The sequence below is a fragment of the Pseudolabrys sp. genome (assembly GCF_050250095.1).
GTDB lineage: Bacteria > Pseudomonadota > Alphaproteobacteria > Rhizobiales > Xanthobacteraceae > Pseudolabrys.
The window spans coordinates 396652-511994 of the sequence record NZ_JBFWPH010000001.1 but is presented as its reverse complement, the minus strand read 5'-3'; the positions used below and the strand labels follow the sequence as shown (position 1 = coordinate 511994).

Below are 115343 nucleotides of genomic sequence, written 5' to 3'. Positions count from 1 at the left end.
GTCAATTGCCGCGCCAATAAAGCCTGCATAAACCGGACATAACGAAACCCGACATGCGAAGGCAGGGCGGAGCACGCGACAAAAGCAACGGGCCGCTGCCCCACGCAGCGGCCCGCCGATCGTCGCCCCAACCGTGACGGCTTGCGCGTCAGCGCTTCGGAATCTGGATGAATTCCGCAAGCTGCTCCTTGGTCAACGGCTTCTCAAGGAACTTCAGCTTCACCGCGTCGCGCACCGCGCCGTCGAGATCCTTCATCTCGTCGGTCTGCAGCGCTTCCTTCGGCTGGAACCGCTTGGCCGAGTCGGTGACGAGCTCGACCGGACGCTTGATTTTCTCGGCGTACATCTGCAGCGCCTTCGGATCGGAATACATCCAGTCCACCGTCTCGCGATACGCCTTCACGAACCGCATGATGGCGTCCTTCTTGGTCTTGAGCGCATCGGCATTGACGATGATCGAGCGCACGGTCTGGCCCTTGAGCGAGGGCACGTCGCTGCCGCGGGCGACCATGCGGATCTTGCCGTCCTTCATTTCCTGCAGGCCGAACGGCGGCGCCGCCCAGCCGATATCGACCTGGCCGGACATCACCGCGGTCAGCGTCGCCGCCGGACCGCCGGTCTTGGTCGGCTTCGCCTTGGCGCCGAGCTCGTTGACGAAGGCGAGCACGATGTTGTTCGACGAGGAGCCGCTGGTTGAATAGGCAATCGTGTTCGAGTCCGTGGCGTCCTTCAGGGTTTTGATCGGCGAGTCCGCCTTGACGTACCAGTACAGGTCGCCCGTGCCGGTGAAGGCCGGCAGCAGAATGCGCACCGGCGCGCCCTTCGAGAAGGCGCGCATCGCGCCGGCGACGCCGACGCCGGCGCCGAGATCGGCGGAGCCGGAGATGACGCCCTGCAGCGTCTCGCCCGCGCCCTGCGTGCCGGTCGCCTCGATCTTGAGGTTGTACTTCTTGAAGATGCCGGCGGCCTCGCCGAGCGTCGGCGCCTGATTTTCCCAGTTGTTGATCTGGCCGATCACGATCTTCAGCGTGTCCTCGGCGTGAGCGCTGGCCATGCCGAGCGCGAGAACGCCGGCAATGCCGAGCATCCCCGCCAGAGTGCGATGCTGTTTCATGGATATCCTCCCTGTTCCCGTTTACGTCGCGCGGTCTTGCCGCCGCTCTCGGCGGCCATTCAATGTGATTTAGCCGCCGAGCGAAAGCGCAAATTTGCAGCGCAGCGCGGTGCGCCGCGGCCTCAGCCGCGGCGACGCTTTTTCGCGGCCCGAAACTTCGGCTTGCTCTTGCTCGCCGATTTCGCCGAGGACTTCGACGACGACGCTCTGGACGCCGAGCCACCCGGCGGCATGCCGCCAGCATCCGAAAGATGACGCAGCCAGACTTCCCATGCGCGATTGAGACCGGTCGTCGAGGTCGCAATGTCGCCGGAGATTTTCGCATCGCCCGGCGACAGCGGATCGAGGCTTCCCGCGTTGGCGGCGGCGACCTGATACTCGGCGTTCTTGGCGGAGTAGATCGCGCGGAACACGCAGGCCTGCAGGCTTGCGCCGACCACGGTGACGCCGTGACGGTTCATCAGCACCATGTTGTGCAAGGCAAGCCGGGCTGCGAGCGAAGCACCCTCCTCCGGCGTCACCACCAGATAATTGCAGTCGCCGAATTCCTTGCGCTGGTCCCAGAACGGCGGCTTGATGCCGCCGATCGCGCCGAGGTGAAACACCGGAACGAAATCGATCCCGCAAACCACGAGCGGCATGAAGGCCGGCGCATGGTGATGACACACCGCCATGACGTCCGGCCGCGCCTTGTAGATCTCGCCGTGGATGACGCGCTCGGAATAGAGCGGCGAATGGTTCTTGTCGATCGGGTTTGAATCGAGATCGAATTCCAGAATGTCGCCCGGCTCGACGAGCTGCGGCGCGCGCGACCGCGACAGCAGATAGCGGTTCGGATTGGTCGGGTGCCGCGCGCTGGTATGCCCGAAGGCGTCGAAGATGCCTTCATTGGCCAGGATGCGGTTGGCGATGGAAAGCTCGGTACGCACAGCGTTGAGTGTGTCGGCCACGGTCATGTTCCTGAAGCGATTGACGGGTCCGCACCGGCGCGGACCGCGGGCATTGTGTCACCTCCGCCGCCGCGCGTGCGAGTGAAACCGCCGGTTGCGGAGCGGCCGCCCATTTTTGCAGAGCATGTGGAAAGTCCCAAAGCGGGACAGCGCCGACGCCCGCGCCGGGGCCGGACCGTGAATGAAAACGCAACAAAACGACGTGGCTGGCGCCCCGATCCGGGACAGCGCCCCGGCAGGTTAAAAATCCCTTTACAAAGATGGTTAACGCGTCAAAAATGAAGTTCTACTCGGTACTTACATGGTTAATGGAGTGATCCGATGAGGCACTTGTATTCCGCGTTTTTGGCTCTGCTGATCGTCGGGTCGGCGGGCTATGTCACCTCTCCGGCGCAGGCCGGTGGCTACCGCTACGATCCGGGCTGTAACTGTAACCGCCCGATCGACTCGACGCGCACGGTGCGCGAGGCCCCGCGCGTGATCTACAACACCCGCGTGGTCAACACCCGCCGGGTGGTTCCGCGCTACCGCACCGAAGAGCGCAACCAGCTCGTCGTTCACGTCCGCCCGGTGATCCGCAAGGACGTCGTCGTGCACCGCGAGCACGTCCACTACCAGAACATCGTGACGCGCCGCATCAACACGATCAACCGCTATCGTGAAGAAGAGCGTTACGGCGGCGTCGAGCACCGTCGCGGTGGCGTGTCCACCTCGTCGAGCACGGTCGTTCGCACCGTTCAGGGCACGAACTGCAACTGCGGCGGCAGCGAGCGTGTCGCGGTCGGCGGCGGCGGCGGTTATCGCCAGGCCGTGTCCTACCGTTACTGATCGTCGATCCTGTCAGCGTCTCACCGCGATTGACAGCAAGCCGCCCCGTGGTTTCCACGGGGCGGTTTCGTTTTGGGAGATGAGAGCGCCCTGCCGCTTTTCGGGATCATGCCCTGGCGGCGCGTCCGGCCGCGCGGTCAGACCTCGGCCCACTGCCGCAGCAGGTTGTGATAGACGGCCGTCAGCTCGACCACCGACGCATGCTGGGGATGGTCGCCGGCGACGCGCATGATCGCCATATCGAGATCGAACAGCAGCGAACGCTTGCTCTCGTCGCGGATCATGCTCTGCGTCCAGAAGAACGAGGCGATGCGCGAGCCGCGGGTGATCGGCGTGACGTGGTGCAGCGAGGTCGCCGGATAGACGATCATGTCGCCGGCCGGCAGCTTCACCGAATGACGGCCATAGGTGTCCTCGACGACCAGTTCGCCGCCGTCATAATCCTCCGGCGCGGAGATGAACAAGGTCGATGAGACGTCGGTGCGGATGGTGATGCCGCTCGCGGCATGGCTGCGCACCGAATTGTCGACGTGGGCGCCGAAGGTCATGCCGGCGTCGTACCGGTTGAACAGCGGCGGGAACACCTGCTTCGGCAGCACCGCGGAGGTGAACAGCTGGCTGCGCGCGAGCGCCTGCAGCACCATGCCGCCGAGTTCACGCGCTTCCGGAGCGCTCTCCGGAAGCTGCAGGTTGTTCTTCACCTGAGACGACTGGTGGCCGGCCGTGACCTTGCCGTCCACCCAGGCCGCCTTCGTCATCACCTCGCGGCAACGTGCGACCTGCTCGGCGGTCAGCACGTTGGGGATGCGCACCATCATGGCAGGAGTGTAGGCGGTTCGAGGCGCACACGCCAGGACAGCATGGCCCAGCGGCCGGACGCCGGCACCGCGTGGCCTCCATAATACTGCGCGTAATAATGCTCGTCGGCGAGATTGTAGATGTTGAGCTGGATGGTCGAGTACTTGTCCACCTTGAAGCTCGCCATGGCGTCGAACCGCCAGTACTCCGGCACATAGGCCGTGTTGGTCGTGTTGACGTAAGCCATCGACTGATAGACCGCGCCGCCGCCGACCGTGAAGCGCGACGTCAGGTCGTAGGTCGACCACAGCGTGAAATTGTGCTCCGGCGTGTTGGGGAGCCGCCTGCCCAGTTCGGCGAGATTGGTCGTCTCGGCGATTTCCGACTTCAGATAGCTGTAGCCGGCGGTGATCTGCCAGGCGTCGGTGAGCCGGCCGGACAGGCCAAGCTCGATACCTTCGACGCGCGCGAGCCCGTCGAGCACGAGGAACTGCTGCGCCGTCGGCGCCGAAGGATCGTTCGGGATGCGCAGATTGGTCTTCTCGATGCGGAATACCGCACCGCTCAACGTGACCTTGCCACCCATCGCGTCGTATTTGGCGCCCAGCTCATACGAGATGTTCTTTTCCGGCGCGAGCGTGACGCTCGCCGAATTGTTCGCGCTCGACGACAGCGTGCCCAGTTCCGCCGACGGGTTGTAGGAATTGCCGTAGGCGAAATAGATGCTGGCGTTCGAGACCGGGTGGAACACGATGCCGTAACGCTGGCTGAACATGTTGTCGGTGCGCGACAGCTCCCGGTTCGCTCCGGTCGCGGCTTCGTCGACATAGTTGGTCGAGAAACGATCGTTGCGCAGCGAAATCAAAAGCTCGAAGAACCGCGTAATCTTGATTTGATCGGAAATATAGAGCGCGACGTTATCCGACGTGGTGTGGTTCGGCGCCGTGACGTCGTAGCGATCCGTGGCGACGGTGTTCAAACCGGGATTGATCAGGCTGGTGCGGCAGGCCGCTGCGGTCTGTGAGCACAGGTCGACGCGAGTCTGGTCGCGGGTCTCGCGACTCAACTCAACGCCGGTTGCAAAGGTGTGCCTGAGCATGCCGGTTTCGAACTTGCCGGTCAGATCCGTCTGGTTGACGAGGTAGCTCGCGTCGGTGACCCGGTTGCGGCGCTCGCGGCCGATCGTCATCAGATCGACCGGATAGCCGGCCGAGGCGATGCCGCCGCTGGTGCCGCTGGCAAACACCGTGTTCGCGGCGTTGCCGAGCGCACGCGGCGCGGTCACCGTCGAGTCGCGGACATTGGAGATGAAGCGGGTGCCGTTGGTCACCTTGAAACGGTCGCCGAGCTGGCGCTCGATCAGCGCCGTGACGATGTGGGTTTCGGTGGTGGTCAGGTCGCGGAACGGCCCGTTCTCGATGCCGTACCAGAGCTTGCGGGACACCGGCACCGGCGTCACCGCCGAGCCATTGCCGTTGTATCCCGGATTGGTCAGCGCGCCGGTGCTGGAACTGTAAGCCGGCTGCGGCAGATAGGGCTGCCCGTAGTCCTGCGAGCCCTCTTCGCCCTGATAGACATAGGACAGCGTCGCCTTGGTGGCCTCGTCGAGCTGCAGCGACGCCGACGGGGCGACACCCCAGCGCTTGGTGTAGACGTTGTCGCGGGTCGGCGTATCGATGTTCTGCGCCGTCGCGGCGATGCGGCCGGAGACGTTGCCGACCTTGCCGCCGGTGTCGAGATCCGCACGGACGCCGGGGCCGGTGGTGCCGCTGACCGTGCCTTCGACGAAGGTGTTGCCGGTCGGCAGCTTCGAGGCGTTGTTGATCGCGCCGCCGGTCGAACCGCGGCCGAAGGCGAAGGCCGACGGGCCCTTGTAGACTTCGACGCGGTCGATCGAGAACAGGTCGCGCGTGTACCAACCCGGATCGCGGAAGCCGTCGCGGAAGATGTCGCCGCGCGCGGCGAAACCGCGGATGATCGGACTGTCGCCCTGCTGGCCGCCTTCGCCGGCGCTGAAGGTGATGCCGACGACGTTGCGCAGCGCCTCTTCCATCGTCGAGACGCGCTGGTCCTTGATGACCTGCTGCGGCACGACGTTGACCGTCTGCGGCGTGTCGAGCAGCGGCGTCTGCAGGCGCGTGATCGACTGCTGCGTCGCCTGATAGCCGCTGTCGTTGCCGGCATTGACGTCGATGGTCGGCAGCGCGACGCCGCTTTCCTGCGCGGAGGCCGCGGCCGCCGCCATCAGCGAGGCAAGGCTGACCGCGGTGCCGAGCAGCGCCGCATGACGCGCGAGCCGGTTCGGCGCGCCGGTGCGCCCGATGCCGCCAGCCGAATTGTCCGAGAAATCCGTCGAAAAACGCGTCGCATTCGGCGCGTGCCGGTCAACTGCCACCATTTGAAGCCCCCGCAACAAATACTGTAGCTTAGAACTACTCTAAGCTATTGATTTTTATCGCTTATCCTTTCTTTTCGAAGCATGCGGCAGCCACACAGGTCAAGCGCCAAGTAAATTATCCAGTATTCGTTGATTAGAATAAATACAAACTGAATATTCGCCTCTTTAGAATGCTTCAAATCATTGCAAAACCTCAAGTTTCTGGTTCCTTCTGTTTGAGGCCCTGCTATAGGGTGCCCCATTCAGGCTAGGATCAAGGTGATGGCGACCTCGCGGACACGCGCCCTGCGGCAATTGTGGCTCAACATCCATCTCTGGATCGGCATCGGCCTGGCGATCCTGCTCATCCCGATTTCGATTTCGGGCGGGCTGCTGGTGTTCCACGACGAATTCGACGGCATGCTCAACCCGCATCGCTACGCGGTCAGCGGACCGCAGCGGGCGCTCCCGCTGTCGGACTATCTCGCCCGCGCGGGCGAAGCGGTTGCCGGGGCCGCCGACGACCTCCGGCCCGCCGCGCTGCGGCTGCCGGCCGAGCCGGGCGCTCCGCTGCAGGTGCAGACTCGCGCGCAGAAGAGCGAGCCCGGCCAGCGCCCGCGCTTCGTCACGGTCTATCTCGATCCGCCCACGGGCCGCGTGCTCGACGTGGTCGATTTCCGCGCGTCGCTGTTCGGCTTCCTGCATGTGTTCCACGAGAACCTGACGATCCCGCAATATTCCGGCCGCCAGATCGTCGGCTGGGCCGGCGTCGGCATGCTGATCCTGTCGCTGTCCGGCATCTATCTGTGGTGGCCGCGCGGCGGCTTTCTGCGGGGCCTGCGCTGGAGCCGCTCGACGCGCTTCACCTACAACCTGCATCACATGACGGGGTTCTGGATTTCGATCCCGCTCGCCGCCGTTTCGCTGACCGGGATCTATCTGTCGTTCCCGCAGACGGCGCGCACGGCGATGGCGTCGGTCGCGACGATGACGCCGCCGGGACCGCGCGGCTTCGGGCCGGTCGTGGCGGCGCCGACGCTCACCGCCGACAAGGCGCTCGACATCGCACTCGCGCAGAATACCGGCGCGACGGCGCGCGCAATCTTTCTCCCAGCCGCCGCCCGCGGCAATCGCGGCCCGGCGCCGGCGTGGCGCGTGCAGATGGAACGCGCCGACGGCATGGCGCTCAACGTCACGGTCAGCGATCGCGACGGCACGGCGGCGATCCTGCCGGCGCCGCAATCCGGCGACAAGGCGGCGCGCTGGATCCGCTGGATTCACGAGGGCAGCAACAGCGGCCCGGTGTGGAAGGCGCTGGTGTTCGCAACCGGCGTGCTGCCGACGGTGTTTGCCGTTACCGGCACGATCATGTGGCTGCGGCGGCGCGCCGTGCGCAGAGGCGCGGCGGCGGTCCCGGAGACACAATTGCGTCCCGCAGAGTAAGTAAAAGACAGAACGAGTTGAGATAGTGCAGTCATGTCAAGCGAGCGGCCGATCATGAATTCCGTCATCCTTCATTTCCTCCGGCGGCACAGCGCCGCGATCATGCTCGCCGCCGCGCTGCTGCCCGCCGCGGCGCTGGCGCAGACCAGTGCGCCGCCGCCGAGCACGCCCGCCAGCCCGCCGCCGGCCGTAACGACGCCCGCCGCTCCCGCGCAATCCACTCCGGCGCAGTCCGTGACGCCAGCCGCTCCGGCAACGCCGGCGCCAGCCGCCAACCCTGCGTCGACCGCTGCGCCGGGAGACGCCGCAGCCCCGGCTGCGCCGGGCGCGACTGCACCGGCGGTTCCCGCGCCTGGCGCCGCGCCAAGCGCCGTGCCAAGCATCGCGCTGACGCTGCCGCGGGATCTTTCCCCGTGGGGCATGTTCATGCAGGCCGACATCGTCGTGAAGGCGGTGATGGTGGGCCTCGCCTTCGCCTCGCTGCTGACCTGGACGATCTGGTTCGCCAAGGCGCTGGAGATTTTCGGCGCGCGCGCGCGGCTGCGCAGCGACATGCAGCGGATCGAAAACGCGCCCTCGCTGATCGAATGCACGCAGACCTTCGGCACGCGGCGCAGTTCGGCCTCGATGCTGGTTCACGCCGCGATGACGGAAATCGAGCAATCGGCCGATGCGATCGACCGCGAGGGCGTGAAAGAGCGCGTCGCGTCGCGGCTCGAGCGGCTCGAAGCCGCGGCCGCGCGCCGCATGATCCGCGGCACCGGCCCGCTCGCCACCATCGGCGCGACCGCCCCCTTCGTCGGCCTGTTCGGCACCGTGTGGGGCATCATGAACAGTTTCATCGGCATTTCGAAATCGCAGACCACCAACCTCGCGGTGGTCGCCCCCGGCATCGCCGAGGCGCTGCTCGCAACCGCGCTCGGCCTCGTCGCCGCGATCCCGGCCGTGGTGATGTACAATCTGCTGTCGCGCTGGACCGCCGGCTATCGCGCCCAGTATGGCGACGCCTCGGCGGCCGTGCTGCGGCTGGTCAGCCGCGACCTCGACCGCGAACTCTACGGACGCCGCACCGGCCACCGGCCGCGCGCGGCGGCGGAATAAGACGGACCGGACGCAAGATATGGCCGCAAAGCTCGACCACGGCGACGACTCGCTCGGCGAACTGCACGAGATCAACGTCACGCCCTTCATCGACGTGATGCTGGTGCTGCTGATCATCTTCATGATCGCGGCGCCGCTCGCCACCGTCGACATCTCCGTCGATCTGCCCTCCTCGACCGCCGAGCGCCAGCCCCGGCCGGACAAGCCGCTGTTCGTCACGCTGAAGTCCGATCTTTCCGTCACGCTCGGCAACGACACGATCCAACGCAACGGCATCGGCGCCGCGCTCGACAGCGCGACCTCCAACGACAGGGAACAGCGGGTGTTCCTGCGCGCCGACAAGAGCGTGCCCTATGGCGAGTTGATGACGCTGATGAACGAGCTGCGCACGGCCGGCTATCTGCACGTCGCGCTCGTTGGACTGGAGTCGGTGCAGAAGCCATGATCGCAACCGGCGCCAAAGCCGCGTTCCGCGAACACGGCCTCACCCTCGCGCGCTGGAGCGGCTGCGTGGTGCTGGCGGTCGCGTTTCATGCCGCCGGCATCGCCGGGCTGTTCGCCCGCTGGACCGACAGCGCGGAATCGATTGCGACGGCGCCGGTGATGCTGGTCGACTTCGCGCCGGCCGCGGTCGCGCCGACCACGGAAGAACTCCAGCTGCCGCCCGGCCCGCTCCAGGCGGAAGCCGAGCCCGAACCGGAACCCGAGCCGCCGCCGGAGCCGGAACTCGACCTGAAGCCGGAACCCGCGCCGAACCCGATGATCGCGGTCGCGCCGGTGCCGCCGCCGAAGCCGATCGAGCCGGAAAAGCCGAAGAAGAAAAAACAGAAGCGCCGCAGCGTTGCGAGCGCGCCGAGCCCGGCGGAGCACCGAGCCTCGCAAACCGCAGCGCCGGCGCCGGGCGCCGCCTCGCGCCATTCCAATGCGCTGCCGACCTGGCGCTCGATGCTCGCAGCCCGCCTCGAACGCGCCAAGCGCTACCCGTCCGAAGCGCGCTCGCGCGGCGACCAGGGCGTCGCCTATCTCGCCTTCACCATCGACCGCAACGGCGGCGTCCACGGCGCGCGCATCGCGCGCTCGTCCGGCTCATCGATCCTCGACCGCGAGACGCTCGCGCTTCTGTCGCGCGCAGAGCCGCTGCCGCCGCCGCCCACCGAACTCGGCCGCTCGATCTCGATCACGGTGCCGATCCGCTACACCATGCGTTGAGACGCTGCCGCGTTAACCATGCCGCAAGACAGGCGGCCGGTTTACGCTGCTTTTTCTTGCACCAGCCTCACATCCCCGGAAAAAATGGCCGCAGCGGTTAACCACGTTTGCGGTGTACGCCCTTCCGCGAATGCAGACGTGGTCAAACCGTTCGAACCAAGACCGGTTCCGAAGCGGATGCGATGAGATGAAAATCGCCGGTGCAATTCTGGCTCTTACGGTCGCGCTCACCGCGGCCGCGCCGGCCCATGCCAACAATCAGGCCAGCGGCAAACGGCCGGCGCGTTTTGCCGACGTCACGCCGATGGAGACGATTGCGCGCAGCCGGACCGACGCAGCCGATATCGCCGCCTCGGTGCCCGGCGCCGGCGCGGTGCTGCTCGAGGCGCTGCGCTATCGCGGCCGCAACGCCAAGCAGCTCGGCCTGCCGACGCAGTTGTGGTGCGCCGACTTCATGAACATGATCCTCCGCAAGGTCGGCGGCAAAGGCACCCACTCGCGCGCGGCGCGCTCGTTCCTGAGCTTCGGCAAGAAGCTCGACAGCCCCCGCGTCGGCGCCATCGTGATCTTCCGCCGCGGCGGCCCGAACAACGGCCATGTCGGCATCGTGCGCGGCACCGACGGCGCCGGCAACCTGATCGTCATCTCCGGCAACCACGGCAACAAGGTTCAGGAGAGCCGATACCCGACCAGCCGCGTGCTCGGCTACATGATGCCGCCGCAATACGTGCTCGACGACATCGCCAACGCGGCCCGCGCCGAGGCGCGCGCCGAAGCACTCGGCCGTTAACACCTTCACGCTTTGTCCGTTAACGTCATGCGCGCGTAACGCGCATGCGGATTAATGTTAACTCGTTCAATAAGTCCGCTCGCTGACTCAGACGCGCCGCTTCGCGCTAAGTTCCGCCCAATAAATTTCATCGCGCCGAACGCACGGCGCGTCGTCAGGGTGGCATCGAGGCGTCAATGAGCGGCGGACTGTTTCGAATTTCCGGGATCGTGCTGACGGTAGCGGCGATGTCGTTCGCCGCGGCCGGCGCGCACGCGCAGACGGCGGAGCAGAAGCGCCATTGCTCGACGAAATCCGGCGCGGGCATCGAGCAGCGCCTCGCCGCCTGCACCGCCGTCATCGACAAGACGAAATCGAAGCCGTTGAAGGCCGCGGCCTATGCGATCCGCGGCAACGCCTATCGCGAGTCCGGCAACACCGACGCCGCGGTCGCCGACTACGACGAGGCGGTCAAGCTCAATCCGAAGGACGCCGACAGCTATTTCAACCGCGCGCGGATCTTCCGCGACCGCGGCGAGGTCAACCGCGCCGCGCAGGATTTCGAGATGGTGCTGCGCCACGACAAGCGCAACGCAGAAGCCACCATCGCGCTGGCGCACATCTATTACGGCAAGCGCGACTTCGTGAAGGCGATCGACGCGCTCGACCTCGCGATCAAGATCAACGCCAGCAACGCGCTCGCCTACTACAACCGCGGCATGGCCTACCGCGCCAAGGGCGAGCCCGACCGCGCCATTCCCGACTTCGATCGCGCGATCAAGCTCAACCCGAACGACTCGGTCGGCTTTCACAGCCGCGGCCTCGCCTATCGCGACATCCGCGACTACGAACGCGCGATCCAGGATTTCGACCAGGCGATCAAGATGCGGCCGGACTTCATTCTGGCGCTGAACGACCGCGGCATTGCCTATGCTTCGAAAGGCGCGGTCGAGCGCGCGATCCAGGATTTCGATCAGGCGATCCTGCTCGATCCCCGCGACGCCTTTGCCTACAACAACCGCGGCCTCGCCTATCGTAACCGCGGCGAAACGGCGCGCGCGATCAAGGACTACGATCAGGCGCTGCTGCTGAACCCGAATTACGTGCTGGCCTATTACAACCGCGGCAACGCCTTTTACGACAAGAACGACTACGACCAGGCGATCCGCAACTACGACCGCGCGATCCAGCTCGACGCCAAATATGCGCTCGCCTATTACGACCGCGGCGTGTCCTACTTCGCCAAGCGCGACTACGAGCGCGCCCTGGCCGACCTGACCCAGGCGGTCAAGCTCGACCCGAAGGACTCGCTGTCCTACTACAACCGCGGCGTGGTCTACATCGCCAAGGGCGAAACCGACCGGGCCATCGCCGATTTCGATCAGACGCTGAAGATCGACGGCAAGAACGCCCTCGCCTATTTCAACCGCGGCCGCGCGTATCACATCAAGGGCGACGACGAGCGCGCCGTTGCCGACTTCAGCCAGTCGATCAAGCTCAATCCCAAACACGCGCCGAGCTTCTACAACCGCGGCCTCGTCCTGCGCGCCAAGGGCCAGATCAAACAGGCGATGGCGGACTTCGAGGACGCCATCAAGGCCGATCCGCAGAACGCGGGCGCATTCTACGAGCGCGGCCGCGCCTTCTATGCCGGCAAGGAATACGACCGCGCCATCACCGACCTCAACCAGGCGATCAACATCCGCCCGGACTACACCGACGCCTTCAACGTGCGCGGCCTTGCTTACACCGCGCGCGGCGACAGCGACCGCGCCATCGCCGATTTCGACCAGGCGATCCGGCTCGACCCGAAATTCACCGCCGCGCTGAACAGCCGCGGCGAGGCCTACCGCGCCAAGGGCGACCTTGCCCGCGCCATCGCCGATTTCGACAAGGCGGTCGCGGCGCGGCCCGACGACGCGCGGGCGCTCCTGAACCGCGGGATCGCCTGGCGCGACCGTCGCGACGACGAGCACGCCATCGCCGACCTCACGCTCGCCATTAAGGCGGCCCCGAAGAACGCCGTCGCCTACAACTTCCGCGGCCTGAGCTACCGTACGCTCGGCAAATCCGATCAGGCGCTGGCGGATTTCGACAACGCCATCAAGCTCGATTCCGGCTATGGCGAGGCCTATTTCAACCGCGGCGCGACCCGCCTCGACCGCCGCGACTTCGACAACGCCATCGCCGACCTGACGCAGGCGATGCGCGCCGACCCGCGCGACCAGCACGCGGCGCACCTGCGCGGCCTCGCCTATCGCGAGCGGCACGACTACGACCGCGCCGTCGCCGATTTCGACACCGCGCTGAAGCTCGATCCGAAATTCGTCACCGCTTACGTGGATCGCGGCAACGCTTACCAATACAAGGGCGACTACGAGCGCGCGGTGCGCGACTACGACACCGCGATCAAGATCGACCCGAAGAACGCCGCCGCCTTCACCGAGCGCGGCAACACCCATGCAGCGCGCGGCAAGATCGACCGGGCCTTGCAGGACTACGATCAGGCGATCAAGTTCAACCCGACCTATGCCGGCGTTTACAACAGCCGTGCGCTACTGTGGCAGCGCAAGGGCGACCTCGGCAAGGCGCTGGCCGATCTCGACCAGGCGGTGAAGCGCGACCCGAACTTCGTCGCAGCGCTGAACACGCGCGGCACCATCCACCGCCAGAAAGGCGATCTCGACAAGGCGCTGGCGGATTTCGAACAGGCGATCGCCGCCAACCCGCATTACGAAGCCGCGCTCAACAACCGCGGCATGGCCTTCCGCGACAAGGGCGACCTGCGCAAGGCGCTGGCCGATTTCGACGCCGCGGTGAAGATCAACTCCGGCTTCGTCAACGCGCTGTTCAATCGCGGCGAGACCTACGAGGCGCTCGGCGAGCACGACAAGGCGCTGGCCGATCTCGACCGCGCGCTCAAGGTCAGCCCGTCCAACGCCAAGGCGTTCAACGCCCGCGGCCTCGCGCTCACCAGCATGCGCGCCTATGACCGCGCCATCGCCGACTTCACGCAGGCCATCAAGCTCGACCGCGATTTCGCCGAGGCCTACAACAACCGCGGCCTCGCCTGGCGCAACCGCGGCGACATCGACCGCGCCATCGCCGATTTCGGCGCAGCCGCGAAGCTCGAGCCGAACGACGCCACCGCCTATTCGAACCGCGGCAACGCCTATTACGACAAGCAGGAATACGACCGCGCCATCGCCGACCTCAACCAGGCGATCAAGCTCGATCCCAAGCGCGTCTCGGCCGTCTATGACCGCGCCATCGTCTATGGCGCCAAGGGCGACCACGCCCGCGCCATCGCCGATTTCGATCAGGCGATCAAGCTCGACGGCAAGAACGCGGTTGCCTACAACAACCGCGGCGTCGCGCGGCGCGCCAAGGGCGAGCTGGACCGCGCCGTGGCGGACTTCGATCAGGCGGTTCGCCTCAACGACACCTATGCCGCCGCCTACTACAACCGCGGCAGCGTCTATTACGACAAGCGCGACGCCGACCGCGCCATCGCCGATTTCAGCCAGGCGATCAAGCTGAACCCGAAAGACGCGGTGGCCTATCACGACCGCGCCGTCGCCTATTTCGACAAGCGCAATTACGACAGCGCGATCGCGGACTTCGAGCAGGCGATCAAGCTCAGCCCCGGCTTCACGATGGGCACGCGGCCGAACGGACCGGACGTGCGCAACCAGCGCGGCTATGACCGCGGCGCGATGCAGCTTGCGCAGCCGCTGCGCGTCAGCCCGGTGTTCGCGCTCGCGCTCAACGACCGCGGCATCATGGCGGCGGCCAAGCACGACTACGACAAGGCGATCGGTGACTTCAATTACACCATCAAGCTGAACGTCAATTTCGGCGCGGCCTATTACAACCGCGGCAACGCGCTGTTCCGCAAGAACGACACCGCGCGCGCGATCCAGAACTACGACCAGGCGATCCGGCTCAACCCGAAGGACGCAGCCGCCCACTACGACCGCGGCGTTGCCTATTACGTGCGCGGCGACCACGACCGCGCCATCGCCGACTTCGACGCCACGCTCAAGATCGACGACAAGAACGCCTCCGCCTACTACAACCGCGCGATCTCCTATCTGGAGAAGCGCGACTACGCCCGCGCGCTGTCCGACTTCGACAATGCGCTGAAGGCCGACGGCAAGCTTGGACCCGCCTATGCCGGCCGCGCCAATACGCTGGTCAACAGCGGCGAAATCGAGCGCGCCATCACCGACTTCACGCAGGCGCTCCGCCTCAACGCCACCAGCGCGCTGACCTATAACGACCGCGGCGTCGCCTACGGCATGAAGGGCGATTACGATCGCGCCATCGCCGATTTCGACGCCGCGCTCGGCATCGACGCCAAATACGCGCCGGCCCTGATCAACCGCGGCATCGCCCAGTCCGCCAAGCGCCGGTTCGACCGTGCGCTGGCGGACTACGATCAGGCGATCAAGCTCGACGGCAATCAGCCGCTCGCATGGTTCAACCGCGGCAACGCCAACTACGACAAGGGCGACTACGCTCAGGCGATCAGCGACTACGACAAGGCGCTGAAGCTCAATCCGAAGGACGCGCTCGCGCTCAACAACCGCGGCAATGCCTATGTCGGCCGCCGCGACTTCGACCGTGCTATCGCCGACTTCACCGCCGCCATCAAGCTCGATGGCGACTTCGCCCAGGCCTATAACGACCGCGGCATCGCCTATGGCGCCAAGGGCGACACCGAGCGGGCGCTGCGCGACTTCGCCGACGCGGTGAAGTTCGACCCCCGCAATGCGCTCGCTTTCTACAATCGCGGCCTCGCCTATCGCGACAAGAACGACCTCGACCACGCGATCCAGAACTTCGACCAGGCGATCAAGATCAATCCGGACTATGCGGCCGCCCTGTTCAACCGCGGCAGCGCCTATCAGGCCAAGCGCGATTTCGACCGCGCCATCGCCGATTTCGACGCCACGCTGAAATTGCGGCCGAACGCCGCCGATGCAACGTATGACCGCGCGCTGGCGCTCGGCGCCAAGGGCGACGCCGACCGCGCCATCCTCGGCTTCACCGCAGCGCTGAAGCTCGACCCGCAGAACGCGGCGGCCTTCTTCAACCGCGGCATCGCCTACCGCAACAAGAGCGATCTCGACCGGGCGCTCACCGATTTCGGCGACGCGATCAAGCTCGACGGCAAGTTCGCGCAGGCCTATTTCCAGCGCGGCCTCGCCGCCTTCGAAAAGCGCGACTACGACCGCGCCATCGCTGATTTCGACCAGGCCGTGAAATTCCCCGCCGGCGCGGACGACGCCTATTTCCACCGGGCGCTCGCGCAGCTCGCGAAGAACGAGGTCGACAAGGCAATCGCGGACTTCGGCCACGCGATCAAGCTCGCGCCGAAGAACGCGGTGGCGTTCAACAAACGCGGCCTCGCCTTCCGCGACAAGGGTGACCTTGACCGGGCGCTCGCCGATTTCGACCAGGCGGTGAAGCTCGATGCAAAATATGCGGCGGCGCTGCACAACCGCGGCACGACCTATGGCATGCGCGGCGACGCCGACCGGGCGATTGCCGATCTCGACGCGGCCATCAAGCTCGCGCCGCAGAACGCGATCATGCTGAACAACCGCGGCCTCGCGCTGCGTCTGAAGGGCGAACTCGACCGCGCCATCGCGGATTTCGACGCCGCGATCAAGATCAACGGCGCTTACGCGGCAGCCCTTCTCAACCGCGCCGGCAGCCACTACGCCAAGCGCGATTTCGACCGCGCCATCAAGGACTACGACGCCGTGATCCGCCTGAAGCCGGCGCTGGCCGACGCCTATAACGGCCGCGGCCTCGCTTATGATGGTAAAAACCAGCTCGACGCCGCAATCGCTGACTTCAGCCAGGTCATCAAGCTCGATGCCGCCAATGCCTATGCCTATAACAACCGCGGCTTCGCCTGGCGCAACAAGGGCGAGTTCGACAAGGCGATGGCCGATTTCGATCAGGCGCTGAAGCTTGCCCCGAATTATGCCGGCGCGCTCTATAACCGCGCCATGACGCTGATGGACAAGCGCGAGTTCGAGCGCTCCTCGCGCGACATGAACCAGGCCATCAAGCTCAACCCGAACTACGCCAGCGCCTTCCACGACCGCGGCTTGTCGGCGGCGGGCCGCCGCGACTACGACGTGGCGGTTGCGGCGCCGGACGCCGGCAGTACGCCGGGCCTTGCCTATGTGCTCGACCACGGCGCGCGCAATTCGAGCTACGAGAACCGCCGCGCCGGCGACCGTATCGTTCGCGACGCCGCGCAGGCGATCAAGAGCAACCACTACAACGCCTTCGCCTTCTCGCCGGAGACGCCGGCGATGCCCGAGCCCGGCCCGCCGCCCAAGCTCGCGAGCGCAGCCGCGCCCAGCGCCGACATCGCGAGCGCGACGGTGCCGCTGCCGATGCCCTCGCCCGAAGCCGCCGCCGCCTCGGCGCAGGCTTTCGAGGCGGTGCCGCTGCCGCAGCCGCGGCCGCGCGGGCGCTATCTGCGCGCGGCGCAGGCACGGCGTTAAGGCGAACCCTCGCGGATTTGTTGTGGACGCATCGGCCGCGTGGCGCGCGGCCCCGCCATGCCGCGCTTAAAGTGCGCGCCCATGAGCCTGTCAGCCGCTTATCGAAAATCGCTGCGCGACCTCCTGACGTCCGCCGAGCGCCGCATCGTCGCGCGGCTGTCGAGCCCGGAGGCGATCCAGGATTTCCTCGACCGCATGCCGGTCAATTTCGAGGAAGACGGCGACACCCACATGTCGCCGCGCCGGGTGCTGCGCACGCGGCGGGCTCATTGCACCGAGGGCGCGATGCTGGCGGCGGCCTGCTTTGCCTATCACGGCAAGCCGCCGCTGCTGATGGATCTTCGCTCGCTGCCGGCGGACCAGGATCACGTCGTCGCGCCGTTTCAGGTGCGCGGCCTCTGGGGCGCGATCAGCAAGACCAACCACGCCGTGCTGCGCTGGCGCGACCCGGTCTATCGCAGCCCGCGCGAGCTCGCGATGTCCTATGCGCACGAATACTACCTGCCGAGCGGCCGCAAATCGCTGCTGTCGTTCTCCCGGCCGTTCCGGCTCACCCGCTATTCGCCGCAGCGCTGGGTGACCCCGGAGGACAATCTCGACTGGCTGATCGCCGCGCTCGACGACGCCCCGCACGAGCCGGTGGCGCCGCCCGCGGCGCTCGCCCGCCGCCGGCGGGTCTCGGCCCTGGAGCGTTACACGGTCGAGGTGATCGAATGGCGGGCGCCGGACGGCACCGGCCACCCCCCGCCGTGGAAGCCCAAAAGGCCCCTCGGCTGAGCTTTTTTGCGCTGCAAAACATCGCTTAACGCGGCCGTTCCGGCCTGCCGAGAAAGCGACGGCATTTCTTAAACCTTGCTTAAAGCGCGTCCCCTACTGTGGCGGCACGTTTTGATTGCGACGAATCATCAGGAATGCGCGCCGCTGCGGCCGGCTTCCGGCCAAACCAGTGAGGCCTGAGGACGGCGCAGCACAGTTTCGGAGTTCGGGTGCCGCGTAACGCTGCCAACCGACATTGACCGTCATCGAGATGCCGTTTCCGGACCTGCCTGACGACACCGACTTTCCCGACACCGCCATCGAGCCGGCGCAACAACGCGCGGCCCAATCGGCGGACGGTGCGCTCGAACATGCGCACATGCTCGAACTTGCGCTCGACAACATGACGCATGGCCTGTGCGTCTACGACGCACAAGGCCGGCTGCAAATGTTCAACGCGCGCTATCTGGAACTGCACGGCTTCACGCGCGACGAGATCAAGATCGGCTGGACCTTCCTCGATCTCGTGCGCCACCTGGCCCGGAGCGGGCATTTCTCCGGCGATCCCGATCAATACGCCGTCGACATCGCCGCCGGTCTCGCCAAAGACGGCGTCGTTGAGCGGCAACCCACCCTCACCAACGGCCGCACGTTGCTGTGCACCCACACGTTGACCGCCAGCGGCGAGCGCGTCACCACACATCGCGACATTACCGATCAGGTCCGCGCCGAAGCCGAGCGCGACCGCACCCAGAACTTCCTCGACACCGTCATTACCAACGTCCCCGCCATCATCATGGTGAAAGACGCCGTGACGATGCAGTACGTGCTGATCAACAAGCGCGCCGAGGAATATTTCGGCATGAGCGCCGCCGAGGTCATCGGCAAGACACCATACGAGCTGTTCGAGAAGGAGCTGGCCGACCGGATCACCGCGCGGGACCGCAAGGCGCTGGCCGGCGACCGCATTGCGCTGGTCACCACGCCGCTGCACGACACCGCGATACCCGGCCAGATCGTGCGCGTGAAGAAAGAGGTCGTCCACGACGCCGACGGCACGCCGAAATATCTCATCAATATCGTCGAGGACATCACCGAGCGTGCCCAGGCCGCCGAACGCGTCGCCTATATGTCACGCTACGACGCGCTGACCGGCCTCGCCAACCGGACGCGCCTGCTCGAGATCATGTCCGGCTTGCTGGCGCAGGCGCCCGAAGCCGCCGGCGGGCCCAAACCGTTCAACCTGCTCCTGCTCGACATCGACCGCTTCAAGGACATCAACGACACGCTCGGCCATCCGGTCGGCGACGCGCTGCTGATGGCGATCGCGGCGCGGCTGAAGGATCTCGCCGGCAAGGACGACGTGGTCGCGCGGATCAGCGGCGACGAATTCGCGATCCTGCAGATGGCGGGCGACGAGGCGCGCGACAGCGCCGTCGCCCATGCCGCCCGCGTCATCGGAGCGATGCTGGAGCCGTTCCACGTCGAGGGACACCACATCGAGACCAGCGCCAGCATCGGCATCGCCATCGCGCCGGAACACGGACTCGACGCCGACGGCCTCATCAAATGCGCGGATCTGGCGCTGTATCGGGCGAAATCGAGCGGCCGCAACCAGTACAGCATCTTCGAATCGACCATGGAGGCGGAGGTCAATATCCGCCGCACGCTCGAGACCGAATTGCGCAAGGCATTGGCCGCGCAGGAATTCGAGTTGCGCTATCAGCCGATCGTCAATGCGATCAACAAGGACATCGCTGCCGTCGAGGCGCTGGTGCGCTGGAATTCGCCGCTCAAGGGCCTCGTGTCGCCGGAGCACTTCATCCCGCTCGCGGAGGAAACCGGGCTGATCGTGCCGCTCGGCGATTGGGTGATGCGGCGCGCCTGCACCGACGCGGCCGGCTGGCCGGACTCGGTCAAGGTATCCGTCAACCTGTCGGCGATCCAGTTCTCCAAGGGCGACATCGTCGGCCTCGTCTCCAGCGCGCTCGACGAGTCCGGGCTCGCGCCCGAACGGCTCGAGCTGGAGATCACGGAAACGGTGCTGCTGCACAAGAACGAGGACAACATCTCGCTCCTGCACGCGCTGAAGAATCTCGGCGTCGCCATCGTGCTCGACGATTTCGGCACCGGCTATTCCTCGCTCAGCTATCTGAAGATGTTCCCGTTCGACAAGATCAAGATCGACAGGTCGTTCATCAACGAGATGTCGACCCGCACCGACTGCGCGGCAATCGTCTGCGCGGTCACCGGCCTCGGCCGCAGCCTGAACATCACAACGACCGCCGAAGGCGTCGAGACCCAGGAGCAGTTCACCCTGCTGCGCGCGGTCGGCTGCACGCAGATTCAAGGATACCTGTTCGGCCGCCCGGTTCCGGCTGCCGAGTTGCCGTTCGACGGCGCCCAGACCCGGCCGCAGCACCGCGCCGTGGCGGAGATCGAAGCGCCGCGCACGGCGCCTCAATATCCCGTTCTGGCGTCCGACCTGCCGCGCCAGATTGCCTGAAAGATGGAATGACCATGCGACAGAATTTCCGGATGATCGACGAGCTGAACGACGCGCTCAGCGGCAAGGCGACCGAGCGGCGCGGCGCGATGCTGCTGCGGATGGCGGACCTGTTCGCCTTCGGTTCCGGCGGCTTCTCGAACGACCAGATGCGCATGTTCGACGACGTGTTCACGACGCTGGTCGCCAATATCGAGATCGCGGCTCGCGCGGCGCTCGCGCAACGGCTCGCCGTCATTCCCAATGCGCCGCAGACGGTGAGCCAGATGCTCGGTTTCGACGATAACATCGGCGTCGCCGGCGCGATGCTGGAAAAGTCGTCGCAACTGACCAGCGAATGGCTCGCCGACGCCGCCCTCACCAAGAGCCAGGATCACCTGCTCGCCATTTCGAAACGCGAGAACCTCGACGAAAGCGTGACCGACGTTCTGATCGAGCGCGGCAACCGGCCGGTCGTTCTCTCCACCGCGCGCAATCTGGGGGCACGGATTTCCGAGGCCGGCTACACCAAGCTGGTTCACCGCTCCGACGGTGACGACGAGATGGCGTTTTGCGTCGGCCTGCGCGGCGACATTCCGCGCCACCACCTGCTGCGGCTGATGGCGAAGGCCTCCCAGGCGGTCCGCGCCAAGCTCGCCGCCGCCAATCCGGCGCTTTCAAGCATGGTGCAGGAAACCGTGGCCGACGTCGCAAGCCAGATCCAGGCCCGGACCGGAGCGATGTCGCGCAGCTATCAGGCCGCGCAGGAACTGATCGAGGAACTGCGGACCAGCGGCCGGCTGGCGGAGTCCGATATCGCCAATTTCGCCAAGGCCGGCCAGTTCGAGGAAACGACGGCCTCGCTCGCCGCGCTGTGCCGGCTGCCGATCGAGACCGTGGAACGCGCGATGGTTCAGGACCGGCCCGAGACCGTGCTCATCATCGCCAAGGCGATCGGCCTGTCCTGGCCGACCGTGAAGCTGATCCTGCGCCTGCGCGGCGGCGAACAGGGCGTTTCGCCGCATCAGCTGGAGCAATGCCTCGGCACGTTCTCCCGGCTGAAACCGCTGACGGCGCGGCAGGTGGTCGATTTCCAGCGCAAGCGAGCCGTCGGCGCCTGATCGCTGCAACGCACATGGCGTGTGTGCGCTGCGCTCGGGGGCGCTGACGCCACGCACAGGACGAGCGTCGCGCCTCGATTTCCGCTTTTCATTTTCTAAACTCTTTCTAATATGCGCGCTGTTGCGCGCGTCCGCTATAGCGCACGGTACGCCGCAGTCGCGAAAATCCAACCGCTCGCGCAGCTTCAGGATTTTTGCGGCCCGGCACACACCCGCGAACCGGATAGCCGCCTTTGCCAGTAGCAACGCAGGACATCGGCACCGATCTGCTCAGGACGCTTGTTTTTGTCGTCGAGGAGCGCAGCTATACCAAAGCCGCGCTGCGCCTGGGCCTCTCGCAGCCGACCGTCAGCGCGCACATCAAGCGCCTGCAGGACCAGCTCGGCTACGAAGTCTTCGACAAGAGCGTGCCCGGCGTCAAACTGACCGCCAAGGGCGAGTTCGTCCTTGCGCGAGCCCGGCAGATGCTGGCGCTGCACGAGCAGATGCTGCACGGCGAGGAATCCGGCGGCGCCGAAGGGCCGCTGATCCGCGTCGGCGTGCCGGACGAATTGCTTTCAATCGCTCCGATCATGGCGGCGATCCGGCGTGATGACCCGGCGGTCAATTTCCGCATCGAGCGCAACACGTCGGCGCAGCTGAGAGAACGATTTTACGCCTGGGAGATCGACGTCTGCGTGACGCTGGATCGCAACGAGCAGATCGAGGATGCCTATATTCACGGCACCGACTCCCTGGTGTGGACCGGCCCCGCTTCCGGCAATACGCCGGGCTCCCCGCTCAATATCGTCGCGCCGCCTTCCCGCTGCTTCAGCTATGAAATCATGCTGGAAACGCTGCAAGCGCACCGCGCCAATTACCGCCTCGTTGTGCAGGCCGGCACGATGAACGGCGCCGTCAACGGCGCGGCGGTCGGGCTCGGCTACCTCGCCTTGCCGCGGTCCGTCGTGCCACCGGCGCTGGCCGAGGTCCGGCACGAAGCGGCGCTGCCGCAGATCAAGAAGCCGTTCTTCTGGGGTGTCTACGTCAACCGGGGGACCGGCCGCGGCGCGTGGAGCAGCGCGGCGGAACGCTTCGGCAATTTTCTGGCGCTCGGAATGGGCCATCGCGAACCGCTGGCGGCGTCCGGCGGCCGCCGCTGACATCAGGCGGAGCGCCGCCTGATGCGCGGCAGGATCAGCGCATATTCGCGATCGCGCGGAACGCGCCGGGATCCTTGATGGTCAGCGCGCGCTCGCTGATCTCGATCGACCCGGCGCGGCGGAATTCGGTCAGAACCTTGCTGACATGGACCGACGTCAGGCCGGTCGCGTCCGCGATATGGTGCTGGCGCAGCGGAAACTCGAAACTGTCGCCCTCGGTGAGACCGCGCTGCCGCGCCCGCTCGGCGAGGCCGAGGATGAGCCTGGCGATCCGCTCGTCGGCGCTGCGGCGGCCGAGATCGACCGCAAGCTGATCGGCCTGAAACTTTTCGACAGCCGCGAGCCGGGAAAACCGCTCGAACAGACCGGCCTCGCGCTGCAAGGCGTCCTTGAACTCGGCGCGCTGGACGGCGCGGAATTGAACGTCCGTCACCGCCTCGACCGAGACGTGAGCGACATCGTCGAACACCATCGCGGTCGGCGCCATGTCGCCCGGCAGCAGGAAGGACAGGATCTGGCGGCGGCCGTCGAACAGCGTGACGCTGCAGGCCGCCCAGCCGCGGCAAATCAGCGGGAGGACGGAGAGCGCGTCGCGCTCGCGCAAGATCAGGCGGCGCGCCGCAACGGACTGTTCGGTGTCCGACACAAAGGCTTCGTTGCCGTCCAGTAGCACGCCGGACATCGCCGTCGCAGCGCGTGCGGCGGCCTGACGCAGCCTGGTGTTCGCCGACAGATCGACCGTCTCAGCGTGAGCCCGGTGCGCATCGTGCATGAGGCATCGTCCTTCGCAAAAAAGGAGAAAGAGGAAGCGATACGCACGCACCCGGTGACGCAACTTGCGGCAGGGCCGCAATCAACGAACGCTACCGGACTACCCTATCGATGCTGCGCGACCCAGAATCGGGAACATCGATGCGACATTATCTATCATCATAAGGCTCTATAAAACGGGTTTTCGTGTGGCAGATCAGACAGATAACTTTCACGGGGTCGAAGAAGACTGTCTTCACAACGTTTCAGAGAGTGGACGTTGTGCGACCAACCTCGGCGCGCGGCCACCGGTGCCCAGACACCACACGTTACACAACCATTTCGTGAAGCCGAATCATAAATAAACTATTGGTTGTGTTATTGCAAGCTGCAACCAGAGACCGGCCAAAAAGCCGGCCGTTCGAGGCCAAAGAGGCCGAAAAAATGCGCTGTGGACAATCCTGACGGGCTTTGGCGGATGCGCGCCCGGCACCCAAGCAGAAAAAATTAACCACGTTTTATCCTGAATCGCCTTAGCTCGGATGAACGAGCGCCACCGGCTTCGCCGCCGATGGGACACGCACGAGCGAGGCCATGCTGCTTTTGACGTTGCGGCTTTCAACTTTACTTCGGTCCGGCACCGGCGGCGGCAGCCCCACGCGCACGACGATGCGCCGTGTCAGGCCCGCCTTCCAACGGGTACGCGCATGACATCGCCCGCCATCAATCTTCGCGACCTCGTGATCCTGGTCGCCGATCCGAGTTCGTATCTCTGCATGCTGGTGCACGGCATGCTGCGCGGCTTCGGCGCCAACAAGGTTCTCGAAGCCAAGGATTCGATGGGGCTGTTGCAGAGCCTGTCGTCCGGCAAGGCCGACATCCTGTTGCTTGACGCTCACATGCCGGCGCCGGGCGCGCCGTCCGGTGAAAACGGCGGCCTCGCCTTGACCCGCGCCATCCGCCGCAATGCCGACAACGAAAATCGCACCATCCCGATCCTGCTGATGGCCAGCGACACCCGCGAAGCGACCGTGAAGACCGCGCGCGACGCCGGCGTCAACATGGTGATCGCCAAGCCGATGTCGCCGGCCGCGCTCTACGACCGGCTGACCTGGATCGCCTTCACGCCGCGCAAGTTCATCGATACCGAGACCTATTTCGGCCCCGACCGCCGCTTCAAGATCGAAGGCTTCCCCGGCGGCGTCGGCCGCCGCAAGGGCGACAAGCCGATCGAGATCGGCGCCGAATCCGGCCCCGCGCTCGCGCAGAACGATATCGACAGCCTCTTCTCGGCCGCCCGCACGGAGCAATCCTAATGAATAAAAAAATCTCCAACAACGCGACTGAGTTCCACGTCGACACCCGTTTCCAGCAGATGGCACGCCGGCCCGGCGGGATTTCACGCGACGAGGCCATCGCCCGCGCCCAGAACCAGATCGACGAGGTGCGGCCCGACCTCGAGGCCCATCTCGACCGCGAATTGACCGCCCTGCACCTGTTGATCGACGATGCGCTCGAGAACCCGGCAAACCTGCGCTGGATCAAGGAGGCGAACGATCGCACCCGCCAGCTTCGCAATATCGGAACGACGATCGGGCTCGAACTGCTCACCCACATCGCCGACACGCTGTGCGACATGTTCGACCGCATCCGCAAGGGCGAGGATTACAGCGTCGAGTCGATCAAATGCTATGTCGACTCGCTGCATCTCGCGCGCCGCGACGAATACCGCAACATCAAACCGGAAGAAGTGCCCGAGCTGACCGAGGGGCTTCGCCAGGTTGCGGAAAAGCTGCGCCGCAAATCGCCGGCGTGATAATCGCTCCGCTCACCCCCGCGAAAGCGGGGGTCCAAAGCACCAAACCAACGCTCAAATTTGAAGGTGGATTCCCGCTTTCGCGGGAATGAGCGGAGTTTGGATCAGGCCAGTCCGCCTTTTAAAACACCACCTCTTCCGCCTCTTCCGGCGAAAGATCGCGCGCAGGCTCGCGCATGTAGCGATTGAGCCTGTCCTTGACGTTGGCGATCGAAATGGCGTCGATCGCCTGCCAGCTGTTGTGACTTTGCGCGGTGGCATTCTCGGCGAAATGCGCAAGCACGTTGGAGAGCGCGGCGAATTCCTGCTGCAGCCGGTCGAATTCCTGGAAGGCCACGATCAGTTCGCGGCCGCCGCGCGCGGGCTGCACGATGTCGGTGATGCGGCTCGCCGAATGCTCGAAGCGCGCGATGGTTTCGCGCAGCACGAAGGACAGCGCCGCAAGAAACGGCCCGACCTCGCCGCCATCGGCAAGCCTGGCGATCGCCGCGGACGAGTCGTCCGCGGGCTCCGGCAGCCCTGTCAGCGCAACTGGTTCGGATCCCCCCGACGACATCGCAACCGGCCTGAAAGCCCCTAGGTCAGCTTGCCGATGACCTGCTCGATCTTCTCGCGCAGGATCGCGGCGGTGAACGGCTTGATCAGGTAGTTGTTGGCGCCGGCCTGCGCGGCCTTCACGACCAGTTCGCGGTCGCCACGGCCGGTCAGTAGGATGAACGGCACCTTTCGCGACATCGGGTGGCCGCGCATGTTGCGCAGGAACTCGATTCCGTCCATTTCCGGCATGTTGAAATCGGAAATAACGAGATCGAGCGGCTGGACGGACGACACCGCCAGTGCGTTCTTGCCGTTATCCGCCTCATGAATGGTGCGGACACCGATCTCTTCGAGGATCATGCGCGTCATCTGACGAACGCTGTTCTGATCGTCGACAATGAGCACTTTCAGTGTCACTGCGGCTGGCATCTTGAGTACTCCTTATCGCATCTTCTTTTTTGCAGTCTTGAGGCCGCGGACCGCGGCTTCTGTTTGGTACTTCCCATCAAGCCGCTTCCGGCGCGACCTCGGCCCGGCGGGCCCGGCCGATGCCGGCAGCGGAACTGGTAACGGAATTGGTGGCGGTCGAGAGGTCCGCGAGCTTCTCGGCGTCGAGGATGAAGGCGACCTTGCCGTTGCCGAGGATCGTGGCGCCGGCGACGCCCGGCACCGCGCCGTAGCTTTCCTCGATGCTCTTGATGACGACCTGCTGGTGGCCGCACAGCTCATCCACGATAACGCCGAACCGGGTGTTCTCGCCGCCATCGACGATGATGACGACACGCTCGGCCTGGTCGCCGCCCGCCCGCTCGATCGACAGCAGATCGCCGAGATGGACGAGCGACACCAGTTCGCCGCGCAATTGCAGCATGCCGCTGGTGCCGACGAGGTTGTGCATCTCGGCCTCGCCCGGCCGCAAGCATTCGAGGATCACCGACATCGGCATCACGAAGGTTTCGCGGCCGACCTTGATGACCATGCCTTCCATGACGGCGAGCGTGAGCGGCAACGCAAGCTGGATCACCATGCCCTTGCCGCGCTCGGACTTCAGGCTGATGCGGCCGCCGATGTCCTGGATGTTCCGCCGCACCACGTCCATGCCGACGCCGCGGCCGGAGATATCCGAAACCTGGTCGGCCGTGGAGAAGCCGGGCGCGAAAATCAGGTTGTTGACCTCGTCCTCGGTGAGATTGGCGTCGGCGCTGACGAGGCCGCGCTCGCGCGCCTTCTTCAGCACCTTTTCGGTGTTGATACCGGCGCCGTCGTCGCGGATCTCGATGACGATGCGGCTGCCGCGATGGTCGGCGGACAAGCGAATGGTGCCCTCCTCCGGCTTGCCGGCGGCCGCGCGGTCGGCCGGCATCTCGATGCCGTGGTCGGCCGAATTGCGGATGATGTGGGTGAGCGGGTCGGCCAGCCGCTCGATAATCGAACGGTCGACCTCCGTGGTCTCGCCATGCATCTCGAGGCGGACCTTCTTGCCGGTCTTCACCGCAAGCTCGCGCACCAGGCGCGGCATGCGCTGGAACACCGCGCCGACCGGCTGGGCGCGCATCGACATCACGCTGTCTTTCAGCTCGCGGGTGTGATGCACGACCTCATCGAGGATCTGCCAGAGCTGGCCGCTGACAGCTTCCGGGAGGCCCTGCACGATCTGGCCCATCATCGCCTGCGAGATGACCAGTTCGCCGACGAGGTTCACGACGCGGTCGATGCGCTCAAGCTCGACGCGGGTGGTGGTGGCGCCGCCCTTGGCGGGCGCGCTCTTGCTCGAACCGTCCGACGCCGAAGCGGCGGAGACCACCGGCGCGGACGCCACAGGCTTCGCCGGCGCATCGGCCGGCACGATCGACGGCGCGGCCACGGTCGGGCTGACCGGCGGCAGGCTTGCCGCCGTCGGCTGCGGGGCGGGCGCGGCGGCAGGGATCGGCTCCGGCATCGCCGGCGCGCCATCGAGCGCGATGGTCAGATCGCAATCGCCGGCGACGAATTCGAACACCTCCTCGATCTCGGCCTGCGGCGCGCCGGTGCGCAGGGTGCCGCTCCAGCCGACGTAAGGCCGGGTCGGACGCAATTCGTGCAGCGGCGGGATGCCGCCGGTCTCGGCGGCAAAATCAAGCTCGCCAAGCCGCTGCAGCCCGCGAATGATGAGCAGCGGCTCGTTGGCCTTCTCCAGCATCTCGGGCTTGGGGCGGAACTCGATGCGCCAGAGTTTCGGCGCTTCGCTGGGCGGCGGCGCATCGCCGGCTTCGTCGAAGTCCTCGATGCGGACCGGAGCGAAATCGAGCCCTTCGAAATCGGCCGGCGCGGGCCCCTCGTCATGGCCTTCGTCGCCCAAGAGCGCCTGCAGCTGGGCGCGGGAGTCCTGGCCGTAATTCGCGGGCGCCGCCTCACCCGAGCGCGCCATGTTGACGAGATCCGTCAGCACGTCGCCGGCGGTGAGCATGATGTCGATGACGTCGGTCGACGGCGCAAGCTTGCCGTTGCGCATGGTGTCGAGCACGGTCTCGAACACATGCGCGAAGCCGACCAGTTCGTCGAAGCCGAAAATACCGGCGCCGCCCTTGACCGAATGCACCGCGCGGAACACCGCGTTGATGATGTCGTCGGACGTGTTGCCGTCCCGCATCTCGGTCAGGCTGACCTCCATTTGCTGGAGCAACTCCGAGCATTCGTCGAAGAAGGTCAGTTTGAGTTGTTCAAGACTCGACATGGCCGTCGATCCTTTTGCCTTCAAATTCGTGCGTCAGGGCGAAACCTTGCACACCGTTGCGATCAGCCGTTCGGGGTCGAACGGCTTGACCATCCAGCCGGTGGCGCCGGCCTCGCGCGCGAGATTCTTCTTGTCACTATCGCTTTCGGTGGTGAGCACCAGAATGGGCGTCGTCTTGTGCGCCGGGTCGGCCCGCAGGTGACGGATCACCTCGTAGCCGTCCATGTTCGGCATGTTGATGTCGGTAATGACGACGTCGACCCGCTCGCGGCCGAGCACCTCGACGCCATCCTTGCCGTCGACGGCCTGCAGCACGTCGAAACCGGCGTCGGTCAGGGTCAGCAGCAGCATGTCGCGGATCGTCTTGGAATCGTCGATGGTCAGGATGCGCTTGGCGACGGCGCCGTTGGCCGGCGCACGGGCCGGCGCGTCCGCGCCCGGTTCGGACGCCGGGGCCTCCGGAGCGATGGACGGCGCGGCGTCGATATCCGCGAGGATGATCCCGCGCGCGCGTTCCGGCATCCAGTCGAGGCCGAGGTCACGGAACGCGGTGGAGAAGGCTTCCGACGGCTGCTCGACGGAAACCTCGGTGTGGCTGCGCAGCGCCGAGACCAGCACCTGCGCGCAGGGAAACGTCATCGTCTCGACCTTCGAGGCGTCGATCCGCAGTTCGGTATCGTTAGCGAGCTTTTCGCGCAGCATCGCGAGCAGCGTTTCCGCGGCGCCGAGATCGAGCACCGACGGCAGCGGCAAAACCGGAGCGCCGCCGATGTCGCGCAGGGTGACGTTGTGGGGTTCCATCAGCATCGCTCCATCGTCATGCGGACTTTGCCGCGCCGGCCGGAACATAGTGGCAGGCGGCAAGAATGGCGTCGGACACGTCGCCCAAAGGCGACTGCTTCATCACGCCGCCGACCTCGAAGGCCACGCGCGGCATGCCGTAAATCAGGGACGTCGCCTCGTCCTGACCGATGGTGAAGGCGCCGGCGTTGCGCATCTCACGCATGCCGTTGGCGCCGTCCTTGCCCATGCCGGTCAGGATCGCAGCGACCGCGTTGGCGCCGACGAGCTTCGCCGCCGACTGGAACAGTGTATCGACCGACGGCCGATGGCCCGACATCGTCGGCCCGTCGTTCAACGCGCAGACGAAGCGGCCGCCGGTCTTGGCGATTTCGAGATGATGCGAGCCGGGCGCGATATAGGCATGGCCCTGCTCCACCGGATCGCCGTGCTTGGCTTCCGAGATCGTCATCGCGCATTCGCGATTGAGACGCTCGGCGAAAGCCTGGGTGAAGCGCGGCGGCATGTGCTGGGTGATGAGGATCGGCGGCGAATCCGCCGGCATGCCGGTGAGCACGACCTTCAGCGCCTCGACGCCGCCGGTCGAGGCGCCGATGAAGATGATCTTGTCGCCGGAGGCCGCCGAGCGGCTGAGCGTGTGTACCTTCGGCTTGCGCGCCACCGGCGCACGCACTTTGGCGCGGCCGGCGTTCTTGACCTTGGCGCGGATTTCCGGCGCGAGTTGCGCGAGCGTCGTCGCGACATTGGCGGTCGGCTTGGCGACGAAATCGACCGCGCCGATCTCGAGCGCCTCGAGCGTGGTTTCCGCGCCCGCCGTCGTCAGGGTGGAAATCATGACGACCGGCATCGGCCGCAGCGTCATGATCTTGCGCAGGAACGTGACGCCGTCCATATGCGGCATCTCGACGTCGAGCGTGATGACGTCGGGGTTGAGCGCCTTGATCTTCTCGCGGGCGACGTAAGGGTCCGGCGCGGTGTCGAGCACCTCGATCTCCGGGTCTTCCGCGAGGATGCCCGACAGGAGGTCGCGCATGACGGCGGAGTCGTCGACAACCAGGACACGCACGGGCTTGGCGTTTGTCGTCATGATGGTCACTCAAAAAGCTCGATTTCGCCGCCGGTTTTCTTCTCCGACAGGCGGCTCGCATATTCGGATTCTTCGCGGGTAATGCTGTATTTATCGACCGTTCCGAGGAACTTGCGCACCACCTTGCCGGTCGCCGGCGCGTACTGGATGCGGCGCGGATAGTCGCCGCCGAGATCCTGCGCGGCGATGCGCAGGTTTTCCGCCAGCAGATAGCGCACGACGAATTCGGCGTTGTCGGTGCCGACCTCGTTCGACATGTCGGTGACATTGCCGCCGCCGAACACCTTGATCTCCAGCCGTTCGCGCCGGGCGCCGGCCTTGAGAAGCTCGTTCAGCAGCTTTTCCATCGCGAAATTGCCGTAGCGGGTCGACTTCAGATCGCCGCCCCAGTGGCCGGTGGCATCCTGCGGCAGCATGAAGTGGTTCATCCCGCCGAGACCCGCAACCGGATCGCGGATGCAGGCGGCGACGCAGGACCCCAGAATGGTGACGATGGTCTCATCCTGTTTCGACGTGATGTAGTACTCGCCGGGAAACACCTTCACCATCCACGTGCCGGACGCGGCATCGTGGAAACGCCGGCCGGGCGCTGGCGCGATGCCATCGTCCTTGAACGGTGTTGCAAGCTTCGCCGCTGACGTCGCCGTCACCACCATCAGCCGATCTTCCGATAGATGGTGCGGCCCATCAGCTTGAGGCCCGGATGGCCGCCGGTCAGCGATTCCGAATGGCCGATATAAAGCCAGCCGTCGGGCTTCAGTTGCGCAATGAAACGGTCGATCAGGCGCGCCTTGGTCGGCGCGTCGAAATAGATCATGACGTTGCGGCAGAAAATGGCGTCGAACAGACCCTTGATCGGCCAGTCCTGCATCAGATTGAGCTGCTTGAAGCGGACGATGTCGCGCAAGTCGTCGGCGACGACCATCGCCTCGCGGCCGGCGCGCGTCTCCACTGAGAAGAACGGCTTGTAGGCCGCGGGAATTTCATCGACCGCCGCCGGCTGGTACTCGCCGCGCGCGGCGCGGCTGAGAATTTCGGTATCGATGTCGGTCGCGAGGATCAGCACATCGTGGCGTTTGAGATCGGGAATGTCCCGCGCGAGCACGGACGCGATCGTGTAGGGCTCCTCGCCCGACGAGCAGCCGGCCGACCAGATCCGCATCCGCCGGCCCGCCATGCGCTCGCGGCCGAACGGCGCCGAGACATTGGCGTGCAGGTGATCGAAGTGATGGGACTCGCGGAAGAATTTGGTGTGATTGGTCGAGATCGAGTTGATGAAGTTCTCGATCTCGCGGTCGTTCTTCGTCAGATAGTCGCGATAGGTCTTGAAGTCCGGCAGCTTCAGCGCGCGCAGGCGGCGCGACAGCCGTCCATAGACCAGGTTCACCTTGTTGTCGGACAGCGCGATGCCGGCATGCTCGTAGGCGCACTTCGCCAGGAAGCGGAAGTCGTCATCGGTGAAATCGAATTCGCGGCCGAGCGTCGACTGCGAAGCGTCGTCGCTCTTAAGCGCAACGCCGGAAGAGAGCGGTGCCATCGCTCAGCACCCGAAAGGCCGGCCAGCGGCAACCGTCACGGCATTTACCAGTGGTCGACTCATGGTCTCGGTTCTCGTTTTGGTTGCATTCGGGAAGGCTTGAGGCCGGTGGGTTGAACTGCAGGTGCGACAATGAATCATTAACGTGAAGACTCGGTTAACCATGATTTTGCGGGCCATCGCCGGGTTTTGAGGCCGTTTCCGGCGGTCCGTCAGCGTCCCGGCTAGAACTCTTCCCAGTCGGGATCCGTCTTCAGGGCGGTCGCGAGATTCGCCTGCATGCGCCGCGCCGGGCCCACGCCGGGTTGCGGCGGCGTCTTTGCCGCGGATTTCGCAGCCGGCCTGGCGGCCGGTTTGGACGCCGCCCTGTCGGCGTCGGCTGACGGCGCCATCGGGGGCGCCTCGTGCTCGCTCAGGCGGAAAACCGCGATGCGCTCGTTCATCGCCCTCGCCTGGCTCTCCAGCGTCTTGGCGGTCGCGGCGTTCTCCTCGACCAGCGCCGAGTTCTGCTGCGTGACCTCGTCCATCTGGGTCAGCGCCTTGTTGACCTGCTCGACGCCGCCGGCCTGCTCCGCGCTCGCATTCGCGATGTCGGCGACGACGACGGCGACCTCCTTGATTGACGCCACGATCTCGGTCAGCGCGGTGCCGGCCCGATTGACCAGCTCGACGCCGTCCTTCACCTGACCGCCGGAGTTGGTGATGAGATCCTTGATGTCCTTGGCCGCCTGAGACGACCGCTGTGCGAGGCTGCGGACTTCCGAGGCGACCACCGCGAAGCCCCTGCCCGCATCGCCGGCGCGCGCCGCTTCCACGGCCGCGTTCAGCGCCAGCAGGTTGGTCTGGCGGGCGATCTCGTCGATGACGCCGATGATGTCGGAGATCCTGCGCGATGACTCCTCGATCTTCGCCATCGCATCGACGGCCTGCGCCACGACCTTGCCGCCGCGGTCCGCCACATCCTGCGTCGACGCCGACGACTGGTTGGCGGCCTGCGCGTTCTCGGCGTTCTTCTTCACGGTCGCAGCGATCTCCTCCATCGAGGCGGAGGTTTCCTCGAGCGAAGCGGCCTGCTCCTCGGTGCGCTGCGACAGATCGGTGGTGGAGGCGGAGATTTCCGAGGAGGCGGCGCCGACTTCGCGCGCCGTGTCCTTGAACACGGTGACGACCTCCGTCATCTTGTCGAGCAGGCCGTTGAAGCCTTCGCACAGAGCGGCGATCTCACCGGACTTGTCGTCCATCGGGATGCGCTGGCTGAGATCGTTCTGGTTGACGGCGCCGACCACCTTGTCGACCGCGAAGCGCAGCGCTTGCCGCGCCTGAACGGCGGCCGTGACATCGGTGGCGTATTTGACGACCTTGAACGGCTTGCCGTTCATGTCCAGGATCGGGTTATAGCTTGCCTGAATCCAGATTTCCCTGCCGCCCTTGGCGATCCGCTTGTATTCGCCGGAGTCGAATTCGCCGCGGGCGAGCTTGTCCCAGAACGCCTTGTAGGCCGCGCTCGAACGCTCCGCCTCATCGACGAACAGACGGTGATGCTGGCCACGCACCTCGTCGAGCGAGTAACCAAGCGTCTTGAGGAAGTTCTCGTTGGCGTGGCGGATGGTGCCGTCGAGCTCGAACTCGATCACCGCCATGACCTTGCCGATGGCCGCGATCTGCCCCTCGAAATCGGCGGTCTTCAGCTTCTGGCCGGTGATGTCGGTGGCGAACTTGACGACCTTGAACGGCTTGCCGCCGGCGTCGAGGATCGGATTGTAACTTGCCTGAATCCAGATTTCCCTGCCGCCCTTGGCAATGCGGCGATACTGCCCGGCGTCGAACTCGCCGCGGCCGAGCTTGTCCCAAAACAACTTGTAGGCCGGGCTATCCTTTTCGGCGGCTTCGACGAACATCGAATGATGTTTGCCGACGATCTCGTCGCGCGCGTAGCCGACGGCGCCGAGAAAATTGTCGTTGGCGTCGAGAATGTTGCCCTTGGTGTCGAATTCGATGACGGCCTGCGCCTTGCCGATGGCGGCGATCTGGCCGGCGTAATCGAAGCTCTTGAACTGCTGCACAGTGATGTCGGTCGCGAATTTGACGACCTTGGCGACGCGGCCGTGACGATCGAGCACCGGATTGTAGCTCGCCTCGATCCAGATTTCCCTGCCGCCCTTGCCGAACCGCTTGTACTTGCCGGCATCGAACTCGCCGCTGCCGAGTTTCTTCCAGAACGCCTTGTAGGTTTCGGTATCGCGTTCGGCCGGATCGACGAAGATCGCGTGATGCTTGCCGGCGACTTCCTCGAGCGTGTAGCCGACCGCGCCAAGGAAATTGGCGTTGGCCTTGACGATGGTGCCATCCGGCATGAACTCGATCACCGCCTGTGAGCGGTCGATCGCCGAGAGCACGCCGTCATTGTTTGCCGAGGACTTTCCAAGAGAAAACATCGCGATCTCCTAGCGAGCGCCAGACCATGACGGCACGGCTGCACCGCACCGCGGCGCATCGCATCGATCCTGGACGGGAAAGATCATTGGGAATTCCCGGCCGGTCGGCCAAGATCGTCAGGTCAAGGTTTTGGATTTCACGCCGGACGCGACTGAACCGGGACTACAGCCCACGTTTAGGCCCGTAACGGTTTATTTATGGTAAATTATTGATCTATTTTATAAATCTACGTTTGCAAGCCGACATAAGACGGCAAAGGCGGCGGGCCTTTCGGCCTCGCCGCCTTGTTGTCTTGTCGCCGCCGGTGGAACGCCGCCGTGCCGGAGGGCGCGGTCAGCCGTTGGGGATCACCGCCGTCGCCTCGATCTCGATCTTGGCGGCATCCTCGGCCAACGCCGACACCACGAGCAGCGTCATCGCCGGAAAATGCCGGCCGATCACCCGGCGATAGGCCTCACCGATCTCGCGCTGGCGACTGACGTAAGACGGCTTGTCGGTGACGTACCAGGTCAGGCGTACGATGTGGCTCGGCTCGGCGCCGGCTTCCTTCAGCACCGCGACGATGTTCGCCAGCGCCTGCTCGGCCTGCGCAACGAAATCGTCGCTGATCAGTTTCTGCTGCGCGGTCCAGCCGATCTGCCCCGCGACATAGACCTGCCGCCCGGTGGCGGCGATGCCGTTGGCATAACCCTTCGGCTCCGCCCAGCCCGCCGGCTGCAGGAACTCGAAATCGCGTCGGATGGTGGTTGTCGTCATTTCTGTCACTGCTCGCGAAGTTTGAAACGCTGGATCTTGCCGGTCTGGGTTTTCGGCAGGGCGGAAACGAAGTGAACGGCGCGCGGATACTTGTAGGGAGCGATAGTGGCCTTGACGTGATCCTGCAAGACCTTGATGCGCAGGTCGTCGCCGGCGACGCCGGATTTCAGCACCACGTAGGCCGTGACGATCTGCCCGCGCTCGCCGTCGGCGGTGCCGACCACGGCACATTCCGCGACCTCCGCATGCGCGAGCAGCGCTGACTCGACCTCCGGACCGGAAATGTTGTAGCCGGCCGAGACGATCATGTCGTCGGCGCGGGCGACGAAGTGGAACAGGCCCTGCTCGTCCTGCATGAAGGTATCGCCGGTGATGTTCCAGCCGCCGGTGACGTAGTTCTTCTGCCGCTTGTCGGCGAGATAACGGCAGCCGGTCGGCCCGCGCACCGCGAGACGGCCAAGCTCGCCGCGCGGCACTTCATTCATCCTGTCGTCGACCACCTTCGCCTCGTAGCCCGCGACGGGGCGGCCGGTGGCGCCGGCATGGCTGTCGCCGATGCGATTGGTGATGAAAATGTGCAGCATTTCGGTGGAGCCGATGCCGTCGAGGATCGGCTTGCCGGTCTTCTTCGTCCACTGCTCGAACACCGGCGCCGGCAGCGTCTCGCCGGCCGACACCGCGAGCCGCAGCGAGGACAGGTCCGCGCCCTGATCCATCGCCGCCATCATGGCGCGATAGGCCGTCGGCGCGGTGAAACAGATCGTCGCTTTGTACTGCTCGATGATCTGGATCATGCTCGGCGGAGAAGCGTTCTCCAGCAACGTCGCGGTGGCGCCGAAGCGCAGCGGGAAGATCGCGAGGCCGCCGAGGCCGAAGGTGAAGGCGAGCGGCGGCGAGCCGACGAACACGTCGTCCGGCGTCACCTTCAGCACTTCCTTCGCGTAGCCGTCCGCGACGATCAGCAGATCGCGGTGGAAATGCATGGTGGCTTTCGGTTCGCCGGTGGTGCCCGAGGTGAAGCCCAAGAGCGCGACGTCGTCGCGGCCGGTCTTGACCGCGTCGTACTTCACCGGCTTGTCGAGCGCGATGCGGTCGAGCTCGGAGTCGTGATTGGCGGTGCCGTCGAAATTGACGACCTGCTTCAAGAACTTCGAGGTCTTGGCGCAGGCGACCAACTCGTCGGCGATGCGGCTGTCGGTCAGCGCCAGCGCGATCTCGGCTTTGTCGACGATCTTGGCAAGCTCGCCGGCCCGCAGCATCGGCATGGTGTTGACCACGACCGCGCCGGCCTTGGTAGCGGCGAGCCAGACCGCGACCAGCGCCGGATTGTTGCCGGCGCGGATCAGCACGCGGTTGCCGGGCTTCAGGCCGTAGTTTTCGGTGAGCGCGTGCGCGAGCCGGTTCGACCAGTCGGTCAGTTCCTTGTAGGTGCGGCGGCGGCCATTGCCGATCAGCGCCACGCGATCGCCGAAGCCGCGCTCGACCATCCTGTCGGTCATCTCGACGGCGGCGTTCAGGTATTCCGGATACTGGAATTCCGGGCGATCGAGCAGGATCTCCGGCCACTGATCGGGCGGCGGCAGGTTGTCGCGCGCGAAAGTGTCGACATGGCCCGAGGGGCCGAGCTTGACGGACGTGCTCATTCTGACGCTCCGGGAGTCTCGGCGAGAACCGAGCGGGCGATCACGACCTTCTGGACGTCGGACGCGCCCTCATAGATGCGCAGTGCGCGGATTTCGCGATAAAGAGATTCCACGATGTGCCCGGAGCGCACGCCGTCGCCGCCGTGAAGCTGCACGGCGGCGTCGATGACGCGCTGCGCCGCTTCGGTCGCGTAGAGCTTGGCCATCGCCGCCTCGCGGGTGACGCGGGCCGCGCCCATGTCCTTCACCCAGGCGGCGCGGAAAATCAGCAGCGCGGCGGCATCGACCTCGAGCGCCATGTCCGCGAGATGGCCTTCGACCATCTGCAGTTTCGCAAGCGGCGCGCCGAATAGTTCGCGGGTTGCGGCGCGCTTGGCAGCCTCGTGCAGCGCGCGGCGGGCAAAACCGAGCGCGGCCGCGCCGACCGTAGTGCGGAACACGTCGAGTGTCGCCATCGCGATCTTGAAGCCCTCGCCCGGCTTGCCGATCATGGCGGAGGCCGGCACGCGGCAATCCTTGAAGGCGAGCCGCGCCAGCGGATGCGGTGCGATCACCTCCAGCCGCTCGGCAATCGTCAGGCCCGGCGTGTCGCCCGGCACGATGAAGGCCGACAGCCCGCGCGCACCCGGCGCCTCGCCGGTGCGGGCGAAAACCACATAAAGGTCAGCGATGCCGCCATTGGAAATCCAGGTCTTCTCGCCGTCGAGCACGTAAGCGTCGCCGTCACGGCGCGCGGCGCAGGCGATGTTGGCGACGTCCGAGCCGGAAGCCGGCTCGGAGAGCGCGAACGCGGCGATGGCCTTTCCGGCGCGCGTCTTCGGCAGCCATTGCGCGCGCTGCGCCTCGTTGCCGTAGAGCGAGATCGGCCCGGCGCCGAGGCCCTGCATGGCGAAAGCGAAATCGGCCAGGCCGGCGTGATAGCCAAGTGTCTCGCGGCAGAGAGCAAGTGTGCGGACGTCGAGCTTCGGATTGCCGTCGCCCGGCGCGGTGTGCTTAAGCCAGCCGTCGCGGCCGAGCCGCGCGACCAGTTCGCGGCAGGCGGCGTCGACATCGTAATGATCGATGCCGGCGACATTAACGGCGGCCCAGGCGTCGAGCTTCTCGGCCAACTCGCGATGGCGCGGCTCGAAGAACGGCCAGGCAAGGTAGCTCACGTCACGCATGCTCAGTCGCCGGCGAAGCGCGGCGTTCCCTTGGCGATGAAGGCCTCGTAGGCGCGGCGGAAATCCTGCGTCTGCATGCAGATCGCCTGCGCCTGCGCCTCGGCCTCGATCGCCTGTTCGAGCGACATCGACCATTCCTGGCCGAGCATCGTCTTGGTCATCATGTGGGCGAAGGTCGGCCCCTCGGCGAGCTTCTGCGCGAGCGTCACCGCCTCTTTCTCCAGCGCGTCGGCGGCGACCAGCCGGTTGAAGAAGCCCCAGCGCTCGCCCTCCTCGGCCGACATGGTGCGTCCGGTGAACAGGAGTTCGGCGGCGCGCCCCTGCCCGATCACGCGCGGCAGCATGGCGCAGGCGCCCATGTCGCAGCCGGCAAGACCGACGCGGGTGAACAGGAACGCCGTCTTGGCGGCAGGCGTGCCGAGCCGCATGTCCGCAAACAGCGCGATCATCGCGCCGGCGCCGACGCAGACGCCGTCGACCGCGGCGATCACCGGCTGCGGCGCGGCGCGCATCGCCTTGACGAGATCGCCGGTCATGCGAGTGAATTCGATCAGGCCCTTCATGTCCTTGTCGAGCAAGGGGCCGATGATGTCGCGCACGTCGCCGCCGGAGCAGAAGTTGCCGCCGTTCGAGCCGAACACCACGGCCTTGACGTCGTCGGCATAGACGAGCTGGCGGAAGGTGTCGCGCAGCTCGGCATAGGACTCGAATGTGATGGGGTTCTTGCGGTCCGGCCGGTTGAGCGAGATGAGCGCGACCTTGCCCTCCATCCGCCAGTTAAAGTGCTTCGGCTTGTGGTCCTTCATGATCACGCGCGCGCTTCCCCGTTCTGCCGCGCCACGCCGGTGCGGATGCGCACGTCGAGCCCGTCGAGGTGCTCGATGACGGCCTGCGCCTCGGTCGCGCCGAATTCCTTCAGCAGTTCGTCGACCCAGGTTTCGTGCGCCTTCGCGATGGTGGCAAAGTGGGTGGAGCCCTTCGGCGTCAGCCGCACGATGAAGGAGCGGCGGTCCTCTTCCGGCGCCTGCCGCAGCACCAGCTTTTCCGCGACCAGCCGGTCGACGATGCCGGTGACGTTGCCGTTCGACACCATCAGGCTGCGCGACAGTTCGGTCATGGTCATGCCGTTGCCCTGGCGCTCGAGCGCGGCCATGACATCGAACTGCGGCAGGGTGATCGCGTATTCGCGACGCAGCCGCTCGCGGATCTCGGATTCGATGGCGCGGGCCGAGCGCAGCAGGCGGATCCACAGCCGCAGCCGCTGCTTGCTCGCCGGCCTTGCTCCCGAGCGCGCACCGTTGCGCGCGCGCGTTTTCGTCAAACCGCTCATGCGGCCTCCCCTGTGATGGCGATCGCCTCGCCCGTTGTCTTGGCGGCGTCCGGCAGGCAGAGCCGCAGCACTTCCTGCGCCACCTCGTCCGGCGTCAGCAGCCGGCCGTGATCGTTGTCTTTTGCAAGCTGGTCGCGCGCATCGCTCGCGGCGCGGCCCGAAACCGCGGTGATCTTGCCGACCGCGGCGTCGAGCAGCGGCGTGTCGGTATAGCCGGGGCACACCGCGTTGACCGTGATGCCCTTGCCGGCAAGCTCGACGGCGAGCGCGCGCGACAGCCCGACGACGCCGTGCTTGGCCGCGCAATAGGCCGCGACGAAGGGATAGCCTTTGAGCCCGGCGGTCGAAGCGACGAAGACGATGCGGCGCGGCTTGCCGTCGGCAGGCCGCGTGAGATCGGGAAGCGCGGCGCGCACGGTGAGAAAACTGCCGGTGAGATTGACGGCGATCGCCGCGTTCCACCGGTCGAGCGTCAGCTTGCCGAACGGGCCGCTGTCGGCCGCGCCCGCATTGGCGATGACGATATCGAGCGGCCCCTGCGCGGCGCGCGCGGCTTCGACCATCGCGGCGCAATCGGCCTCCTGCGTAATGTCGGCGCTGACGGCCGCGCCCTTCGGCAACGACTTCGCCACCTCGTCGAGCGGCGCCTTGCGGCGGCCGGCGACGGTGACGGCGGCGCCCTCACGCGCCAGCGCGCGGGCAATCGCGGCGCCGATGCCGGTGCCGCCGCCCGTCACGAGCGCGTGCGTGTTGGCAAGCGCGCCCATCAGACCTTCCCCGCCGGCGGCTCGGGCCGCGACTTCAGGCGATTGAGCTGATCGCGGCCAGGCCAGTAGGGCTTGGGCCAATCCGTGCCCTCATAGCGCAGCCCGGCGGCCTGATGCAGCGTCCAGTACGGATCGGCGAGATGCGGCCGCGCGAGGCAGACGAGATCGGCGCGGCCCGCCATCAGGATCGAATTGACGTGGTCGGCCTCGTAGATGTTGCCAACGGCGAGCGTCGGAATTCCCGCCTCGTTGCGGATGCGGTCCGAGAACGGCGTCTGGAACAGACGGCCATAGACCGGCTTGGCGCGCACCGAGGTCTGTCCGGCGGAGACGTCGATCAGGTCGGCGCCGGCTTCGGTGAGCATGCGGGCGACTTCAACCGAATCCTGCGGCGTGATGCCTTCCTCGCCGATCCAATCGCTCGCCGAAATGCGCACCGACATCGGACGGTCCTGCGGCCACACCTTGCGCACCGCGCGCAGCACTTCGAGCGGGAAGCGCATGCGGTTTTCGAGGCTGCCGCCGTATTCGTCGGTCCGCCTGTTGGTGAGCGGCGTGATGAAGGCCGACATCAGATAGCCGTGGGCGTAGTGCAGCTCGAGCCAGTCGAAACCGGCGCGGGCGGCCATTTCGGCGGCACGCACGAAGTCGTCGCGCACCGCATCCATGTCGGCGCGGGTCATCGCGCGCGGGATCAGGTTGTTCGCGCTCCACGAGATCGGCGACGGCGCCAGCGTCTCCCAGTTGCCGGAGGAGAGCGGCGCGTCCATGTCCTCCCAGCCGAGCTGGGTCGAGCCCTTGGGTCCGGAATGGCCGAGCTGCATGGCGATCTTGGCGGGCGTCTCGGCATGGACGAAATCGACGATCCGCTTCCAGGCCTTTTCATGTTCGGGCGCATACATGCCGGTGCAGCCGGGCGTGATGCGCCCTTCCGGCGAAATGCAGGTCATTTCGGTGAAGATCAGCCCCGCCCCGCCCTTGGCGCGTTCGGCGTAATGCACGAAGTGCCAGTCGTTCGGCGTGCCGTCGACCGCGCGATACTGCGCCATCGGCGACACCACCACGCGGTTGGCGAGCGTCAGGCCCTTCACCCGGTAAGGCACGAACATCGGCGGCCGCGCCGCGTTCGGCGCCGCGCCGGTCGCCTGCTCCTCGAACCACTTCTCCGCGCCGGCGAGCCATTCCGGGTCGCGCTCGCGCAGGTTCTCGTGGCTGATGCGCTGCGAGCGGGTGAGCAGCGAATAGTTGAACTGTACCGGATCGAGATTGAAGTAGCGCTCGACATCCTCGAACCACTCGGTCGAATTGCGCGCGGCGTTCTGCAGGCGCAGCACCTCGAGGCGGCGCTCGTCCTCATAGCGGCGGAACGCCTGCGCCATGGTCGGCTCGGTGTGGATGTATTCGGCCAGCGCAATGGCGCTTTCGATGGCGAGCTTGGAACCGGAGCCGACCGAGAAGTGCGCGGTCGCCGCCGAGTCGCCGAGCAGCACGACGTTCTTGTGGCTCCAGCGCTCGCACAGCACACGGTTGAAATTCAGCCAGGCCGAGCCGCGCAGATGCTTGGCGTTCGACATCAGCGCGTTGCCGCCGAGGCTCCTGGCGAAGATTGTCTCGCAGGCCGCGATGGTCTGCGTCACATCCATCTTGTCGAAGCCGGAGCGCTTCCAGGTTTCCTCCGAGCACTCGACGATGAAGGTCGCGGTGTCGGCGTCGAACTGGTAGGCGTGCGCCCAGACCCAGCCGTGCGGCGTTTCCTCGAAGATGAAGGTAAAGGCGTCGTCGAATTTCTGGTGGGTGCCGAGCCAGATGTATTTGCAGGCGCGCACGTCGATGTCCGGGCGGAACTCCTCGGCCAGCGCGGCGCGCACGCGCGAGTTGACGCCGTCGGCGGCGACGACGAGGTCGTAATCCTTCATGTAGGTCGAAACGTCGCTCGCTTCCGTCTCGAAGCGCAGCTCGATGCCGAGCGAGCGGCAACGGTCCTGCATGACGTTGAGAAGCCGCATGCGGCCGACGCCGCAGAAGCCGTGGCCGCCGGAGCGCACCACCGCGCCCCGGTAATGCACCGCGACGTCGTCCCAATAGACGAAGGAGTCGCGGATCGCCTTGGCGCTGACCGGATCGTTGCGTTCGAGATTGGCGAGCGTCTCGTCGGACAGGACGACGCCCCATCCGAACGTGTCGTTCGGCTTGTTGCGCTCAATGACGACGATCTCGGCCTGCGGATCCCGCAATTTCAGCGAGATCGCGAAATAGAGCCCGCCGGGCCCGCCTCCCAGAACTGCCGCCCGCATCGACAGGCTCTCCCGTGATCGGTGGACGCGGAGGCAAGCTTGACGCAGGCGGGGCTATCTTACAAGCCTAAATATTTTAGATTTGAAATATTTAAGTGAATGTCTTTAAGCAGCAAAAATAGTCCACACACGCCTCCGGCGGCCCGGGAGGGCCCGGTCCGGGGTGCCGACTGGCAGCAGGATTTATGGGAGATATTGGCGGGACATGGTGGGCGCACTAGGGCTCGAACCTAGGACCCGCTGATTAAGAGTCAGCTGCTCTACCAACTGAGCTATGCGCCCTCACGCATGGCCCGCATCGCCGCAACGACTGATGTCGTGAAGCCGGCGTCGTTTAGCAAACACCCCCCGGCCTGTCCAGCTTTCAGGCCGGCCCGGAAGGCCCTGAAAGGGCAACGGAAAGCCGCCGGCCTGATGCCGGCGGCTCCCGATCGGCCGCGGACCCGGGCGGCCCGCTGCACGCTTTACGCTTACTGCTGCGGCTTCTGCTCGCCGGCCGCGCCATCCCTGTCCTGCCCATGATGCTTCATGTGGCGGAAGTTATGGTGGCGGCCCCACTCGTGATGGCGATGGCGGCCGTTCTGCGCGAACTGGCGGCCGGTGAAATGCGCCATCACGCGGAAGCGCTTCTTCTGGCCGTCGTCGAGGCTCGCATAGAGCGGCGCGGCAGCATCGGCGACCGCCTTCAGCGAGGCGCCGGTCTGCTCCATCCGCTCGGCGCGCAGCTTGAGCCGCGCCACCGGATCCTGCGGACGGTCGGCGTTGGCGCGGGCGGCGAAGCGGTCGCTACGCTGCTTGGCCATGTCGCGCATCGCCTTCTCGAGCGGCGGCCAGAGCTTCTCCTGCTCGGCGGTCAGCTTGAGACCGGCCTTCAGCGCGGCGATGCGGGCATCGCCGTAAGCCGTGATGTCTTCCGCGGACGGACGCCAGCGGTGTGCGTCAGCGCGCTTGTCCTTGTCGGCGCCCTGCTGAGCATAGACCAGCGTCGAGCCGGCAATCGCAAGCGCGGTCGAGGTGGCAAGAACTGTCTTCCAGATCATCGAAATCCTCCTGGGGTACATTCGATGATCGCAGTAGAGCCGGACAAATAGGCGGGAAAACGGTGCGCAAATTAAAGCTTGGACAGGTTTCCAAGATGTAACCTTGATGACCGCGCGTTCATGCTACCGAACACGGTTCATCTTCCATTCATCATGCACGACGGCGCAACGAAAACGGCCGCGAACAATGTGTCCGCGGCCGTGTTGCAATTCGCGAGCGACGCGCGCCGCTACATCATGCCGAGCACGCGCGGCAGCCAGAGCGAAATCTCCGGCACATAGGTGACGAGAGCCAGGAAGCCGAGCATGGTGAGCAGCCACGGCAGCACCGCGATGGTGAGTTCCGTGATGCCCATCTTGGCGATGCCGGAGGCGACATAGAGGTTGAGGCCGACCGGCGGATGGCACATGCCGACCTCCATGTTCACCACCATCAGGATGCCGAGATGCACCGGATCGATGCCGAGCTTGGCCGCAACCGGAAACAGGATCGGCGCGGTGATCAGCACGATCGATGACGGCTCCATGAAGTTGCCGGCAAGCAGCAGCAGGATGTTGACGAACAGCAGGAAGCCGATCCAGCCGATGCCGAGCTCGGTCACCCAGCCGATGATCGCCTGCGGGATCTGCTCGCTGGTCATCAGGAACGAGAACAGGACCGCGTTGGTGATGATGTAGAGGATCATCGCGCTCATGTTCGCCGAGGCGAGCAGCACCTTCGGCACGTCGCGCAGCCCCATGTCGCCGTAGATGAACACGGCGATCACGAAGGCATAGACGGCGCTGATGGCGGCGGCTTCCGTCGGCGTGAAGATGCCGGAATAGATGCCCCCCATCACCACGAAGATCAGCGACAGGCCCCAGAACGAATTGCGGAAGGCTGTGAACGCCTCGCCCCAGCTCGCCCGCGGCATCCGCGGATAGTTGAACTTGCGCGCGCGATACCAGGTGGTGAGGAACAGCAGGCTTGCCAGCATGATGCCGGGCACGACACCCGCCATGAACAGCTGGCCGACCGAAGCGGACAGCACTCTCTCGCCGTTCGGGCCGAAGGCGCTGCCGCCGCCGGTCGCGACCGCATAGAGCACCATGACGATGGAAGGCGGGATCAGGATGCCGAGCGCACCGGAGGTGGCGACGACGCCGGCGCCGAAGCGCTTCGGAAAGCCCTGCGCCACCATCGCCGGCAGGATGATCGAGCCGATCGCCACGACCGTCGCCGGCGAGGAGCCGGACACCGCGGCAAACAGCGCGCAGGCGACCACGCCGGCGAGGCCCAGGCCGCCATGCCAATGGCCGACCATCGCGGTCGCAAAGCGGATCATGCGTTTCGCGACGCCGCCGTGGGTCAGGAAGTTGCCGGCCAAGATGAAGAACGGCACCGCCATGATCTCGAAGCTCTCGATGCCGGTAAAGAGCTTGAGCGCCACCGCCTCGGTCGGCACGTTCGTCATCACGAACAGGAAGGTGAGCACGGTCAAGCCGAGCGCGATCGAGACCGGCATGCCGGTCAGCATCAGGCCGATCAGCAGCGTGAAAATGATGAAGGAGTTCATCGGGCCGGCTCCTTCGGCGGCGTTTCAAGCGCGTCGAAGTCGTCGATGCCGTCGACGTGGCCCGCGTCGTGATGCGGCATCTGGTTGGTCCAAAAGAAGTTCCATGCCACCTGCAGGAAGCGGAAGCACATCAGGTAGGAGCCGAGCGGCACGCACAGGAAAACGAACCAGCGCGGAATTTCCATGTCCGGCGACACCTGGCCGGTCGGATAAAGCTCGATGACGAACTTGGCGCCCATCGTGCCGACGATGAAGGTGAACAGCGCGCCGCAGAACAGGCTGAACAGGACGACGTAGCGGCGCTTGTCGGGCGACAGGTAATTGACCAGCACGTCGACGCCGACATGGATGCCGGTGCGCACGCCGTAAGCGGCGCCGAACTTCGCCATCCACACGAACATGTAGATGCACAGTTCCTGCGCCCAGGTCAGATTGATGTCGTAAAGCAGGTCGTAGAAGAACGGATAGCCGACGAGATAACGCTGCGTCACCGCGGCGAAGATCACCAGCGTCGCCGCGCCGATCAGGAAGGCGATCAGAATCTCTTCGAGTCGGTCGAGAATGCGCAGGAACAGCATGGTGTCACCCGTTCCACGCGCGTTGCAGAGGCGTCGGCCAGCCGGATGCCGGCGACGCCAGTCCCCACGGCGCCATCAGAAATCCCCCCACACGCGAAAGCCTGACGGGCCCCGGATCGTCGGATCCGGAGCCCGTTGCCTTTTCTTGTCAGTGCGTCGCGCCGCCGACGGTGGCGACAACCTCGTCGATCAGCTTCTTGCCGACGCGCTTGGCCATGTCGTCATAGAGCGGATTGAGCGCCTTCTTCATCTCGGCGACTTCTTCCTTCTTCAGCGTGATGAATTCGGTCTTGCCCGACTTCTTCATCTCCGCGAGCGCATCCGCATTCTCCTGGGCGGAGATGTGGTTGGTGTAGTCGGTCGCTTCCTTCATGGCCTTTTCAAGCTGGCCGCGAATGTCGGCCGGCAGGCCGTCCCAGAACTTCTTGTTCACGACCACCACGTAGCCGATATAGCCGTGGTTCGAGAGCGTCGTGTACTTCTGCACTTCGTGCATCTTCTGGGTGTACATGTTCGACGGCGTGTTCTCCTGGCCGTCCACGACGCCGGTCTGCAGCGCCTGGTAGACTTCCGAGAACGCCATCACCTGCGGAATGGCGCCGAGCGCGCGGAACTGCGCCTCCAGCACCTTCGACGACTGGATGCGGAACTTCAGGCCCTTGTAGTCGGCCGGCACGCGCAGCGGCTTGTTGGCGCTCATCTGCTTGAAGCCGTTGTCCCAGTAGGCCAGGCCGATCATGCCCTTGGGTTCCATCAGCTTGAGCATGCGCTTGCCGATCGGGCCTTCGGTGACCTTGCGCAGCGAGGCGAGGTCCGGCAGCAGGAACGGCAGGTCGAACACCTCGAAGTCCTTGATGCCCATCGGGCCGAATTTCGAGTTGGACGGGGCGAGCATCTGCACGGCGCCGAGCTGGAGCGCCTCAAGCTCTTCCTTGTCCTTGTAAAGCGTGGAGTTCGGATAGACCTCCACCTTCACTTTGCCGTTGGTGGCCTTTTCGGCCAGTTCCTTGAATTTTTCCGCGCCCTTGCCCTTCGGCGTGTTGGGCGCCACGACGTGGCTGAACTTGATGACGATCGGGCTCTGCGCCTCTGCCGGGGCAGCGATCGCCAGAGCCGCGACGGCCGCGGCCGCCATGAAAAGCTTGCGCATTGAGACAGTCTCCTCCGCTCACAAGGCCTGTAACCGGCCTTTTGTCTGAATTTATGCGAGCCAAGGTGGCATTAAACGGTGCTGCCAGCAAGCCGGGCGGTGGGCCGGCGCCGCAGCCGGACCGCGTCGATACCGCGGATTGCCGAAAGGATTCCCGTCACCTGACCGGCCCTGTTGCCGCAGGGCGGCCGAAAAGCCGGTGCCGCGCTCCCGGCAGGAACGCGGCACCGATGTTCGTAGGCAGGATCGCGGCCGGGGCCTAGCCGACGTCGGTCGAGTGGATGCGGCGGCCGGCCTCGCCCTTGCCGGCCCGGCTCGACAGCCGGTTGAGCGCGCCGAGATAGGCCTTGGCGGAGGCGACCAGCGTGTCGGGGTCCGACGCCTTGGCGGTGAACGAGCGGCCGTCATGCGAGAGCCGGACCGAAACTTCGGCCTGCGCGTCGGTGCCCTCGGTCACGGCATGCACCTGGTACAACTCGAGCTTCGCCTCATGCGGCACCAAGGCGTGGATCGCGTTGAAGATCGCGTCCACCGGACCGTTGCCGGTCGACTGCGTGGTGACGTGCTTGCCGTCGATGTCGAGCGACAGGGTCGCGGTCTGCGGACCCATCGTGCCGGCGATGACCGTCAACGACAGCACCTTGATGCGGTCGTGGGCGGTCGCGATCTCCTCGTCGACCAGCGCCTCGATGTCTTCGTCGTAGACCTGCTTCTTGCGGTCGGCCAGCGCCTTGAAGCGCACGAAGGCGTCCTCGAGTTGATTGGACGACAACTGGTAGCCCAGTTCCTCGAGCTTGTGCACGAAGGCGTGGCGGCCGGAATGCTTGCCCATCACCAGCGAGGTCTGTTTTACGCCGACCGACTCCGGCGTCATGATCTCGTAGGTCTGCGCGTTCTTGAGCATGCCGTCCTGATGGATGCCGCTCTCATGCGCGAAGGCGTTCCGGCCGACGATCGCCTTGTTGTACTGCACCGGGAACGAGGTGACCGCCGACACGAGCTTCGAGGCGCGCGTCAGCATCGTCGCGTCGATGCCGGTGTCGAACGGCAATACGTCGCTGCGGGTCTTGATCGCCATCACGATTTCCTCGAGCGCGGCGTTGCCCGCCCGCTCGCCGATGCCGTTGATGGTGCATTCGATCTGCCGCGCGCCGCCCATCACGCCGGCGAGCGAATTGGCGACCGCCATGCCGAGATCGTTGTGGCAATGCGTGGAGAACACCGCCTTGTCGGAATTCGGCACGCGCTCGCGCACGGTCTTGAAGAGATTGAGATACTCCTCAGGCGTGGTGTAGCCGACGGTGTCCGGGATGTTGATCGTCGTCGCGCCGGCCTTGATCGCGCCCTCGACGCAGCGGCAGAGGAAGTCGATCTCGGTGCGGGTGCCGTCCTCCGACGACCACTCGACGTCGTCGGTGTGGCCCCGCGCACGGGTGACCTGCGCGATCACCATCTCATAGACTTCGTGCGGCTCCTTCTGGAGCTTGTACTTCATGTGCACCGGCGAGGTGGACAGGAACGTATGGATACGGCGGCGCGCGGCCGGCTTGATCGCCTCGGCGCAGCGGTCGATGTCCTTGAAGGCGGCGCGCGAGAGGCCGCAGATCACCGCGTTCTTGGAGCGCTTGGCGATCTCGTGAACGGCGGCGAAGTCGCCTTCCGAGGCGATCGGAAAACCGGCCTCGATGATATCGACGCCCATGTCGTCGAGGAGTTCCGCGACCTCGAGCTTCTCTTCGTGGGTCATGGTCGCGCCGGGGCACTGCTCGCCGTCGCGCAAGGTGGTGTCGAAGATGACGACGCGGTCCTTCCGGGACTGGGTCGGGCTTGTCATGATTGCGTTCCTTCTGACGTCATGCGCCGCTCATGGGCGCTCGATGGGGTTGCTCGTCGTGCGCTCCCCTGAGTGCCCAGGCGCGAACGCCCAGCCGGCCCTCAGGGGCTGATAAGCAGAAGGAGCGAGCCCAGAATGAGGATGGCGCCCAGCATGACCTGATTGGCCGCCGGGTCGAACGTCGCGATGGTGGTCGCCGCGTGCATCGTTCGAACTTTGCCTTCGATCCTCATCATCCGGCGAAAGGTCGCAGAAGACGCTTAAACGCGCGTTAACCCTGCCGGGAAGGCCCCTGTTTTAGCGGAAGCGCGGCCCGCGAGGCAAGGGCCTCTGCCCCGCTTCCGGGCATCCAGCGCACCCCCTGTGGCCGCCGGGCCGCAGCGATGGCGTTCAGCCCTTGCCGGCCTTTTCGGCGGGCTTCTCGGCCTGCAAAGCCTTGCGGATGGCCTCCATCCGGCCCTGCGCAGCCTTGTCGACCTTCGGAAACTTGAGATCCATCCGCTCCATCGCGTCAATGACGGCGGCGGCGACGACGAGCCGGGTGAACCATTTGTGGTCGGCGGGAACCACATACCAGGGCGCCTCGGGCCGCGAGGTTTCGCGGATCATGTCCTGATAGGCCGCCATGTACTCGGTCCAACGCGCGCGTTCGCCGACGTCGCCGGTCGAAAACTTCCAGTACTTTTCCGGCTCTTCGAGACGGTCGAGGAAGCGCTTGCGCTGCTCGTCCGGCGAGACGTTGAGAAAGAACTTCAGAATGCAGGTGCCGCTCGCCGCGACATGGCGCTCGAAGTTGCGGATCGACTCGAAGCGTTGCGGCCAGATGTTTTTGCGGTCGAGCGTGGACGGCAGCTTCTGCGCATCGAGGATTTCGGGGTGGACGCGGACCACCAGCACCTCTTCGTAATGCGAGCGGTTGAAGATGCCGATGCGGCCGCGCTCCGGCAACCGCGTCGCGATCCGCCAGAGAAAATCGTGGTCGAGCTCTTCCGCACTCGGCGCCTTGAAGGAGAATACCTGACAGCCCTGCGGATTGACGCCGGACATCACATGCTTGATGACGCTGTCCTTGCCGGCGGCGTCCATCGCCTGAAAGATCAGCAGCAGCGAACGGCGGTCGTCGGCGTAAAGCCGCTCCTGAAGCTCGGACAACGTCTTGACGCTGCCCTCCAGCATATCCTTCGCATCTTTCTTGCCGATATCGAGACCGGCGGTGCCGCCGGCGTCGTGATCGGCGAGCGTGAACTTCTCCGGCTTGTCGATGCGGAAGCGGCCGGCGATCTCGGAGAATTTCATGCGGTTTACTCCTGCTTCCAGCGCTCAATCAGGAAGGCATGCACAAAGCGGGGCATTGCGGCATCGAGGTCGGCAGGCCCATGAACGATGCGGATATCCGCAAGCTCAGGATCGCGCTGGCGCGCAAGATTGGCAAGCACGCGCTCGCGCAGCGCTGCGGCGGTCGCGCGGGCATGCAACACCTTCACCGCGACGACATGAGGACCGGTGCGCACCAGCGTCCAGCCCGGCTCGGCATCGAAATCCGCAACCGCGAAACCCGTCTCCTCGGCCAGTTCGCGGGCGACGCTGCGCTCGAAATCGACGCAATCGCCGCTGATGTCGTCGCGGTCGGGCGTGCCGCAGGGGAAATAGGCCTGCCCCGCATTGGCCGTGTGAGCGCCCATGACTCCGGTGAGCCAGCCGCCGTCGCTGCCGCGGATCGCGGCGGCGGCGAAGCAATCCCAGATCGCGGCCGGCGGATGGGCCTGCCCGATCCAGTAACGCAGGCTCGCGTAGTCGGTCTCGAGGAACATGCCACGGAACAGATCGCCGACGATCTCGTAGTGATGCAGGAGCAGGATGCGGCCGTTCCACAGCGCGGGCTTGGCGGCCTTGAGGCGCGCGAAATAGGCGTCGATCGCGGCGCGGTTCGCATCCGCATAGGGCCACGGCACCGGCGCGTAGATCAGCTCCAGCCCGGCAATCCGCGTCACATCGGCGTCCGCGCCGCCGCTCATCGAGATCCTCTAAAGCCTGCGCCGGACGCCGGGCGAGCCGAGCGCCTTGACCTTGAACGTTTCGCTCGGTTTGACGAACTCGCTCTGGCAGGCGACCAGCGGCATTTCACGCTGTCCTGTCTCCGTCATCCGCGCCAGCACGCCATAGACCGACGATGCGGCAAGCCCAAGCGCCTCACCGGCCGAGCCCTCCCGCAAGTAATGCGCGAAGAACAAGGCTGCGATCAGATCGCCGGCCCCGTTGACCTTGAGCGGCAGCAACGGCGTCCGCAGGCGGAAGCGGCCGAGCTCGTCGGACACCAGAAGGTCGACACATTCCTTGGGCGTGTCGTCGATATGCACCGAGGTGACGAGCACGGTGCGCGGCCCGGCGTCGTGCAGCACATCGATCGCGGAGAACGCCTGCGCCAGCGTGTGGGTCTCCTTGCCGGTCAGGTATTCAAGCTCGAACTGGTTCGGCGTGACGACGTCAGCGGCCGGGACCGCATGAGCCTTGATGAAGTCCGGCACGCCTTCGCGCACATAGACGCCGCCATCGGCGTCGCCGATCACCGGATCGCAGCAATAGGCCGCCGCGGGATTGGCGGACTTCACCAGCGCCACGGCATCGAGAATCGCCGCGCCGGTTTCCGGCACGCCGACATAGCCGGAAATGATGCCGTCGCATTCGCCGAGCACGTTGCGGGCCTGAATGCCCTCGACGACATCGCGGATCAGATGGGGGTCGAAGATCTGCCCTTCCCAGTCGCCATAACCGGGATGGTTCGAGAACTGGACGGTGTGCACCGGCCAGACTTCGACGCCGATCCGCTGCAGCGGAAACACCGCGGCGGAATTGCCGACATGGCCGTAGGCGACGTGCGACTGGATGGACAGAAGGTTCATGGACGACCGACACTAACAGATACGGCGGGGATTTTCCCCGCCGTACCGGATCGCAAGCGATGACGCAATGCGCGCTTACTTCTTGTGCGCGGCGTCGACGTATTTGTTGGTATAGGTCTTCGACAGATCGATCTTGGCGTTCTTGATCGCCGGCACCGACTGGCTGAACACCTCGAGCACGGCCTGCGCGCCCTTCGGGTCCATCTTGCCGGTTTCCGAATACATCGACAGCGTGGCTTTGAGCGCGGCGACGTAGAGCGCCTTGTCCTTGCCGACCAGCTCGGGCGGCATCTTGTCGGCGATCTCTTCCGGCGTATGGCTGTGGATCCACTTCAGCGTGGCGACGATCGCGTTGGTCATCGCCTGCACTTCCTTCTCGTGCGAGGCGATCCAGTCTGCGCGGGTATAGAGCGCACCGCCCGGATATTCGCCGCCGAACACCGACAGCGTGTCCTTCTGCGAACGGGTATCGACGAGGATGCGCAGATCCTTGTGGGTGCCGGCAAGCACCGTCACCGCCGGATCGAGCATGATGGCGGCGTCGATGGTGCCCTGCTCCATCGCCGCGATGGCGGTGGCGCCGAGGCCGACGCCGATGACGCCGACCGAGTTCGGATCGACGCCGTTCTTGGAGAGGATGTATTTCAGGAAGAAGTCGGTCGAGGACCCCGGCGCCGAGACGCCGATCTTCTTGTCCTTGAGATCCTTCACCGACTTGATCTTGTCGTTCGCCTTCGGCGACACGACGAGCGCGAAGCCGGGGAAGCGGTCATAAACCACGAAGGCCTGGAGGTGCTGCCCCTTGGCGGCGAGATTGACGCAGTGGTCGAAATAGCCCGACACCACGTCGGCCGAGCCGCCCATCACCGCCTTGAGCGCTTCCGAGCCGCCCTTGAACTGGACGACCTCGACATCGACGCCGGCCTTTTTGTACTCGCCGAGCTGATGGGCAAGCATGGTCGGCAGATAGCACAGGCACGATGCGCCGCCGATGGCGAGCGTGACCTTCGACTGCGCCTGCGCCGGAGCCGAACCGATCAGGCCCGCACCGAGGACGAGCGCGGCGGCCGCGACCGTGAACCGCCGGAACAGAGACTGCATGACAAACCTCCCAATTTCGCCGCCTTGCGGCGACCTGCCGAGAATTGCGGCCGTTGCACCGGCCGGTTTGAGCGAACGATACTGAAGCCCTCCGCCCCTGACTAGGGCCGGTTATCCGCGGCGGCGGGCCGCCACACCAGCAGCCGCTTTTCGACCACGGTGACGAGCATGTCGATCACGATGACGAAGGCGGCCAGCACGAACATGCCGGCGAACACCCCGGCGACGTCGAAAATGCCTTCGGCCTGCTGGATCAGGTAGCCGAGGCCGGCCGCCGAGCCAAGATACTCGCCCACCACCGCGCCCACCACGGCAAAGCCGACCGAGGTGTGCAGCGAGGAGAACATCCACGACAGCGCCGAGGGCCAGTAGACGTGGCGCATCAGCTGCCGCTCGGACATGCCGAGCATGCGGGCGTTGGCGAGCACCGTGGGCGAGACTTCCTTGACGCCCTGATAGACGTTGAAGAACACGATGAAGAAGACAAGCGTGACGCCGAGCGCGACCTTCGACCAGATGCCGAGGCCGAGCCACAGCGTGAAGATCGGCGCCAGCACGACGCGCGGCAGCGCGTTGGCCATCTTGACGTAAGGATCGAACACCGCGGCGGTGCGCGGCTGGCGCGCGAACCAGAAGCCGACCAGCACGCCGCCGACCGAGCCGATCACGAAAGCGAGGATCGACTCCCACAGCGTGACCCACAAATGCTTCCAGATCACGCCGGTGACGAACCATTTCACCACCTGTTCGGCGACGGCGACCGGGTTCGAGAAGAAGAACGGCGGCAGCACCATATAGCCGAACACCGGATAGGTGCTGAACACATGCCATGCCGCCACGAACACGACCGCGACGAGAACCTGCAGCGTCAGCAGCGTCACGCGGGACATCAGCCGCCTCCCGTTTGCGCGTAGCCCTTGAGCACTTCGGCTTTCAGGGTGTGCCAGATGTCGCGGTGCAGATCATGGAACGCCGGACTGAGCTTGACCTCGCTGATGTCGCGCGGGCGCGGCAGCGGCACCTTCCAGTCGCCGATGATGCGCGCGGCAGGGCCGGCCGACATAATGACGACGCGATCGGACAGCGCGATCGCTTCCTCGAGATCGTGGGTGACGAACAGCACCGCCTTGCGGTCGGCGCTCCACAGATCGAGCAGCTGGTTGCCCATGATCTGCCGCGTCTGCGCGTCGAGCGGGCCGAACGGCTCGTCCATCAGCAAAATCTTCGGATCGCGGATCAGCACTTGCGCCAAGCCCACACGCTTGCGCTGGCCGCCCGACAGCATGTGCGGGTAACGGTTGGCGAAGCCGCCGAGGCCGACACGGTTGAGCCAGTCCTGCGCGCGGGCGCGCGCATCGGCCTGCGGCGCGCCGACGATCTCGAGGCCGATGGCGACATTCTCGATCGCGGTCTTCCACGGAAACAGCGCGTCGGCCTGGAACAGATAGCCGGCCTGACGGTTGAGGCCCGCAAGCGGCGCGCCGAAGATTTCCGCGCCGCCGGCCGACGGCGTCAGCAGCCCGGCGGCGACGTTCAGCAAGGTGGATTTGCCGCAGCCGGTGGGACCGACGATGGCGACGAACTCGCCGTCGGCGACCGTCAGCGACGCCTCGCTGACGGCGCGATAGGTCCCGCCGCCGGCGAGACGAAACGCAATATCGACATTCTGCAACGCGACGGCGGCGGACACAGCGAGCAACCCTCACCCGGCCTGTCGCCGGGAAGCGGCAAAGTAAAGGGTTGCCGCATGAATGCAATCCGCCGCATCATCGCAGTCCATGCTCGAGTCACGCTTTGCCGAGGCGCTTGCGCGCCTGCCGGACTATCTCGGCAGCCATGTGCTGGTGAGCATGGTGGCGATGGCGCTCGGGCTCGGCATCAGCCTGCCGCTGGCGGTTTTTGCGCTGCGGCGGCCGCGGCTGCGCGCCGCCCTGCTCGGCGCCGCGAGCGTGATCCAGACCGTCCCCGGCCTCGCGCTGCTGACCCTGTTCTACCCGCTGCTGCTGGCGCTCTCGGCGCTGACCGGCAGCCTGCTCGGCTTTGAATTTTCCGCGCTCGGCTTCCTGCCCTCGGTGCTGGCGCTGGCGCTCTACTCGATGCTGCCGGTGCTGCGCAACACCATCACCGGCCTGTCCGGCGTCTCGGACGGCGTGCACGACGCCGCCCGCGCGCTCGGCCTGACGAGACGCAAGACCTTCTGGCTGGTGGACTTGCCGATCGCCATGCCCGTGGTGATGGCCGGCATCAGGACCGCGACCGTGTGGGTGATCGGCACCGCGACGCTGTCGACGCCGATCGGCCAGACCAGCCTCGGCAACTACATCTTCGCCGGATTGCAGACGCAGAACTGGGTGTTCGTGCTGTTCGGCTGTTTCGCGGCCGCGGCGCTGGCGCTGTTCGTCGACCGCTGCCTCGCGGCGATGGAGACCGGCGTTGCACAGCGCAATCACCGCTCGCTGGCGCTCGGCGCCGGCGGGATTGTGCTGATCGTGCTCGCCGCGCTCGCGCCGCATCTCGCGCGGGCCTCGTCGACCTACGCGATCGGCGCCAAGACCTTCACCGAGCAATATGTGCTGGCCGCGCTGATGGAGCAGCGGCTTCGGGATTCGGGCCTCACCGCGTCGCGGCGCGAGGGCCTCGGCTCCACCGTGATCTTCAACGCGCTCGCTTCGAACGAGATCGACGCCTATGTCGATTACACCGGCACGATCTGGGCGAACCACATGGGCCGCAAGGACGTGAAGCCGCGCGCCGAGGTGCTGAAAGAAGTGGGCGAGTGGCTGAAGGAGAAGCACGGCATCGCCATGCTCGGCAGCCTCGGCTTCGAAAACGCCTATGCGCTGGCGATGTCGCGGAAGCGCGCCGAGGCGCTCGGCATCCGCACCATCGCCGACCTCGCGCGCCACGCGCCGCAGCTGTCGATTGCCGGCGACTACGAATTCTTTGCGCGGCCGGAGTGGAAGGCGCTGAAGGCCGCGTATGGCCTGAATTTCAAGGCGCAGCGGCAGATGCAGGCGGAATTCATGTATCCCGCCGCCCATGACGGCGAAGTGGACGTGATCTCGGCCTTCTCCAGCGAAGGACTGATCGCCAAATTCGATCTGGTCGTGCTCGACGACCCGAAACAGGCGTTGCCACCCTATGATGCGATCCTGATGGTGTCGCCCGGCAGCGCCAGCGACCGCAAGCTGATCGAGGCATTGAGGCCGCTGGTCGGCAAGATCGACGTCGAGACAATGCGGGACGCGAACCTGCGCGCCGCAACCGGCGCTTCGCCGGAGGATACGGCGCGGTGGCTGTGGCGGGAGATCGGGAAATAACGGCGCAACGCAAACGGGCCCGCGCAAGGCGGGCCCGTCGAACTCTTGCCGTGTGCGGCCGATCAGTTCTTGTTCTTGTCGACCAGCGCGCCCTGCTTGATCCAGGGCATCATCTCGCGCAGCTTGGCGCCGACCTGCTCGACCGAGTGCTGGGCGAGCTTGGCGCGCGTCGCCTTGAACGAGGTCTGGTTGACCTTGTTCTCCAGCATCCAGTCGCGGGTGAACTTGCCGGACTGAATGTCGTCCAGCACGCGCTTCATCTCCGCCTTGGTTTCGGCCGTGATGATGCGCGGACCGGTGACGTATTCGCCGTATTCGGCGGTGTTCGACACCGAGTAGTTCATGTTGGCGATGCCGCCCTGATAGATCAGGTCGACGATCAGCTTCATCTCGTGGATGCACTCGAAGTAAGCCATCTCCGGCGCGTAGCCGGCTTCGCACAGCGTCTCGTAGCCCGCCTTCATCAGCTCGACCACGCCGCCGCACAGCACGGCCTGCTCGCCGAACAGGTCGGTCTCGCATTCTTCCTTGAAGGTCGTCTCGATGATGCCGGCGCGGCCGCCGCCGATCGCGGAGGCGTAGCTGAGGCCGAGGTCATGCGCGTTGCCCGAGGCGTCCTTGTGGATCGCAATGAGGCACGGCACGCCGGCGCCGCGCTGATACTCGCCGCGCACGGTGTGGCCCGGACCCTTCGGCGCGACCATCAGCACGTCGATGTCGGCGCGCGGCTCGATCAAGTTGAAGTGCACGTTGAGGCCGTGCGCGAACAGAAGCGCCGCGCCGTTCTTCATGTTGGCGGCGAGGTGATCGCGATAGATGTCGCCCTGCAGTTCGTCCGGGGTGAGCATCATCACGACGTCGGCCCACTTGGCGGCCTCGGCAACGTCCATCACCTTGAACTTTTCGCCTTCGGCTTTCTTCGCCGAGGCCGAGCCCTTGCGCAGCGCGACCGCGACATCCTTCACGCCGCTATCGCGCAGATTGAGCGCGTGAGCATGGCCCTGGCTGCCGTAGCCGACGATCGCGACCTTCTTGCCCTTGATCAGGTTCAGGTCGGCGTCCCGGTCGTAATAAACACGCATGATCAGTAACCCCTAGATTTAGCCCCAAAATCGGCTCCGGCTGCCGGGCCGTCGGCTGGTCCGCGCTGCTTCTAGGTTCTTGCGCGGTTCAGGGCAAGCCCCGCGCGCCTCACAGGAATCCCAGCGTTTTCAGAAGGGTACGGCCGCTCAGAACCAGCACCAGCGCGCCGACCAGCATCATCATCGGCCGCGCCGGGATCAGGCGGGTGAGAAACCCGGCAAACGGCGCGACCACGAGGCCGCCGAGCACCAGCGGGATCACCGCCGAAAGGTCCGCGAGCTTCAGCAGCACGAAAAACGTGGTGGTGGTGGCCACGGTGACGAAGAATTCGGTCAGGTTGACCGAGCCGATGACGTAGCGCGGCACATGGCCGGTGCCGATCAGCGTCGAGGTGACGATCGGGCCCCACCCGCCGCCGCCGATGGCGTCGAGCAAGCCGCCGGCAAAGCCGGTGACCGGCATGCCACGGCCGTCGGCGCCGCCGGACGGCGGACCACGCAGCGCGCGCACCAGAATGACCAGCCCCATGATGACGAGATAGCCGGCGACGAATGGCGCGATGGTCTTGCCGTCGATATGCGAGAGGATCGTCGCGCCGACGATGCCGCCGATCACGCCGGGAACGGCGAGCCGGCGCACCAGCGACCAGTCGACATTGCGGTTGAAGTAATGCGAGACGCCGGAAGCGCCGGTGGTGAACACCTCGGCGATGTGGGTGAGCGCGCTTGCAACCGCGGGCGCCGTGCCGAAGCTGAGCATCAGCGACGTCGCGGTGACGCCGAATGCCATGCCGAGCGCGCCGTCGACGAGTTGCGCCGCCATGCCGACCAGAAAATAGGTCCACCACATCTCGTCCATGTGTCACCATGTTGCCCTTTGACGAGGGCATTCGTCAAAGCATCACAGATTCGACGGAAAATTGCGGCGGAACCAGTTTTCCGAAAATCTTAAGCGCAGGGTTTCATAGCCGCGCGTGATGACGGATGCGCCACCCTGACGCCGCGCGCGGCGTTCACATCACCATCGGCACGATGCTGGCAACCAGCAGCAGCGCCATGACGATGTTGAAGATGCGGGCATGCAGCGGGTTGCGCAGCGCACGGGCAACGACCGTACCGAACGCGGTCCACACCACCACCGCGAGCGTGGTGGACACGGCGAACACCGTCACCATCACGACCGCATCGAACACCGCCGTCGCCGGCCGCACGAACAGCGCCACCGCGCCGAGCGAGGTGAGCAACCCCTTCGGGTTGACCCACTGGAACGCGGCGGCCTCGATGAAGGTTAATGGCCGCCCGCCCCCGCCCTCCGCCTTCTTCGGCTGGCCGGCATTGGCGACCTTCCAGGCGAGCCACAGCATGTAGACGCCGCCGGCGAACTGCATCGCCGTGTGGATCGCCGGATAGGCGGCGACCAGCGCGCCGAGGCCGGCCGCGCAGGCCGCCTGCAACACGGCAAAGCCGACCACGACGCCGGCCATGTGCGCGCCGGTCCGCGCGAAGCCGAAATTCACGCCCGACGCCGTGAGCATGATGTTGTTCGGCCCCGGCGTGCACGACGTGGCGAGCGCGAAAACGATCAGCGAGGGCAAGAGGTCCATGCGGATGACGTGTAGCGGCCCGGCCGGTGGGCCGGCAACGCCTCAGTTGCCGCCGCGCTGCCGCCTGATCTGCCAGCGGCCGGCATAGATCAGGGCGAAGCCGACGGCGAGCGCGCCGTAGCGGATGATTTCCGGCCCCAGCGACTCGGCCGGAAAGCAGAACGGCTGCTTGCTGACGAAATTGATGGCGACGCAACGCATGCCGTCGGCCGCGTAAGGCTTGATGAAAATGCCGAGGATGATGAACGGCAGCGCCAGCATCGTCAGGATCATGCGCTACATCCCCTGCGGGCCGCGGATGATGGCGGCGATGCCGGTGCGCGACACCTCGACCAGCCCGAGCGGCAGCATCAGCTCGACGAACTGCTCGATCTTGTCGCTCTTGCCGGTGATCTCGAACACGAAGCTCTCGGTGGTGGCGTCGATCACGCGGGCGCGGAAGGCATCCGCCAGCCGCAGCGCCTCGACGCGGTTGTCGCCCTTGCCCTGCACCTTGACCATCGCCAGTTCGCGCTCAATGGCGCGGCCGGTCAGCGTCATGTCGACGACGCGATGCACGGGAACGAGGCGGTCGAGCTGGTTCTTGATCTGCTCGATCACCATCGGTGTGCCGGTGGTGACGATGGTAATAAGCGACAGATGCGCCTGATGCTCGGTCTCCGACACCGTGAGCGACTCGATATTGTAGCCGCGGCCGGAAAACAGGCCAATGACGCGGGCGAGCACGCCCGGCTCGTTGTCGACCAGCACCGACAGGGTGTGGGTTTCGAGCTTCTGCGCCGTCGGCGCGGCGGGGTAATGCGAGGTCGCGGCGGGGGCGTTCATCAGACCAACATCTTTCCTTCTTCGGTGATCGCCTCGTCGAGACTTTCGGCGGCGTCACCCAGGATCATTTCATTGTGCGCGCGGCCCGACGGGATCATCGGGAAGCAGTTTTCCTTCGGATCGACCACGCAGTCGAACACCACCGGCTTGTCGATATCGATCATCTCGCGAATGGCGTGATCGAGGTCGCCCGGTTTCTCGCAGCGGATGCCGTGGGCGTGATAGGCCTCGGCCAGCTTGACGAAGTCCGGCAACGCCTCCGAATAGCTCTCCGCGTAACGGCCGCCATGCAGCAGTTCCTGCCACTGGCGCACCATGCCCATGTACTGGTTGTTCAGGATGAACACCTTGATCGGCAGGCGATACTGCACCGCCGTCGACAGCTCCTGAATGTTCATCAGCGTCGAGGCCTCGCCCGCGATATCGACGACCAGCGATTTCGGATGCGCGAGTTGCACGCCGACCGAGGACGGCAGGCCGTAACCCATCGTCCCGAGGCCGCCGGAGGTCATCCAGCGGTTCGGCTCGGCGAAGCCGTAAAGCTGCGCCGCCCACATCTGATGCTGGCCGACTTCCGTGGTGATGTAGGTGTCGCGGTCCTTGGTCAGCGCGTAGAGCCGCTCGATGGCGTATTGCGGCTTGATGACCTCGTTCGACGGCCGGTAGGCGAGCGACTTGCGCGCCCGCCACTTCTCGATCTGCTTCCACCAGTCGGCGAGCGCCTTCTTGTCGGGCTGCTTGGCCTGCGTGCGCCACAGCCGGACCATGTCTTCCAGCACATGGGCGCAGTCGCCGACGATCGGAATGTCGACCTTGACGTTCTTGTTGATCGAGGACGGGTCGATGTCGATGTGGATTTTCTTCGAATGCGGCGCAAAGGCGTCGAGCCGGCCGGTGATGCGGTCGTCGAAGCGCGCGCCGACGCAGATCATCACGTCGCAGTCGTGCATCACCATGTTGGCTTCGAGCGTGCCGTGCATGCCGAGCATGCCGAGCCACTGCGGGCTGGTCGAGGGCACCGCGCCGAGGCCCATCAGCGTCGAGGTGACGGGATAGCCGGTGAGCTTGACCATCTCACGCAGGAGATCGCTCGCCGCCGGGCCGGAATTGATGACGCCCCCGCCGGTGTAGAACACCGGCCGCTTGGCGGAAGCCATCAACTCGACCGCTTCGCGGATCTTGTCCATGTCGCCCTTGAGCCGGGGCTTGTAGCCGCGATGCGGGAAGTCCTTCGGCTTCGAATAGACGCCCTTGGTGAACTGGATGTCCTTCGGAATGTCGATGACGACGGGGCCCGGACGTCCGGTCGAGGCGATGTGGAACGCCTCGTGCAGCACGCGCGGCAGATCCTCGATGCGCTTCACGAGGTAGTTGTGCTTGGTGCACTGCCGGGTGATGCCGACAGTGTCGGCTTCCTGAAAGGCGTCGTTGCCGATCAAATGTGTGGGGACTTGCCCGGTGATGCAGACGAGCGGAATGGAATCCATCAGCGCATCCGTGAGGCCGGTGACCGCGTTGGTCGCGCCGGGGCCGGAGGTGACGAGGATGCAGCCAACCTTGCCGGTCGAGCGCGCATAGCCTTCCGCCGCATGCACCGCGCCCTGCTCGTGACGCACGAGGATGTGCTTCACCTTCTTCTGCTGGAACAGCGCGTCGTAGATCGGCAGGACCGCGCCGCCCGGATAGCCGAACAGATGTTCGACGCCCTGATCGGCGAGCGCCTGGATCACCATTTCGGCGCCGGTCATTTCCGTAGACATGGTCTTCGTCCTTCCGTTCGTTCCTGCTTACGCTTGGCTCGCTCTCTCGTCGTGCCCCGGGGTCATCTCGTTTTATCCTTGCGCATGGCCTGATCCGAAAACCGGTACCCACTTTTCGGGGCCATGCGCAGGGCCATAAAAAAAGGCCCGCGAGGGGCCATGTGCGGACGCTCCCTGCGGATCGTCTAGACCCGCCCGGCCGGCGCCCGCCCCCGAAGTACGATAATATTATTGCGCGACATCGCTTCCACTCGAATTTTCATTGCGCGGGTTATAGAGGACCCGCCCGGAGCCGGTCAAGCGCCAATTCCGCCGGCCGGCACCTCCCGTCCTACGCCTGCGCGGAAAGCCGCGCAAGCTGCTCCTCCAGCACCGGAATGGCCTCCGCCGGCCCGGCCCAGGGCCAGTCCTTCATCTGGTTGCGGAACCAGGTGAGCTGCCGTTTGGCGTAGCGGCGGGTGTCCATGATGGCGCCTTCGGCGGCAGCGGAAAGATCGATCTCGCCGCGGAAATGCCGGATGAGCCACGGCACGCCGTGCGCCTTCATCGCCGGCAGCGTCGGGTCGAGGTCGCGGGCGTGAAGCGCCCTCACCTCGTCGAGCGCGCCTTCGGCCAGCATGACGCCGAACCGCGCCTCGATGCGCTTCACCAGTTCGGCGCGCTCGCAGGTGAGGAACACTTTCGCGGTTTTCGCCGGATCGAGGATGGGCGGCAGGCCCTCGCGATGCCAGTCGGCGAGCGAGCGGCCAGTTGCCTTGACGACCTCGAGCGCGCGGGAGATGCGCGAGCGGTCGGCCGGCATCAGGCGATAGGCGGTCTGCGGATCGAGCGTCAGCAATTCCGCATAGAGCGGCCCGACGCCGTCGCGCGCCAGACGGCCGCGCACCTCCTCGCGGATCTCCGGCGGGATCGGCGGCACGGCCGCGAGACCGGTGGCCAGTGCCTTGAAATAGAGTCCGGTGCCGCCGACCAGAATGGGCGTCTTGCCCTCCGCGGCGATCGCCGCGAGCGTCTCGGCCACCTCGCGGCACCAGCGGCCGACCGAGTAGTTCTCGCTCGCATCGACGTGACCGTAGAGCCGGTGCGGCGCGCGCGCCTCGTCCTCATGCGAAGGCCGCGCGGTGATGACGCGCAGGTCGCGATAAACCTGCATGGAGTCGGCATTGACGATGACGCCATCGAAGGCCTCGGCCAGCGCGAGCGCCAGCGCCGACTTGCCGCTCGCGGTCGGCCCTGCGATAAGCACGGCGCTGCGGACCTCGTTGACCTGATGGCTCAAACCCAACCCCTTGTCGCAACCCTGATCGCTAAGCCCGGCGCGCTCGACGACGCCGCGCTCGCTCGCGCACGCGCCGAACTGCCCGGCGCCGGTACGCCGCAATGGCTGGCGCCGGACGAAGCCGCCGACATTCCCTTTAGCGCAGAGCACGGCGCCGACCAAAGCGCGCTGCACAGTAACCTTGCCGGGCGATTGCGCGCGGCGCTGGGCGGCGGCATCGACGCGGTGGTGCAGCCGGCGGCCAATCGCCGCAAGCGGTTGTTCCTTGCCGACATGGACTCCACCATGATCGAACAGGAATGCATCGACGAACTGGCCGATTTCGTCGGGTTGAAAGACCACGTTGCCGCGATCACCGAGCGGGCGATGCGCGGCGAGATCGCCTTTGAGCCAGCGCTGCGGGAGCGGGTCGCGCTTTTGAAGGGACTGCCCGTCGCGACCGTCGAGACCGTGATCGGCGAGCGCATCACGCTCACGCCCGGCGGCCGCGCGCTCATCGCCACCATGCGCGCGCACGGCACGCGCACCTGCCTGGTGTCGGGCGGCTTCACGTTGTTCACCGACCGGATCGCGGCCATGATCGGCTTCGACGAGAACCGCGCCAACCGGCTCGACACCGCCGGCGGCACGCTCTCAGGCACGGTGGCCGAGCCGATCTTCGGCCGCGACGCGAAGCGCACCGCGCTGATCGCGCTGCGCGGCCAGTTCGGCCTCGACAACGCCGAGACGATGGCGATCGGCGACGGCGCCAACGACATCGCGATGATCGCGGAAGCCGGCCTCGGCGTCGCCTTCCACGCCAAGCCGAAGGTCGCGGAGAGCGCCCCGGCCCGCATCGACCACGGCGACCTGACCGCGATGCTCTACATTCAGGGCTATCGGAAAGACGAGTTTGTCCGCGACTAGCGCGACATCTCCACGTCCCCGCTCATTCCCGCACACTGACATCTGGTATACCCGATGTCAGTCTTAAAAATGCGCAAGTCGGGTACACCCGACTTGCGACGGGAATCCATCTGAAAAAATAGCCCCCCGCTTTCGCGGGGGTGAGCGGAGTTAGGTGAGCGCGCTATTGCAGGCTGAGCGCCACAAACGTCGTGTCGCCGTCCGCGTTGGAGACGAGCAGCACCGCGGCTTTCTTGCCGTCCTTCTTCAGCTTGTCGACGCGGGCCTTGAAGTCGGCGGCGGTCGACACCGGCTGCTGCTGCAATTCCACGATCACCATGCCGGGCTGCAACCGCTTTTCGGACGCCGCCGAGCCGTTCTCGATCTCGGTGATGACGACGCCCTTCACCTTGTCCTTGATCTTGTAGCGCTTGCGCAGATCGTCGGTCATCCCGGCAAGGCCGAGGCCGAGCATCTTGGTCACCGGGGTTTTGGCTTCCGGCGGATCGTCATCCTTCTTGGTGAGCGAAGCCTGCTTCTTGTCGGTGTCGTCGAGACGGCCGAGCGTGACGGACTTCTTCTCTTCCTTGCCCTTGCGGATGATGGTGACATCAACCGCCTTGCCGACCGGCGTGTCGGCAACGATGCGGGGCAGATCACGCATTTCCTTGATGTTCTGCCCGTCGAACTGAACGATCACGTCGCCTGGCTCGATGCCGGCGGGCTTGGCCGGCCCCTTGTCGTCGATGCCGGCAACCAGCGCGCCACGCGCGGGCTTGATGTTGAGGCTTTCGGCGATCTCGTCGGTGACCTGCTGGATGCGCACGCCGAGCCAGCCGCGCCGCACTTCCTTGAACTCGCGCAGCTGCGAGATCACCGGCACCACGGTCTTCGAGGGCACGGCGAAGCCGATGCCGATCGAACCGCCGGACGGCGAGATGATCGCGGTGTTCACGCCGACCACTTCGCCGTCGAGATTGAACAGCGGACCGCCGGAGTTGCCGCGGTTGATGGCGGCATCGGTCTGGATGTAGTTGTCGTAAGGACCGGAGTTGATGTCGCGGTTGCGCGCCGAGACGATGCCGGCGGTCACCGTGCCGCCGAGGCTGAACGGGTTGCCGATCGCGATCACCCACTCGCCGAGCCGCAGCTTGTCGCTGTCGCCGAACTTCACCGCCTTGAGCGGCTTCACCGGCGTCACCTTGAGCACCGCGAGATCGGTCTTCTGGTCGCGGCCGATGATCTCGGCCTTCAGCGTGCTGCCGTCGTTGAGGATGACGCTCACCTCGTCGGCGTCGGCGATGACGTGATTGTTGGTCACCACGATGCCGGAGGCGTCGATGATGAAACCGGAGCCGAGCGAGTTGACCCGGCGCGGCGAACGCTCGTTATTGCCCTCGCCCTGCTGACCGCCGTTCGGACCGCGGCGGTTCTTGAAGAACTCCTCGAAGAACTCATTGAACGGCGATCCGGGCGGCAGCTTCGGCATTTCGCCGTTGGCGACGTTGACCTTCTGCTTGGTCGAGATGTTGACCACCGCGTCGATCACGTTCTCGGCGACGTCGGCGATGCCGTCCGGTCCGCGCGCCGCAGCCGGCTGCGCCAGGAGCGGCAGAACGAGACACGCACAGGTCGCAGCCACCGCAGCAGCGCGCCGCGCCCGCCATGCGTTGCGAACGAAAATGCCATCCATCGGGCAAATCTCCAGAATCCGGTTGGCCACGACACTGCCCCCGTCAATCCGGGGTTTCAAGGGCGCGGCGGGTCAATCGCACATCAACAGAATGCGAGTTGATGGCGGATCGAAGGCAGTCATCCACGCATCAGCCACACCAGCGCGAGCCCGAAAATCGCGGAAACGATGCCGACGATGCGCAGGGTCGCATCCGGCGTCTCCAGCACCGCCGCCACGGCCTTCTTGCCCGACAACGGAAAGGCCGCAAAAATCAGGCCCTCGATCACGAAGACCAGTCCGATCGCGACCAAAAAGTCGTCCATCGGCGCGCCGGCGGCGGATATCAGCGAGCCGCCGGAGGTGCCGCGCCGGCTTGCGCCGGTGCGCCCGGAGCCTGCTTGCCGGACGGATCGCCGAAGTAGCGGAAGAAGCTGCTATCGGGCTTCAGCAACAGCTTGGTGTCGTTCGGCTTCAGGCCGGCCTCGTAGGCCTGCATCGAGCGGTAGAAGGCGAAGAAATCGGGATCGCGGTTGAACGCCGAGGCGAAGATCTGGTTGCGCTGGCCGTCGCCCTCGCCGCGGATCTGCTCGGCCTTCGACTGCGCGTCCGCGATCAGCACCGTGACCTCGCGGTCGGCGCGCGAGCGGATCTCCTGCGCGCGCTGGCTGCCCTGGGCGCGGAACTCGGCCGCCTCGCGCTGACGTTCGGTCTGCATGCGCTGATAGACCGCCTGGCTGTTCGCTTCCGGCAAATCGGCGCGGCGGATGCGCACGTCGACGACCTCGATGCCGTAATTGGCGGCTTCCTTGTCGACCAGTTCGCGGATGCGGTTCATCAGCCCCGCGCGCTCGTCGCGCACGACATGGGTAAAGGTCGCCTCACCGAGCACGCGGCGCAGCGCCGAGTTCAGGATAATCGCGAGCTGCGAATTCGCCGCCAGCGACGAGCCGAGCGTCTGATAGTAGCGCAGCGGCATCTTGATGCGGTAACGCGCGAAGGCGTCGACCACGAGACGCTTCTGGTCCGAGGCGATGACTTCCTGCGCCGGCGCTTCGAGATCGAGGATGCGCTTGTCGATATAAACGACGTTGTCGATGATCGGCATCTTGAAGTGCAGGCCGGGCTGCGTGCGCGGCTGCTGCGGATTGCCGAGCCGGAGCACCAGCGCCTGCTGGGTCGGCGAGACGGTGAAGACCGAGCTGTATCCGAGGAACAGCAGAACGGCCAGGATGACGACGATGACGCCGCCGACTACACCGAGTTTCATTGGCGCCGTCCCGTCTGCGTGGTTGAGGATGACGAAGAAGAAGTGGCGGGGCGCTGCTGGCCGTTCAGCTCGTTGAGCGGCAGGTAAGGCACGACGCCGCTGCCGGCCGAGTCGAGGATGATCTTGTTGGTGCCGCCGAGCACGCGCTCCATCGTCTCGAGATACATGCGCTGGCGCGTGACGTCCGGCGCCTTCTTGTACTCATCGTAGATTTTCAGGAAGCGCGCGGTCTGGCCGGTCGCCTCGGCAACCGTCTGCTGGCGATAGGCTTCCGCGGCCTGGGTGATCTGGGCGACGCGGCCGCGGGCTTCGGGCACCACGCGGTTCGCATAGGTCTGCGCCTCGTTGACCGAGCGCTCGAGGTCGGCGCGGGCGGCCTGCACGTCGCGGAAGGCGTCGATGACCTGCGCCGGCGGGTCGACCTTCTGCAACTGCACCTGCTGGACGATGATGCCGGCGCCATAGTCGTTGAGCGTCTTCTGCATCAGGTCGTGCACGGCGGTTTCGATGGTCTGCCGCGCGCCGGTCAAGATCGGCTGAATTTCGGAACGGCCGATGACTTCGCGCATCGCGCTTTCGGCGACGGCTTTCACCGTGCCTTCCGGATTCTGGATGTTGAAGAGGTAATCGCCGACGCCGGTCGGCTGCACCTTCCACAGCACCGAGAAGTCGACGTCGACGATGTTCTCGTCGCCGGTGAGCATGAGGCTTTCTTCCGGTACGTCGCGCACGATGTTGCCGCGGCGGGCATCCTCGATCTGACGCATGCCGATGTCGATCTTGTTGACGCGCAGCGCCTTGGGCGTCAGCACGCGCTCGATCGGATACGGCAGATGATAGTTCAGGCCCGGTTGGACCTCGCGCACCTGCTTGCCGAAGCGCAGCACGACGCCGAGTTCGTCGGGCTCGACCCGGAAGAAACCGGAAAAGCCCCACAGCGCGACGACCGCGAGCGCGAGCAGCGCGAAACCCTTGCTGCCGAGGCTGCCGCCGGGCAGCACATCGCGCAGCTTGTCCTGGCCGCGGCGGAGCAAGTCTTCCAGATTGGGTGGCGTCGGTCCCTGCGATTGCGGTCCGGACCCCCACGGGCCGCGCGGTCCCTGGCCCCACGGGCCTCCGCCGCCACCCTGATTGCTCCACGGCATGAAGTCGTTCTCCCTGCGCGCGCGTTCGACCGCGCCTCATCGACGACCGTATATAGGGGAGCCGCCCCGGCGTGACAACGCGGCCAAAGCCTTAAAACGTGGCGTTTTGCCGCTATTTACGCTCGTAAACGGCCACCGCGAACGGCGCGGAATCGTCGGGTCCGGCGGGGTGCTCGACGCTCGAAACCTGCCGCCAAACGCCCGGATCGATGGGGGGAAAGAAGACATCCCCCGGCGGCGACGCATGAACATGCGTGATTTCGAGGCGCGCCGCGCGCGGCATCAGCGCCTCGAACAGAGCGCCGCCGCCGATCACCATGATGTCATCGACATGGCGCTTGCGCGCGTCCTCGCGCGCCATGCCGAGCGCCGCTTCCAGCGTCGTCACCATGATCGCGCCCGGCGCCTTCAGGCTGAAGTCGCGGGTCAGCACGATATTGGTGCGGTGATCGAGCGCCTTGCCGATCGATTCAAATGTCTTGCGGCCCATCACCACCGGCCGGTTGAGCGTGACATTGCGGAAGTGCTTGAGGTCGGATTTCAATCGCCACGGCAACTCGCCGCGATAGCCGATCGCGCCGTTCTCGCCGATCGCGGCGACCAGAACGATCTTGAACGCATTGCTTGCGATGACGCCCATGCCGCCTACCCCCGCGCCGCCAGCGTCTTCAGCGCGTCGCCGGTGACGCGGCAGATCTTCCACTCATCGAGGATCGCGGCGCCGAGCGACTTGTAGAAGGCGATCGACGGCGCATTCCAGTCGAGTACCGACCATTCGAAGCGCGTCCATCCCTTCTCGACGCAGCGTTTGGCCAGATTGACCAGCAACGCCTTGCCGATGCCGCAGCCGCGATGCGAAGGGCGCACGAACAAATCCTCCAGATAAATGCCATGCCGGCCGCGGAACGACGAGAAATTCATGAACCACAACGCGAAGCCGCACGGCTCGCCATCCCACTCCGCGATGTCGCAGAACACCCGCGGCTCGGCGGAAAACAGCGCCCGCGAAAGCGAGGCTTCGGTGGCGTCGACGTCGCCAAGCAATTTCTCATACTCCGCCAGCTCCCGCACCAGAGCGAAAATCAGCGCGGCGTCATCGGGACGCGCCGGCCGCACAACGACGCTCACACCGCGACCTCGGCCTTGATGTGCGGATGCGGATCGTAGCCTTCCAGGCGGAAGTCCTCGTAGCGGAAGCCGAAGATGTCCTTAACATCCGGTTTCAGATGCATCGCTGGCAGTGCGCGCGGCGCGCGCGACAACTGCAAATGCGCCTGCTCGAGATGGTTGAGATAAAGGTGGGCGTCGCCGAAGGTGTGGACGAAGTCGCCGGGCTTGAGGTCCGTCACCTGCGCGACCATCAGCGTCAGCAAGGCGTAGGATGCGATGTTGAACGGCACGCCGAGAAACACGTCGGCCGAACGCTGATAGAGCTGGCAGGATAGCCGCCCCTCCGCGACGTAGAACTGGAACAGGCAGTGGCACGGCGGCAGCGCCATTTTGTCGACGTCGGCGGGATTCCACGCCGTCACGATCAGCCGGCGCGAGTCCGGGTTGCGGCGGATCATGGCGACGACATTGGCGATCTGGTCGATGGTCGAGCCGTCGCGCGCCGGCCACGAGCGCCACTGATGGCCGTAGACGGGTCCGAGGTCGCCGCGCTCGTCGGCCCACTCGTCCCAGATGCGCACGCCGTTGTCCTGCAGGTATTTGACGTTGGTGTCGCCGGCGAGGAACCACAGCAGCTCGTGGACGATCGACTTCAGGTGCAGCTTCTTGGTGGTCAGCAGCGGGAAGCCGGCCGACAGATCGAAACGCATCTGGTGGCCGAACACCGAGCGGGTGCCGGTGCCGGTGCGGTCACGCTTTTCCACGCCCTCGGCGAGGATGCGTTCCATCAGCTCGTGATACTGGCGCATATCTCCGCCGCGTCTGCTGCCGTTTTTGGTTTGTCGCGTTTTCCTAACGCGAACCGGCCGTCGCCAGCCGAAGCCGGCTATGGCCGCCGAAGGCCCGGACCCACTTCGCTGGAAAACACTCCGGTCGAGTCGAAAGATGGGGAAGTTTACCCCTCCCGGCAACCGGGACGCAGAGGCTATTCACGGACGAATAAGGGCGGACCCGCTCCTCGGCCGCCCCAAGCGGCGGCCGGGCCTCTGCTTTATGGCGAAAAGCGCCGCGGAGCCGTCACTCCTCGACAAAGACCTCTTCGCGGCGCTTGCGGATCGACGGCAGCACGGCGAGCGCCAGAAGGCCGACCGCGATCGCCAGCAGCACCGCCGAAATGGGCCGGGTGACAAAAACGCTGGCGTCGCCGCGCGCCAGCAGCATGGCGCGGCGCAGGTTTTCCTCCATCAACGGCCCGAGCACGAAGGCCAACACCAGCGGCGCCGGCTCGAAGTCATGCTTCGACAGCCAGTAGCCGAACAAGCCGAAAGCCGCGGAGATGATGACGTCGGTCGGCGCGTTGTTGATCGAGTAAATGCCGATGCAGCAGAACACGACGATCGACGGGAACAGCAGGCGATACGGCACCCGCAACAGGCGGACCCACAGTCCGACCAGCGGCAGGTTGATGACGATCAGCATCAGATTGCCGAACCACATCGAGGCGATCATGCCCCAGAACAGGTCGGGCTGTTTGATCATCACCTGCGGGCCGGGAATGATGCCCTGAATGGTCATGGCGCCGACCATCAGCGCCATCACCGCATTCGGCGGGATGCCGAGCGTCAACAGCGGAATGAAGGTGGTCTGCGCCGCGGCGTTGTTGGCGCTTTCCGGCGCGGCGACGCCTTCGATCGCGCCGCGGCCGAAGCGTTCCGGATTTTTGGAAATGCGCTTCTCGAACGTATAGGCGGCGAAGGAGGCAACGACCGCGCCGCCGCCCGGCAGGATGCCGAGCAGCGAGCCGAGAATGGTGCCGCGCGCAATCGCGCCCGATGAATCGATCAGATCCTGCCGGGTCGGCATCAGGCCGGTGATCTTGGTGCGGACGAGCTCGCGGCTCTCCGCCGACATTTCCAGATTGCGGATGATCTCGGCAAAGCCGAACACGCCCATCGCCACGTTGGTGAAGCCGATGCCGTCCGACAGTTCGACGAAGCCGAAGGTCATGCGATCGACGCCGGTTTCGATGTCGGTGCCGACCATTGCCAGCAGCAGGCCGAGCACGATCATCGCCACCGCTTTCAGCACCGAACCGCGCGCCAGCACGACGGCGAAGATGAGGCCGAGCGTCATCAGCGCGAAATACTCCGCCGGGCCGAACATCAAGGCCACTTGCGTCAACGGCGCGCCGAGCGCGGCGACGAGAACGGTCGCGACGCAGCCGGCGAAGAACGAGCCGATCGCGGCGATCGACAGCGCGGCGCCGGCGCGGCCCTGCTTGGCCATCTCGTGACCGTCGAGACACGTCGCCACCGATCCTGCTTCGCCGGGTATGTTGACCAGGATCGAGGTCGTCGAGCCGCCATACTGCGCGCCGTAATAAATGCCGGCGAGCATGATGAGCGCGCCGATCGGCGGCAGGCCGAAGGTGATCGGCAGCAGCATGGCGACCGTCGCCACCGTGCCGATCCCCGGCAGCACGCCGATCAGCGTGCCGACCAGCGCGCCGATCAGGCAGAAGATGAGGTTGATCGGAACATTGGGAACGATGAGTTGAGTGCCGAAGAAATTGAGCTTCCAGTCGACCAGCTGGAAGACCACCTGCACGCCGAGCCCGAGATTGCCGAAAAGTTCCTGCATGATGGTCCCCCGCCTAGTTCAAGACCGTGGGCCAGAGATCGAACGGCAATTCCAGGAGATAGTGAAAGATCAGAACGCAAAACGCGGTCATCGCCGCGGCGGCGATCAGGCTCTCGATCAGGCGCATTTCGCGCGAGCCGAAGATCGCGATCATGAACGTCAGGTAGGTGGTGACGACCAGACCGAAGGACCGGATCATCACCGCGAAGCCGAGAATAGAGACGACGACGAGGAGCGGACCGCGTATCGCGTAACGCTCGATCGTCGGTCCGTCGGCAAGCAGGCCGGAGACGGCAACCCAAAGTCCGATGAGTGCAAGCAGACTGGCCGCGATGCGGGGCGCGGTGCCGGCGCCGAACTGGAAGCCTTCCATGCCGGACAGGTCGCGGCTTGCGTAGAAAGCGATCAACGCGATCGCGACCATCACCACTCCGCCCCAGAACTCACGCGGCGCACGGATCTTGAATTGGAAACCCGATCCGTTCGCGGAGGTTTGTCCCCCGTCGGCCATTAGACGTCCTCCCTGCCCCACTATTCCCCGCGTCCGTCCCTAGCACGGCCTCATGAGTGCCGATAGTGAGCCCCAGAGATACCGTCGTCAGAGCCCGCCTGCCAACCCCAGAATCGCACCGCCGGCAAATACCCAGAGCGGATTGAAACGTCCGGTATATCCGGCAATGGCCGCGGCGAGCGCGACGGCAATTGCGACCGGGCCGGGATTGGCGGCGTCGGCCACGACATAGACGCTCGCCGCCATCAACCCGAGCGCAACGGGAACGAGTCCCGCCTGAATTGCGATCCGCCATTTCGCTGTGCGAAAGCGATCCCAGATTCGCGTCATCACATAGGCCGCGACGCATGTCGGCCCGACCATCGATCCGGTCGCCACCAGCGCGCCGGGAAGTCCGGCGACATGAAAGCCGATCAGCGCCACGATCATCACGTTCGGACCCGGCGAAACCTGCGCGATCGCGAAGACGTCGGAGAACTGCCGGTCGCTCATCCAGTGCATGATGTCGACGGCGACGCGATGCATTTCCGGGATCGCCCCATTGGCACCGCCGATTGCGAACAGCGACAGGATCGCGAAGTTCACCATCAAGGATGTCAGAGGACTGTCGTCGTTCACGGCCGCACCCAGGCAAGCGCGACGCTGATCGGCGCAAGCACGATCGCCACCAGCGGCAACGACCAGTGCATGAGACCGATCGCGACAAATGCGAGCACCGCGATCACCGGCGACCAATGCAGGCCGCGAGCGAACAACGGCTTCGCCATCTTGATCATGGTCGCGATCATCAGACCGATCGCGGCGGCCAGAATGCCGGTCAGCATCCGGCCGATGACGTCCGCGCCGCCGTAGCTGTCGTAGAGCCACGCAAGGATCGTCACGATCACGAGCGGCGGCCCCATCAGGCCGACGAGCGTGACGATCCCGCCCGGCGCGCCGCCGAACCGCGTGCCGAACACCACCGAGAAATTCACCACATTGGGTCCGGGCAGAAACTGCGCCAGCGCGAAGGCTTCATTGAACTCCTCCGCCGTCATCCAGCGCTTCTGATCGACAATCTTGCGCCGCGCCCAGGGCAAGGCGCCGCCGAAGCCGGACAGCGAGACCATGACGAAGGCGAAGAACAGTTCGGTCAGGCTCGGCCGTGCCGCCGGTTGATCTGATCCCGCCGGTTGAGTCGATGAGGTGGAACTGGACATGCGGGACGGCTTTTCAATTTTTCAATTGAGCACCGTGCGGAACGGACTCCGCCCGGCCTGTTCGCCTGCTAGACTATCGGACGACGACGAGGCAAGAGCCAACCAAGAGCCAATCGGGAGCCAGCGATGTCGCCAGTGAGTCTGCTCCTCAATGTACTGTGGATCGTCTTCGGCGGGATCCAGATGGCCGCCGCATGGCTGATCGCCGCCGTCGTCATGGCGCTGACCATCATCGGAATTCCGTGGGCCCGTGCCGCGTTGACGATCGCCCTCTACACTTTACTTCCGTTCGGCCACCGCGTGATCGAGCAGCCGTCGGGGATCGGCGCAGGCCCGCTCGGTTTCATCGGCAACTTCATCTGGCTGGTGCTGGCCGGGTGGTGGCTCGCCCTTGGTCACCTGCTGGTCGCCCTGCTCCTTGCCGTGACGATTGTCGGCATCCCGTTCGCCTGGGCGCATCTGAAACTCGCCGGATTGTCGCTCTGGCCGGTCGGCCGCACCGTCGTCAGCGCCTGAAAAGGCCCGGTCCCGGCTTTCCAACCGGCTGAAAACCCTCCGCGGCGCTCTTTTTTCGTCAAGGTTTGAGGACTATATTCAACCCGCCGGAGCAATCCGGCTATGGCGATAAACGGGCGTCGTAATAAACCCATCGGACCCGGGGGCAGTACCCGGCGGCTCCACCAGTGTCGCTCACGGAACGCGGGTTCCGGAGCGGCGGGCGACAGTGGCGGGGCCGAAATAGGATCGACGAGGGCGTAAAGGGCGTGCTTTTGCTCGGCATGGTTCCGCCGTTATCGGGCCATTCCATAGTTGCCAACGACAACTATGCTCCGGTTGCTCAGGCTGCGTAACGCAGTCTGAAAGACCGACTTAAAGCCCTGACGGGTTAAGCTCCGGCAGGCGGGGTTCGGAGGCACCTGGCAACAGAAGCCTCCACTTCCATCTTTCGCCGCATTGCGCTTTTCACATAAGCGTACCGGCCGGGCCGCGTGACGGAATGTTGACATGCCCGAACAACCGCCCCGCCGGGGGATGGCTTTCGGCCATGAGGGCGCTAGCATCGTCCCTCGCGAATCTCTGAACCGGAATGACCGGACTGCCGATGGCTGACCAGATCCGATACGACCTCTTGACCCAGAAAGCGCTGCGCGGCGTCGTGCGCAGCGTGCTTGCCGACGCGGTGAAGAAGGGCCTGCCCGGCGAACACCACTTCTACATTTCCTTCGACACCCAGGCCGACGACGTAAAGCTGTCGCAGCGCCTGCGCGCGCAGTATCCGCAGGAAATGACGATCATCCTGCAGCACCAGTTCTGGGATCTCACGGTCGACGATGACGGCTTCGAGGTCGGCCTCTCCTTCGGCGGCGTGCCGGAGCGGCTCGCCGTGCCGTTCGACGCGATCAAGAGCTTCTTCGATCCGTCGGTGCAATTCGGCCTGCAGTTCGAGGAAATCGTCGAAGGTCAGGAGAACACGCCGGCGGCGCCCGCCCCGGCCGCGGAGGCCGGACCCCGCCGTCCCCTGCCGCAGACCGCGACACCGGGCACACCGGTTCAGTCCGCCAAGAAACCGGTGCCGGCGCCGGCCAATCCGCCGACCGAGATCGCGCCGGAGCCCGCGCCTCCCGACAACGGCAGCGCGCAGGTGGTCCAGCTCGACCGCTTCCGCAAGAAGTAGCCGCCGGTGGCGCGCGCCCGCAAAAGCCGCAAGGTTTCATCGCGCACCCGCATCGAGAGCGACGCCTTCGGCGACATCGCCATTCCTGCCGACCGGCTGTGGGGCGCGCAGACGCAACGCTCGCTGGAGAATTTCCGCATCGGTACCGAGATCATGCCGATCGCGATCGTCCACGCCTTCGGCATCATCAAGCAGGCGGCCGCCGAGACGAACCGCGATCTGAAATCGCTCGACGCCCGCCGCGCCGCCGCGATCATGCGCGTCGCCCGCGAGATCGCCAATGGCAATCTCGACGCGGAATTCCCGCTCAAGGTCTGGCAGACCGGCTCCGGCACACAGACCAACATGAACGTCAACGAGGTGATCGCCAACCGCGCCAATCTCGCGTTCGGCGGCAAGCTCGGCGCCCGCGCGCCGGTGCATCCGAACGATCACGTCAACATGAGCCAGTCGTCGAACGACAGTTTCCCGACCGCGATGCACATCGCGGCCGCGACCGACATCGTCTATCTGCTGCTGCCGGCGCTGGCGCATCTGCACGAAGCGCTCGACCGCAAAGCCAGGGAGTTCGCAAAGATCGTCAAGATCGGCCGCACCCACACGATGGATGCGACGCCGCTTACGCTTGGCCAGGAATTTTCCGGCTATGCCGCGCAGGTGAAGGCGAGCCTGCATCGCGTGCGGCTCGGCCTGAAGGAGCTTTACCCTCTCGCGCAAGGCGGCACCGCGGTCGGCACCGGCCTCAACGCGAAAAAACAATTCGCGGCGACGTTCGCGAAGCGCGTGGCGAAGATTACCCGCCTGCCCTTCGTCAGCGCGCCCAACAAGTTCGAGCATATGGCGGGCCACGACGCCTATGTGTTTGCGCACGGAGCGATCGCCGCCGCCGCGACCGCGCTTTTCAAGATCGCCAACGACATCCGCTTCCTCGGCTCGGGGCCGCGCTCGGGCTTGGGCGAGTTGATCCTGCCGGCCAACGAGCTTGGCTCCTCAATCATGCCGGGCAAGACCAACCCGACGCAGAACGAGGCGCTGACGATGGTTTGCGCCCAGGTGTTCGGCAACCAGACCACGATCATGACCGCCGGCTCGCAGGGCCATTTCGAGTTGAACGTCTACAAGCCGGTGCTCGCCTTCGCGATGCTGCAGTCGATCCGGCTGCTCGCCGACGCGGCGCGGTCCTTCACCGACAATTGCGTCGCCGGCATCAAAGCGAACGAGGTCCGCATCAGGGAACTCACCGAACGCTCGCTGATGCTGGTGACCGCGCTGTCGCCGCACATCGGCTACGACAAGGCCGCGCAGATCGCCAAGGCCGCGCATGCCAACGGCACGACGTTGCGCGAGGAGGCCATCCGCCTCGGCTTCGTCTCGGCGCGGGATTTCGACCGCATGGTGCGGCCGGACAAGATGACCGGCCCGCGCTGAACGGCGTTCGGAGACGAATTTTGCTCTGCGGGCGCGAAATGCCCGCTTTTCGGTACGAATTTGCCGCCGGTGCGGCATTAAGCGCCGATCACCGAACCGTGTGTTGTACGGACCCGGAATCGGCCCCAATTCTTGGGCATACAAGCGGTAACTTTTCGTCGTCAGCGGCGGTGCGACGGAATAATCGACGATTTGCGGTGATTATCTGTTATGGCCGACATCATCAATCTGCGGACCGCCCGCAAACAGGCGGAACGGCAAAAGAACGAGAAACAGGCGGAAGCGAACCGCCTGGCGCACGGTATTTCGCGGAAGGATCGCGCCCGGGCCGACGCCGGCCGCGAGGCGGCCGACCGCCTGCTCGACGGGCATCGCCGCGACGACAGCAGCAACGACACCGGTGGGGGCGCAGCATGAAGTCCCCTGTCGTGAAACGCTCGATCGTCATCGCAGGCCACAAGACCAGCGTCAGCCTCGAAGAGGCGTTCTGGAAGGGCCTGAAGGAGATCGCGGTGAGCCAGGGCACCACGCTGTCCGATCTCGTCGCCTCGATCGACAAGGGCCGCAAGCAGGGCAACCTGTCGTCGGCGATCCGGCTCTTCGTGCTGGATCACTACCGCGCGCTGGCCGGCCTGCCGCAGGACGACCGCCGCAACGAAACCCGGCTCGCCGGCTAGCTCAATCGATTACTGAGATGCGGGCGCGAGCCCGAGCGGCGGCGCGCTTTGCGCGCGCGGCGCGGGCTTCCCCTTCGGGGCCGGCGCGGGCGCGATCGTCATCGGCGGCGGCAGGCTCGGCGCGGCGGCGGGCGGGACGCTCGGCGCCATGATCCGTTCGGCGTCCATCTTGGCGCGCTCGGCCTGCGCTTTCTCGTTCTCTCTTTCCTCAGCGCGCCGCGCATCCTCTCGGGCGCGTTCGGCTTCCAGCTTTTTCAGCTCGCGGGCGTGACGCTCGATCGCTTTCATGGTGAGCCAGCCGGTCAACGCCGAGGCGTCGATCGAGCGCAGCGGCGCCGCGGCCGGCCCGCGCAAGGCGACGAACAGATTGGGCCGCATGCCGGACTCGACCGCGCCGGATAGCGCGATGCGGGCATCGATGCTGCCGTCGTTGAGATCGAAGCGGCCCGACAGCGAGGCATCGGCGCCCTCCGCCTGCAGGCTGACATTGTTGACGCGCAACTGCCCGGCGCTGAGCGAAATATCGGCCTGCGCCTTGCGGACGCTGAGATTGCCGGCGTCCAGCGCACGCCCGGCCAGATTGGCGAGTTGCTTCGCGTCGGCCTTGGCATTGTCGGCGGCGTCCGCCACCGCTTCGAACACGCGCGGATCGAGCCCCGCGAGCCGGGCATCCTCGAGCGTGATGACGCCGCTGCCGTTGAGCGAGCCGATCAGCGTCGCCGGGCTCAGGCCCGATCCTTCCGCCGTCAGCGTCAGACCGAGCCGGCCCGCGACCGGCGCACGCACCGCGCCCGGCGTCAGCGAGGCGGCATCGACGCCTTTCAATGCGAGTTTCGCTTCGGCGGCAAGCCCCTGCACGCCGCGCCGCAGCTTCAGCGCACCGTCGAACTGGCCGCCGGCAAGCCGCCCGCTGACGTTATCCAGCGCGAAGGTTTTGTCGTCGAAGCGCACCGCCGCTGAAAAGCCCCGCAACTGCCAGTCCGGCGTCAATCGCGCCACCGGCGCATGGATCGCAATGCTGCCGCTGTAGCCGTCGAGTTGCGGCGCGCCGAACGGGTCGCCCGGCCACGACCACCCTGCGCCGGTCGCCAGCTGCGGCGGGAACCCGGCGCCGGCCGCGACCAGCGCCGCCACGTCGATGCTGCCGACATTGAGATCGCCCGACACCTTGCGCGCCGTGCCGCGCTCGACCGCGAGGCGGCCGCGCACCGAATGCCCGGCGATCGTGCCGGCAATATCGTCAAACCGCACCGCCGGCCCGGCGACGGCAACCTTCGAGGTCAACGCCACCGGCAGCGGCTCGGCCAGCATCGCCAGTCCGCCGCGCAGGCCCGAGAGATCGGCGCGCGCCACCTTGAGTGTCATCGAGGCTTTGGCCGCTTTCGTCTCGCCGCCCAGCGGCGACGCCATGCGGCCGTCGAGCGCGATATCGACATCCTTCGCGGTCCAGCGGCCGGCGAGCGTCACGTCTTTCGACGAACTGCCCGAGGCGTCGAAGGTCAGTTGCCCGACTCCCCGCGCCGTCGCGAGCAGATGATCGAGGCCGAGGAAACGCGCCAGCAGCACATTATCTTTGGCGTCAAATTTGCCCTTGATGCGGATGTCGGCGGCGGCCAGCGAGGTGAGCGACACTTGCGGCGCGGCGGTCGTCGCCTGCCCGTCGAGATTGACCGTCAAGGTTCCGGCGGTGCCGGTGACGACGACGCCGGCATTGACGGCGGACGCCGTGCTCTCGACCGTCAGCGTCGATTGCAGCCTCGCCGGCGCCAGCATCGGCGCAGACTCGCGCAAGCGTCCGGCAACCTCCGGCGCGAACTTGCCGATCGCCGCGGTGACCGCGCCGAGGTCGCGCGCATTGAGGTCGAGCGTCACGCGGCCGCCCGGCTTTCCCTCCAGCGCGATGGTGCCGCGCGCGGCGATGCTCGCGCCGCCGAAGTCGGCGACCGAGAGCTTGTCGAGTTCGAGGCCCTTTTCGCCGACATGCATCTGCAGGCTCGCCTGCTTCGCCTCGTAGCCGGCCATCGTTGCGCGGCCGATATCGAGCGAAAGCGACACCTCGCGCGGCCGTTCGAACGGCCCGCCTTGCGCAAGCGCGGACACGAAGCCCTGCACGGCATCGATGTCGAGCTGCGGCGCCTTCAATTCCGTGTCGAGGCGCGCCGGCTTGCCCGCCGCCGCGAAGTTATAGGCAAGGCGTCCGGTCACGGCCTCGCCGGCAAATTCGGCGCGCATCCCGTCGATCGCGATCCGCGTCGCACCGATGGTGAGATCGCCGCGCGCGCGCATCTGGCGCGGCGACGCCGTCGCGGCGGGCTTGCCGCCCTGAAGCCAGGTCGCCAGCAGGCGCGGATCGCCCGAGGTCACATCGGCAGGGCCTTTGAAGGTCACCGCATTGTCTTCGAGCGCGACGCGGCCGGACAGCCGCACCTGCGTCAGCCCCGGCGCGCGAAACTCGAAACGATCGAGCAGCCAGCCGCCGTCGCGGCTCGACACATCGCCGCGCAGGTTCTGGATCGAGGCGCCACCGAGCGTGATGAGATCGACGCCGACGCCGAGCGACACCGGAAAGTCCGGCTTGATGGCGGCCGCGGCGGTCGCGACGAGCTTGCGGATCAGCACCGCCGGCGGCTCGCCCGGCGCCGCATCGCCGCCGGTCAGCACGCGGTCGAGATCGATCTGCCGTCCCGACATCACGCCATTGAGCCTGGGCCGCGCGCCGAACGTCATATCCGCGGTGCCGAACAGGTGCACCGCGTCCTCGCCCGAGCCGTAGCTGAAGTCGATCTGTTCGAGCAGCGCCTGCTTCTGCGAAATCTTCACCTTGCTGCCGACGCGCCACGGCGGCGTCAGCCCCGCCTTCGGTCCGCCCTGCGCGATGCCGACCGGCCGCGCCACGGTCATCGCGCCCTCGAAGCGCGGCGCAAGACCGGCGAGGAACAGCGTGCCGTCGACTTCCATCGCCATCGCAACGTCGGAGGGATCGACGTTGAGATGCAGCTTGAGAGTACCGTCGCCGCCGTAACGGCCGGCGGTGACGCGATACGGGAACAGCGTGCCGTTATAGCTGAACGCGCCCTCGCCCCTCAGCGGACCGAGCAGCGAACGTACATCGCCGTTGAACCAGATTTTATCCAGCTGCACGCGGTGCGACGACGCGGCGTCGCTCAGGGTCAGCGTGCCGTTGACGATGCTGAGGCGGTCGATCGACAGCGCCTGCGGATCGAAATTGAGCGCGAGGCTCGGCGCCTGCACGCGGCCGCCGGCATCGAGCCCGAGATGGATGCTCGGCCCGGCAAGCCGCATTTCGGCGGCGCGCCACTCGCCGCGCATCAGCGAGCCGAGCGCGAATTCGATGTCCAACGAGTCGGCGCGAATACCGCCGGCATTGGCGCGGCCGATCTCGACATCCTTCAGCGAAATCTGCGGCGACGGCAGCAGCCGGCCGTCGATCTTGCCGTGGACGCGGACGTCGATGCCGGCGAGCCGGCTCGCTTCCTTCTCGAACAACGCGCGGTAATCGTTCCAGTCGACCACGAACGGCCCGACCAGCGCCGTCACCAGCGCCAGGATCAAGGCTATCGCCAGTCCGATCAGGGTTGTCTGCACCGCTCGCTCCGGTCCCGCCCCGGCACGTCAACACACGGCCGCGCACCGGCTCGATAAGTGTACGATATCGTGCCGGTTTTTGGCGGCATTTTCGTGTCGCCTCCCCGGCTTCGTCGCCGCCGGTCGACCCGGCGGCCGCTTCAGTCGACCGCGACGATCTTGCCCGGATTGAGGATGTTCTGCGGATCGAGCGTGCGCTTGATCCCGGCCATCACGTCCAGCACCACCGGCCCGTGCTCGGCCTTGAGGTATTTCATCTTGCCCTGGCCGACGCCGTGCTCGCCGGTCGAGGTGCCGTCCATAGCGAGCGCGCGCTCGACCAGCCGCCCGCAGAAATCCTTGGCGCGGGTCACCTCCGCGTCGTCGTTCATATCGACCAGCAATGCGACGTGGAAATTACCGTCGCCGACGTGGCCGACGATCGGTGCGATGAAACCGGTCGTTGCGATGTCGCGCTGCGTCTCGGCCACGCATTCGGCGAGCCGCGAGATCGGCACGCAGACATCGGTCGCCACGATCTGCGCGCCCTTGCGCAGCGCGAAGCAGGCCATCGCGGCGTTGTGGCGCGCTTCCCAGAGCCGGGTGCGGTCTTCCGCGCGCGTCGTCCAGTTGAACGGGCCGCCGCCGAATTCGGTGGCGATCTCACCGAAGCGCTCGGCCTGTTCTGCGACCGAGGCCTCCGTGCCGTGGAACTCCAGCAGCAGCATCGGCGTCTCGGGCAGATCGAGCTTGGAATAGATATTGACCGCCTTGACCTGCAGCGCGTCGAGCAATTCGATGCGCGCGACCGGAATGCCGGACTGAATGGTCTGGATCGTCGCGTTGCAGCAGGCCTCGACCGAGGGAAACTGGCACACCGCCGCCGAGATCGCCTCCGGGATGCCGGCAAGCTTCAGCGTCAGCTCCGTGATGATGCCGAGCGTGCCTTCGGCGCCGACCAGCAGCCGGGTAAGATCGTAGCCGGCCGAGGTCTTCTTGGCGCGGCGCGCGGTGTCGATCACCTCGCCGTTCGCCAGCACGACCTTGAGCGCCAGCACATTGTCTTTCATCGTGCCGTAGCGCACCGCATTGGTGCCGGAGGCGCGCGTCGAGGCCATGCCGCCGAGCGAAGCGTCGGCGCCCGGATCGATCGGGAAGAACAGGCCCATGTCGCGCAGATGCGCGTTGAGCGTCTTGCGGGTGATGCCGGGCTGAACGACGCAGTCGAGGTCCTCGGCATGGACCGCGAGCACCTTGTTCATGTCGCGGAAATCGACCGAGACGCCGCCACGCGGCGCGTTGACGTGTCCTTCGAGCGAGGAGCCGGCGCCGAACGGAATGATCGGCACGCCATGCTTCGCGCAGATGCGCACGATCTGCTGCACTTCCTCGGTCGATTGCGGAAAGACGACGGCGTCCGGCGGCTCGTTCGGCAGCCAGGTGATCGTGTTGGCGTGCTGCTCGCGTACCGCCTGCGAGGTCACGACCCGGTTGCCGAAGGCGGCGGTGAGTTCGCCGAGCGCCGCCGACAGCGCCTGCGCCTCCGGTTTGCCGTGAACCGCCTTGACCGCGACCGTCATCGAACGTCTCCGCACCCGCTTATTCCAAACATGCGCGGACCGTGGCCCCGAACCCGCAAGGGGTCAAGGGCGGCGCGGCCGGCCCGCTGGACCGCGGCTTTGCCGCCGGCCTAGATTACGGTTCGTTCCGCCCACGCCCGACCCGCCATGCCCGACATCCTGCATCCGATCCCCGCGCCTTTCGTGTCGTCGCTGATGACGGTCGAGCCGCAATGGATCGACTACAACGGCCATCTCAACATGGCCTATTACAATGTGCTGTTCGACCGCGCCGTGGACGAAGCCTATGAGGCGCTCGGCATCGGCCTGAGCTATCTCAAGCGCACCAACCATTCGACCTTCACCGCCGAGATCCACGTCCGCTATATCCGCGAGATCCACGTCCACGCGCCGGTGCGGGTGTCGTTCCAGCTGATCGATTTCGATGAGAAGCGCATCCACTATTTCGAGGAGCTGCGCCACGCCGAGGAAGGCTGGCTGTCGGCGACCTCGGAAAACATGACGCTGCACGTCGACATGGGCGCCAAGAAGGTCGCGCCGTTCTCGGCGGACACCATGAAAGCCTTGGCGGCGATGAAAGAAGCGCACGTCAAACTGCCCTTCCCCGACGGCGCTGGCCGCAAAATCGCGATGCCGGCCAAAGGCCGATAGCCGCTGTCCCGCCGGGCGATTGACTCGCCGTCAGCCGGTTCCTAACCTGATCGTGACGGTTCCCCTCGGGGATCAAAAGGGAACGCGGTGCAGGCGGGCGTGATCATGTGTTTCGGCACATGCGCGCGGCCGACGATGCCGCGGCTGCCCCCGCAACTGTAAGCGGCGAGTCTTCCGTCATTACGCCACTGGGAACTCGGGTCCCGGGAAGGCGACGGACGACAGCGACCCGCGAGCCAGGAGACCTGCCGTCAGCCGTGGTCACACGCGGACATACTGGTCGGGGCGTACCGGTAGTAGCCGAACCAATCGTGCCTTCGGGCCGTGCGGGGAGACTTCGTTCGCGGTGACGTGCCACCAGGCGTGTTACCCGAGGAGTATCCCATGCGGTCCGCCAGTTTCCTTCCCGAGCCGCGTCACGCGCGGCTTGCTTGCCTGCTTGCGTCGTCTTCCTTCGTCTCCGTCCTGCTGATCGGCCTTCCCGTCACGGCATCCGCGCAGGAGTCCGCCGTCGCGCTGCCGACCATCAATGTCGACAGCCCGACCGGCATCCCGACGCCGATCGACAAGATCGCCAATTCGATCACCGTCATCACCGGCGCGGAGCTTGAACGCGACCAGCGCCGCACCGTGCCGGACGCCTTGCGCACCGTGCCGGGCCTCAACGTCGTCCAGAGCGGCGGCCCCGGCGGGCAAACGTCGGTGTTCATGCGTGGCATGGAAGCCCGGCACGTCAAGGTGCTGGTCGACGGCATCGAGGTCAGCGACCCGAGCACCAATGTCCGCACCTACGACTTCGGCCAGTTGCTGACCGGCGACATCGAACGCATCGAGGTGCTGCGCGGGCCGCAAAGCGGCCTCTATGGCTCGGACGCGATGGGCGGCGTGATCTCGATCACCACCAAAAAGGGCAAAGGCCCGCCGAAAGTCACCGGCATGGTCGAAGGCGGCTCGTTCGGCACCTTCAACCAGAACGCCAGCCTCAGCGGCTCGCAGGTGCAAGATACCGGCGCGAACGTCAACTACGCCTTCAACGTCCAGCACTTCCGCACGACCGACACGCTGGTGACGCCCGAGCGCATCGTTCCGGCCGGCCAGCGCGTCATCAGCGACTACTACGACAACAAGACCTACTCGACGAAACTCGGCGTCGACTTCGGCGACTATGTCACGCTGAACCAGGTCGCCCGCTATACGGACTCCGAATTGCGCTACGGCGGTGGCGCGCCGGGCAACGCCCGGCAAAGCACGCAGAACGTCCACCAGTTCTTCAGCCGCAGCGAAGCCGTCGTCTCGACATTCGACGGTCGCTTCAAGAACTATTTCGGCTTCAATTTCAGCGACCACTGGAACTGGAACAGCTTCGCCGGCGGCGCGCCGACCGTGAACAAGGGCGAACGCTACAAGGTCGACTGGCGCGGCGTCGCGCAGATCATGCAGGGGCAGACGCTGGTGCTCGGCCTCGAACACGACCGCGAAACGCTGGAGACCTCATCCACCAATGCCGAGAACGGCAACAAGGCCGGCTACGTCGAATTGCAATCCGAATTCGCGCAGCGGGTTTTCCTGGTCACGAACATTCGCCACGACATCAATGACCGCTTCGGCGGTCACACGACATGGCGCGTCGCGCCGGCGGTGATCGTGCCGGGCACCGAAACCAAACTGAAGGGCAGCGTCGGCACCGGCTTCAAGGCGCCGACATTGAGCCAGATGTTCGTCAACTTCCCCGGCTTCCCGCCGTTCTTTCCCGCCTTCTTCGGCAATCCCAACCTGAAGCCGGAAACCAGCGTCGGCTACGACGCCGGTTTCGAGCAGCCGCTGTTCAACAACCGCGTCCGGTTCGGCGTTACCTACTTCCACAACGACATCGAAAACCTGATCACCGCCAACGCGGCCGGCACCACCAACGTCAACATCAACAAGGCGAAGACGTCCGGCGTCGAGAGCTTCGTTGCGGTGACGGTCACCGAACGGCTGACGCTGCGGGCCGACTACACCTATACGGACGCCTTCGACGAAACGACCGACCAGCAACTGCTGCGGCGGCCGCGGAACAAAGGCAGCGTCTCGGCGGTGTGGACGCCGGTCGATCCCCTCACCTTGTCGGCCACGCTCGTCTCCGTCGGCCGCTGGAAGGACGTCGACCGGGTCACCTTCGCCCGGATGGATCAGGGCGGCTACACCACGATGAATTTCGCCGCCAATTACAAGGTCAACGAGAACGCCACGGTGTTCGGCCGGATCGACAACCTGTTCGACGCCCGCTATGAGAATCCGAACGGCTACGAACAGCCCGGATTCGGCATCTTCGGAGGTGTCCGGATCTCCAACTGATGGAGCAAAATCCGGACCTTGAGCGCACAAGGCGACATCGTGGCAATCCTGGCGCAACAGGCCTCCGATCCGGCGACCGGCTGGAGCCTCGGCGCATTCGGCGCGATCGCGGAGTTCACGCGCGACGCCGGTGAGCCGGCAGCCATCGAGGCGGCGGGCGGCACGCTCGCCGTCTCCACCGGCCGCGGCGCACTTCGCCTCGCGGCGGTGGAGGGTCTGCGCCTGTTCGCCTCCGAAACCACCACGCGCGAAAACTGGAACCAGCGCGTCTCGCTCTGCCTGCCGGAGCGGGACAGCGCCATGAGCCGCCGCGCCGTATTGACCGAACTCGGTCCCGATGTGGACGCGATCCGTCCGCAGGATCGCGGCGATATCCTGTTCGACCTCGGCCTCGACACGCTGCAGACCGATGCCTGCGTGCGCATGCCGCGCGAGGCCACCGAAGCGCTGCGCGCCTGCTGCGGCCGGCCCGCCTTCGCGCCGGACAGTCCGGCGATGCACATTATCCTCGCGGCCAACCCGCATCGCGTGTTCGTGAGCCGCGCCGGCCGCGCCGAGGTGTTCCAGCCGATCCCGCCGCCGCACGGCAAGAGCCCGGAAGGCCCGCATACCCATGTGCTGCCGAAGCTGCTGAAACTCGGCCGCACCCATGCGGCGACCGAGGCGGTGCCGGACGGCTTCGTACCCTGCGCGCATTTCTATCCGGCCAATCCGGTGAAGGACGCGATGGGCATGCCGCATGCTTTCGTGCCGGCGCATCACGACGCCTTTCAGGCGCTGCTCGGCCGCTTCGGCGACGGCGCGCTCGTCGCGCTCAAGCACCGCATCGCCGGCGCGATCGCCGCCGGCGAAAACCCGCATGCCTTCGCCGTGCCGGACAGCCGCCTCGCCCGCACCGCGGTCCGCGTCGCGCTGCGCCAGCTTGCAGCGGCCGGCGGAGCCTCGCCTGCCCTCGCGGCGTGGCAGGCGATCCACGATCCGCGGCAGAACGCCGACGATGCCGACGACGAAACCGAGGGCAACGGCACCCCGCCCCATCATTGACCGAATGACCATGGGTCGTGGCCGTGCATTTCCGGCCGATCCGGTCTAAAATGCTTCACGAACAGGAGTCATGACGATGCTGAAAGCCATTTCCGGAAACCCGTCGCTCTCGCTGACGCTGCTGCTCATCGCGGCCTGCGCCTCCGCGAGCCTGATCTTCGCCTGCGCGACGCCCTTCGTGGCTTTCGCGGTGATCGCCGCGGCGCTGCTGCCGCTGCGCCAGGCGCTCGTGACCATGCTCGTCGTGTGGCTCGCCAATCAGGCGATCGGTTTCGGCATCCTCGGTTATCCGCGGACCTTCGACGCCGCCCTCGCCGGCCTGTTCATTCTCGGCGCGATGATCGCTGCGACCATCGTCGCGGAGCGCGTTTTCCATGCGCTCGCCAGCCTGGGCCGGCTCGCCACCTATCCGCTGGCTCTGATCGCGGCCTTCGCCGTGTTCGAGGTGCTGCTGCTCGCGGTGACGCCGCTGACCGGCGGCGCGGAAACCTTCGCGCTCGGCATCGTCGGCCAGATCGCCTTCACCAATGCCGTGTGGCTCGCGGGCCTTGTCGCCATCGTCGAGGTCGCCCGCACCGTCGGCGCGACGCAGCACTCCGCGACGCGCTGACACTCAAAAACCGAAAAACGGCAACGCCGGTGCCCGAGGGCACCGGCGTTTTTTATTGAATCGATTTATGCCGGCGGCTCCGCAATCACGGAGGCGGCGGCGCGCGGCCGCGCACCAAGCTGAACACCAGCGAGATCAGGAACAGCACCAGCGCGACGAAAAAGATGATCTTGGCGAATTCGAATGAAAGACCGGCGATGCCGCCGAACCCGAGAACCGCGGCAATCAGACCGATAATCAGAAATGTGACGACCAATCCGAACATGATTTTCACTCCAAAATAGCTCGCGTCAGATGTTAACTGCCGAAGGCGGAACAAAGTTCCCAAATAAATTCGGCCCGGCAGCGCTTCCGCCGCCGGGCCGATTATCGTGAAGGCGTGCCGGCCTATTTCAGCTTGCACTCTTTCGCGTAGGAGTCCGCGTTGTTCGAGAACACTTTCTCGACAATCGAGGTCCAGTATTTGCCATCGGCGCGCTTGACCACCTTGGTCAGATAGAAATCCTCGATCGGATAGCCGTTGACGTTGAACTTGAACGGCCCGCGCACCGACTCGAAGTTCGCCTTGCGCAGCGCCGCGCTCAGCGCCTTGATGTCCGAGGTCTTGCCGCCGGTCGCGGTGACGGCGCTGTTGATCAGCTTTGCGGCGTCGTAAGCCTGCATCGCGTAGGACGCCGGAATCGCCTTGTAGGCTGCCTCATAGGCTTCGACGAACTTCTTGTTCGCCGGCGTGTTCATGTCCGGGGCCCAGGTCAGCGCGCCGAAGATGCCCTCGGCCGCGTCGCCGAGCGCCGGCAGGGTCGCCTCGTCGGCGGTGAAGGCCGACAGCACCGGCAGCTTGCCCTTCAGGCCCGCCTGATTGAACTGCTTGATGAGGCTGATGCCGAGACCGCCCGGCATGAAGGTGAACAGCGCGTCGGGCTTCTGCGCATTCATCTTCGAAATCTCGGCCTGGAAGTCGAGATTGTTCAGGGGCACGAGCGATTCCTCGACGATGGTGCCCTTGTAGGTGCGCTTGAAGCCGGCGAGTGCGTCCTTGCCGGCCTGATAGTTCGGCACCAGCGCATAGACCTTCTTGTAGCCCTTGTCGGTCGCGACCTTGCCGAGCGCTTCGTAGATCTGGTCGTTCTGATACGACGTCACGAAGAAATTCGCGTTGCAGTGCGAGCCGGCAAAGGCCGACGAGCCTGCATTGGTGCTGATGAGGATCTTGCCGGCATCCATCACCGGCTTGTGCACGGCGGCAAGGACGTTGGAGAAGATCGGCCCAACGACGATGTCGACCTTGTCGCGGTCGAGCAGCTCCTTCACCTTCTGGATGGCGACATCGGGCTTCAGCGTGTCGTCGGCGATGTGAAGCTCGACCTCCTTGCCGCCCATCTTGCCGCCCAGTTCCTTGACGGCGAGTTCGAACGCATTCTTCGACTGCTGGCCGAGCACGCTCGGCGGCCCGGACAATGTGTAAATGAGACCGATCCTGATCTTGTCCTGAGCGGACGCACCCGTCGCGAGCAGGCCGAAGGCCGCCGCCGCGACAGCACCCCGAACCAGCAAACTCCTCACAAATCCCGCCATAACCCGTCCCCTTTTTGTCACGTTAAGACATTGTGTCCCGCCGGATTTGGCGGGTCAAACAGCGATGGCGGCGTTGACCATGGCGCGAAAAGACCGGTTGTCGCCCCCGGCGCGAGATTCCATGATGGGCGCCGGCCGGTTTCAGGCCGGAATGTGAGGGCGTCAGGCTATGAAGGCGTTGATCGTCGGCGGCGGCATCGGCGGGTTGACCGCGGCCCTGATGCTGCATTCACGCGGCCTCGACTGCGAGATCTTCGAGCAGTCGGAGACGGTCCGCGAGCTGGGCGTCGGCATCAACACGCTGCCGCATGCGATCAAGGAGCTGGCCGAGCTTGGCCTGCTGCCGCGGCTCGATCAGGTCGCGATCCGCACCCACGAACTGTTCTATCTCAGCCGCACCGGGCAGGAGATCTGGCGCGAGCCGCGCGGCACCGACGCCGGCTTCGAATATCCGCAATTCTCGATCCATCGCGGGCGATTGCAGCAGGTGATCTATCAAGCGGTGCGTGCGCGCCTCGGCGAGTCGCGCATCCACACCGGTCACCGGCTCGGCTCCTTCACGCAGGACGAAGGCGGCGTCACCGCCTATTTCTTCGTGCCGGACGGCTCGCACCGCAAGACCGCGCGCGGCGACATCCTGATCGGCGCCGACGGCATTCATTCTTATGTCCGGCAGACGCTGTTCCCGGACGAGGGTCAGGCGCACTGGAACGGCTCGATGCTCTATCGCGGCGCGACGGAGTGGCCGAAATTCCTGACCGGCCGCTCGATGGTGATCGCCGGCGGCATGAAGGCCAAAGTCGTCGTCTACCCGATCGCCGAAGGCACCCGCCCCGACTGGCCGCTCACCAACTGGGCGGTGCAGGTCAAAGTCGGCGAAGGCGGCGCGCTGCCGCGCGACAAGCAAAGCTGGTCGCAACTCGGCCGTTTCGAGGATGTGATGCCGCATGTGCAGCGCTTCACCTTCCCGCTCGTCGACGCCCGCGCGCTGATCGAGGCGACGCCGGAATTCTGGGAATATCCGATGTGCGACCGCGACCCGCTGCCGCGCTGGACGCACGGCCGCGTCACGCTGCTCGGCGACGCCGCGCACCCTATGTATCCGGTCGGCTCCAATGGCGCGTCGCAGGCGATCCTCGACGCGCGCTGCCTCGCGGACCGGTTGCGCGAATGCGACCACGTTTATCAGGCGCTGGCGGCCTACAACGCCGAACGTCTGCCGGCCACCGCGCAGATCGTGCTGTCGAACCGCTCGGGCGGACCGGAAGGCGTGATCGACGCCGTTGAGGCGCGCGCGCCGGACGGCTTCGACAACATCGACAACGTGCTGTCCTACGAGGAGCGCAAGGCGATCGTGCGCGGCTACGCCGCCAAGGCGGGCTTCGCGCGCGAGCAAGTCAACAAACAGCAAACCGCCCGGCAGGATAACCAGCCGGGCGGCAAAGCAGCGTCGTAATTTTCACACTCCGCTCATTCCCGCGTAAGCGGGAATCCAGCTTGATAAAATGCATTTCTTTTTAACTGGACCCCCGCTTTCGCGGGGGTGAGCGGCTCATTACCCAATCAAGCCCCCGGAGGCGGCGGCAGGAAGTTGACCTCGTGCCGCGCCGACAGCGCGACGACGTCCGGCGGGTTCTGTTCCTTCATCGAGTGGATCGCCCAGAACAAGTCATAGAGCTTGCCGGTCGGCGTCACCCAGAACAGGCACTTGATCGGCTGGTCGGCCTTGTTGAACAGGCCGTGCGGCTGGCCCATCGGCAAGCGAACGAGATCGCCGGCGGTGGCGACGAAGTCGCGGCCGTCGAGCACCGCGTCCATGCGGCCCTCGAGCATGTAGACGAACTCGTCCTGCGTCGGGTGGATGTGCGGCGGCACGAAGGTGCCGGGCGGAAAGGTCGCGTGCCAGGCGAAGGTCTGCTCGCTCAACTGCTTCGGCACATAGGTCTGGCCGAGAATGTTCCAGGAAATTCCGTCGAGGCCGGTATTGGCCTTGGTAATGCCTGCCGAGGTCACTTGCTGCATGGGAAAAACCCCCTGTTTGGCCGACAGCTTAGAATCCGCGCATCGCCAAGGCCAGCGATGGCGTCGCGGCGGGCGGGTTAACGGCGCAACTTCGTCGCGCCTTGGTTAAGCCCGGCCCGCTCAAACCGCCATTCGTTAATCCATCCGTCCGCCGGAGAAGCGCCGGCCCGGCACGGCGAGGAAGTAACCGACCTCCTGCCCGCCGTCGGAGCCGAGCACGCTGCCGGTGGTGTAGCGCGCGTCGTCGCTCGCGAGAAACACCGCCGGTCCGCCGATGTCCTTGCCGAGGCCGACGCGGCCCATCGGTACCGTCTTGAGCCGGCCCTCCATGATCGCGGGGTCGGCATACATCGCCTCGGTGCCCGGCGTGCGGATGTAGCCCGGCGTGATCGCATTGGCGCGGATGCCGTAGGGCGCCCATTCGACCGCCTGCAATTTCGTCAGCATGATGAGACCGGCCTTCACCACGCTGTAGGAGCCGGCCCAGTTGTAAGGGAACAGTCCCGCGATCGAGGCGATGTTGATGATGCAACCCGACTTGCTCGCGATCATGTGCTTCGCGCAGGCCTGGCTCATCATGAACGAACCGCGCAGGCCGATATTGACCGTGGTATCCCACGCTTCGACCGGCAATTCCTCGAGCTTGCCGGGTACGATCTTCATCGCGTTGTTGACGAGAATGTCGATGCGGCCGAACTCGCCGATCGCGGCGTCCACCGCGCGCGCGATGTCTTCCTTCTTCGACACGTCGGTCGGCACGCCGATCGCTTTCGGACCCGACTTGCTGATCTCGTCCGCGGTCGCCTTTGCCGTCGCGGGATCGACCTCGGCGATCACCAGATGCGCGCCCTCCTTCGCGTAGGCGAGCGCGATGTCGCGGCCGATGCCGCGCCCGCCGCCGGTGATGATCGCGATCCTGTCTTTCAGACGCACGGCGCGCCTCCCTGTCATTGTCTGCCGGCAGGCACGCTAGGGCGCGCGCCTTGCCTCCTCAAGACGCGCGTGGTTGAAAAAGCTGCGATTTCCGCCTTGTGAAAGCCGGATAAATCGCAGCCCGGACCTCCCTTTCCCGCCCCTCAGATGCCATCTTGGCCTGAGAAAGAATCACTTTCCCCCGAAGGACTTGCCGCCGAAGGACTTGATGGCCGAACCGAGCAAATTGCCACGCGATCCCGCGCCCGCCGCGCCGTCTCCCGGCGGGATTACGGCGCGCGCGCTGGCGGGCCGCTCGGCCGCCTATCTCGGCACCCTCAACCCCGAGCAGCGCGAGGCGGTGGAGACGCTGGACGGCCCGGTGCTGGTGCTGGCGGGCGCGGGCACCGGCAAGACGCGGGTGCTGACCACCCGCATCGCGCACATTCTCAACCTCGGCCGGGCGCGGCCGAACGAAATCCTCGCCGTCACCTTCACCAACAAGGCGGCGCGCGAGATGAAGGAGCGCGTCGGGCAGATGGTCGGCCAGGCGGTGGAAGGCATGCCGTGGCTCGGCACCTTCCATTCGATCGGCGTGAAGATCCTGCGCCGCCACGCCGAGATGGTCGGGCTGAAATCCGGCTTCACCATTCTCGACACCGACGACCAGATCCGCCTGCTCAAGCAGTTGCTCGAAGCGGAAGGCATCGACGACAAGCGCTGGCCGGCGCGCGTGCTGGCCAACCTGATCGACGGCTGGAAAAACCGCGGCCTCGTGCCGGCGCAGGTGCCGGCCGGCGAAGGCGCGAGCTTCGCCAACGGCAAGGGCCGCAAGCTCTACGAAGCCTATCAGGCGCGGCTGAAGACGCTGAACGCCGCCGACTTCGGCGACCTGCTGCTGGAATGCATCCGGCTGTTCCGCGAGAACCCGGAAATCCTCAAGCAGTACCAGCGCTGGTTCAAATACATTCTGGTCGACGAGTATCAGGACACCAACGTCGCGCAGTATCTCTGGCTGCGGCTCTTGGCGCAGAAAGCCGACAACGAGCCGCCGAAGAACATCTGCTGCGTCGGCGACGACGACCAGTCGATCTATGGCTGGCGCGGCGCCGAGGTCGACAACATCCTGCGCTTCGAGCACGACTTCCCCGGCGCGAAAGTCATCCGCCTCGAGCGCAACTATCGCTCGACCGCGCATATTCTTTCCGCTGCCTCGCACCTGATCGCGCACAACGAGGGCCGGCTCGGCAAGACGCTGCGCACCGAGGACGTGCCGGGCGAGAAGGTGCAGGTCACCTCCTGCTGGGATTCGGAAGAGGAAGCCCGCGGCATCGGCGAGGAGATCGAGCAGCTTCAGCGCGGCAAGCACAACCTCGACCAGATCGCCATTCTGGTGCGCGCCTCGTTCCAGATGCGCGAATTCGAAGATCGTTTCGTCACGCTCGGCCTGCCCTATCGCGTGATCGGCGGCCCGCGCTTCTACGAACGCGCCGAAATCCGCGACGCCCTCGCTTACCTGCGCGTGATCGCGCAGCCGGCCGACGACCTCGCCTTCGAGCGCATCGTCAACGTGCCCAAGCGCGGCCTCGGCGACGCCACCGTGCAGATGCTTTACGACCACGCCCGGCGCCAGCGCATCCCGCTCACCGTCGCGGCGCTCACCTTGTCCGCCACCGACGAGATGAAGCCGAAACCGCGCGCCACGCTGCGCGCGCTGATGGAGGACTTCGCGCGCTGGTCGAAGCTGAAGGACACCATGCCGCACACCGAACTCGCCGAGATGGTGCTCGACGAGTCCGGCTATACCGACATGTGGAAGGCGAACAAGAGCGCCGACGCGGCGGGCCGGCTCGACAACCTGAAGGAATTCGTGCGCTCGATGGAGCAGTTCGAGAACCTCGCCGGCTTCCTCGAACACATCTCGCTCGTGATGGACACCGACCGCCGCGAGAACGAGGAAGCCGTCAACATCATGACGCTGCATTCCGCCAAGGGGCTGGAATTCGACACCGTGTTCCTGCCCGGCTGGGAGGAAGGCCTGTTCCCGAGCCAGCGCACGCTCGACGAGCAGGGCCGCGCCGGGCTGGAGGAGGAACGCCGCCTCGCCCATGTCGGCCTCACCCGCGCCCGCAAGCGCGCCAAGCTCTACTTCGCCACCAACCGGCGCATCCACGGGCTATGGACCACCACCGTGCCGTCGCGCTTCCTCGACGAACTGCCGGCGGAGAGCGTCGAGGTCAACGAGGCACAAGGTGGCTTCGGCATGTCCGGCTACGGGCCGAGCCGCTTCGACGAGATGAATTTCGGCTCGAATTATGCGACGCCCGGCTGGCAGCGCGCGCAACGCGCCAACCGGGAGCGCAGCGGCGGCTTCGATGAAACCGGGGCGCCGCGCTCGGGCCGTGGCGGGCGCGGTTTCGGTGAGCGCCGGCAGATCGCCTATGAGCGCGATGAGGACGCCGGCACTTATGATTCAGGCGAGCGCCGCGATTTCAGCGAGGACGCTCCGCCCGCCCGCGCGCCGAAACGGCGCACGCCGCTGACCATCGAAGGCGAACTGGTCGCCAAATCGACCGGCACCGTCTCGGCCTTTTCCGTGGGCGACCGCGTGTTTCACCAGAAATTCGGCAACGGCAACGTCACCGCCGTCGACGGCAACAAGCTCACCATCCACTTCGACAAGGCGGGCGAAAAGCGGGTGGTGGACAGTTTTGTGGAGAGGGTGTGAGCGCAGAAGATAAAAAGCTCTATCACTGCTTTGAATCAGGAATTCAGCCGGGAACGATTATCCAGCCCGGTCGATTTGGTCGCCGTATTTTTGCAGACGGTATTGCTCATAGACGGTGGTCTGCAGAGTTAATTTATGAAATCGTTCGATTTGAGCATTATTCAAATTCGCCTTCGAGGCTGTATTGCAATTATCTAATCGAAGGATTGGAAGCTGCTCGTTTTTATATTCAAAGAATGGCACCCGAGTGGGTCATATACGAAGCAAGAATTGTAAATTCCGGGGCACCAACTCATCGAACTGATTTCAATCTAATTCAACCGCTTCATGGAACAGATACTTGGATTGACGCAGCTCACAAATATTGGAGGCACTCCACGACGGTAACAATTAAAGACATTCCGAGTCTGAATTGCATTGAGATTCTTGTATCGTCGCCTGTCGAACTTCTAAACCCCGTCCTAGACTAATCGCGTAGCCTCACACCTCCACCACCTCCGCGCCGTCGTGCGCGATGGCCTTGGCGATCAGCCGGCCCATCTGCTCGGACTGCGCCGAGCGCGTGTCGGCGTTCAGATAGACGCCCCACCACAGCGGCTTGAGCGGCGGCAGGCCGGAGCTTTCGTCCAGCACCTGCATGAACTCCGGCAGCCCGCGCGACAGCATCGCGATCTGGATGCCCATGCCATAGCGCGCGGCCTGCAGCGATGAATCCGCGTCGTTGCACTTGAGCACCATCCGGTGCTCGATGCCGGCCTCGCGCAGCACGGCGATATTCTCCTCCGCGCCCTGCGAGCTGGTGCCGTGCGCGATGATGTCGACCGGCTGCCTGACCGGCAGCGGCATGTCCTTGCGCGCGAGCCATACCATCGGCGCCTGCCAGTAGAGAAAGGCCTCCTCGCGCGGCTCGTGCCAGGTCAGCGCGAGGCAGACGTCAAGCTCGCCGGCATTGAGCATGACGATCTGCTGGGTCGACATCTCGCGATGGAACTGCAAATCGACATCGGGGTGATCGCGGCGGAACGCGACCAGCGCCTCCATGATCGAGCCGTGCAGCAGCACGGTCGAGGCGCCGATCCGCAGCCGCGGCACCGCCGAGGCGGTCTGCGCCATGTCGCGCAACAGGTTGTCGTGCTGGCGCATGATGCGGCGCGCATGCTCGAGCACGATCTCGCCGTTGGCGGTGAGGCGCACGCCGGGCGCGCTCTTGTCGAAAATCTCGACGCCGAGATGCTCGGCGAGCTTCTTCACATGCGAGGGCACCGCCGGCTGCGAGATGCCGAGCCGCAGCGCGGCCTTGGTGTAACTCGCCTCCTCGACGACGGCGACAAGCGAGCGCAGCAATTCGGTGCCGACGTCGCGCGTGCTCATTCTGTCCCCCCGATGGTCTGCTTTTCGGTTCTGTTCTTGGTTATCGCAGCAGCCGGCCGCGGCCGGCTGGGCGCCGTCTTCCGTGCCGGGTAAAAGTGTTACAAAGAGGTTCCGTATTATTTTACCTTCAATCGATCAGCGCCGGTCCGCTGCAGCGTCGTTGCAATCGGCCCGCCTGAAAATGGAAACGATGCCTGCGCCTGTCCCAAGGCCTAGGGTGGCAAATCCTATCCGGTGAGGACGGCAACCCGCAATCGCGGCGACAGGTTATGACGCATGCGCCGTTAATCCGCGGCCGCCGGGTTCCGTGAAATTTGCGCGCAAACGATCCGCGCTGTGCCGGCGCGGAACGACAACCATGACGTGCGCGCCGGCGGAAACCGTCAGACCGCGACCTTGCCGAGGAAGGCTTCGACCTCGTTGCGCATGTCGGCGGTGGCGGCCTCGACCGCCTGCGAGGCGTCGAGCACGCGCTGCGCCGACTGCTGGGAGTCCGCGGCGGCGCCGGCCACGTCGCCCAACACCTTCGAGATCTGCCGCGCGCCGTCGGACGCGCCGGTGACGTTGCGGGAGATCTCGCCGGTCGCCGCGCTCTGCTGCTGCACGGAAATCGCGACCTCCGAGGTGTAGAGATCGATCTCGTGCATGCGGCTGGTGATCCGCCCGATCGCGTCGACCGCCTTGCCGGTCGAGTTCTGCACCTCGAGCACCTGGCCCGAAATGTCCTCGGTCGCGCGCGCGGTCTGCACCGCGAGCGATTTCACCTCCGCCGCCACCACCGCGAAGCCGCGCCCGGCCTCGCCGGCCCGCGCCGCCTCGATCGTGGCGTTGAGCGCCAGCAGATTGGTCTGGTCGGCGATGTCGCGGATCAGCTTGATGACGTCGTCGATCTTGGCGGCGGCCTGCGCCAGCACGCCGATGTCGCGGTTGGTCGCCTGTGCCTCGTCGACCGCGATGCGCACCATCTCCGCGGTCTGGGTGACGCGCTGGTCGATCTCGCCGATCGAGCTGGACATTTCCTCGGCGGCGGAGGCCGCCGACTCGACATTGTGCGTCGCCTCGATCGAGGCCGCGGAGGCGTGGCGGGCGTGATCGGCGGTCTTGCTGAACACCGCCGCCAGCCCCTTCGCCGTCTCGCGCATGTCGGTGGCGCGGCCGAGCACCGTTTGCAGCAGCACCTCGGCGCGGCTGCGGAACACCGCGACCGCCTCCTCGATGGTGGCGCGGCGCTGTTCCTGGTCCTGCATCACCGCGAGCTGCTGCACCGTCTCGCGCTGCGCGGTGATATCCTCATGCGTCGTCACCCAGCCGCCCTGCTTCATCGGGTGATTGGTGACGCGCAGAATGCGGTCGTCCTTCGATGTGACGTCGAGCGCCCAGGTCGTGCCCCTGCGATAGTTCTCAAGGAAGTCCTGACGATACTTGACCGGATCGCGCAGGAAGGTGCCCTTGGCGACACGGCGCGCCAGCACCTGCGTCAGCGTGGTGCCGGGCAGCGCCTCGTCGCGCGTCATGTCGTACATTTCGTAGTAGCGCGCGTTGCAGAACACGACCCGCTCCTGGTCGTCGTACATGCTGATGCCCTGCGTCATGCTGTCGACCGCGCCGCGGATGCGTTCGTTCTGCCGGCTCAGATGGCGGTTGATCTGCGCGAAGGTGACGATGACGGCGGCGGTCGCGACCAGCGCCGCGAGGCAGGCGTCGAGCGCCCATTCGGGCAGCGCCGCGAGCAGAAAATCCCGCCAGCCGGGCAGGACGAAAACCAGCGCGCCATAGGCGGCGGTAAAGACCAGCACGCCGACCAGCGCGGTCAGCCGGGTCCGGCGTCTCATGTACGGCACGCGAGGCTGACCTGTCATATCCGGTTCAAGATTCGAGAGGACGGTAGCGCCAAACTGCCTTTTTTGCGGTAAACGGGCGGTTAACGAAGCGTTACCGGCCCAAAAACCGCGTTCCGGAATTCGGCCGCAATGGCGGGGAAGGCTCGCGACATGAGAGAAGGCATCCCGCGACCGGCTCTAAGCTTCACAGCAACGCTCGCGGCGCTGTTGTCGATGAGCGCCGCCGTGGCGGCCGAGGACCTCAACGCCTTTCGTGCAAAGAACGGCCGTCCGCCGCTCGCCTACAGTTCGACGCTTGCCGCGATCGCGCAGGAGCAGGCGTCGTCGATGGCGCGGCGCGGCCGGCTCGATCACAAAAATTTTCGCCAGCGCACCCGCCTGGTCGGCACGATGGCCGCTGAAAATGTCTCCTGGGGTTGCGACGACGCACCTTGCGCAATCCGTCAGTGGTCACGCTCGGCCGGCCATCGCCGCAACATGCTGCTCACCGGCGTGTCGCATTACGGCATCGCTTCGGCGACCGCGGAGAACGGCCGCCGCTACTGGGCGCTCGAACTCGGCGGCGAGTGAGACACGCGTCTGCATCGCGCGCAGATCACGTTTGCGGACCGAAGTCCATATTGACCCGCCAGCGCGAACGGTTTTTCATCGGCCATTGCCTGCGGAGGGCCGCCGATGATCGTCCGACGACTCGTTTTGTCCATGATGCTGCTGTCGTGCACCGCGCTGCCGGTCGCCGCGCAATTTTTTCGCGACTCGCCGCCTCCGGCCGAAGTCGCCGACCGCGATCCCGGCCAGGACGGCGGCTCGTCGAGCCAGGACCTTCCGCCCGAATATCACATGCAGCCGGTGTTCTACCGGACGCAGGAGCCGCGCGGCACCATCATCATCAACACCGCCGACCGGTTCCTCTACCTCGTCCAGGGCAACAACACGGCGCTGCGCTACGGCGTCGGCGTCGGCCGCGACGGCTTTCAATGGGGCGGCACCAAGACGATCGTGCGCAAGGCGGAATGGCCGGACTGGCGTCCGCCGCCGGAGATGATCGAGCGCCAGCCCTATCTGCCGCGTTTCATGGCCGGCGGGCCCGGCAATCCGATGGGCGCGCGCGCCATGTATCTCGGCGGCACCGTCTACCGCATCCACGGCACCAACGCGCCTGAGACGATCGGCCATGCGGTGTCGTCCGGCTGCTTCCGGCTGGTCAATGACGACGTGACCGACCTCTACAATCGCGTGCCGGTCGGCACCAAGGTGATCGTGCAGCACCAGTAGCGCCGGCCGCGGCGCGACTCGTGCCTCGGGAAAAAATTTTCGTGATCGTCATATTTCGCGTCTGACGCGGTGCTAGCCTTTGCGCGAAGGCTGGGCACCTGCGGACACGAATCATGCGCATGTATCGCGTTACGACACTAATCGGCGTTATCGTCGCCGCGTTGGCGGCCACGCCGGCCAGCGCCGCGCTGCTCATCACCATCGACAAATCGACCCAGCGCATGAGCGTCGTGCTCGACGACCTGCCGGTGTTCGACTGGCCGGTCTCGACCGGCCAGCCCGGCTACGACACGCCGTCCGGCGAGTTCAAGCCATTCCGCATGGAAAAAGATCACTTCAGCCGCGAATGGGACGATGCGCCGATGCCGCATTCGATTTTCTTCACCACGCGCGGCCACGCCATTCACGGCACCAATCACGTCAAGGCGATCGGCACGCCGGCCTCGCACGGCTGCGTCCGGCTGTCGACGCAAAATGCCGCCACGCTGTTCAAGCTGGTCAAGCAGGAGGGCATGGCGAATACGCGCGTCGTGTTGCGCGGCGAGACGCCCGGCCCCGCCGTCGCCGCCGCGCCACGCGACAATGGCGAGGATTTCACGGCTGCGCTGCCGCCCGATGCCCGTCGTGACAGAGCGCGGCGCGACAACGGTCCCGCTTTCTATGACGGCCGCTATTATTACGACCGCCGCGGCCGGCGCTATTCTGGCGTCCCGGCGGAGCGCCCGGCGCCGCGCTATTACTATGAGGACGAGCCGCCACCGCGCTACGAGCGTATGCCGCGTCGCTATTATCCGCGCGGCGAGTATTACGTCGATCAGGGCGCGCCGTTCTTCTTCGGGCGATAGGCTCAGCCCAGCAGCGCCGCCGCGATCATTCCGACGCACGTTACAAATCCGGCCGCCGGCACCCAGAGCGGGATGCGGATATGCGGGCCATCGGTGACGATACGACGCCGGCGCAGCCGCAACAGCGACAGGTTCACCATCGCGAACACCACGAGCGTCGCGATCGAAGTCACCTCCGCGAGCCGCTCGAATGGAACGAACGTCACAAGCGCGATCGTGACCGCCACGATGGCTCCGGTCGCCGCAAGCGGCGTCGATGTCACCGGATGAACCTTGCCCGCAATGTCGGGCAGATCGCCGAGCTTCGCCATGCCGTAGACGACCCGCGACGCCATCGTCATCTCGGCGAGAATTGTATTGAGCGTCGCAACGATGGCGATCAGGCTGATCGTCGCCGGGCTGGCGCCGGCGAGCTTGCGGAAGACGTCGCTGAGCGGCGCTTGCGATCCAGCCAGTTCGGCCGGCGACAACGCGGTGACGGCGACGGCTGCCGTCACCGCGTAGAGCGTGGCGGTGATGACGAGGGTGATCGCGATGGCACGGGGGATGGTGCGCGCCGGATCCTTCGCCTCCTCGACCATGTTAGTCAGGTCCTCGAACCCGATGAAGGCGAAGAACGCGAGCAGGCTTGCATAGGCGATGCCCGACCATATTGCCGCATCGAGCGGCGGCACAGCCGTCAGGCTGTCGATCACCGGCAGTCCCCAGGCGAAGGCAAAGCCGACAATGACGAGAAGACCGCCGACCTCGATCAGCGTGAAGACGCTGGCGAGCAGCACCGATTCCAGAACGCCCCAGCCCGACACCGCGCCGAGCGCGATCAGGATGACGGAGGCGACCAGCGGCCGCGGCCAATCGACGAATTGGGCGATATAGCCGCTCGCGCCGAGCGCCACGGTCGCCGCGGCGACAATGGCCGTCATCACCATGGAAAGGCCGGTGGCGGTCGACAGCAGACGCGACCGGAACGCGGCTTTCACATAGGCGGCCTCGCCGGCCGCGACCGGAAACCGGGTACACAGCTCGGAGTACGATGCGACCGTGAGGCCCATCACCACCGCGGCCAGCAGAAATGACAACGGCGCGTAGCGGCCCGCATGACCGGCGACCGCACCGACCAGCACATAGATGCCGGCGCCGACGGCGACGCCGGTGCCGTACATGACGAGCAGCGGCAAGCTCAGCCGGCGGCGCAAGGCCGGCGCCGATTGACGGTCCATTGTTCCATTATGCAGCCCGTTTCGGCTTCGCATTTGCGTCAAATCAAACGGTAATCACCAAAGCTGTCGGGATCCGGCCGGGGCCGGTTCTGCCGGCAAAATCCCTGTGTTCTGCGAACCTGAGCGATTGCGCGGCCATCGGCGGAGGCTATTGTCCGGATTGCCCGGGCGAGCAAAGCTGCTTTTCCTCCACGCCCTTTTCACGCGCGACGTCCAAGTCCTGGTTCATGCCGACTGCCGTTGCCCGCCTCGCCTGCGACGAGGACACCGCCCGCCGCATCGCCGGCGCGGTTGGCGAAACGCTTCCCGAAGACACCGCCTGCAGCGCCTTCGAAATTGCCGAAGGCCGCTGGATGGCCGAGATTTTTTTCCACGACGCGCCCGACCACACCATCGTTGAAACGCTGGTGCGCGCAGCCGGCGGCGATCCGGCGCGACTCGTCTACGACGCCGTCAGCGAGCGCGACTGGGTGCAGGCCAGTCTTGAAGGGCTGGCTCCGGTCCGCGCCGGACGCTTCGTCGTGCACGGCAGTCACGACCGCGCGCGGATCGCGCCCAACGCCACGCGCATCGAAATCGAAGCCGCGCTTGCGTTCGGCACCGGCCATCACGGTACGACGCGCGGCTGTCTTCTGGCATTCGATGCCGTGCTGAAACGACGGCGGTTCCGGCGCGTACTCGACGTCGGCGCCGGCACCGGCGTGCTGGCCATTTCCGCCGCCAAGGCGCTGCGCCGGCCCGTCATCGGCACCGACATCGATCCCGTTGCGGTTGCCGCCGCGCGCAGCAATGCACGGCTCAACGGCGTTCCGTCTCTGACGACCTACCTGCACGCCAACGGTTGCCGCGCCGGCAGCATCCGCAACCGCGGGCCCTATGACCTGATCTTCGCGAATATTTTGCTCGGGCCGCTACGCGGCATGGCGCAACCGCTGACCGCGCTGGTCGCTGCCGGCGGCACCGTGATCCTGTCCGGCCTGCTGACCGCCGATGGCCGCGCCGCGCTGGCGCGCTATCGCGCCGCCGGCCTGATCCTTGAGGCGCGCGTCCCGCTCGAAGGCTGGGTCACGCTGATCATGCGCCGGCCGGGACGGCGCCCTGTCCGCCGGCGCTAACCTCGCGTGAGATGCAAGCCACCTAATTGCAAAAACGAAACCGCCCCGGGGAGGATGCCGGGGCGGTCTCGGTCGGTTCGGCGCTAAAGCGTGAACGTATTAGCCACCGAACGGGAGGGCATCCCGCTTCGACGCCAGCGTCTGCCGCTCATAGGCGCGCTGGAGGTGGCGGTAGCTGTTGAGCTCGATCGCCGCCTGACGGGCACGCGCCGCGATCATCGCGTCGAGCACGCGTGCGAAAAATCCTTTGGAAGCGCCCTTGGACGTACCCTTGGCGGCTTCGGACTTGCTGTTGGCCGCCGTGACGGCGGCGCGAGCGACGCCATAAGCGATGGCAACCATCTCTAATCTCCTTCAGATCCCGGGGTGCCGCGTCGGTCAGGCCAGTCCTGCCGCATAGGCCCCGTTGTTGCGATGCAATATAGACCCATCCCGAGCAATGCACCACGCGCATGGATGCATGGAAGCTCTGTAAAATCAGCATGTTCAGGGGGATATGGCGTTAAGGAATCGATAACGAGCGCTGCGGCGGCGCAGAATGCGCTTGGAATTTCGAGTATTTCCGTAGGCTTGGACTAAATCCAGTTCCCAAAAACGCATGATTCGTCACCTCCTGAGGCCGAGCCTCAAGGAGCTATGCGCCTGCATGGCAGCTCTGACTGTTGCGCCGACCTCACCGGTTTTTTGCCGCCGCCGACTGGGCGGTTTGGCAAAGCGCGATATGGTGCCGGCCATGTTCGAGGCCCGCTTCCAGACATTCGAGGATCAGGACGACCGCGCCGCCGTGGCCGGCCGCGTCGCCGCGCTGCGCGGTGAACTGAAAAAACGCGGCCTCGACGGTTTCATCGTGCCGCGCGCGGACCGCCAGCAGAACGAATACGTGCCCCCCGGCGAGGAACGGCTCGCCTGGCTGACGGGCTTTTCCGGCTCCGCGGGCGCTGCGATCGTGCTGGCCGGCCGCGCCACGCTGTTTGTCGACGGCCGCTACACCGTGCAGGTCCAGGCGCAGACCGACACCGCCGTGTTCGAGATCGCGCATCTCGTCGACAATCCGCCGAGCCAGTGGTTGCGCGCCAATCTCTCCGCTGGCCAGACCATCGGCTATGACCCCTGGCTGCATACCGCCGAAGGCGCCGAGCGGCTCGCCAAAGCCTGCGAGGCGGTAGGCGCGACGCTGGTGCCGGTCGCAGACAATCCGATCGACGCCTTGTGGGCGGACCGTCCGGCCGCGCCCGCCGGCGCCGTCGCCTTGCACGACCAGCGCTATGCCGGCGAAACCACGGCCTCCAAGCTGACACGCATTGCCGCGGAGCTGACCAAAGATCGCGTCGACGCGCTGGTGATGTCCGATCCGCACGCGGTCGCGTGGACCTTCAATATCCGCGGCGCCGATGTCGCGCATACGCCCCTGCCGCTCGCCTTCGCCATCGTGCCGCGCGAAGGCCGGCCGACGATCTATGTCGAGAGCGCCAAACTGAGCAACGCCGTGCGCAGCGCGCTGGAGGAGACCGCCACGGTGCGCGAGCCGGCCGCGCTCGAAACCGACCTCGCCGCGCTCGCCGGCAAAGCCGCGCGGCTCGACCGCGCCACCGCCGCCGATGCGCTGACCCGCATCGTCAGGGAGGCCGGCGCGAAGCTGTCGCCGGGCGACGATCCGGTCGCCGCGATGAAGGCGATCAAGAACCACGCCGAAATCGACGGCAGCCGCGCCGCGCACCGCCGCGACGGCGCGGCGATGGCGCGCTTCCTTGCGTGGTTCGATGCGGAGGCTCCGAAAGGCAGGCTCACCGAGATCGACACGGTCGCCGCGCTCGAAACCTTCCGCCGCGACACCGGCAAGCTGAAAGACGTTTCATTCCCGACCATTTCGGGAAGCGGGCCGAACGGCGCCATCGTGCACTACCGCGTGACCCGCGCGACCAACCGCACGATCGGGAGCGGCGAGTTGTTCCTGATCGACTCCGGCGCACAATACGAGGACGGCACCACCGACATCACCCGCACGCTCGCGGTCGGCACCCCGACCGACGAGATGCGCGACCGCTTCACCCGCGTGCTCAAGGGCCACATCGCCATCGCAACCGCGGTGTTTCCGGAGAACACCACCGGCGCGCAGCTCGATCCCTTCGCGCGCGCCGCGCTGTGGCGGGCCGGCCTCGACTACGACCACGGCACAGGCCACGGTGTCGGCAGCTATCTCTCGGTCCATGAAGGCCCGGCGCGCATCTCCAAGCTCGGCGCGGCGGCGCTGCGGCGCGGCATGATCCTGTCGAACGAGCCGGGCTATTACAAGACCGCCCGCTACGGCATCCGTATCGAGAACCTGGTGCTGGTGATCGCCAAGCCGACGCCCGCGCTCGCCGAGAAGCCGCTCAATGCCTTCGAGACGCTGACGCTCGCACCCATCGACCGCCGGCTGATCGACTCCGCGCAGCTCGATACCCACGAGAAACACTGGCTCGACAGCTATCACGCGCGCGTCGCCGCCACGCTCACGCCGCTGCTCGACAACGCGACCGCGCGCTGGCTCGACGCGGCCACGCGGCCGCTGGAGGCGCATTGATGGACGCGCGCGCCGTACCGTCGCAGCAGGACCGCACAGCACCGCAGAAAACCCCGTGGGGCCTGCTCGCGCTGCTGATGGCGATGACCGGCATCGGCCCCGTCTCGCTTAACATGCTGGTGCCGGCGCTGCCGAACCTGATTAGCGAATTACAGACCGATATCGGCACGGTGCAGCTCACCTTGTCGCTGTTCCTGCTGAGCCTTGCCACCGCACAGCTCTTGCTTGGGCCGATGTCAGACCGCTTCGGCCGCCGCCCGGTGGTGCTGTGCGGGCTTTCGCTTTCGGCCATCGCCTCGCTGGTCGCCACCTTCGCCTGGTCGATTGAGCTGCTGATCGTCGCGCGCATCGTGCAGGCCTTCGGCGCGGCGACCGGCGTGGTGGTCGGCCGCGCCGTCGTCCGCGACCTGTTCGAGCGCGACCGCGCCGCCGCGATGCTCGGCCTCGTGACCACCGTCATGGTGGTGGCGCCGATGTTCGCGCCGACCATCGGCGGCCTGCTCGATGTCGCGTTCGGCTGGCACTCCATCCTGCTGTTCACCGGCATCTATAGCCTGCTGGTGGTGATCTGGGCGGCCCTCGTCCTGCGCGAAACGCGGCCGGCGCGCATTCCCGGCGCCAGCTTCCTGCGCGACGCCCGCGCGCTGTTCGCGAGCGCGACGTTCTACGGCTATGTGCTGGTCGTCGCGTTCGCCACCGCGCCGTTCTTCACCTTCATCGGCGGCGGGCCGCACGTCGTCGTCACTATGATGGGCCGCTCCTCCGCCGAATACGGCGTGTGGTTCATGACGAATTCGATCGGCTACATGGCCGGCAATTTCATCGCCTCGCGGCAATCCCAGCGGTTCGGCGTCAATGCGATGATCGTCATCGGCCTCGGCGTCGAATTTGCCGGCGCGGCGATCGCCGTTCTCGCGCTCGCCGTCGGGGAACATGGGGGGCCGGCGGCGCTGTTCCTGCCGCAGGTGATCGTCTCGGTCGGCAACGGCATGCTGTTGCCGAACGCCATCGCCGGCGCGGTCAGCGTGCGTCCGCAGGCGGCGGGCGCTGCCTCCGGCATTACCGGCTGCGTCCAGATGGCGTTCGGCGCGGCGATGGCGCAGGCCGCAACGGTGGCGATTGCCGGCGCGATGACCGCGATGCCGCTGATCCTGATCATCCTCGCCGAAGTCGTGCTGGCGGGACTGATCTATGCCGTGCTGGTGCTGCCGCGGCGCTCGGCCTGAACACCTATCTTCCGCCGACCAGCGCCAGCCACTCGTCTTCGGTCATCACCGTGATGCCGAGCTTCTGTGCCTCGGCGAGCTTGGAGCCCGCGCCCGGCCCCGCCACCACGAAATCGGTCTTCTTCGACACCGAGCCGGACGCCTTGGCGCCGAGCCGCGCGGCCATCGCCTTGGCCTCGTCGCGAGTCATTTTCTCGAGCGAGCCAGTGAATACCACGGTCTTGCCGGCGATCGCCGAGTCCGTCTTCGGCTTCTCGGCGTCGCGGATCGTAACCTGCTTGGCCAACCGCTCGACCGCGCCGAGATTGCGCTTTTCCCTGAAATAAATCGCAACCGCTTCGATCACGGTGTCGCCGATCTGATCGAGCGCATCCATCTCGGCGATGGCTTCCTCGTCGCCCTTGGCGACCTTCAGCGCGGCGTCGTGGAACGCCTTCCAGGACCCGTAGCCGCGCGCCAGCGCCATCGCCGTCGTCTCGCCGATATGGCGAATGCCGAGCGCATAGATGAACCGGTCGAGCGCGATGTCGCGGCGGCTCTCGATGGCGTCGAACAGATTGCGCACCGAGGTCGCGCCATAGCCCTCCTCGTCCTGCAGCTTGATCTTGGTGTTGCGGGCCTGCAGCGTGAAGATGTCGGCCGGCTCCTTGAGCCAGCCGCGCTCATGGAACCATTCGATCTGTTTTTCGCCGAGGCCGTCGATATCGAAGGCGCGGCGCGAGGCAAACAGCTTAAGATGCTCCACGGCCTGCGCCTTGCAGATGAAGCCGCCGGTGCAGCGGCGCACCGCGTCGAGCCTGCCGGCCTCTTCGTCGTGTTCGCGCACCGCATCGCTGCCGCAGACCGGGCACTTGGTCGGGAAATGATAGGGCTTGGCGCTTTTCGGCCGCTTGTCGAGCACGACGTCGACCACCTGCGGAATGACGTCGCCGGCGCGCTGGATGATCAGCGTATCGCCGATGCGAATGTCACGGCCTTCGCGGATCGGCTCGCCGTCGCCGCCGATGCCCTTGATGTAATCCTCGTTGTGCAGCGAGACGTTCTGCACGATGACGCCGCCGACGCCGACGGCTTCGAGCTTGCCGACCGGAGTGAGCGCGCCGGTGCGGCCGACCTGGATTTCGATGTCGCGCAGAACGGTCACCGCCTGCTCGGCCGGGAACTTGTGCGCGATCGCCCAGCGCGGCGAGCGCGACACGAAGCCGAGCCGCTCCTGCCAGTCGAGCCGGTCGACCTTGTAGACGACGCCGTCGATGTCGTAGTCAAGGCCGGAGCGTTCCTCGCCGATCTCGCCGTGAAACGCCACGAGGTCTTCCGCCGACTTGCAGATCTTCGTCAGCGGATTGGTGTCGAACCCGCATTTGGCAAACCACGCCACCATGCCGCTCTGCGTGTCGGCCGGCATCTCGCTCATCTCGCCCCAGGCATAGGCGAAGAAGCCGAGCGGGCGGGACGCGGTGATCTTGGGGTCTTTCTGGCGCAGCGAGCCTGCCGCCGAATTGCGCGGATTGGCGAAGACGTCGAGGCCGGCTTCCTTCTGCCGCTCGTTGAGCGCGAGGAAGTCTTTTTTCGTCATATAGACTTCGCCGCGCACCTCGCAGACGGCGGGAATGTTCCTGCCCTTGAGCTTTTCCGGCACGCTTTTCAGCGTTCTGATGTTCGCCGTGACATCCTCGCCCTCGCTGCCGTCACCGCGGGTCGCGGCGCGCACCAGTTCGCCGTCCTCGTAGCGCAGCGACATCGACAGGCCGTCGATCTTCGGCTCGGCGCTGAACACAATCGGCTCGTCGTCGCCGAGCTTGAGGAAGCGCCGGATGCGGCCGACGAAATCCCGCACGTCGTCGTCGCTGAAGGCGTTGTCGAGCGACAGCATCGGCACGGCATGGCGCACCTTGGCAAAGCCGCGCGCGGGCGCCGCGCCGACGCGCTTCGAGGGCGAATCCGGCCGCACCAGCTTCGGAAACCGCGCCTCTATCGCCTTGTTGCGCGCACGCAGCGCGTCGTAGTCGGCGTCCGAAACGCTCGGCTTGTCCTGCTGGTAGTAGCGCTTGTCGTGGACGCTGATTTCGAGCGCGAGCCGCATCAACTCGGCCTTGGCCTGCGCTTCGGTCAGGTCGGGGACGGGGATTTTGGTAGTATCTTTCATCTTCGTCATTCCGGGGCGTCCGCCGAAGCCCGAAGGGCGAAGGCGCGGCGAACCCGGAATCCAGCAACGAAACCGGGCCGTTTGTGTGTTCTACGTTTACCTACTCGCAAGCCGAAAACAAGGAACGCTCTATGTCGGCGTGACGCGCAATCTTGTGCGCCGAATCCACGAACATAAGGAAAAGATAGTTCCCGACTTCACCGCCCGCTACGACGTCCATCGCCTCGTTTGGTTCGAAACCTACGACCAGGTCGTCCCGGCCATCGAGCGAGAGAAAGAAATCAAGAAATGGCGGCGGGCTTGGAAAACCGCCTTGATTGAGGAAAGCAATCCAGACTGGAGGGATCTCTATCCCGACATCGTCGGTTAGTGAATTTGTCTGGATTCCGGGTTCGCGGCTTCGCCGCGCCCCGGAATGACGGAATTTTCAACTCGCCTGCTTAATCAGCCGCTCGGCGGCGGCGCGGGCTTCGGCCGTGATCTCGGCGCCGGCCAGCATGCGGGCGATCTCCTCCCGACGCTTCTCGGCCGCGACTTCCGAAACACGGGTCGCGACCCGCTTGCCCTTGTCGAGCGCATCCTTGCTGATGAGATAATGCCGCCCGGCCCGCGCCGCCACCTGCGGCGCATGAGTCACGGCGAGCACCTGAACGCCGCGCGAAAGCTGGCCGAGCCGGGCGCCGATGGCGTCCGCCACCGCGCCGCCGACACCGGTATCGATTTCGTCGAACACAAGCGTCGGCGCCGAGCCGCGGTCGGCCAGCACGACTTTCAGCGCCAGCAGGAAGCGCGACAGTTCGCCGCCGGAGGCGACCTTCATCATCGGCCCTGCCCGCGTGCCCGGATTGGTCTGCACCCAGAACTCGACGCGGTCGATGCCGTTCGGCCCGGCGGCGGCCGCATCGCTTTGGATGTCGGTCGAGAACCTGGCGCGCTCGAGCTTGAGCGGCTTCAGCTCGCCGTTCACCGCCTTGTCGAGCTTGACGCCCGCCGCGCGGCGGGCCTTCGACAGCGCCTCGGCCTTCTTGTGGAAGTCGTCCTCGGCTTTCTTTGCCGCCGCTTCGAGCTCTTTCAGCTTCTGCTCGCCGGAGACGATCAGCGCGATATCGGCGGCGTATTTTTGCGCCAGCGCCGCAAGATCGTCGACCGCGACATTGTACTTGCGGCCCGCCGCGCGCAGCGCGAACAGCCGCTCCTCGATGCGCTCAAGTTCCGCCGGATCGTAATCGGCCGCGCGCAGGGCGGCATCGAGATGCGTGGTCGCCTCGTCGAGCGCGGTCAGCGCCGCGTCGAGCGCCTTGACCGCCGGCTCGACCAGCTGCGGCGCCTGCGCGCCGCGGCGCTCGAGTTTGCGCACGGCGCTGGAGAGCGCCGGCACCGGCGAATGACTGCCTGCCACCGCCTCGTGGGCATCGCGCAGATCCTCCGCGATCTTTTCCGCCTGCATCATCGTGGTGCGGCGTTCGGCGAGCGCAGTTTCCTCGCCAGCCTGCGGGCTGAGCTTGCCGAGTTCCTCGACCGCATGGCGCAGCCAATCACCTTCTTTTTGCGCGCGGGCAATATCGGCGCGATGAGCTTCGAGCGCCTCGGCAGCGGCCCGCCGCGCTTCCCACAATGACGTCACCGCGTCGGCATCGTCCTCGAGGCCGGCGAAGGCATCGAGCAGCGCGCGGTGCGTGCCGGCATCGACCAGCGCGCGGTCATCATGCTGGCCGTGAATTTCAACCAGCGCCGCGCCGAGCGCCTTGAGCGCCTGCACGCTGACCGGCTGGTCGTTGACGAAAGCGCGGGTGCGCCCGTCGGCCAACTGCACGCGGCGCAGGATCACCTCGTCGTCGGCGGGAATATCCTGCGCCTTCAGCATGGCGCGGACCGGATGGCCTTTCTTGAGATCGAAGGCCGCCGTCACCTGCCCCTGCTCGGTGCCCTCGCGCACCAGCGCGGCGTCGCCCCGTCCGCCCAGCGCCAGCGCGAAGGCGTCGAGCAGGATCGACTTGCCGGCGCCGGTCTCGCCGGTCAGCACGGCGAGCCCGTCGGCGAAATCGATGTCGAGCCGGTCGATCAGGACGATGTCGCGGATGGAAAGCCGGGAAAGCATGAACCTGACCTATAGGTCGTCATGCCCGGCCTCGTGCCGGGCATCCACGCCTTGCAGATTCGTAATCATTAAAGACGTGGATGGCCGGGACAAGCCCGGCCATGACAATGTACGCAACTGCATAGGCTAAAGTGCCGTCAGCCCAGGTTCACGCCGACCTTCTTGAAGGCCTTGCTGATCCAGGACCCCTCATATTCGCGCGGCTCGGTGCCGCCGGACTTCACCAGCGAATAGGCGTCCTTGTACCAGCGGCTGTCCGGGAAGTTGTGGCCGAGCACGGCGGCCGCCGTCTGCGCCTCCTGGACGATGCCGAGCGACATATAGCACTCGGTGAGGCGCATCAGCGCCTCCTCGACGTGGCGCGTGGTCTGGTATTGCGTCACCACGACCTTGAAGCGGTTGATCGCGCCGGGGAAATCCTTGCGCTTGAGGTAGTAGCGGCCGATTTCCATTTCCTTGCCGGCCAGATTATCGCGCGCCACCTGCGCCTTGCGCTTGGCGCTGGTCGCGTATTCGCTCTCGGGATATTTGCGCGCCACCTCGTCGAGCGCGTTGAGCGCCTTCTCGGTGCGGGACTGGTCGCGGGTGATATCCGGGATCTCGTCGTAATAGGACGACGCGATCAGGAATTGCGCATAGGCCGCGTCCGGGCTGCCGGGATGCAGCGTGACGTAGCGCTTGGCGGCGTTGATCGATTCCTCGTATTCGCGCGCCTCGTAATAGGCATAGGCGGACATGATGAGCGACTTGCGCGCCCATTCCGAATACGGGTGCTGGCGGTCGACTTCCTCGAACTTCTTCGCCGCCGCCCGCGCGTCCCTGCGGTTGTTCAGCAGGAACAGGCCTTCGTTGTAGAGCTTGTCGGCCGGCTCATCGGGGACGACGTCCTCCTTGCCGAACAGGCTGCCGAAGCTGGAACAGCCCGGCAGGGCGGCGAGCAGAACCAGCGCGAGCGCCGGCGCAAGCCAGCGCGACGAGCGAATCGAACGGGATTTGGGTGCCTGGGACAGCGTCATGATACGCGGCGGATGCTCTTGAATCTCAAAACGCGACGTCTGCCGTTGCTGAACCGGGTCATTTCTAGCCGCAAAACCGCGGCCGCGCCAATCGACTAGGCCGACATTCGGCCCGTATTAAGGCAAAAAGTTAAGGCCGGAAACCGGCGATTTCGGGAAATCCGCCGTTTCAGGACACATCCGGCCCATAAGCCGGGGCGACGAGGCCGGCGGCGACGTCGGCGTGGCCGCGGGCACGGCGTGCCGGGGCCGCCTCGACGATCCGCCAGGCCGATCGATCGGCCATCAGCGCGGACAGCACGGCGTGGTTGAGCTTGTGACCGCCGCAAACCGAGCGATAGGCCCCAAGCAGCGGCGCTCCGGCGAGCGCCAGATCGCCGATGGCATCGAGCACCTTGTGACGGACGAATTCGTCCGGATAGCGCAGTCCGTTCGGGTTGAGCACCCGGTCCTCGGCCACCACCAGCGTGTTCTCGAACGACGCGCCGAGCGCATAGCCCGCGCCCCAGAGCTTCGCGACGTCGCGCATGAAGCCGAAGGTGCGCGCACCGGCGATCTCGGTGCGGAAGGTGTTCGGATCGATGTCGAACGCGACGGCCTGACGGCCGATCACCGGGCTCGGGAAATCGATCTCGGCTTCGACGCGGAAGCCGTTATAGGGGCGCAGTTCGCCGACCGACTTGTCGAAGCCGACCCGCACCGGCTTGAGAACCTCGATGTAGCGGCGCGGTGCGTTGAGCGTGACGATGCCGGCCTGATCGATCGCGGCGACAAACGGCGCGGCGCTGCCGTCCATGATCGGCGCTTCCGGCCCGTCGAGTTCGATCACGGCGTTGTCGACGCCGGCGCCGCGCAGCGCGGCAAGCACATGTTCGGTGGTCTGGCACAGCGCGCCCTTGGCGTCGCCGAGCACGGTCTGGAATTCCGTGGCGGTGACGGCGCGGAAATCGGCGCGAACTTCGCGCTCCGGTGCGCCTTCGCTGGCGGCGCGCACGAAGAGAATGCCGCTATCGGCCTCGGCGGGATGCAACGTCAGGGTCGCAGAGAGGCTGGAATGCACGCCAATGCCGAAAACAGCGGCATGCTTGCGCAGCGTCGTTTGCTTTCCGCCCTTCATCCAGTCCCCTTCACATCACCGCTTCCAACCCTGGCGGGTCGAGGGTGACGCGATCCCCAAAACGCGACTCACAAACCTGATCTCAGGAGCGCCGCAGTTTCGTCACCATTCCGAGGGACCCGTTCCAACCGCCGTTCGCCCAAGTCAGCGGAGAAGTCCCTTTGCGGTCAGCAAACTAGGCCACGCTGGCACTGCAACCAACTCACGCTTTCTTACCGACTATTACCTTTTTCGACACAATTCGCGGCACTGCCGTCCATCAAGACCGCGATTTACCCTGCAAAGCATGGCAAAACGGGACGTTCCGGCACACGACGCGACACGCCGCCCGAACGCCCCAGACATAAAAAATTAATGTTAATTCAGTGCTTTATACGGAATTGACCGGTCCGTCCGGCAGTGACGGCGGCGAACCCTTCGCGGGTCCGCCGCCGCATTTCACCGTTCAGTTCGCCTGGCGGCGCAGGAACGCCGGGATATCGAGCTGATCGTCCTCGGCGGCGTTATGCACAGGAGCCTGCCGGCCGTGCTGGTCGAGGCCCTGCGGGCCGCGGCGGGCATATTCCGAGACCGGCTCTTGCGCCGGACGCGGACGCGCCACCGGCGGCATCGGCTGCGCAGCCGTCTCCGGCGGCGCCATCGGCTCATCGCGGCGGCCGAGGCCAACCGCGGCCAGCCGCTGCATCAGCGACATCCGCTGCTTCTCCGGGTGGGTGTCCGGCAGCTCGCCGCGCTGGGCATTGATCTGGTTCTGCGCCGGCAGCGGCAGCTCATCGATCCGCGGCATGCGCGGCTGGCGCAGCACGCGCTCGGCCTGCGGCGGGATGAACGTCTTGGCCGGCGGCGCCTCAACCGCAGCCTGCGGCGCCGGCGCAGGCTCAAACAGCGACGGCTTCATCGGCATCGGCTGGATCGAGACGTCCTCGACGGTGGTCTGCTGCGGCATCAGCGCCGCAGCAACCGCCGCATGCGCCGCCGACTCGACCCTCGCGGCAGGCGCCTCAACCGGCGCCGGCGCGACACCCGCGTCGCGCTCGATACGCTCGGCGATGCGCTTGGAGTCGGTGCGTAGCCGCGCGGTCAGCTCGGCCAGGCGGTTTTCCGCGGCCGAGGCGGTCGGCGAGGCTTGCGTGGCCGGCGTGGCGACCGCCTTCGGCGTCGCGGCGGCGGCCGGGCGCTGCTGCGCGTGGACGACGGCGTGATCGATGCCGGTCGCGACGACCGACACGCGAATGATGCCTTCGAGCGACTCGTCGAAGGTCGCGCCGACGATGATGTTGGCGTCCGGATCGACCTCGCCGCGGATACGGGTCGCCGCTTCGTCGACCTCGTACAGCGTGAGATCCTTGCCGCCGGTGATCGAGATCAACAGGCCGCGCGCGCCCTTCATCGAGGCGTCGTCGATCAGCGGATTGGCGATCGCGGCTTCCGCCGCGGTGAGCGCCCGCTTCTCGCCGGAGGCCTCGCCGGTGCCCATCATCGCCTTGCCCATCTCGCGCATCACGGCGCGGACGTCGGCGAAGTCGAGGTTGATGAGACCTTCCTTGACCATCAGATCGGTGATGCAGGCGACGCCCGAATAGAGCACCTGGTCGGCCATCGCGAAGGCGTCGGCGAAGGTGGTCTTTTCGTTGGCCACCCGGAACAGGTTCTGGTTCGGGATGATCAGCAGCGTGTCGACGACCTTGTGCAGTTCCTGGATGCCGGCTTCGGCGAAGCGCATGCGGCGTGCGCCTTCGAACTGGAACGGCTTGGTGACGACGCCGACCGTCAGGATGCCGGCCTCGCGGGCGGCCTTGGCGATCACCGGCGCAGCGCCGGTGCCCGTGCCGCCGCCCATGCCGGCGGTGACGAACACCATGTGCGCGCCGCTCAAGTGGTCGCGAATCTCGTCGATCGCTTCTTCCGCCGCGGCCCGGCCGACTTCCGGCTGCGAGCCGGCGCCGAGACCCTCGGTGACCTGCGCGCCCATCTGGACGATGCGCTCGGATTTCGACATGGTCAGCGCCTGGGCGTCCGTGTTGGCGACGACGAAGTCGACGCCCTGCAGCCCGGCCGTGATCATGTTGTTGACCGCGTTGCCGCCTGCGCCACCGACACCGAACACGGTGATCCGCGGCTTCATCTCCCGGATGTCCGGAATCTTCAGATTGATCGTCATGGGTTGCCTCTCGATTGCACAGGCCGCAGGACTGCGTTCGCGCAGCCGCACGCCATCCGGCCCGGCCGGTCCGCCACCGGCCGTGTCGTGGTTTGAGTAAAAAGGGTCAGAAGCTGTCGCGTAACCATCGTCCGACCCGGGCCATGTAGCCGCCCGTCCCTGTCATCAATTGCCGCGTTCGCCGCGGTTCGAAGTGTTCGAGATGCGCCACCTGCGGATAGACCAGCAGACCTGCGGTCGCCGCAAAGGCGGGATTCTTGGCAACGTCCGGCAGACCGGCGATGCCGAGCGGACGCCCGATCCGCACCTGGCGGTCGAGAATGCGCGCTGCGAGATCGGCAAGACCGGTCAACTGGCTTGCGCCGCCGGTGAGCACGACGCGACCGCGCCGATCACTGGCGAAAGGCGAAGCTCTCAATCGATCGCGCACCATCTCCAGAATTTCCTCGACGCGCGGCCGGATGATCCGCACCAGCGTCTCACGCGATACGAATTGCGGCGGTTCGCTGTCGTCGTCTCCGACCGGCGGCACGGTGATCATGTCCCGGTGATCCGATCCGCCAGCTAAAACAGTGCCATAAAACGTTTTGATTCGCTCGGCGTCGGCGATTCGCGCGTTGAGACCGCGCGCCAGATCCATCGTGACGTGCAGGCCGCCGAGCGCGAAGCCATCGGCATAAACGAAACGCCCGCCGCTAAAAACGGCCATTGTGGTCGTCCCAGCGCCCATTTCGACGACGGCAGCGCCGAGATCGGCTTCATCGTCGGTCAAGGCGGCAAGCCCGGCCGCATAGGACGACGCGGTCATGGCTTCGACGTCGAGATGACAGCGCTCGACCGTGAGCATCAGATTGCGCGCGGTGGCGACGTCGGCGGTGACCATGTTCATGTCGACGCCGAAACGATAGCCGACCATGCCGCGCGGATTGGAGATGCCGCTCGCGGCGTCGAGTTGATAGCCGGTCGGCAGCGAATGCAGCACGGCGCGGCCGTCGCGCACCGAATGGCGGCTCGCCGCGGCAAGCACGCGCGCGATGTCGCCCTCGGCGACCGAGCCGTTCGAGAGTTCGATGCGGGCGGTGAAGCGCTCGCTGCCGATGCGCCCGCCGGACAGCGACACCACGACGGATTCAAGCTGCACCTCGGCCATATGCTCGGCGGCGGCGATCGCCTGCCGCGCCATCTGCTCGGCGGCGACCAGATCGACCACGTTGCCGGCTTTCATGCCGGCTGCCGCGGTGTGACCGAAGCCCAGAAGGCGGATGCCGTGGCTGCGCCTTCGCAGCACGTCCTGCGGCGGATGCGGCTCGAGCCGCGCGATCAGGCAGACGATCTTGCTGGTGCCGATGTCAAGCGCGGCGACCGCCGCTCCCCGCGTCGGCGATACCGGCTTCATCTTCGGCGTCAGCCCAAAATGAAGAACGCTCACGTCTCGCTCCCCTTACGCTTGGTCTTCTTGTCCTTCAGCGCCGCCTTGATCGCCTCGGCGCGCGCTTGCGCCGCCGCGTCCGACAGACGGACGACGACGCGATCCGGCAAGCGGAAATCCACCACGGTGATGTCGCGCGACAGCAGGTCCTTGTCGCGCGCGAGCCCGGCAAGCTGCGCAAGCGCGGCAGCCGGATCGTGTTCCGGCAGCAGCACCTCGATGCCGTCATTGAGGTGCAGGTTCCAGCGGCGCTTGGCGACCAGCACCGAGGCTTTCACCTGCGCGCGGATCGCCGGAGCGCCGGCAAGCAGCGCGAGAATGTCCCTAGCGGCAAGATCGGCGCCCTCGCCGACCACCAGCGGCAGGCTGGAGAACCGCGCGC

At 65.8% G+C, this 115343-nt stretch carries 100 protein-coding genes, 1 tRNA gene, 1 other RNA gene, 3 pseudogenes and 1 riboswitch (1 of these 106 running past the window's edge); of the genes and pseudogenes, 35 read left to right on the top strand and 70 right to left on the bottom strand.

Features of this window, described 5'->3' with window-relative positions; all coding sequences use genetic code 11:
* Positions 1-148: 148 nt before the first annotated feature.
* Positions 149-1114 (bottom strand): ABC transporter substrate-binding protein, encoded by a 966-nt coding sequence (locus AB7F10_RS02450; RefSeq protein WP_428557860.1) that lies wholly within the window; start codon positions 1112-1114, stop codon positions 149-151.
* 122 nt (positions 1115-1236) lie between these two features.
* Positions 1237-2064 (bottom strand): class II aldolase/adducin family protein, encoded by an 828-nt coding sequence (locus AB7F10_RS02445; RefSeq protein WP_428557861.1) that lies wholly within the window; start codon positions 2062-2064, stop codon positions 1237-1239.
* Between the two features lie 321 nt (positions 2065-2385).
* On the opposite strand from AB7F10_RS02445, the gene AB7F10_RS02440 reads away from it, so the two are divergent.
* Positions 2386-2892: a hypothetical protein gene (locus AB7F10_RS02440; RefSeq protein WP_428557862.1), complete on the top strand. Its 507-nt coding sequence runs from the start codon at positions 2386-2388 to the stop codon at positions 2890-2892.
* Between the two features lie 137 nt (positions 2893-3029).
* Here the strand turns inward: AB7F10_RS02440 and AB7F10_RS02435 are convergent, their stop codons facing one another.
* A complete protein-coding gene (locus AB7F10_RS02435) occupies positions 3030-3710 on the bottom strand; it encodes a Fe2+-dependent dioxygenase (protein ID WP_428557863.1) in 681 nt (226 codons plus the stop codon).
* On the bottom strand, positions 3707-6088 hold the full coding sequence (locus AB7F10_RS02430; RefSeq protein ID WP_428557864.1) for a TonB-dependent receptor: 2382 nt from the start codon (positions 6086-6088) through the stop codon (positions 3707-3709). The genes AB7F10_RS02435 and AB7F10_RS02430 overlap by 4 nt, the downstream gene beginning before the upstream one ends.
* 261 nt (positions 6089-6349) lie before the next feature.
* Between AB7F10_RS02430 and AB7F10_RS02425 the strand changes: the two genes are divergently transcribed.
* From AB7F10_RS02425 to AB7F10_RS02380, 10 genes are all read left to right on the top strand, one after another.
* Positions 6350-7510: a PepSY-associated TM helix domain-containing protein gene (locus tag AB7F10_RS02425; protein ID WP_428557865.1), complete on the top strand. Its 1161-nt coding sequence runs from the start codon at positions 6350-6352 to the stop codon at positions 7508-7510.
* Positions 7511-7564: 54 nt separating this feature from the next.
* Positions 7565-8611: a tonB-system energizer ExbB gene (gene exbB / locus AB7F10_RS02420; protein ID WP_428557866.1), complete on the top strand. Its 1047-nt coding sequence runs from the start codon at positions 7565-7567 to the stop codon at positions 8609-8611.
* A 19-nt stretch (positions 8612-8630) separates the two neighbouring features.
* Positions 8631-9056 carry a TonB system transport protein ExbD gene (exbD, locus tag AB7F10_RS02415; RefSeq protein WP_428557867.1) on the top strand — a complete coding sequence of 142 codons (426 nt, stop codon included), beginning with the start codon at positions 8631-8633 and terminating at the stop codon, positions 9054-9056.
* Positions 9053-9820, top strand: coding sequence for an energy transducer TonB (locus AB7F10_RS02410; RefSeq protein ID WP_428557868.1), 768 nt, complete (start codon positions 9053-9055; stop codon positions 9818-9820). Before exbD ends, AB7F10_RS02410 begins: the two co-directional genes overlap by 4 nt.
* A gap of 187 nt (positions 9821-10007) precedes the next feature.
* Positions 10008-10610 carry a TIGR02594 family protein gene (locus tag AB7F10_RS02405; RefSeq protein WP_428557869.1) on the top strand — a complete coding sequence of 201 codons (603 nt, stop codon included), beginning with the start codon at positions 10008-10010 and terminating at the stop codon, positions 10608-10610.
* Positions 10611-10786: 176 nt separating this feature from the next.
* The gene (locus AB7F10_RS02400; protein WP_428557870.1) at positions 10787-17119 is read left to right on the top strand and encodes a tetratricopeptide repeat protein; all 6333 of its coding nucleotides are present in this window, start codon (positions 10787-10789) and stop codon (positions 17117-17119) included.
* A gap of 81 nt (positions 17120-17200) precedes the next feature.
* The gene (locus AB7F10_RS02395) at positions 17201-17896 is read left to right on the top strand and encodes a hypothetical protein (RefSeq protein ID WP_428557871.1); all 696 of its coding nucleotides are present in this window, start codon (positions 17201-17203) and stop codon (positions 17894-17896) included.
* Between the two features lie 235 nt (positions 17897-18131).
* Positions 18132-20381 (top strand): putative bifunctional diguanylate cyclase/phosphodiesterase, encoded by a 2250-nt coding sequence (locus tag AB7F10_RS02390; protein WP_428557872.1) that lies wholly within the window; start codon positions 18132-18134, stop codon positions 20379-20381.
* Between the two features lie 8 nt (positions 20382-20389).
* Entirely contained in the window at positions 20390-21481 is a 1092-nt protein-coding gene (locus AB7F10_RS02385; protein WP_428557873.1) for a DUF2336 domain-containing protein, read from the top strand.
* Between the two features lie 233 nt (positions 21482-21714).
* Complete coding sequence (locus tag AB7F10_RS02380; protein ID WP_428557874.1) at positions 21715-22623, top strand: LysR family transcriptional regulator; 909 nt, start codon at positions 21715-21717, stop codon at positions 22621-22623.
* 34 nt (positions 22624-22657) lie between these two features.
* Here the strand turns inward: AB7F10_RS02380 and AB7F10_RS02375 are convergent, their stop codons facing one another.
* Positions 22658-23395 (bottom strand): Crp/Fnr family transcriptional regulator, encoded by a 738-nt coding sequence (locus tag AB7F10_RS02375; protein WP_428557876.1) that lies wholly within the window; start codon positions 23393-23395, stop codon positions 22658-22660.
* Positions 23396-24080: 685 nt separating this feature from the next.
* On the opposite strand from AB7F10_RS02375, the gene AB7F10_RS02370 reads away from it, so the two are divergent.
* The gene (locus tag AB7F10_RS02370) at positions 24081-24689 is read left to right on the top strand and encodes a response regulator (RefSeq protein WP_428557877.1); all 609 of its coding nucleotides are present in this window, start codon (positions 24081-24083) and stop codon (positions 24687-24689) included.
* The gene (locus AB7F10_RS02365; protein ID WP_428557878.1) at positions 24689-25189 is read left to right on the top strand and encodes a hypothetical protein; all 501 of its coding nucleotides are present in this window, start codon (positions 24689-24691) and stop codon (positions 25187-25189) included. Before AB7F10_RS02370 ends, AB7F10_RS02365 begins: the two co-directional genes overlap by 1 nt.
* Before the next feature lie 121 nt (positions 25190-25310).
* Here AB7F10_RS02365 and AB7F10_RS02360 read toward each other — a convergent pair whose 3' ends face one another.
* The 29 genes and pseudogenes from AB7F10_RS02360 to AB7F10_RS02220 all read right to left on the bottom strand — a co-directional run bounded on the left by AB7F10_RS02360 (position 25311) and on the right by AB7F10_RS02220 (position 54111).
* Complete coding sequence (locus AB7F10_RS02360) at positions 25311-25745, bottom strand: hypothetical protein (protein WP_428557879.1); 435 nt, start codon at positions 25743-25745, stop codon at positions 25311-25313.
* Positions 25746-25765: 20 nt separating this feature from the next.
* Positions 25766-26155, bottom strand: a complete 390-nt coding sequence (locus AB7F10_RS02355; protein WP_428557880.1) for a response regulator — start codon at positions 26153-26155, stop codon at positions 25766-25768.
* Between the two features lie 76 nt (positions 26156-26231).
* The gene (locus AB7F10_RS02350; RefSeq protein ID WP_428557881.1) at positions 26232-28439 is read right to left on the bottom strand and encodes a chemotaxis protein CheA; all 2208 of its coding nucleotides are present in this window, start codon (positions 28437-28439) and stop codon (positions 26232-26234) included.
* A 33-nt stretch (positions 28440-28472) separates the two neighbouring features.
* Entirely contained in the window at positions 28473-28826 is a 354-nt protein-coding gene (locus AB7F10_RS02345) for a response regulator (protein WP_428558400.1), read from the bottom strand.
* A gap of 150 nt (positions 28827-28976) precedes the next feature.
* Positions 28977-29240 (bottom strand): annotated as a pseudogene (locus tag AB7F10_RS02340) (STAS domain-containing protein); the annotation flags it as partial.
* A gap of 16 nt (positions 29241-29256) precedes the next feature.
* Positions 29257-30327 carry a protein-glutamate methylesterase/protein-glutamine glutaminase gene (locus tag AB7F10_RS02335; protein ID WP_428557882.1) on the bottom strand — a complete coding sequence of 357 codons (1071 nt, stop codon included), beginning with the start codon at positions 30325-30327 and terminating at the stop codon, positions 29257-29259.
* A 5-nt stretch (positions 30328-30332) separates the two neighbouring features.
* Complete coding sequence (gene cheD / locus AB7F10_RS02330) at positions 30333-30983, bottom strand: chemoreceptor glutamine deamidase CheD (RefSeq protein WP_428557883.1); 651 nt, start codon at positions 30981-30983, stop codon at positions 30333-30335.
* Positions 30983-31864, bottom strand: a complete 882-nt coding sequence (locus AB7F10_RS02325) for a CheR family methyltransferase (protein WP_428557884.1) — start codon at positions 31862-31864, stop codon at positions 30983-30985. Before AB7F10_RS02325 ends, cheD begins: the two co-directional genes overlap by 1 nt.
* Before the next feature lie 224 nt (positions 31865-32088).
* Positions 32089-34299: a methyl-accepting chemotaxis protein gene (locus tag AB7F10_RS02320; RefSeq protein WP_428557885.1), complete on the bottom strand. Its 2211-nt coding sequence runs from the start codon at positions 34297-34299 to the stop codon at positions 32089-32091.
* Between the two features lie 334 nt (positions 34300-34633).
* Complete coding sequence (locus tag AB7F10_RS02315) at positions 34634-35056, bottom strand: RidA family protein (RefSeq protein WP_428557886.1); 423 nt, start codon at positions 35054-35056, stop codon at positions 34634-34636.
* Positions 35057-35061: 5 nt separating this feature from the next.
* Positions 35062-36699 carry a benzoate-CoA ligase family protein gene (locus AB7F10_RS02310; RefSeq protein ID WP_428557887.1) on the bottom strand — a complete coding sequence of 546 codons (1638 nt, stop codon included), beginning with the start codon at positions 36697-36699 and terminating at the stop codon, positions 35062-35064.
* The gene (locus AB7F10_RS02305) at positions 36696-37862 is read right to left on the bottom strand and encodes an acyl-CoA dehydrogenase family protein (RefSeq protein WP_428557888.1); all 1167 of its coding nucleotides are present in this window, start codon (positions 37860-37862) and stop codon (positions 36696-36698) included. The genes AB7F10_RS02310 and AB7F10_RS02305 overlap by 4 nt, the downstream gene beginning before the upstream one ends.
* A 2-nt stretch (positions 37863-37864) precedes the next feature.
* Positions 37865-38668, bottom strand: coding sequence for an enoyl-CoA hydratase family protein (locus AB7F10_RS02300; protein ID WP_428558401.1), 804 nt, complete (start codon positions 38666-38668; stop codon positions 37865-37867).
* Positions 38669-38670: 2 nt separating this feature from the next.
* Positions 38671-39192, bottom strand: coding sequence for a MarR family winged helix-turn-helix transcriptional regulator (locus tag AB7F10_RS02295; RefSeq protein ID WP_428557889.1), 522 nt, complete (start codon positions 39190-39192; stop codon positions 38671-38673).
* The gene (locus AB7F10_RS02290) at positions 39189-39959 is read right to left on the bottom strand and encodes an SDR family NAD(P)-dependent oxidoreductase (protein ID WP_428557890.1); all 771 of its coding nucleotides are present in this window, start codon (positions 39957-39959) and stop codon (positions 39189-39191) included. Before AB7F10_RS02290 ends, AB7F10_RS02295 begins: the two co-directional genes overlap by 4 nt.
* Positions 39959-42253 carry a bifunctional salicylyl-CoA 5-hydroxylase/oxidoreductase gene (locus tag AB7F10_RS02285; RefSeq protein WP_428557891.1) on the bottom strand — a complete coding sequence of 765 codons (2295 nt, stop codon included), beginning with the start codon at positions 42251-42253 and terminating at the stop codon, positions 39959-39961. Before AB7F10_RS02285 ends, AB7F10_RS02290 begins: the two co-directional genes overlap by 1 nt.
* A 206-nt stretch (positions 42254-42459) precedes the next feature.
* A tRNA-Lys gene (locus tag AB7F10_RS02280) sits at positions 42460-42535 on the bottom strand.
* A gap of 188 nt (positions 42536-42723) precedes the next feature.
* On the bottom strand, positions 42724-43293 hold the full coding sequence (locus AB7F10_RS02275) for a Spy/CpxP family protein refolding chaperone (protein WP_428557892.1): 570 nt from the start codon (positions 43291-43293) through the stop codon (positions 42724-42726).
* A 230-nt stretch (positions 43294-43523) separates the two neighbouring features.
* Positions 43524-44849, bottom strand: a complete 1326-nt coding sequence (locus AB7F10_RS02270; protein ID WP_428557894.1) for a TRAP transporter large permease — start codon at positions 44847-44849, stop codon at positions 43524-43526.
* Positions 44846-45424 (bottom strand): TRAP transporter small permease, encoded by a 579-nt coding sequence (locus tag AB7F10_RS02265; RefSeq protein ID WP_428558402.1) that lies wholly within the window; start codon positions 45422-45424, stop codon positions 44846-44848. The genes AB7F10_RS02270 and AB7F10_RS02265 overlap by 4 nt, the downstream gene beginning before the upstream one ends.
* Before the next feature lie 151 nt (positions 45425-45575).
* Positions 45576-46577: a TRAP transporter substrate-binding protein gene (locus AB7F10_RS02260; protein WP_428557895.1), complete on the bottom strand. Its 1002-nt coding sequence runs from the start codon at positions 46575-46577 to the stop codon at positions 45576-45578.
* A gap of 259 nt (positions 46578-46836) precedes the next feature.
* Positions 46837-48411: a 2-isopropylmalate synthase gene (locus AB7F10_RS02255; protein ID WP_428557896.1), complete on the bottom strand. Its 1575-nt coding sequence runs from the start codon at positions 48409-48411 to the stop codon at positions 46837-46839.
* A gap of 101 nt (positions 48412-48512) precedes the next feature.
* Positions 48513-48647, bottom strand: coding sequence for a hypothetical protein (locus tag AB7F10_RS02250; protein WP_428557897.1), 135 nt, complete (start codon positions 48645-48647; stop codon positions 48513-48515).
* Positions 48648-48801: 154 nt separating this feature from the next.
* Positions 48802-49707, bottom strand: a complete 906-nt coding sequence (locus AB7F10_RS02245; RefSeq protein ID WP_428557898.1) for a polyphosphate kinase 2 family protein — start codon at positions 49705-49707, stop codon at positions 48802-48804.
* 5 nt (positions 49708-49712) lie between these two features.
* A complete protein-coding gene (locus tag AB7F10_RS02240) occupies positions 49713-50426 on the bottom strand; it encodes an NUDIX hydrolase (protein WP_428557899.1) in 714 nt (237 codons plus the stop codon).
* A 9-nt stretch (positions 50427-50435) separates the two neighbouring features.
* Positions 50436-51311 carry a pyridoxal kinase PdxY gene (gene pdxY / locus AB7F10_RS02235; RefSeq protein ID WP_428557900.1) on the bottom strand — a complete coding sequence of 292 codons (876 nt, stop codon included), beginning with the start codon at positions 51309-51311 and terminating at the stop codon, positions 50436-50438.
* A gap of 75 nt (positions 51312-51386) precedes the next feature.
* Positions 51387-52412: an ABC transporter substrate-binding protein gene (locus tag AB7F10_RS02230; RefSeq protein ID WP_428557901.1), complete on the bottom strand. Its 1026-nt coding sequence runs from the start codon at positions 52410-52412 to the stop codon at positions 51387-51389.
* Between the two features lie 101 nt (positions 52413-52513).
* On the bottom strand, positions 52514-53302 hold the full coding sequence (locus AB7F10_RS02225; RefSeq protein WP_428557902.1) for an ABC transporter permease: 789 nt from the start codon (positions 53300-53302) through the stop codon (positions 52514-52516).
* On the bottom strand, positions 53302-54111 hold the full coding sequence (locus tag AB7F10_RS02220) for an ABC transporter ATP-binding protein (protein ID WP_428557903.1): 810 nt from the start codon (positions 54109-54111) through the stop codon (positions 53302-53304). Before AB7F10_RS02220 ends, AB7F10_RS02225 begins: the two co-directional genes overlap by 1 nt.
* A 79-nt stretch (positions 54112-54190) precedes the next feature.
* Between AB7F10_RS02220 and AB7F10_RS02215 the strand changes: the two genes are divergently transcribed.
* The gene (locus AB7F10_RS02215; protein ID WP_428557904.1) at positions 54191-55732 is read left to right on the top strand and encodes an ABC transporter permease/substrate-binding protein; all 1542 of its coding nucleotides are present in this window, start codon (positions 54191-54193) and stop codon (positions 55730-55732) included.
* Positions 55733-55794: 62 nt separating this feature from the next.
* Here the strand turns inward: AB7F10_RS02215 and ilvC are convergent, their stop codons facing one another.
* From ilvC to miaA, 7 genes are all read right to left on the bottom strand, one after another.
* On the bottom strand, positions 55795-56814 hold the full coding sequence (gene ilvC / locus AB7F10_RS02210; RefSeq protein WP_428557905.1) for a ketol-acid reductoisomerase: 1020 nt from the start codon (positions 56812-56814) through the stop codon (positions 55795-55797).
* 109 nt (positions 56815-56923) lie between these two features.
* Positions 56924-57673 carry a sulfite exporter TauE/SafE family protein gene (locus AB7F10_RS02205; RefSeq protein ID WP_428557906.1) on the bottom strand — a complete coding sequence of 250 codons (750 nt, stop codon included), beginning with the start codon at positions 57671-57673 and terminating at the stop codon, positions 56924-56926.
* A 154-nt stretch (positions 57674-57827) separates the two neighbouring features.
* Positions 57828-58418, bottom strand: a complete 591-nt coding sequence (locus AB7F10_RS02200; protein WP_428557908.1) for a LysE family translocator — start codon at positions 58416-58418, stop codon at positions 57828-57830.
* Positions 58419-58460: 42 nt separating this feature from the next.
* Positions 58461-58691 carry a hypothetical protein gene (locus AB7F10_RS02195; RefSeq protein WP_428557909.1) on the bottom strand — a complete coding sequence of 77 codons (231 nt, stop codon included), beginning with the start codon at positions 58689-58691 and terminating at the stop codon, positions 58461-58463.
* Between the two features lie 3 nt (positions 58692-58694).
* On the bottom strand, positions 58695-59243 hold the full coding sequence (gene ilvN, locus AB7F10_RS02190) for an acetolactate synthase small subunit (RefSeq protein WP_428557910.1): 549 nt from the start codon (positions 59241-59243) through the stop codon (positions 58695-58697).
* Positions 59243-61003: an acetolactate synthase 3 large subunit gene (locus AB7F10_RS02185; RefSeq protein ID WP_428557911.1), complete on the bottom strand. Its 1761-nt coding sequence runs from the start codon at positions 61001-61003 to the stop codon at positions 59243-59245. The genes ilvN and AB7F10_RS02185 overlap by 1 nt, the downstream gene beginning before the upstream one ends.
* Positions 61004-61334: 331 nt before the next feature.
* Positions 61335-62282: a tRNA (adenosine(37)-N6)-dimethylallyltransferase MiaA gene (gene miaA, locus AB7F10_RS02180; RefSeq protein ID WP_428557912.1), complete on the bottom strand. Its 948-nt coding sequence runs from the start codon at positions 62280-62282 to the stop codon at positions 61335-61337.
* Here miaA and serB point away from each other — a divergent pair.
* Positions 62274-63188 carry a phosphoserine phosphatase SerB gene (gene serB / locus AB7F10_RS02175; RefSeq protein WP_428557913.1) on the top strand — a complete coding sequence of 305 codons (915 nt, stop codon included), beginning with the start codon at positions 62274-62276 and terminating at the stop codon, positions 63186-63188. The two genes, miaA and serB, sit on opposite strands and share 9 nt — an antisense overlap.
* A 163-nt stretch (positions 63189-63351) precedes the next feature.
* Here serB and AB7F10_RS02170 read toward each other — a convergent pair whose 3' ends face one another.
* The 11 genes from AB7F10_RS02170 to AB7F10_RS02120 form a co-directional block, all read right to left on the bottom strand.
* Complete coding sequence (locus tag AB7F10_RS02170) at positions 63352-64860, bottom strand: DegQ family serine endoprotease (RefSeq protein WP_428557915.1); 1509 nt, start codon at positions 64858-64860, stop codon at positions 63352-63354.
* Between the two features lie 119 nt (positions 64861-64979).
* A complete protein-coding gene (locus AB7F10_RS02165; RefSeq protein ID WP_428557916.1) occupies positions 64980-65165 on the bottom strand; it encodes a DUF2065 domain-containing protein in 186 nt (61 codons plus the stop codon).
* A gap of 20 nt (positions 65166-65185) precedes the next feature.
* Complete coding sequence (hflC, locus tag AB7F10_RS02160; protein ID WP_428557918.1) at positions 65186-66109, bottom strand: protease modulator HflC; 924 nt, start codon at positions 66107-66109, stop codon at positions 65186-65188.
* Positions 66106-67254, bottom strand: a complete 1149-nt coding sequence (gene hflK / locus AB7F10_RS02155) for an FtsH protease activity modulator HflK (RefSeq protein WP_428557919.1) — start codon at positions 67252-67254, stop codon at positions 66106-66108. The genes hflC and hflK overlap by 4 nt, the downstream gene beginning before the upstream one ends.
* 112 nt (positions 67255-67366) lie before the next feature.
* Positions 67367-67894, bottom strand: coding sequence for a dihydrofolate reductase (locus tag AB7F10_RS02150; RefSeq protein WP_428557921.1), 528 nt, complete (start codon positions 67892-67894; stop codon positions 67367-67369).
* A gap of 5 nt (positions 67895-67899) precedes the next feature.
* Positions 67900-68382 carry an N-acetyltransferase family protein gene (locus AB7F10_RS02145; protein WP_428557922.1) on the bottom strand — a complete coding sequence of 161 codons (483 nt, stop codon included), beginning with the start codon at positions 68380-68382 and terminating at the stop codon, positions 67900-67902.
* On the bottom strand, positions 68379-69173 hold the full coding sequence (locus AB7F10_RS02140) for a thymidylate synthase (RefSeq protein WP_428557923.1): 795 nt from the start codon (positions 69171-69173) through the stop codon (positions 68379-68381). The genes AB7F10_RS02145 and AB7F10_RS02140 overlap by 4 nt, the downstream gene beginning before the upstream one ends.
* Before the next feature lie 268 nt (positions 69174-69441).
* Entirely contained in the window at positions 69442-71004 is a 1563-nt protein-coding gene (locus tag AB7F10_RS02135) for a tripartite tricarboxylate transporter permease (protein WP_428557925.1), read from the bottom strand.
* Between the two features lie 13 nt (positions 71005-71017).
* Positions 71018-71515, bottom strand: coding sequence for a tripartite tricarboxylate transporter TctB family protein (locus tag AB7F10_RS02130; RefSeq protein ID WP_428557926.1), 498 nt, complete (start codon positions 71513-71515; stop codon positions 71018-71020).
* Positions 71516-71602: 87 nt separating this feature from the next.
* On the bottom strand, positions 71603-72133 hold the full coding sequence (locus AB7F10_RS02125) for a chromate transporter (protein ID WP_428557927.1): 531 nt from the start codon (positions 72131-72133) through the stop codon (positions 71603-71605).
* Positions 72130-72714 carry a chromate transporter gene (locus AB7F10_RS02120; protein ID WP_428557928.1) on the bottom strand — a complete coding sequence of 195 codons (585 nt, stop codon included), beginning with the start codon at positions 72712-72714 and terminating at the stop codon, positions 72130-72132. The genes AB7F10_RS02125 and AB7F10_RS02120 overlap by 4 nt, the downstream gene beginning before the upstream one ends.
* 126 nt (positions 72715-72840) lie before the next feature.
* Between AB7F10_RS02120 and AB7F10_RS02115 the strand changes: the two genes are divergently transcribed.
* The 6 genes from AB7F10_RS02115 (at position 72841) to AB7F10_RS02090 (ending at position 76494) form a co-directional block, all read left to right on the top strand.
* The gene (locus AB7F10_RS02115) at positions 72841-73230 is read left to right on the top strand and encodes a YccF domain-containing protein (protein WP_428557930.1); all 390 of its coding nucleotides are present in this window, start codon (positions 72841-72843) and stop codon (positions 73228-73230) included.
* A 46-nt stretch (positions 73231-73276) separates the two neighbouring features.
* Positions 73277-73652: a transfer-messenger RNA gene (ssrA, locus tag AB7F10_RS02110) on the top strand.
* A 164-nt stretch (positions 73653-73816) separates the two neighbouring features.
* Positions 73817-74389, top strand: coding sequence for an SspB family protein (locus AB7F10_RS02105; RefSeq protein ID WP_428557931.1), 573 nt, complete (start codon positions 73817-73819; stop codon positions 74387-74389).
* 6 nt (positions 74390-74395) lie between these two features.
* A complete protein-coding gene (gene fumC / locus AB7F10_RS02100; protein ID WP_428557932.1) occupies positions 74396-75817 on the top strand; it encodes a class II fumarate hydratase in 1422 nt (473 codons plus the stop codon).
* Between the two features lie 210 nt (positions 75818-76027).
* On the top strand, positions 76028-76234 hold the full coding sequence (locus AB7F10_RS02095; protein WP_428557933.1) for a DUF4169 family protein: 207 nt from the start codon (positions 76028-76030) through the stop codon (positions 76232-76234).
* Complete coding sequence (locus AB7F10_RS02090) at positions 76231-76494, top strand: ribbon-helix-helix domain-containing protein (protein ID WP_428557934.1); 264 nt, start codon at positions 76231-76233, stop codon at positions 76492-76494. The genes AB7F10_RS02095 and AB7F10_RS02090 overlap by 4 nt, the downstream gene beginning before the upstream one ends.
* Before the next feature lie 9 nt (positions 76495-76503).
* Here AB7F10_RS02090 and AB7F10_RS02085 read toward each other — a convergent pair whose 3' ends face one another.
* Positions 76504-80100: an AsmA family protein gene (locus AB7F10_RS02085; protein ID WP_428557935.1), complete on the bottom strand. Its 3597-nt coding sequence runs from the start codon at positions 80098-80100 to the stop codon at positions 76504-76506.
* A gap of 140 nt (positions 80101-80240) precedes the next feature.
* A complete protein-coding gene (locus tag AB7F10_RS02080; RefSeq protein WP_428557936.1) occupies positions 80241-81659 on the bottom strand; it encodes an FAD-binding oxidoreductase in 1419 nt (472 codons plus the stop codon).
* A gap of 147 nt (positions 81660-81806) precedes the next feature.
* Here AB7F10_RS02080 and AB7F10_RS02075 point away from each other — a divergent pair, with 147 nt between their 5' ends.
* The 4 genes from AB7F10_RS02075 to AB7F10_RS02060 all read left to right on the top strand — a co-directional run bounded on the left by AB7F10_RS02075 (position 81807) and on the right by AB7F10_RS02060 (position 86301).
* The gene (locus AB7F10_RS02075) at positions 81807-82310 is read left to right on the top strand and encodes a thioesterase family protein (RefSeq protein ID WP_428557938.1); all 504 of its coding nucleotides are present in this window, start codon (positions 81807-81809) and stop codon (positions 82308-82310) included.
* A 39-nt stretch (positions 82311-82349) separates the two neighbouring features.
* Positions 82350-82577, top strand: a riboswitch (cobalamin riboswitch).
* A 117-nt stretch (positions 82578-82694) separates the two neighbouring features.
* Positions 82695-84647, top strand: coding sequence for a TonB-dependent receptor plug domain-containing protein (locus tag AB7F10_RS02070; RefSeq protein ID WP_428557939.1), 1953 nt, complete (start codon positions 82695-82697; stop codon positions 84645-84647).
* An 18-nt stretch (positions 84648-84665) separates the two neighbouring features.
* Complete coding sequence (locus AB7F10_RS02065; protein WP_428557940.1) at positions 84666-85691, top strand: DUF6925 family protein; 1026 nt, start codon at positions 84666-84668, stop codon at positions 85689-85691.
* 76 nt (positions 85692-85767) lie between these two features.
* Complete coding sequence (locus tag AB7F10_RS02060; protein WP_428587087.1) at positions 85768-86301, top strand: hypothetical protein; 534 nt, start codon at positions 85768-85770, stop codon at positions 86299-86301.
* A gap of 85 nt (positions 86302-86386) precedes the next feature.
* On the opposite strand, the gene AB7F10_RS02055 is transcribed toward AB7F10_RS02060, so the two are convergent.
* On the bottom strand, positions 86387-86566 hold the full coding sequence (locus AB7F10_RS02055; protein WP_428557942.1) for a DUF1328 domain-containing protein: 180 nt from the start codon (positions 86564-86566) through the stop codon (positions 86387-86389).
* 122 nt (positions 86567-86688) lie between these two features.
* Positions 86689-87876: an ABC transporter substrate-binding protein gene (locus AB7F10_RS02050; protein WP_428557943.1), complete on the bottom strand. Its 1188-nt coding sequence runs from the start codon at positions 87874-87876 to the stop codon at positions 86689-86691.
* 169 nt (positions 87877-88045) lie between these two features.
* Here AB7F10_RS02050 and AB7F10_RS02045 point away from each other — a divergent pair, with 169 nt between their 5' ends.
* Entirely contained in the window at positions 88046-89332 is a 1287-nt protein-coding gene (locus tag AB7F10_RS02045) for a flavin-dependent oxidoreductase (RefSeq protein WP_428557944.1), read from the top strand.
* 107 nt (positions 89333-89439) lie between these two features.
* Here AB7F10_RS02045 and AB7F10_RS02040 read toward each other — a convergent pair whose 3' ends face one another.
* On the bottom strand, positions 89440-89898 hold the full coding sequence (locus AB7F10_RS02040) for a cupin domain-containing protein (RefSeq protein WP_428557945.1): 459 nt from the start codon (positions 89896-89898) through the stop codon (positions 89440-89442).
* Between the two features lie 135 nt (positions 89899-90033).
* Positions 90034-90831 (bottom strand): SDR family NAD(P)-dependent oxidoreductase, encoded by a 798-nt coding sequence (locus tag AB7F10_RS02035; RefSeq protein WP_428557946.1) that lies wholly within the window; start codon positions 90829-90831, stop codon positions 90034-90036.
* 208 nt (positions 90832-91039) lie between these two features.
* Here AB7F10_RS02035 and AB7F10_RS02030 point away from each other — a divergent pair, with 208 nt between their 5' ends.
* Positions 91040-93538 carry an ATP-dependent helicase gene (locus AB7F10_RS02030; RefSeq protein WP_428557947.1) on the top strand — a complete coding sequence of 833 codons (2499 nt, stop codon included), beginning with the start codon at positions 91040-91042 and terminating at the stop codon, positions 93536-93538.
* Positions 93535-94008 carry a hypothetical protein gene (locus AB7F10_RS02025; protein ID WP_428557948.1) on the top strand — a complete coding sequence of 158 codons (474 nt, stop codon included), beginning with the start codon at positions 93535-93537 and terminating at the stop codon, positions 94006-94008. Before AB7F10_RS02030 ends, AB7F10_RS02025 begins: the two co-directional genes overlap by 4 nt.
* A 10-nt stretch (positions 94009-94018) precedes the next feature.
* Here AB7F10_RS02025 and AB7F10_RS02020 read toward each other — a convergent pair whose 3' ends face one another.
* The 3 genes and pseudogenes from AB7F10_RS02020 to AB7F10_RS02010 form a co-directional block, all read right to left on the bottom strand.
* On the bottom strand, positions 94019-94909 hold the full coding sequence (locus AB7F10_RS02020; protein WP_428557949.1) for a LysR family transcriptional regulator: 891 nt from the start codon (positions 94907-94909) through the stop codon (positions 94019-94021).
* Positions 94910-95292: 383 nt separating this feature from the next.
* A pseudogene (locus AB7F10_RS02015) lies at positions 95293-95781 on the bottom strand (methyl-accepting chemotaxis protein); the annotation flags it as partial.
* Between the two features lie 405 nt (positions 95782-96186).
* A pseudogene (locus AB7F10_RS02010) lies at positions 96187-96741 on the bottom strand (PAS domain-containing protein); the annotation flags it as partial.
* A 138-nt stretch (positions 96742-96879) separates the two neighbouring features.
* Here AB7F10_RS02010 and AB7F10_RS02005 point away from each other — a divergent pair.
* From AB7F10_RS02005 to AB7F10_RS01995, 3 genes are all read left to right on the top strand, one after another.
* A complete protein-coding gene (locus AB7F10_RS02005) occupies positions 96880-97320 on the top strand; it encodes a CAP domain-containing protein (RefSeq protein WP_428557950.1) in 441 nt (146 codons plus the stop codon).
* A gap of 105 nt (positions 97321-97425) precedes the next feature.
* Positions 97426-98025 (top strand): L,D-transpeptidase, encoded by a 600-nt coding sequence (locus tag AB7F10_RS02000; protein ID WP_428557951.1) that lies wholly within the window; start codon positions 97426-97428, stop codon positions 98023-98025.
* A gap of 113 nt (positions 98026-98138) precedes the next feature.
* Complete coding sequence (locus AB7F10_RS01995) at positions 98139-98870, top strand: L,D-transpeptidase (RefSeq protein ID WP_428557952.1); 732 nt, start codon at positions 98139-98141, stop codon at positions 98868-98870.
* 2 nt (positions 98871-98872) lie between these two features.
* Here AB7F10_RS01995 and AB7F10_RS01990 read toward each other — a convergent pair whose 3' ends face one another.
* Complete coding sequence (locus AB7F10_RS01990) at positions 98873-100090, bottom strand: APC family permease (RefSeq protein WP_428557953.1); 1218 nt, start codon at positions 100088-100090, stop codon at positions 98873-98875.
* Positions 100091-100317: 227 nt separating this feature from the next.
* Between AB7F10_RS01990 and AB7F10_RS01985 the strand changes: the two genes are divergently transcribed.
* Entirely contained in the window at positions 100318-101205 is an 888-nt protein-coding gene (locus tag AB7F10_RS01985) for a 50S ribosomal protein L11 methyltransferase (RefSeq protein WP_428557954.1), read from the top strand.
* Positions 101206-101304: 99 nt separating this feature from the next.
* Here AB7F10_RS01985 and AB7F10_RS01980 read toward each other — a convergent pair whose 3' ends face one another.
* Positions 101305-101547, bottom strand: a complete 243-nt coding sequence (locus tag AB7F10_RS01980; protein WP_428557956.1) for a hypothetical protein — start codon at positions 101545-101547, stop codon at positions 101305-101307.
* 391 nt (positions 101548-101938) lie between these two features.
* On the opposite strand from AB7F10_RS01980, the gene AB7F10_RS01975 reads away from it, so the two are divergent.
* Positions 101939-103768 carry an aminopeptidase P family protein gene (locus AB7F10_RS01975; RefSeq protein ID WP_428558403.1) on the top strand — a complete coding sequence of 610 codons (1830 nt, stop codon included), beginning with the start codon at positions 101939-101941 and terminating at the stop codon, positions 103766-103768.
* Positions 103768-104994 (top strand): multidrug effflux MFS transporter, encoded by a 1227-nt coding sequence (locus tag AB7F10_RS01970; RefSeq protein ID WP_428557957.1) that lies wholly within the window; start codon positions 103768-103770, stop codon positions 104992-104994. The genes AB7F10_RS01975 and AB7F10_RS01970 overlap by 1 nt, the downstream gene beginning before the upstream one ends.
* 4 nt (positions 104995-104998) lie before the next feature.
* Here AB7F10_RS01970 and ligA read toward each other — a convergent pair whose 3' ends face one another.
* A complete protein-coding gene (gene ligA, locus AB7F10_RS01965) occupies positions 104999-107149 on the bottom strand; it encodes an NAD-dependent DNA ligase LigA (RefSeq protein ID WP_428557958.1) in 2151 nt (716 codons plus the stop codon).
* A 76-nt stretch (positions 107150-107225) separates the two neighbouring features.
* Here ligA and AB7F10_RS01960 point away from each other — a divergent pair, with 76 nt between their 5' ends.
* Positions 107226-107510 (top strand): GIY-YIG nuclease family protein, encoded by a 285-nt coding sequence (locus tag AB7F10_RS01960; RefSeq protein WP_428557959.1) that lies wholly within the window; start codon positions 107226-107228, stop codon positions 107508-107510.
* A gap of 57 nt (positions 107511-107567) precedes the next feature.
* Here the strand turns inward: AB7F10_RS01960 and recN are convergent, their stop codons facing one another.
* The 6 genes from recN to AB7F10_RS01930 form a co-directional block, all read right to left on the bottom strand.
* On the bottom strand, positions 107568-109238 hold the full coding sequence (recN, locus tag AB7F10_RS01955; RefSeq protein ID WP_428557960.1) for a DNA repair protein RecN: 1671 nt from the start codon (positions 109236-109238) through the stop codon (positions 107568-107570).
* Positions 109239-109375: 137 nt separating this feature from the next.
* The gene (locus AB7F10_RS01950; protein WP_428557961.1) at positions 109376-110254 is read right to left on the bottom strand and encodes an outer membrane protein assembly factor BamD; all 879 of its coding nucleotides are present in this window, start codon (positions 110252-110254) and stop codon (positions 109376-109378) included.
* 169 nt (positions 110255-110423) lie between these two features.
* Entirely contained in the window at positions 110424-111371 is a 948-nt protein-coding gene (gene lpxC, locus AB7F10_RS01945) for a UDP-3-O-acyl-N-acetylglucosamine deacetylase (protein WP_428557962.1), read from the bottom strand.
* 445 nt (positions 111372-111816) lie between these two features.
* Positions 111817-113532 (bottom strand): cell division protein FtsZ, encoded by a 1716-nt coding sequence (gene ftsZ, locus AB7F10_RS01940; RefSeq protein ID WP_428557963.1) that lies wholly within the window; start codon positions 113530-113532, stop codon positions 111817-111819.
* A 106-nt stretch (positions 113533-113638) separates the two neighbouring features.
* Complete coding sequence (ftsA, locus tag AB7F10_RS01935; protein ID WP_428558404.1) at positions 113639-114928, bottom strand: cell division protein FtsA; 1290 nt, start codon at positions 114926-114928, stop codon at positions 113639-113641.
* A gap of 29 nt (positions 114929-114957) precedes the next feature.
* A protein-coding gene (locus AB7F10_RS01930; RefSeq protein ID WP_428557964.1) for a cell division protein FtsQ/DivIB crosses the window boundary here: on the bottom strand, positions 114958-115343 show its 3' end. Its footprint extends 553 nt past the window's final position; the window shows 386 of its 939 coding nt (coding positions 554-939); its start codon lies beyond the right edge, outside the window; it ends in the stop codon at positions 114958-114960.

Bases quoted from the DNA above. Each gene is read 5' to 3' on its own strand.
- AB7F10_RS02450 (WP_428557860.1), bottom strand. From the start codon at position 1,114: ATGAAACAGCATCGCACTCTGGCGGGGATGCTCGGCATTGCCGGCGTT.
- AB7F10_RS02440 (WP_428557862.1), top strand. From the start codon at position 2,386: ATGAGGCACTTGTATTCCGCGTTTTTGGCTCTGCTGATCGTCGGGTCG.
- AB7F10_RS02435 (WP_428557863.1), bottom strand. From the start codon at position 3,710: ATGATGGTGCGCATCCCCAACGTGCTGACCGCCGAGCAGGTCGCACGT.
- AB7F10_RS02430 (WP_428557864.1), bottom strand. From the start codon at position 6,088: ATGGTGGCAGTTGACCGGCACGCGCCGAATGCGACGCGTTTTTCGACG.
- AB7F10_RS02425 (WP_428557865.1), top strand. From the start codon at position 6,350: ATGGCGACCTCGCGGACACGCGCCCTGCGGCAATTGTGGCTCAACATC.
- exbB (WP_428557866.1), top strand. From the start codon at position 7,565: ATGAATTCCGTCATCCTTCATTTCCTCCGGCGGCACAGCGCCGCGATC.
- exbD (WP_428557867.1), top strand. From the start codon at position 8,631: ATGGCCGCAAAGCTCGACCACGGCGACGACTCGCTCGGCGAACTGCAC.
- AB7F10_RS02410 (WP_428557868.1), top strand. From the start codon at position 9,053: ATGATCGCAACCGGCGCCAAAGCCGCGTTCCGCGAACACGGCCTCACC.
- AB7F10_RS02405 (WP_428557869.1), top strand. From the start codon at position 10,008: ATGAAAATCGCCGGTGCAATTCTGGCTCTTACGGTCGCGCTCACCGCG.
- AB7F10_RS02400 (WP_428557870.1), top strand. From the start codon at position 10,787: ATGAGCGGCGGACTGTTTCGAATTTCCGGGATCGTGCTGACGGTAGCG.
- AB7F10_RS02395 (WP_428557871.1), top strand. From the start codon at position 17,201: ATGAGCCTGTCAGCCGCTTATCGAAAATCGCTGCGCGACCTCCTGACG.
- AB7F10_RS02385 (WP_428557873.1), top strand. From the start codon at position 20,390: ATGACCATGCGACAGAATTTCCGGATGATCGACGAGCTGAACGACGCG.
- AB7F10_RS02375 (WP_428557876.1), bottom strand. From the start codon at position 23,395: ATGCACGATGCGCACCGGGCTCACGCTGAGACGGTCGATCTGTCGGCG.
- AB7F10_RS02370 (WP_428557877.1), top strand. From the start codon at position 24,081: ATGACATCGCCCGCCATCAATCTTCGCGACCTCGTGATCCTGGTCGCC.
- AB7F10_RS02365 (WP_428557878.1), top strand. From the start codon at position 24,689: ATGAATAAAAAAATCTCCAACAACGCGACTGAGTTCCACGTCGACACC.
- AB7F10_RS02360 (WP_428557879.1), bottom strand. From the start codon at position 25,745: ATGTCGTCGGGGGGATCCGAACCAGTTGCGCTGACAGGGCTGCCGGAG.
- AB7F10_RS02355 (WP_428557880.1), bottom strand. From the start codon at position 26,155: ATGCCAGCCGCAGTGACACTGAAAGTGCTCATTGTCGACGATCAGAAC.
- AB7F10_RS02350 (WP_428557881.1), bottom strand. From the start codon at position 28,439: ATGTCGAGTCTTGAACAACTCAAACTGACCTTCTTCGACGAATGCTCG.
- AB7F10_RS02335 (WP_428557882.1), bottom strand. From the start codon at position 30,327: ATGACGACAAACGCCAAGCCCGTGCGTGTCCTGGTTGTCGACGACTCC.
- cheD (WP_428557883.1), bottom strand. From the start codon at position 30,983: ATGGTGGTGACGGCGACGTCAGCGGCGAAGCTTGCAACACCGTTCAAG.
- AB7F10_RS02325 (WP_428557884.1), bottom strand. From the start codon at position 31,864: ATGGCACCGCTCTCTTCCGGCGTTGCGCTTAAGAGCGACGACGCTTCG.
- AB7F10_RS02320 (WP_428557885.1), bottom strand. From the start codon at position 34,299: ATGTTTTCTCTTGGAAAGTCCTCGGCAAACAATGACGGCGTGCTCTCG.
- AB7F10_RS02315 (WP_428557886.1), bottom strand. From the start codon at position 35,056: ATGACGACAACCACCATCCGACGCGATTTCGAGTTCCTGCAGCCGGCG.
- AB7F10_RS02310 (WP_428557887.1), bottom strand. From the start codon at position 36,699: ATGAGCACGTCCGTCAAGCTCGGCCCCTCGGGCCATGTCGACACTTTC.
- AB7F10_RS02305 (WP_428557888.1), bottom strand. From the start codon at position 37,862: ATGCGTGACGTGAGCTACCTTGCCTGGCCGTTCTTCGAGCCGCGCCAT.
- AB7F10_RS02300 (WP_428558401.1), bottom strand. From the start codon at position 38,668: ATGAAGGACCACAAGCCGAAGCACTTTAACTGGCGGATGGAGGGCAAG.
- AB7F10_RS02295 (WP_428557889.1), bottom strand. From the start codon at position 39,192: ATGAGCGGTTTGACGAAAACGCGCGCGCGCAACGGTGCGCGCTCGGGA.
- AB7F10_RS02290 (WP_428557890.1), bottom strand. From the start codon at position 39,959: ATGGGCGCGCTTGCCAACACGCACGCGCTCGTGACGGGCGGCGGCACC.
- AB7F10_RS02285 (WP_428557891.1), bottom strand. From the start codon at position 42,253: ATGCGGGCGGCAGTTCTGGGAGGCGGGCCCGGCGGGCTCTATTTCGCG.
- AB7F10_RS02275 (WP_428557892.1), bottom strand. From the start codon at position 43,293: ATGATCTGGAAGACAGTTCTTGCCACCTCGACCGCGCTTGCGATTGCC.
- AB7F10_RS02270 (WP_428557894.1), bottom strand. From the start codon at position 44,849: ATGAACTCCTTCATCATTTTCACGCTGCTGATCGGCCTGATGCTGACC.
- AB7F10_RS02260 (WP_428557895.1), bottom strand. From the start codon at position 46,577: ATGCGCAAGCTTTTCATGGCGGCCGCGGCCGTCGCGGCTCTGGCGATC.
- AB7F10_RS02255 (WP_428557896.1), bottom strand. From the start codon at position 48,411: ATGACAAGCCCGACCCAGTCCCGGAAGGACCGCGTCGTCATCTTCGAC.
- AB7F10_RS02250 (WP_428557897.1), bottom strand. From the start codon at position 48,647: ATGATGAGGATCGAAGGCAAAGTTCGAACGATGCACGCGGCGACCACC.
- AB7F10_RS02245 (WP_428557898.1), bottom strand. From the start codon at position 49,707: ATGAAATTCTCCGAGATCGCCGGCCGCTTCCGCATCGACAAGCCGGAG.
- AB7F10_RS02240 (WP_428557899.1), bottom strand. From the start codon at position 50,426: ATGAGCGGCGGCGCGGACGCCGATGTGACGCGGATTGCCGGGCTGGAG.
- pdxY (WP_428557900.1), bottom strand. From the start codon at position 51,311: ATGAACCTTCTGTCCATCCAGTCGCACGTCGCCTACGGCCATGTCGGC.
- AB7F10_RS02230 (WP_428557901.1), bottom strand. From the start codon at position 52,412: ATGCAGTCTCTGTTCCGGCGGTTCACGGTCGCGGCCGCCGCGCTCGTC.
- AB7F10_RS02225 (WP_428557902.1), bottom strand. From the start codon at position 53,302: ATGTCCCGCGTGACGCTGCTGACGCTGCAGGTTCTCGTCGCGGTCGTG.
- AB7F10_RS02215 (WP_428557904.1), top strand. From the start codon at position 54,191: ATGCTCGAGTCACGCTTTGCCGAGGCGCTTGCGCGCCTGCCGGACTAT.
- ilvC (WP_428557905.1), bottom strand. From the start codon at position 56,814: ATGCGTGTTTATTACGACCGGGACGCCGACCTGAACCTGATCAAGGGC.
- AB7F10_RS02205 (WP_428557906.1), bottom strand. From the start codon at position 57,673: ATGGACGAGATGTGGTGGACCTATTTTCTGGTCGGCATGGCGGCGCAA.
- AB7F10_RS02200 (WP_428557908.1), bottom strand. From the start codon at position 58,418: ATGGACCTCTTGCCCTCGCTGATCGTTTTCGCGCTCGCCACGTCGTGC.
- AB7F10_RS02195 (WP_428557909.1), bottom strand. From the start codon at position 58,691: ATGATCCTGACGATGCTGGCGCTGCCGTTCATCATCCTCGGCATTTTC.
- ilvN (WP_428557910.1), bottom strand. From the start codon at position 59,243: ATGAACGCCCCCGCCGCGACCTCGCATTACCCCGCCGCGCCGACGGCG.
- AB7F10_RS02185 (WP_428557911.1), bottom strand. From the start codon at position 61,003: ATGTCTACGGAAATGACCGGCGCCGAAATGGTGATCCAGGCGCTCGCC.
- serB (WP_428557913.1), top strand. From the start codon at position 62,274: ATGGCTCAAACCCAACCCCTTGTCGCAACCCTGATCGCTAAGCCCGGC.
- AB7F10_RS02170 (WP_428557915.1), bottom strand. From the start codon at position 64,860: ATGGATGGCATTTTCGTTCGCAACGCATGGCGGGCGCGGCGCGCTGCT.
- AB7F10_RS02165 (WP_428557916.1), bottom strand. From the start codon at position 65,165: ATGGACGACTTTTTGGTCGCGATCGGACTGGTCTTCGTGATCGAGGGC.
- hflC (WP_428557918.1), bottom strand. From the start codon at position 66,109: ATGAAACTCGGTGTAGTCGGCGGCGTCATCGTCGTCATCCTGGCCGTT.
- hflK (WP_428557919.1), bottom strand. From the start codon at position 67,254: ATGCCGTGGAGCAATCAGGGTGGCGGCGGAGGCCCGTGGGGCCAGGGA.
- AB7F10_RS02150 (WP_428557921.1), bottom strand. From the start codon at position 67,894: ATGGGCGTCATCGCAAGCAATGCGTTCAAGATCGTTCTGGTCGCCGCG.
- AB7F10_RS02140 (WP_428557923.1), bottom strand. From the start codon at position 69,173: ATGCGCCAGTATCACGAGCTGATGGAACGCATCCTCGCCGAGGGCGTG.
- AB7F10_RS02135 (WP_428557925.1), bottom strand. From the start codon at position 71,004: ATGCAGGAACTTTTCGGCAATCTCGGGCTCGGCGTGCAGGTGGTCTTC.
- AB7F10_RS02130 (WP_428557926.1), bottom strand. From the start codon at position 71,515: ATGGCCGACGGGGGACAAACCTCCGCGAACGGATCGGGTTTCCAATTC.
- AB7F10_RS02120 (WP_428557928.1), bottom strand. From the start codon at position 72,714: ATGTCCAGTTCCACCTCATCGACTCAACCGGCGGGATCAGATCAACCG.
- AB7F10_RS02115 (WP_428557930.1), top strand. From the start codon at position 72,841: ATGTCGCCAGTGAGTCTGCTCCTCAATGTACTGTGGATCGTCTTCGGC.
- AB7F10_RS02105 (WP_428557931.1), top strand. From the start codon at position 73,817: ATGGCTGACCAGATCCGATACGACCTCTTGACCCAGAAAGCGCTGCGC.
- AB7F10_RS02095 (WP_428557933.1), top strand. From the start codon at position 76,028: ATGGCCGACATCATCAATCTGCGGACCGCCCGCAAACAGGCGGAACGG.
- AB7F10_RS02090 (WP_428557934.1), top strand. From the start codon at position 76,231: ATGAAGTCCCCTGTCGTGAAACGCTCGATCGTCATCGCAGGCCACAAG.
- AB7F10_RS02080 (WP_428557936.1), bottom strand. From the start codon at position 81,659: ATGACGGTCGCGGTCAAGGCGGTTCACGGCAAACCGGAGGCGCAGGCG.
- AB7F10_RS02075 (WP_428557938.1), top strand. From the start codon at position 81,807: ATGCCCGACATCCTGCATCCGATCCCCGCGCCTTTCGTGTCGTCGCTG.
- AB7F10_RS02070 (WP_428557939.1), top strand. From the start codon at position 82,695: ATGCGGTCCGCCAGTTTCCTTCCCGAGCCGCGTCACGCGCGGCTTGCT.
- AB7F10_RS02060 (WP_428587087.1), top strand. From the start codon at position 85,768: ATGCTGAAAGCCATTTCCGGAAACCCGTCGCTCTCGCTGACGCTGCTG.
- AB7F10_RS02055 (WP_428557942.1), bottom strand. From the start codon at position 86,566: ATGTTCGGATTGGTCGTCACATTTCTGATTATCGGTCTGATTGCCGCG.
- AB7F10_RS02050 (WP_428557943.1), bottom strand. From the start codon at position 87,876: ATGGCGGGATTTGTGAGGAGTTTGCTGGTTCGGGGTGCTGTCGCGGCG.
- AB7F10_RS02045 (WP_428557944.1), top strand. From the start codon at position 88,046: ATGAAGGCGTTGATCGTCGGCGGCGGCATCGGCGGGTTGACCGCGGCC.
- AB7F10_RS02040 (WP_428557945.1), bottom strand. From the start codon at position 89,898: ATGCAGCAAGTGACCTCGGCAGGCATTACCAAGGCCAATACCGGCCTC.
- AB7F10_RS02030 (WP_428557947.1), top strand. From the start codon at position 91,040: ATGGCCGAACCGAGCAAATTGCCACGCGATCCCGCGCCCGCCGCGCCG.
- AB7F10_RS02020 (WP_428557949.1), bottom strand. From the start codon at position 94,909: ATGAGCACGCGCGACGTCGGCACCGAATTGCTGCGCTCGCTTGTCGCC.
- AB7F10_RS02005 (WP_428557950.1), top strand. From the start codon at position 96,880: ATGGCGGGGAAGGCTCGCGACATGAGAGAAGGCATCCCGCGACCGGCT.
- AB7F10_RS02000 (WP_428557951.1), top strand. From the start codon at position 97,426: ATGATCGTCCGACGACTCGTTTTGTCCATGATGCTGCTGTCGTGCACC.
- AB7F10_RS01995 (WP_428557952.1), top strand. From the start codon at position 98,139: ATGCGCATGTATCGCGTTACGACACTAATCGGCGTTATCGTCGCCGCG.
- AB7F10_RS01990 (WP_428557953.1), bottom strand. From the start codon at position 100,090: ATGGACCGTCAATCGGCGCCGGCCTTGCGCCGCCGGCTGAGCTTGCCG.
- AB7F10_RS01985 (WP_428557954.1), top strand. From the start codon at position 100,318: ATGCCGACTGCCGTTGCCCGCCTCGCCTGCGACGAGGACACCGCCCGC.
- AB7F10_RS01980 (WP_428557956.1), bottom strand. From the start codon at position 101,547: ATGGTTGCCATCGCTTATGGCGTCGCTCGCGCCGCCGTCACGGCGGCC.
- AB7F10_RS01975 (WP_428558403.1), top strand. From the start codon at position 101,939: ATGTTCGAGGCCCGCTTCCAGACATTCGAGGATCAGGACGACCGCGCC.
- AB7F10_RS01970 (WP_428557957.1), top strand. From the start codon at position 103,768: ATGGACGCGCGCGCCGTACCGTCGCAGCAGGACCGCACAGCACCGCAG.
- ligA (WP_428557958.1), bottom strand. From the start codon at position 107,149: ATGACGAAGATGAAAGATACTACCAAAATCCCCGTCCCCGACCTGACC.
- recN (WP_428557960.1), bottom strand. From the start codon at position 109,238: ATGCTTTCCCGGCTTTCCATCCGCGACATCGTCCTGATCGACCGGCTC.
- AB7F10_RS01950 (WP_428557961.1), bottom strand. From the start codon at position 110,254: ATGACGCTGTCCCAGGCACCCAAATCCCGTTCGATTCGCTCGTCGCGC.
- lpxC (WP_428557962.1), bottom strand. From the start codon at position 111,371: ATGAAGGGCGGAAAGCAAACGACGCTGCGCAAGCATGCCGCTGTTTTC.
- ftsZ (WP_428557963.1), bottom strand. From the start codon at position 113,532: ATGACGATCAATCTGAAGATTCCGGACATCCGGGAGATGAAGCCGCGG.
- ftsA (WP_428558404.1), bottom strand. From the start codon at position 114,928: ATGAAGCCGGTATCGCCGACGCGGGGAGCGGCGGTCGCCGCGCTTGAC.